Source organism: Sporosarcina contaminans, assembly GCF_042679045.1.
In the GTDB taxonomy this organism is placed as follows: Bacteria; Bacillota; Bacilli; order Bacillales_A; family Planococcaceae; genus Sporosarcina; species Sporosarcina contaminans.
In genome coordinates, this window is record NZ_JBHTLT010000016.1 from 115,344 (window position 1) to 225,323 (window position 109,980).

108 protein-coding genes (1 of these 108 cut by a window edge) are annotated in these 109,980 nt (G+C 40.8%); 102 read left to right on the forward strand and 6 right to left on the reverse strand.

Features of this window, described 5'->3' with window-relative positions; genetic code table 11:
* The 90 genes from codY to hfq form a co-directional block, all read left to right on the forward strand.
* Positions 1-455: the 3' portion of a GTP-sensing pleiotropic transcriptional regulator CodY gene (gene codY / locus ACFQ38_RS03215; protein WP_336822462.1), read on the forward strand. 322 nt of this gene lie to the left of the window's left edge; the window shows 455 of its 777 coding nt (coding positions 323-777); the start codon falls outside the window, past its left edge; the stop codon is at positions 453-455.
* Positions 456-745: 290 nt separating this feature from the next.
* Complete coding sequence (flgB, locus tag ACFQ38_RS03220) at positions 746-1,138, forward strand: flagellar basal body rod protein FlgB (RefSeq protein WP_336822463.1); 393 nt, start codon at positions 746-748, stop codon at positions 1,136-1,138.
* Between the two features lie 2 nt (positions 1,139-1,140).
* Complete coding sequence (flgC, locus tag ACFQ38_RS03225) at positions 1,141-1,602, forward strand: flagellar basal body rod protein FlgC (RefSeq protein WP_336822464.1); 462 nt, start codon at positions 1,141-1,143, stop codon at positions 1,600-1,602.
* A 49-nt stretch (positions 1,603-1,651) separates the two neighbouring features.
* A complete protein-coding gene (fliE, locus tag ACFQ38_RS03230) occupies positions 1,652-1,942 on the forward strand; it encodes a flagellar hook-basal body complex protein FliE (protein WP_336822577.1) in 291 nt (96 codons plus the stop codon).
* A 134-nt stretch (positions 1,943-2,076) separates the two neighbouring features.
* Entirely contained in the window at positions 2,077-3,657 is a 1,581-nt protein-coding gene (gene fliF / locus ACFQ38_RS03235) for a flagellar basal-body MS-ring/collar protein FliF (RefSeq protein ID WP_381479775.1), read from the forward strand.
* A 13-nt stretch (positions 3,658-3,670) separates the two neighbouring features.
* On the forward strand, positions 3,671-4,684 hold the full coding sequence (fliG, locus tag ACFQ38_RS03240) for a flagellar motor switch protein FliG (RefSeq protein ID WP_336822466.1): 1,014 nt from the start codon (positions 3,671-3,673) through the stop codon (positions 4,682-4,684).
* A complete protein-coding gene (gene fliH / locus ACFQ38_RS03245; protein ID WP_336822467.1) occupies positions 4,677-5,447 on the forward strand; it encodes a flagellar assembly protein FliH in 771 nt (256 codons plus the stop codon). The genes fliG and fliH overlap by 8 nt, the downstream gene beginning before the upstream one ends.
* A gap of 3 nt (positions 5,448-5,450) precedes the next feature.
* The gene (gene fliI, locus ACFQ38_RS03250) at positions 5,451-6,782 is read left to right on the forward strand and encodes a flagellar protein export ATPase FliI (RefSeq protein ID WP_336822468.1); all 1,332 of its coding nucleotides are present in this window, start codon (positions 5,451-5,453) and stop codon (positions 6,780-6,782) included.
* Entirely contained in the window at positions 6,782-7,234 is a 453-nt protein-coding gene (gene fliJ / locus ACFQ38_RS03255) for a flagellar export protein FliJ (RefSeq protein WP_336822469.1), read from the forward strand. Before fliI ends, fliJ begins: the two co-directional genes overlap by 1 nt.
* Positions 7,188-7,838 (forward strand): MotE family protein, encoded by a 651-nt coding sequence (locus tag ACFQ38_RS03260; RefSeq protein ID WP_381479821.1) that lies wholly within the window; start codon positions 7,188-7,190, stop codon positions 7,836-7,838. Before fliJ ends, ACFQ38_RS03260 begins: the two co-directional genes overlap by 47 nt.
* A 42-nt stretch (positions 7,839-7,880) precedes the next feature.
* Positions 7,881-9,188 (forward strand): flagellar hook-length control protein FliK, encoded by a 1,308-nt coding sequence (locus tag ACFQ38_RS03265; protein WP_381479776.1) that lies wholly within the window; start codon positions 7,881-7,883, stop codon positions 9,186-9,188.
* 5 nt (positions 9,189-9,193) lie between these two features.
* Entirely contained in the window at positions 9,194-9,838 is a 645-nt protein-coding gene (gene flgD, locus ACFQ38_RS03270; protein ID WP_336822472.1) for a flagellar hook assembly protein FlgD, read from the forward strand.
* Positions 9,839-9,858: 20 nt separating this feature from the next.
* Entirely contained in the window at positions 9,859-10,239 is a 381-nt protein-coding gene (locus ACFQ38_RS03275; protein WP_381479777.1) for a TIGR02530 family flagellar biosynthesis protein, read from the forward strand.
* Positions 10,240-10,326: 87 nt separating this feature from the next.
* A complete protein-coding gene (locus ACFQ38_RS03280) occupies positions 10,327-11,403 on the forward strand; it encodes a flagellar hook-basal body complex protein (RefSeq protein WP_381479778.1) in 1,077 nt (358 codons plus the stop codon).
* A 255-nt stretch (positions 11,404-11,658) separates the two neighbouring features.
* Entirely contained in the window at positions 11,659-11,880 is a 222-nt protein-coding gene (locus ACFQ38_RS03285) for a flagellar FlbD family protein (protein WP_336822475.1), read from the forward strand.
* Positions 11,870-12,295 carry a flagellar basal body-associated protein FliL gene (fliL, locus tag ACFQ38_RS03290; RefSeq protein WP_336822476.1) on the forward strand — a complete coding sequence of 142 codons (426 nt, stop codon included), beginning with the start codon at positions 11,870-11,872 and terminating at the stop codon, positions 12,293-12,295. The genes ACFQ38_RS03285 and fliL overlap by 11 nt, the downstream gene beginning before the upstream one ends.
* A 33-nt stretch (positions 12,296-12,328) precedes the next feature.
* Positions 12,329-13,327 carry a flagellar motor switch protein FliM gene (gene fliM / locus ACFQ38_RS03295; RefSeq protein ID WP_336822477.1) on the forward strand — a complete coding sequence of 333 codons (999 nt, stop codon included), beginning with the start codon at positions 12,329-12,331 and terminating at the stop codon, positions 13,325-13,327.
* Positions 13,320-14,522, forward strand: a complete 1,203-nt coding sequence (gene fliY / locus ACFQ38_RS03300) for a flagellar motor switch phosphatase FliY (protein ID WP_381479779.1) — start codon at positions 13,320-13,322, stop codon at positions 14,520-14,522. The genes fliM and fliY overlap by 8 nt, the downstream gene beginning before the upstream one ends.
* Before the next feature lie 20 nt (positions 14,523-14,542).
* Positions 14,543-14,905 (forward strand): response regulator, encoded by a 363-nt coding sequence (locus tag ACFQ38_RS03305; protein ID WP_336822479.1) that lies wholly within the window; start codon positions 14,543-14,545, stop codon positions 14,903-14,905.
* A 3-nt stretch (positions 14,906-14,908) separates the two neighbouring features.
* Complete coding sequence (gene fliO / locus ACFQ38_RS03310; protein WP_381479780.1) at positions 14,909-15,601, forward strand: flagellar biosynthetic protein FliO; 693 nt, start codon at positions 14,909-14,911, stop codon at positions 15,599-15,601.
* A complete protein-coding gene (gene fliP / locus ACFQ38_RS03315; RefSeq protein WP_336822481.1) occupies positions 15,594-16,259 on the forward strand; it encodes a flagellar type III secretion system pore protein FliP in 666 nt (221 codons plus the stop codon). The genes fliO and fliP overlap by 8 nt, the downstream gene beginning before the upstream one ends.
* Before the next feature lie 44 nt (positions 16,260-16,303).
* The gene (gene fliQ, locus ACFQ38_RS03320; RefSeq protein WP_336822482.1) at positions 16,304-16,573 is read left to right on the forward strand and encodes a flagellar biosynthesis protein FliQ; all 270 of its coding nucleotides are present in this window, start codon (positions 16,304-16,306) and stop codon (positions 16,571-16,573) included.
* A gap of 4 nt (positions 16,574-16,577) precedes the next feature.
* Positions 16,578-17,354 carry a flagellar biosynthetic protein FliR gene (fliR, locus tag ACFQ38_RS03325; protein ID WP_381479781.1) on the forward strand — a complete coding sequence of 259 codons (777 nt, stop codon included), beginning with the start codon at positions 16,578-16,580 and terminating at the stop codon, positions 17,352-17,354.
* A 3-nt stretch (positions 17,355-17,357) separates the two neighbouring features.
* Entirely contained in the window at positions 17,358-18,437 is a 1,080-nt protein-coding gene (gene flhB, locus ACFQ38_RS03330; RefSeq protein ID WP_381479783.1) for a flagellar biosynthesis protein FlhB, read from the forward strand.
* A 26-nt stretch (positions 18,438-18,463) separates the two neighbouring features.
* Positions 18,464-20,494: a flagellar biosynthesis protein FlhA gene (flhA, locus tag ACFQ38_RS03335; RefSeq protein WP_381479785.1), complete on the forward strand. Its 2,031-nt coding sequence runs from the start codon at positions 18,464-18,466 to the stop codon at positions 20,492-20,494.
* The gene (gene flhF / locus ACFQ38_RS03340; RefSeq protein WP_336822486.1) at positions 20,494-21,618 is read left to right on the forward strand and encodes a flagellar biosynthesis protein FlhF; all 1,125 of its coding nucleotides are present in this window, start codon (positions 20,494-20,496) and stop codon (positions 21,616-21,618) included. Before flhA ends, flhF begins: the two co-directional genes overlap by 1 nt.
* Positions 21,611-22,477: a MinD/ParA family protein gene (locus ACFQ38_RS03345; protein WP_336822487.1), complete on the forward strand. Its 867-nt coding sequence runs from the start codon at positions 21,611-21,613 to the stop codon at positions 22,475-22,477. The genes flhF and ACFQ38_RS03345 overlap by 8 nt, the downstream gene beginning before the upstream one ends.
* A 52-nt stretch (positions 22,478-22,529) precedes the next feature.
* Positions 22,530-23,609 (forward strand): protein-glutamate methylesterase/protein-glutamine glutaminase, encoded by a 1,080-nt coding sequence (locus tag ACFQ38_RS03350; RefSeq protein WP_381479822.1) that lies wholly within the window; start codon positions 22,530-22,532, stop codon positions 23,607-23,609.
* A gap of 15 nt (positions 23,610-23,624) precedes the next feature.
* Positions 23,625-25,697, forward strand: a complete 2,073-nt coding sequence (locus ACFQ38_RS03355) for a chemotaxis protein CheW (protein WP_381479786.1) — start codon at positions 23,625-23,627, stop codon at positions 25,695-25,697.
* A gap of 15 nt (positions 25,698-25,712) precedes the next feature.
* The gene (locus ACFQ38_RS03360; RefSeq protein ID WP_336822490.1) at positions 25,713-26,189 is read left to right on the forward strand and encodes a chemotaxis protein CheW; all 477 of its coding nucleotides are present in this window, start codon (positions 25,713-25,715) and stop codon (positions 26,187-26,189) included.
* Entirely contained in the window at positions 26,179-26,811 is a 633-nt protein-coding gene (locus ACFQ38_RS03365) for a chemotaxis protein CheC (RefSeq protein WP_336822491.1), read from the forward strand. The genes ACFQ38_RS03360 and ACFQ38_RS03365 overlap by 11 nt, the downstream gene beginning before the upstream one ends.
* Position 26,812: 1 nt before the next feature.
* Positions 26,813-27,307 (forward strand): chemotaxis protein CheD, encoded by a 495-nt coding sequence (locus ACFQ38_RS03370; protein ID WP_381479787.1) that lies wholly within the window; start codon positions 26,813-26,815, stop codon positions 27,305-27,307.
* A gap of 202 nt (positions 27,308-27,509) precedes the next feature.
* Positions 27,510-28,292, forward strand: coding sequence for a FliA/WhiG family RNA polymerase sigma factor (locus tag ACFQ38_RS03375; protein ID WP_336822493.1), 783 nt, complete (start codon positions 27,510-27,512; stop codon positions 28,290-28,292).
* A complete protein-coding gene (locus ACFQ38_RS03380; protein ID WP_336822494.1) occupies positions 28,289-28,591 on the forward strand; it encodes an RNA polymerase subunit sigma in 303 nt (100 codons plus the stop codon). Before ACFQ38_RS03375 ends, ACFQ38_RS03380 begins: the two co-directional genes overlap by 4 nt.
* A 4-nt stretch (positions 28,592-28,595) precedes the next feature.
* Entirely contained in the window at positions 28,596-29,150 is a 555-nt protein-coding gene (locus tag ACFQ38_RS03385) for a hypothetical protein (protein ID WP_381479788.1), read from the forward strand.
* Between the two features lie 142 nt (positions 29,151-29,292).
* The gene (gene rpsB / locus ACFQ38_RS03390) at positions 29,293-30,024 is read left to right on the forward strand and encodes a 30S ribosomal protein S2 (RefSeq protein ID WP_336822496.1); all 732 of its coding nucleotides are present in this window, start codon (positions 29,293-29,295) and stop codon (positions 30,022-30,024) included.
* Between the two features lie 90 nt (positions 30,025-30,114).
* The gene (gene tsf / locus ACFQ38_RS03395) at positions 30,115-30,999 is read left to right on the forward strand and encodes a translation elongation factor Ts (protein ID WP_336822497.1); all 885 of its coding nucleotides are present in this window, start codon (positions 30,115-30,117) and stop codon (positions 30,997-30,999) included.
* A gap of 85 nt (positions 31,000-31,084) precedes the next feature.
* Entirely contained in the window at positions 31,085-31,810 is a 726-nt protein-coding gene (pyrH, locus tag ACFQ38_RS03400) for a UMP kinase (RefSeq protein WP_381479789.1), read from the forward strand.
* Positions 31,811-32,368, forward strand: coding sequence for a ribosome recycling factor (gene frr / locus ACFQ38_RS03405; RefSeq protein ID WP_336822499.1), 558 nt, complete (start codon positions 31,811-31,813; stop codon positions 32,366-32,368).
* Positions 32,369-32,634: 266 nt separating this feature from the next.
* Entirely contained in the window at positions 32,635-33,426 is a 792-nt protein-coding gene (locus ACFQ38_RS03410) for an isoprenyl transferase (protein WP_336822500.1), read from the forward strand.
* The gene (locus ACFQ38_RS03415; protein ID WP_336822501.1) at positions 33,426-34,220 is read left to right on the forward strand and encodes a phosphatidate cytidylyltransferase; all 795 of its coding nucleotides are present in this window, start codon (positions 33,426-33,428) and stop codon (positions 34,218-34,220) included. Before ACFQ38_RS03410 ends, ACFQ38_RS03415 begins: the two co-directional genes overlap by 1 nt.
* 172 nt (positions 34,221-34,392) lie before the next feature.
* Positions 34,393-35,541: a 1-deoxy-D-xylulose-5-phosphate reductoisomerase gene (locus ACFQ38_RS03420; RefSeq protein ID WP_381479790.1), complete on the forward strand. Its 1,149-nt coding sequence runs from the start codon at positions 34,393-34,395 to the stop codon at positions 35,539-35,541.
* A gap of 45 nt (positions 35,542-35,586) precedes the next feature.
* Positions 35,587-36,846, forward strand: a complete 1,260-nt coding sequence (gene rseP, locus ACFQ38_RS03425) for an RIP metalloprotease RseP (RefSeq protein WP_336822503.1) — start codon at positions 35,587-35,589, stop codon at positions 36,844-36,846.
* A gap of 104 nt (positions 36,847-36,950) precedes the next feature.
* A complete protein-coding gene (locus ACFQ38_RS03430) occupies positions 36,951-38,654 on the forward strand; it encodes a proline--tRNA ligase (RefSeq protein WP_336822504.1) in 1,704 nt (567 codons plus the stop codon).
* 99 nt (positions 38,655-38,753) lie between these two features.
* Positions 38,754-43,070: a PolC-type DNA polymerase III gene (locus ACFQ38_RS03435; protein WP_381479791.1), complete on the forward strand. Its 4,317-nt coding sequence runs from the start codon at positions 38,754-38,756 to the stop codon at positions 43,068-43,070.
* Between the two features lie 169 nt (positions 43,071-43,239).
* The gene (gene rimP, locus ACFQ38_RS03440; protein ID WP_336822506.1) at positions 43,240-43,716 is read left to right on the forward strand and encodes a ribosome maturation factor RimP; all 477 of its coding nucleotides are present in this window, start codon (positions 43,240-43,242) and stop codon (positions 43,714-43,716) included.
* Positions 43,717-43,738: 22 nt separating this feature from the next.
* Positions 43,739-44,965 carry a transcription termination factor NusA gene (gene nusA / locus ACFQ38_RS03445; RefSeq protein WP_336822507.1) on the forward strand — a complete coding sequence of 409 codons (1,227 nt, stop codon included), beginning with the start codon at positions 43,739-43,741 and terminating at the stop codon, positions 44,963-44,965.
* 19 nt (positions 44,966-44,984) lie between these two features.
* Positions 44,985-45,263 (forward strand): RNase P modulator RnpM, encoded by a 279-nt coding sequence (gene rnpM, locus ACFQ38_RS03450; RefSeq protein WP_336822508.1) that lies wholly within the window; start codon positions 44,985-44,987, stop codon positions 45,261-45,263.
* A complete protein-coding gene (locus tag ACFQ38_RS03455; protein ID WP_336822509.1) occupies positions 45,260-45,637 on the forward strand; it encodes a YlxQ family RNA-binding protein in 378 nt (125 codons plus the stop codon). The genes rnpM and ACFQ38_RS03455 overlap by 4 nt, the downstream gene beginning before the upstream one ends.
* Entirely contained in the window at positions 45,585-47,936 is a 2,352-nt protein-coding gene (infB, locus tag ACFQ38_RS03460) for a translation initiation factor IF-2 (RefSeq protein ID WP_381479793.1), read from the forward strand. Before ACFQ38_RS03455 ends, infB begins: the two co-directional genes overlap by 53 nt.
* A complete protein-coding gene (locus ACFQ38_RS03465) occupies positions 47,933-48,211 on the forward strand; it encodes a DUF503 domain-containing protein (RefSeq protein WP_336822511.1) in 279 nt (92 codons plus the stop codon). The genes infB and ACFQ38_RS03465 overlap by 4 nt, the downstream gene beginning before the upstream one ends.
* Before the next feature lie 21 nt (positions 48,212-48,232).
* Positions 48,233-48,580: a 30S ribosome-binding factor RbfA gene (rbfA, locus tag ACFQ38_RS03470; RefSeq protein WP_336822512.1), complete on the forward strand. Its 348-nt coding sequence runs from the start codon at positions 48,233-48,235 to the stop codon at positions 48,578-48,580.
* Between the two features lie 69 nt (positions 48,581-48,649).
* Entirely contained in the window at positions 48,650-49,564 is a 915-nt protein-coding gene (truB, locus tag ACFQ38_RS03475; protein WP_381479794.1) for a tRNA pseudouridine(55) synthase TruB, read from the forward strand.
* An 84-nt stretch (positions 49,565-49,648) separates the two neighbouring features.
* Entirely contained in the window at positions 49,649-50,593 is a 945-nt protein-coding gene (gene ribF / locus ACFQ38_RS03480; RefSeq protein WP_381479795.1) for a riboflavin biosynthesis protein RibF, read from the forward strand.
* A 134-nt stretch (positions 50,594-50,727) separates the two neighbouring features.
* Positions 50,728-50,997 (forward strand): 30S ribosomal protein S15, encoded by a 270-nt coding sequence (gene rpsO / locus ACFQ38_RS03485; protein ID WP_239429857.1) that lies wholly within the window; start codon positions 50,728-50,730, stop codon positions 50,995-50,997.
* A 331-nt stretch (positions 50,998-51,328) separates the two neighbouring features.
* The gene (pnp, locus tag ACFQ38_RS03490) at positions 51,329-53,449 is read left to right on the forward strand and encodes a polyribonucleotide nucleotidyltransferase (RefSeq protein WP_336822515.1); all 2,121 of its coding nucleotides are present in this window, start codon (positions 51,329-51,331) and stop codon (positions 53,447-53,449) included.
* A gap of 261 nt (positions 53,450-53,710) precedes the next feature.
* The gene (locus ACFQ38_RS03495; protein ID WP_336822516.1) at positions 53,711-54,934 is read left to right on the forward strand and encodes a M16 family metallopeptidase; all 1,224 of its coding nucleotides are present in this window, start codon (positions 53,711-53,713) and stop codon (positions 54,932-54,934) included.
* A gap of 96 nt (positions 54,935-55,030) precedes the next feature.
* Entirely contained in the window at positions 55,031-55,306 is a 276-nt protein-coding gene (locus ACFQ38_RS03500; RefSeq protein WP_336822517.1) for a YlmC/YmxH family sporulation protein, read from the forward strand.
* Positions 55,293-56,072 carry a dipicolinate synthase subunit A gene (locus tag ACFQ38_RS03505; protein WP_381479796.1) on the forward strand — a complete coding sequence of 260 codons (780 nt, stop codon included), beginning with the start codon at positions 55,293-55,295 and terminating at the stop codon, positions 56,070-56,072. Before ACFQ38_RS03500 ends, ACFQ38_RS03505 begins: the two co-directional genes overlap by 14 nt.
* A 19-nt stretch (positions 56,073-56,091) precedes the next feature.
* Entirely contained in the window at positions 56,092-56,682 is a 591-nt protein-coding gene (locus ACFQ38_RS03510; RefSeq protein WP_336822519.1) for a dipicolinate synthase subunit B, read from the forward strand.
* Between the two features lie 157 nt (positions 56,683-56,839).
* Positions 56,840-57,874, forward strand: a complete 1,035-nt coding sequence (locus tag ACFQ38_RS03515) for an aspartate-semialdehyde dehydrogenase (protein ID WP_381479797.1) — start codon at positions 56,840-56,842, stop codon at positions 57,872-57,874.
* A gap of 67 nt (positions 57,875-57,941) precedes the next feature.
* Complete coding sequence (gene dapA, locus ACFQ38_RS03520) at positions 57,942-58,832, forward strand: 4-hydroxy-tetrahydrodipicolinate synthase (RefSeq protein ID WP_336822521.1); 891 nt, start codon at positions 57,942-57,944, stop codon at positions 58,830-58,832.
* A gap of 988 nt (positions 58,833-59,820) precedes the next feature.
* Positions 59,821-61,488 (forward strand): ribonuclease J, encoded by a 1,668-nt coding sequence (locus ACFQ38_RS03525; protein ID WP_336822522.1) that lies wholly within the window; start codon positions 59,821-59,823, stop codon positions 61,486-61,488.
* 448 nt (positions 61,489-61,936) lie between these two features.
* A complete protein-coding gene (locus ACFQ38_RS03530) occupies positions 61,937-64,276 on the forward strand; it encodes a DNA translocase FtsK (RefSeq protein WP_381479798.1) in 2,340 nt (779 codons plus the stop codon).
* 321 nt (positions 64,277-64,597) lie between these two features.
* A complete protein-coding gene (locus ACFQ38_RS03535) occupies positions 64,598-65,326 on the forward strand; it encodes a GntR family transcriptional regulator (RefSeq protein WP_381479799.1) in 729 nt (242 codons plus the stop codon).
* A 162-nt stretch (positions 65,327-65,488) separates the two neighbouring features.
* Positions 65,489-66,559: a BMP family lipoprotein gene (locus ACFQ38_RS03540; RefSeq protein ID WP_336822524.1), complete on the forward strand. Its 1,071-nt coding sequence runs from the start codon at positions 65,489-65,491 to the stop codon at positions 66,557-66,559.
* A 165-nt stretch (positions 66,560-66,724) separates the two neighbouring features.
* The gene (locus ACFQ38_RS03545) at positions 66,725-68,278 is read left to right on the forward strand and encodes an ABC transporter ATP-binding protein (RefSeq protein ID WP_381479801.1); all 1,554 of its coding nucleotides are present in this window, start codon (positions 66,725-66,727) and stop codon (positions 68,276-68,278) included.
* Positions 68,268-69,314 (forward strand): ABC transporter permease, encoded by a 1,047-nt coding sequence (locus ACFQ38_RS03550; RefSeq protein ID WP_336822526.1) that lies wholly within the window; start codon positions 68,268-68,270, stop codon positions 69,312-69,314. The genes ACFQ38_RS03545 and ACFQ38_RS03550 overlap by 11 nt, the downstream gene beginning before the upstream one ends.
* Position 69,315: 1 nt before the next feature.
* Positions 69,316-70,281 (forward strand): ABC transporter permease, encoded by a 966-nt coding sequence (locus ACFQ38_RS03555; protein ID WP_336822527.1) that lies wholly within the window; start codon positions 69,316-69,318, stop codon positions 70,279-70,281.
* A 173-nt stretch (positions 70,282-70,454) separates the two neighbouring features.
* Positions 70,455-71,720 carry an EF-P 5-aminopentanol modification-associated protein YfmF gene (gene yfmF, locus ACFQ38_RS03560; protein WP_381479802.1) on the forward strand — a complete coding sequence of 422 codons (1,266 nt, stop codon included), beginning with the start codon at positions 70,455-70,457 and terminating at the stop codon, positions 71,718-71,720.
* Positions 71,721-71,724: 4 nt separating this feature from the next.
* Positions 71,725-73,023, forward strand: coding sequence for an EF-P 5-aminopentanol modification-associated protein YfmH (yfmH, locus tag ACFQ38_RS03565; protein ID WP_381479803.1), 1,299 nt, complete (start codon positions 71,725-71,727; stop codon positions 73,021-73,023).
* Positions 73,024-73,025: 2 nt separating this feature from the next.
* Positions 73,026-73,754: an elongation factor P 5-aminopentanone reductase gene (gene ymfI / locus ACFQ38_RS03570; RefSeq protein WP_336822530.1), complete on the forward strand. Its 729-nt coding sequence runs from the start codon at positions 73,026-73,028 to the stop codon at positions 73,752-73,754.
* Positions 73,755-73,998: 244 nt separating this feature from the next.
* Positions 73,999-74,796 carry a YmfK family protein gene (locus ACFQ38_RS03575; RefSeq protein ID WP_336822531.1) on the forward strand — a complete coding sequence of 266 codons (798 nt, stop codon included), beginning with the start codon at positions 73,999-74,001 and terminating at the stop codon, positions 74,794-74,796.
* A gap of 17 nt (positions 74,797-74,813) precedes the next feature.
* Positions 74,814-75,704, forward strand: a complete 891-nt coding sequence (locus tag ACFQ38_RS03580) for a helix-turn-helix domain-containing protein (protein WP_336822532.1) — start codon at positions 74,814-74,816, stop codon at positions 75,702-75,704.
* An 84-nt stretch (positions 75,705-75,788) separates the two neighbouring features.
* Positions 75,789-76,367, forward strand: coding sequence for a CDP-diacylglycerol--glycerol-3-phosphate 3-phosphatidyltransferase (gene pgsA, locus ACFQ38_RS03585; protein WP_336822533.1), 579 nt, complete (start codon positions 75,789-75,791; stop codon positions 76,365-76,367).
* A gap of 2 nt (positions 76,368-76,369) precedes the next feature.
* The gene (locus ACFQ38_RS03590; RefSeq protein WP_381479804.1) at positions 76,370-77,623 is read left to right on the forward strand and encodes a competence/damage-inducible protein A; all 1,254 of its coding nucleotides are present in this window, start codon (positions 76,370-76,372) and stop codon (positions 77,621-77,623) included.
* A gap of 179 nt (positions 77,624-77,802) precedes the next feature.
* Entirely contained in the window at positions 77,803-78,867 is a 1,065-nt protein-coding gene (recA, locus tag ACFQ38_RS03595) for a recombinase RecA (RefSeq protein WP_336822535.1), read from the forward strand.
* A 276-nt stretch (positions 78,868-79,143) separates the two neighbouring features.
* Positions 79,144-80,700: a ribonuclease Y gene (rny, locus tag ACFQ38_RS03600; protein WP_336822536.1), complete on the forward strand. Its 1,557-nt coding sequence runs from the start codon at positions 79,144-79,146 to the stop codon at positions 80,698-80,700.
* 160 nt (positions 80,701-80,860) lie between these two features.
* Positions 80,861-81,658 carry a TIGR00282 family metallophosphoesterase gene (locus tag ACFQ38_RS03605; protein WP_336822537.1) on the forward strand — a complete coding sequence of 266 codons (798 nt, stop codon included), beginning with the start codon at positions 80,861-80,863 and terminating at the stop codon, positions 81,656-81,658.
* Positions 81,659-81,746: 88 nt separating this feature from the next.
* The gene (locus ACFQ38_RS03610; RefSeq protein ID WP_207961955.1) at positions 81,747-82,016 is read left to right on the forward strand and encodes a stage V sporulation protein S; all 270 of its coding nucleotides are present in this window, start codon (positions 81,747-81,749) and stop codon (positions 82,014-82,016) included.
* A gap of 359 nt (positions 82,017-82,375) precedes the next feature.
* Complete coding sequence (miaB, locus tag ACFQ38_RS03615; protein ID WP_336822538.1) at positions 82,376-83,926, forward strand: tRNA (N6-isopentenyl adenosine(37)-C2)-methylthiotransferase MiaB; 1,551 nt, start codon at positions 82,376-82,378, stop codon at positions 83,924-83,926.
* Entirely contained in the window at positions 83,926-84,360 is a 435-nt protein-coding gene (locus ACFQ38_RS03620; protein ID WP_336822539.1) for a RicAFT regulatory complex protein RicA family protein, read from the forward strand. Before miaB ends, ACFQ38_RS03620 begins: the two co-directional genes overlap by 1 nt.
* 189 nt (positions 84,361-84,549) lie before the next feature.
* Positions 84,550-85,098: an outer spore coat protein CotE gene (cotE, locus tag ACFQ38_RS03625; protein ID WP_381479823.1), complete on the forward strand. Its 549-nt coding sequence runs from the start codon at positions 84,550-84,552 to the stop codon at positions 85,096-85,098.
* A 183-nt stretch (positions 85,099-85,281) separates the two neighbouring features.
* Positions 85,282-87,852, forward strand: coding sequence for a DNA mismatch repair protein MutS (gene mutS / locus ACFQ38_RS03630; protein WP_381479806.1), 2,571 nt, complete (start codon positions 85,282-85,284; stop codon positions 87,850-87,852).
* Positions 87,853-87,876: 24 nt separating this feature from the next.
* Entirely contained in the window at positions 87,877-89,748 is a 1,872-nt protein-coding gene (gene mutL / locus ACFQ38_RS03635) for a DNA mismatch repair endonuclease MutL (RefSeq protein ID WP_381479807.1), read from the forward strand.
* Positions 89,749-89,776: 28 nt separating this feature from the next.
* The gene (gene glpK / locus ACFQ38_RS03640; protein WP_336822542.1) at positions 89,777-91,273 is read left to right on the forward strand and encodes a glycerol kinase GlpK; all 1,497 of its coding nucleotides are present in this window, start codon (positions 89,777-89,779) and stop codon (positions 91,271-91,273) included.
* Between the two features lie 14 nt (positions 91,274-91,287).
* On the forward strand, positions 91,288-92,922 hold the full coding sequence (locus ACFQ38_RS03645) for a glycerol-3-phosphate dehydrogenase/oxidase (RefSeq protein ID WP_381479808.1): 1,635 nt from the start codon (positions 91,288-91,290) through the stop codon (positions 92,920-92,922).
* Entirely contained in the window at positions 92,919-93,845 is a 927-nt protein-coding gene (locus ACFQ38_RS03650) for an alpha/beta fold hydrolase (RefSeq protein ID WP_381479810.1), read from the forward strand. Before ACFQ38_RS03645 ends, ACFQ38_RS03650 begins: the two co-directional genes overlap by 4 nt.
* Positions 93,842-94,792, forward strand: coding sequence for a tRNA (adenosine(37)-N6)-dimethylallyltransferase MiaA (gene miaA, locus ACFQ38_RS03655; RefSeq protein ID WP_381479811.1), 951 nt, complete (start codon positions 93,842-93,844; stop codon positions 94,790-94,792). Before ACFQ38_RS03650 ends, miaA begins: the two co-directional genes overlap by 4 nt.
* Before the next feature lie 39 nt (positions 94,793-94,831).
* Positions 94,832-95,056, forward strand: a complete 225-nt coding sequence (gene hfq, locus ACFQ38_RS03660) for an RNA chaperone Hfq (protein WP_336822546.1) — start codon at positions 94,832-94,834, stop codon at positions 95,054-95,056.
* Between the two features lie 49 nt (positions 95,057-95,105).
* On the opposite strand, the gene ACFQ38_RS03665 is transcribed toward hfq, so the two are convergent.
* The gene (locus tag ACFQ38_RS03665; protein WP_336822547.1) at positions 95,106-95,702 is read right to left on the reverse strand and encodes a trimeric intracellular cation channel family protein; all 597 of its coding nucleotides are present in this window, start codon (positions 95,700-95,702) and stop codon (positions 95,106-95,108) included.
* A 143-nt stretch (positions 95,703-95,845) separates the two neighbouring features.
* Here ACFQ38_RS03665 and ACFQ38_RS03670 point away from each other — a divergent pair, with 143 nt between their 5' ends.
* Positions 95,846-97,108 (forward strand): methionine gamma-lyase family protein, encoded by a 1,263-nt coding sequence (locus ACFQ38_RS03670; RefSeq protein ID WP_381479812.1) that lies wholly within the window; start codon positions 95,846-95,848, stop codon positions 97,106-97,108.
* A gap of 80 nt (positions 97,109-97,188) precedes the next feature.
* Here ACFQ38_RS03670 and ACFQ38_RS03675 read toward each other — a convergent pair whose 3' ends face one another.
* On the reverse strand, positions 97,189-97,722 hold the full coding sequence (locus tag ACFQ38_RS03675; RefSeq protein WP_381479813.1) for a dihydrofolate reductase family protein: 534 nt from the start codon (positions 97,720-97,722) through the stop codon (positions 97,189-97,191).
* Positions 97,723-97,909: 187 nt separating this feature from the next.
* Positions 97,910-98,530 (reverse strand): transcriptional repressor LexA, encoded by a 621-nt coding sequence (lexA, locus tag ACFQ38_RS03680; RefSeq protein WP_336822550.1) that lies wholly within the window; start codon positions 98,528-98,530, stop codon positions 97,910-97,912.
* Between the two features lie 198 nt (positions 98,531-98,728).
* Here lexA and yneA point away from each other — a divergent pair, with 198 nt between their 5' ends.
* From yneA to sirA, 5 genes are all read left to right on the forward strand, one after another.
* A complete protein-coding gene (gene yneA, locus ACFQ38_RS03685; protein WP_336822551.1) occupies positions 98,729-99,037 on the forward strand; it encodes a cell division suppressor protein YneA in 309 nt (102 codons plus the stop codon).
* Positions 99,034-99,684 carry a YneB family resolvase-like protein gene (locus ACFQ38_RS03690; RefSeq protein ID WP_336822552.1) on the forward strand — a complete coding sequence of 217 codons (651 nt, stop codon included), beginning with the start codon at positions 99,034-99,036 and terminating at the stop codon, positions 99,682-99,684. The genes yneA and ACFQ38_RS03690 overlap by 4 nt, the downstream gene beginning before the upstream one ends.
* 193 nt (positions 99,685-99,877) lie before the next feature.
* Entirely contained in the window at positions 99,878-100,111 is a 234-nt protein-coding gene (locus ACFQ38_RS03695) for a DUF896 domain-containing protein (RefSeq protein ID WP_381479814.1), read from the forward strand.
* A gap of 119 nt (positions 100,112-100,230) precedes the next feature.
* Positions 100,231-102,234 (forward strand): transketolase, encoded by a 2,004-nt coding sequence (tkt, locus tag ACFQ38_RS03700; protein ID WP_381479816.1) that lies wholly within the window; start codon positions 100,231-100,233, stop codon positions 102,232-102,234.
* Between the two features lie 281 nt (positions 102,235-102,515).
* Positions 102,516-102,962, forward strand: a complete 447-nt coding sequence (gene sirA, locus ACFQ38_RS03705) for a sporulation inhibitor of replication protein SirA (protein WP_336822555.1) — start codon at positions 102,516-102,518, stop codon at positions 102,960-102,962.
* 43 nt (positions 102,963-103,005) lie between these two features.
* Here sirA and ACFQ38_RS03710 read toward each other — a convergent pair whose 3' ends face one another.
* A complete protein-coding gene (locus ACFQ38_RS03710; protein ID WP_336822556.1) occupies positions 103,006-103,503 on the reverse strand; it encodes a GNAT family N-acetyltransferase in 498 nt (165 codons plus the stop codon).
* A gap of 185 nt (positions 103,504-103,688) precedes the next feature.
* Between ACFQ38_RS03710 and ACFQ38_RS03715 the strand changes: the two genes are divergently transcribed.
* Positions 103,689-103,925 carry a YneF family protein gene (locus ACFQ38_RS03715; RefSeq protein WP_336822557.1) on the forward strand — a complete coding sequence of 79 codons (237 nt, stop codon included), beginning with the start codon at positions 103,689-103,691 and terminating at the stop codon, positions 103,923-103,925.
* A gap of 878 nt (positions 103,926-104,803) precedes the next feature.
* On the opposite strand, the gene ACFQ38_RS03720 is transcribed toward ACFQ38_RS03715, so the two are convergent.
* The gene (locus tag ACFQ38_RS03720; RefSeq protein WP_336822558.1) at positions 104,804-105,730 is read right to left on the reverse strand and encodes an alpha/beta hydrolase; all 927 of its coding nucleotides are present in this window, start codon (positions 105,728-105,730) and stop codon (positions 104,804-104,806) included.
* A gap of 18 nt (positions 105,731-105,748) precedes the next feature.
* On the reverse strand, positions 105,749-106,651 hold the full coding sequence (locus tag ACFQ38_RS03725) for a hydroxymethylglutaryl-CoA lyase (RefSeq protein ID WP_336822559.1): 903 nt from the start codon (positions 106,649-106,651) through the stop codon (positions 105,749-105,751).
* An 84-nt stretch (positions 106,652-106,735) separates the two neighbouring features.
* Here ACFQ38_RS03725 and ACFQ38_RS03730 point away from each other — a divergent pair, with 84 nt between their 5' ends.
* From ACFQ38_RS03730 to ACFQ38_RS03750, 5 genes are all read left to right on the forward strand, one after another.
* Positions 106,736-107,920 (forward strand): acetyl-CoA C-acetyltransferase, encoded by a 1,185-nt coding sequence (locus tag ACFQ38_RS03730; protein WP_336822560.1) that lies wholly within the window; start codon positions 106,736-106,738, stop codon positions 107,918-107,920.
* An 18-nt stretch (positions 107,921-107,938) separates the two neighbouring features.
* Complete coding sequence (locus ACFQ38_RS03735; RefSeq protein ID WP_336822561.1) at positions 107,939-108,190, forward strand: YqkE family protein; 252 nt, start codon at positions 107,939-107,941, stop codon at positions 108,188-108,190.
* A gap of 144 nt (positions 108,191-108,334) precedes the next feature.
* Positions 108,335-108,664: a four-helix bundle copper-binding protein gene (locus tag ACFQ38_RS03740; RefSeq protein ID WP_336822562.1), complete on the forward strand. Its 330-nt coding sequence runs from the start codon at positions 108,335-108,337 to the stop codon at positions 108,662-108,664.
* 288 nt (positions 108,665-108,952) lie between these two features.
* Positions 108,953-109,513 (forward strand): YhcN/YlaJ family sporulation lipoprotein, encoded by a 561-nt coding sequence (locus ACFQ38_RS03745; RefSeq protein ID WP_336822563.1) that lies wholly within the window; start codon positions 108,953-108,955, stop codon positions 109,511-109,513.
* A gap of 248 nt (positions 109,514-109,761) precedes the next feature.
* Entirely contained in the window at positions 109,762-109,923 is a 162-nt protein-coding gene (locus ACFQ38_RS03750; RefSeq protein ID WP_336822564.1) for an aspartyl-phosphate phosphatase Spo0E family protein, read from the forward strand.
* The last annotated feature ends 57 nt before the right edge of the window (positions 109,924-109,980 follow it).

The following is a 109,980-nucleotide window of genomic DNA, read 5'->3' on the forward strand; positions in this document are numbered from 1 at the left end:
ATGGTTTGACGACGATTGTACCGATTATTGGTGGTGGAGAGCGTTTAGGTACATTAGTACTTGCACGCTTAAAACAAGAATTCACTGAAGATGATCTAATCCTTGCTGAATATGGCGCAACTGTTGTCGGCATGGAAATCCTACGTGAAAAAGCAGAAGAAATCGAAATGGAAGCAAGAAGCAAAGCTGTTGTACAAATGGCGATCAATTCGCTTTCATACAGTGAGCATGAAGCAATCGAACATATTTTCAAGGAATTGGATGGTAACGAAGGTTTGTTGGTTGCATCTAAAATTGCAGACCGTGTAGGCATTACGCGCTCTGTCATCGTCAACGCATTACGTAAATTGGAAAGTGCTGGTGTTATTGAATCTCGTTCATTAGGTATGAAGGGGACTTACATTAAAGTGTTAAACAGCAAATTCCTTGAAGAGCTTGAAAAACAAAAGAACTAAAAAATCGTTACAAATGCACTCCTGTCAATTTTGACGGGAGTGTTTTTTTATTTGAATGCTCATTTTGGAATTGATGCTAAAATGCTACAACTACCGAATGGGACTTAAGACCGGGCGCTAAATGTGAAGTTTAGTTTAAAAGGGTTGTTTTGGACCATGAAAATTTACTATTAAAGATAGACAAACTTCGCTATAATCCGATACAATAAGACAAGTGAAGTAATTGAAAGTTTTATAGAAAAAGTGAATGCACATTAATGGAAACCTTTATGAGAGGTGAATTAATAGTTATGAATATTTATGGATCAACGATTTCGCTCTTAGAACAGGGATTGAATTTCTCATCAGCTAAGGGCAAAGCGATTTCGCAAAATATAGCAAATGTTGACACTCCTAACTACAAAGCAAAGCATGTTATTTTCAATGAAATTTTAAAAAATGAACAACAAAAACCTTTCCATGCATATCGGACGAATGCCCTGCATTTTGACTTTAGAACGAAAGTTGCACAGTCGAAAGTATTCGACTCCTCGAGTTTACGTTATCGCCAAGACGGTAATGGAGTTGATATGGATAAGGAACAGGCTGACTTAGCTGCGAATCAAATTTACTATAATGCTTTAGTCGATCGATTGAATGGGAAATTCAACACACTTCAAAATGTCATTAAAGGAGGACGTTGAGCATGAGTATTTTTCATAGTTTAAACACATCTGCTTCTGCATTGACCGCTCAACGCCTTAGAATGGATGTCATCTCATCCAATATGGCTAACGTGGATACGACACGTGGAAAAATGGTCGATGGAGAATGGCAGCCCTATCGTAGAAAAACGGTCAGTTTACAACCGAAAGAGGGACAGTTTTCCTCCATGTTGAATGTAGCGATGGGAAATCGAACAAGGGGAGCAGCTATGAATGGGGTCGTTGTTCATAGAATTCAGGAGGATATGGAAACGCCTTTCAAATTAGTGTTTGATCCAACGCACCCTGATGCGAACGACGAAGGGTATGTAGAAATGCCCAATGTTGATCCATTAAGAGAAATGATCGATTTAATGTCTGCAACAAGGTCTTATGAGGCGAATGTCACGGTGTTGAATGCAAACAAAGCGATGTTAATGAAAGCTCTTGAAATAGGAAAATGATAAATAAGGAAGGAAGAGAATAACTATGCCAATTCAATCCATTCAAGGCATGGGCAATGTCACGGGTGTATTAAAGGCTGATGAAAGCCGAAACTTACAGCCGACTCCGTTTGAATCACAGAAAAGCTTTGGTAATTATTTGAAGAATGCTATACAAGACGTAAATGCTCAGCAAATTCAATCGGATAATATGACGCAAAAACTCATATTAGGTGAAGATGTTGATTTGCATAACGTTATGATTACTGCGCAAAAGGCTTCAATCGCATTAAATGCGACAATCGAAGTGCGAAATAAAATGATCGAAGCTTATCAAGAAATCATTAGAATGCCAGTATGATGATCGAAAGTTCCTCTCATGTTGATTGCAGAGGTTATAAAACGGATTAAGTCAATTACACTACTATGTAATTGACTTATATTATGAACATGCTTTTTAGGTTCCTGACTATGTATGCTGACCGGGGGATTAGAATGAATGAAAGAATGACGAAAATCAGGACGAATATGGCAGAGTTCTGGTCAAGTCGGACGAAGCGACAAAAAATTACTTATATCGGATCTGCAGCCGCGGTAGTTGCCATCGCCGCATTCTTGACTTTCTTTTTGTCGAGAACGGAATATGTTCCGCTTTATAGCGATGTCTCCCGCGAGGAAATTGGAAGAATTAAAGAAGAATTGACTGCGCAAGGTGTACCAAGCCGTATCGCACCAGGAGGGACTTCAATCCTTGTGCCAGAAAAGCGGGTGGATGAATTATTGGTCACTTTAGCCGCACAAGGCTTTCCGAACTCAGGGACGATTGATTATTCGTTCTTTACGGAAAATGCCGGCTTTGGGATGACGGATAATGAATTCGATATGGCTAAATTGAAAACAACGCAAAATGAACTGTCGAATTTGTTGAAAGGCGTCGGGGGGGTCAAAGACGCCAAAGTCATGATCACATTGCCGACTCAAAGCGTATTTTTGAATGAAAGTGTACAAAATGCAAGTGCTGCAATCATGCTTACTACTGAACCGGGTTACCAGTTCTCTGAATCACAAATTAATGCACTCTATAATTTAGTTTCCAAAAGTATACCGAATTTATCAACTGATGATATTGTCATCATGAACCAGTACTTTGAGTATTTTGACCTAAAAAAATCCGATAATACGAACGGTGCGAATATCGCCGATCAAATGGACTTGAAAAAGACGATTGAAAGAGATTTGCAACGTAAAGTTCAGATGATGTTAGGTACAATGATGGGTCAAGAAAATGTCGTCGTATCTGTTACGACAGATATTGATTTTAAGCAAGAAAACCGTGAAGAAAACTTAGTTGACCGAGTAGATGAAGATTTGGACAGCCTTGCAATCAGTGTCCAAAAAATTACGGAAACGTTCTCGGGCAATGGAGCAGTTGCTGGAGGAACGCCGGAAGCGGAAGATCCTACTGATAACCGAACTGGTTACGGTGAAGGGGATATGTCCAATGGTGATTATGAACGGATCGAGGAAACCGTTAACAATGAAATAAACCGGATCCGGAAAGATATAATTGAAAGTCCTTATAAAATTCGCGATATCGGTATTCAGGTAATGGTAGATAACTCCGATGACACTGCATTCTCCGCGCAAGGAGAAGTGGAAAATATTTTGAAATCCATCATCCGCACATCGATTGATAAGGAATACGTACCGGAAAACGTCACCGAAGATTTCTGGAATGACAAAATTATGGTAACTCCTCAAGAATTTAAAGGGAAAATTGTTATGGACGATCGTGTAGCAGGCAATACAATCCCTTGGTGGGTTTACGTAATTGGCGCCGCATTGCTCGTTGTCATTGCAATACTTATCTTTGCTTTCTTCCGAAAACGGAAAAAGGAAAGAGAGTTAGAGGAAGAACGGATTCTTGAAGAACAGCGTGAGGCTCTCAATGTAGAAGATATCAATACTGAGCAAGAAACAGAAGCAACAGTACGGAAAAAACAGCTGGAAAAAATGGCGAAAGAAAAACCAGAAGAGTTCGCTAAATTATTAAGAACTTGGATCGCTGAGGATTGATGGAGGGAGAAAATTGGTCAATAAGGATAAAGGCATTACTGGTAAGCAAAAAGCAGCACTCCTTCTCATCTCGCTCGGCCCGGAAGTGTCTGCTGCTGTTTATAAACATCTGACAGAAGAGGAGATTGAGAGGCTTACACTTGAAATTTCAAGCGTGAAAAAAGTCGATTCCTCATTAAAAGAGGAAATTATTGAGGAATTTCATAATATCGCCTTAGCCCAAGACTACATTTCTCAAGGCGGTATCGGATATGCGAAAACGGTCCTTGAAAAGGCGTTAGGAAAAGAGCATGCGCAAGCGATTATCAATAGGCTCACATCATCTTTGCAAGTGCGTCCGTTTGATTTTGCGAGGAGAGCTGATCCTGGGCAAATTTTAAACTTTATCCAAAACGAACACCCGCAAACGATTGCGCTCATCCTCTCCTATTTGGAAGCGGAACAGGCGGGGATGATCTTATCATCGTTGCCCCAAGAAGTACAGGCGGATATCGCGAAAAGGATTGCCACGATGGACTCTACTTCACCTGAAGTTATTAGTGAAATCGAGGCTGTTTTGGAGCGAAAACTATCATCAACCGTTACGCAAGATTTCAGCGAAACTGGCGGTGTAGACGCAGTTGTTCAAGTGTTGAATGGAGTAGACAGGTCAACAGAGAAGACCATTTTGGATGCATTGGAAATACAAGATCCGGAATTGGCGGAAGAAATCCGCAAGCGGATGTTTGTCTTCGAAGATATTGTCACATTGGACAATCGTTCTATTCAGCGCATTGTGCGTGAATGCGAAAATGAAGATCTTATTTTGTCTATGAAAGTATCAAGTGAAGAAGTGAAAGATATTTTATTCAAAAACATGTCGCAACGTATGGCCGAATCTTTCCAAGAAGAGATGGAAGTGATGGGTCCTGTACGATTGAGGGATGTTGAAGAAGCACAATCAAGAATTGTATCGATCATTAGAAGATTGGAAGATTCGGGTGAAATCATCATTGCACGTGGTGGAGGGGATGACATCATTGTCTAAGCTATTCCGCTCAGAACGTACGATTTCGACAGAAGGCAAAGTGAAAGAGATAACGATTCGCAGCTTGCAGAAACCAGTTTTGAATGACGAAAATGATGGCTGCTCAATGGAAGCAATAAATTTTGAAAAAGAGCGACTTTTAAATGAAGCGAAACGGTCGATCGAGATTGAAAAAGCAAATGTGGAAAAAATGCGGCAAACTGCGCTTGAAGATATTGAAGCTATGCAAGTAGCTTGGGAACAGGAAAAATTGGCTTTACAGCAACAAGCATATGAAGAAGCATTTCAAGCAGGATACGAGGAAGGCAGAAATAAGGCGATTTCCGAAATGCATGACTCGATTCAAACAGCAAACGCTGCAATTCAGAGTGCGCATGACAATGCAAAAGCTTATTTGGAAAGTCAAGAAAGGGTCATCTTGGAAATTGCAATGAAAGCTGCAAGCCGTATTTTAGGGAAGGTACTAACGGACGATGAAGAATCCTTTTTATCAATTGTCAGAAGGGGTCTAAAAGAAGCACGTGAAATGAAAGAAATTAAACTCTATGTTTCTTTAGATCATTATGACATCGTTTCATCCAATAGAGCAGAGCTATCTGCCATTTTCCCGCCGGACATTCCGTTTTTAATATTTGCAAATGATGATTTCCAAGCGGAAGACTGCATCATTGAAACGAATCACGGCAGAATTGTAGTCAGTGTCGATGAACAATTGAATGAGTTAAAGGAACAATTGGTTGAACTGATGGAAAGTGGTGACTAACTGATGAAGAAAGCGGAAGAATTATTGGATGTTATTCCGAAAATGAATACTTTCAAGAAATTCGGTCGCGTCGTCCGTGTTGTTGGCCTAATGATTGAATCGCAAGGACCGGCAAGCTCTGTTGGCGATGTTTGCCATATTCATATAAATAATGCTGGAAAAAAAGGGTCTGTCATTCTTGCTGAAGTTGTTGGATTCCGAGAAGAAATCGTCATACTAATGCCGTATACGTCCATTAATGATATTTCAAGCGGGTGCCTTGTCGAATGTACGGGAAAACCGCTTGAAGTAAAGGTAGGCATGAATTTAATAGGAAAAGTATTAGATTCTATGGGGAATCCGATTGATAACAGCCCTTTGCCTAAAGGCCTTTCCACCGTACGGACAGAGCAAGAACCGCCGAACGTGTTAACGCGTATTCCAATCCGTGAAAAGTTAGCTGTCGGTGTCAAAGCAATTGATGGCATGTTAACGGTTGGAAATGGACAAAGGGTCGGCATTTTCGCTGGCTCTGGTGTTGGGAAAAGTACTTTATTAGGTATGATCGCCCGCAACACAACCGCTGATTTGAATGTTATTGCGCTAATCGGAGAACGTGGGCGGGAAGTGTTAGAGTTCATTGAAAGAGACTTAGGTCCTGAAGGGCTCAGCAAGACGATTGTCGTAGCCGCAACTTCCGATCAACCTGCACTCATGCGCATTAAAGGTGCATTTACGGCAACCGCCATCGCAGAATATTTTAGGGATAAAGGCATGAACGTCATGCTCATGATGGATTCGGTAACGCGTGTCGCTATGGCCCAAAGGGAAATCGGTCTTGCAGTAGGGGAACCACCGGCAACAAGAGGTTATACACCATCTGTTTTCTCCATCTTACCTAAATTGCTTGAACGGACAGGTACGAATGAAGTAGGCGCCATTACAGCGTTTTATACAGTATTAGTCGATGGTGACGATATGAATGAGCCAATTGCTGATGCGGTCCGTGGTATTTTGGATGGACATATTGTACTTGACAGAACGTTGGCAAATAAAGGCCAATATCCGGCAATCAATGTGCTAAAAAGTGTCAGCAGGCTAATGAATCATATTGCCAGCCCAGAACATGTGAAAGCAGCCGAAAAGCTTAGAGAGCTCTATTATACTTACAATAAATCTGAAGACTTGATCAATATTGGCGCTTATAAAAAAGGCACCTCAAAAGAAATTGATGAAGCGATTGAATATGAACCACATATAACAAATTATTTGAAGCAGAGCTATAAAGAAAATGTATTGATGGATGATAGTATTTCTGAACTAATTTCACTCGCTCCAAAAGGAGGCACAGCATAATGAAACCGTACGAATATAGATTTGAAAAAGTGCTGACTTACCGCGAACAAGAAAAAACAGAAACGGAAACAGAATACAAAAAGGCGATTGATGAATTTGAAACAGTTGCTACTGAGCTTTATGAATTGCTGAAAAAGAAGGAAGACATTCTTATGGAGCAGCAAGAACGAATGAGCAAGGGCTTTTTAATCAGTGATATCCATCATTATGCACGCTTTATAGAGAGCTTAGAAAAAAGAATTGATTCACTTCAACAAGTTGTCATAAAAGCCCGTTCTAAAATGAATTGGTATGAAGAAAGGCTGTTAGAAAAGACAATAGAAGTTAAGAAGTTCGAAAAGATGAAGGAAAAGGATAAAGAACATTATCGGACTGAAATGGAACATGTAGAAGCGAACCTTCTTGATGAGCTTTCTACGCAAAAGTTCCATCGAAGAGAAAACGGGTGGTAATGTGGCGAAACAGTCTAAAAAACATGTGGAGAATCATAGCGGCAATAAAAGCAGGACGTTAGGCATATTTCAAGGTTTATTAATATGGGTACTCATTCCTTTGCTTTTTGTCACAATGGTACTGCTAATTATAGCGAATGTAGCAGATGTGAACATATTTGATAAAGCGAAACAGTTGACCGAGGAATTACCGCTTGTCGGCAAGAAAGCTGAAAAAGAGCAGGATTCTGTGCTGACGAGCGATGAAGAGTTCATTTCCTTGAATGCGGAAATCAAAGATAAAGAAGCTCAATTATTATCCGTTCAAGAAGAACTCTCCAAATCAGAAGAGGAAAAGACAAGCCTTCAAGCTGAAATTGATCGATTAAAAGATGAAATCGAACAGTTAAAGATACAGCAAACGGATTCTAAACGCGAGATGAAGGAAATTGTAACGACATTTGAAAACATGTCTCCCAAATCAGCCGCTCCAGTTATTATAAAACTAAGCGATGCGGAAGCAGTACAATTATTGGCTAATTTGAAACCAGAAACCTTGGCGTCGATTTTGGAAAAAATGCCTGCTGAAGATGCCGCAAAATATACAAGTTTACTAACAAAATAATAGAAAGTTCATAGTATAATCGTAATGAAAGGGGGTGAATACGTGAACATCGGTTCTTTACAAGCTTTGATTGGATCAACGAACAATCAAGAAACGGCTCCAATGAAAAATGATGATGGGGGAAGTAGTTCTTTCGGATCGGTTTTTGCTTCATTGAATAAAAGTCGGACTACTATTACAGAGAATGTAGAACAAGGCATACCAAGTTCACTGGCAATTGAATTATTAAATGCTGATACATTAAAGCAATTAGAAGACGCCATGAAAATGATTAATTCGAATGAAACGATAGAAATTTCGGATCAATTGGACGGACTGCTTTCATTAGGCCAAATCGGAGAACTGACAGATTTGTTGGCATTGGATTCTGAAAAAGTAGTGGAGCGCCTCCAAGAGTTGTTAGGGGGAGCAGGAATTCCAAAAGAGGAAGTAGATAATCTATCTCCACAATCTGATGTATGGCAATTAATCAATTTAATTGATAAGGCTGGGCCGGCAATATTCCAAAATTTATTAGGAATGAAAGAGACAATGTCAGCAGAAATCCCTGCGAATAAAACAATTGATTTGCAACTATCAGCCTTTCTAAAAACGATTGATATTGTTGCCCCAAAGACGGATATGACAATAACGATGGAGCAAAAACTATTTAGTTTCCAATCGCTGCTTAGCAATATAGGTGAACAATTGGAACAAAGTATACGTTCAGCGAATGCGAAAAGAGTAGAGCTGCCATTTATGCGAAATGAACAAAATGCTCGTAACATCATTGAAACTGTGACGAATCAGCTATCGAAAAAGAATAGTGATGGAAGTCAAACGGGAGCTTTTAAAAGCAATACCTCACCAGAAAATGTTCAACAAACAACTGTGCAGACTGTTGTCAATAAAGTAGAACCTGTGTTTAATCAACAGGAAATTCGACAAGCAAGCCGCAGTGAAAATTTAATGCAAGAATTACAAACGCTTTTCAAAAGATCGAATTTTGGACAGGTCGGTAGTTCAAATCGGATGCTTATTAAGTTATACCCAGAGCATTTAGGCCAAATCCGTATTGAGCTGCATGAAACGAATGGCATTATGACGGCAAGAATTCTTTCGACTACAGCATTAGCAAAAGAAATGTTGGAAAGCCAGCTTCATCACCTAAGACAAGCATTCCATCAGCAAAATTTGCAAGTTGAACGGATCGATATTACCCAATCCATTCAAGACCCATCCCGTAACGAGCGTGAACAAGCCTTCAATGAACAGTATAAGCGTGAGCAGCAGCAACAACAAAATGATAAAAATAAACCAACCGAAGAGGAAATGTCCTTTGATGAGTACTTGATAGAATTGGAGGTGTAATCAGTATGGATGCTCATAAACCGATTACAGAATCAATGTATTTAATTAATAAACAAAGAGATGAGCGAAAAACTGGGCCGGGCACTTTGGATAAGGATGCTTTTATGAAAATTCTCATAGCACAGCTGCAAAACCAAGACCCGACAAACCCAATGAAAGACAATGAATTCATCGCGCAAATGGCACAGTTTTCATCATTGGAGCAAACGATGAACTTGACAAAAGCATTTGAGAAATTTGCTGAAGCGCAAAACCAAACTCAACTCATCCAATACAATCAGTTTGTCGGTAAAACAGTGAAATGGCATGAAATTACGGACGAAAAAGACGAAGATGGAAAACAGGTTGTCAATGAAGGGACAAATGTTATTACTTCCGCTAAATTCGTTGATGGGTCTGTCGTATTTACGACAGATGAAGGAAAAGAATTGACGCCTGGCAATATTTCTGAAGTTCTTTCGGGAACAGACAGTGCAAACAGTCTTGTCGAAGCAAGCATGCTCATTGGAAAAACTGTAGGCTATATGGATGGCGAAGATGAAAAGACTGGAACTGTAGTATCCGTCTCCAATAAAGATGGGAAGTTGCACTACATATTGGACGATGGCAGCAGAATCGAAGGAAATCAATTTACATCAATTAGCCAATAGGTACAAGAAGGAGCGATTGGATGGATAAAATACAAACGCATCGCCTTCCAAGTCAACCGCTCATACGCCAAGGGACACAAGTCAATAAAAGCATTCAGCCCCAACAATCATTCGTCCAGCATTTACAGCAGGCAATCGAGCCTGAAACGCTTAAGATTAGCAAACATGCAAACGAACGACTGTTAGAACGCAATATCCACATAACAGACGCCGAATGGGCGCGTGTCAATGAAAAGGTGAACGAAGCGAAGAGGAAGGGTATAAAAGAATCGCTTGTTCTTATGGATCAAGCAGCGCTGATCGTCAGTGCTAAAAACGCAACAGTCATTACAGCGATGGATCGCAAAGAAGCGAAAGATCAACTATTTACAAACATCGACGGCACAATCGTACTGATGTAATCTTGGCAGGACCTCAGATAGAGGATGCCATCGCACTGCCGAATGACAGAGGCAGTCACACTAACGATCCGAGAGGGGAAAAATAAAATGTTACGATCTATGTACTCAGGAATCTCAGGCTTGAAAAACTTCCAAACGAAATTGGACGTTATCGGTAACAACATTGCGAACGTAAATACGTACGGATTTAAAAAAGGTAGGGTTATTTTTAAAGACTTGATTTCCCAAACAGTTGCTGGTGCTTCAGCAGAATCCGACACTCGCGGTGGTGTGAACCCTAAGCAAGTCGGATTAGGCTCTCAACTTGCAACAATTGATACGATCCATTCAGGTGGTTCGACTCAATTTACTGGGAACACATTAAATTTAGCAATTTCCGGTGATGGTTTTTTCCAAGTGATGGAAGGCAATGAAATTATGTATACGAGAGCCGGAAATTTCTATATGGATAAAAACGGTGAATTGGTTGATGGAGACGGAAGATATATCGTAGGTTTGCAAGGTAAACCTGACGGTACAAATAACGACGGAGAAATGTCTATACCAATTGATCCGGCAGACAGAACGGTTGGCAAAATTATTATTCCAATTACAGCATCCTCCATGTCGATCGGACAAGATGGAACGGTTTATTTTGTAGACACAACAGCTGAAGGTAAACAAAAAATAGCAGAAGCAGAAGAAGTATTTAGCGGACAAGAGCAAAGATTAAAACAAGGTATAAAAGATGCGGAAAAAGCGTTGAGAGAAGCTGAAGCTAACAACGATGATGCCGCAATAAAAACAGCTAAAGATAATTTAGAGCAAGCAAGAAAAGCTTATGATGATGAAAAAGCTAAAGTCGACGAAGTAAAGGCACAATATAAAGCGACATTGCAAGTTGCAGGGAAAATTCAGGTAGCAACTTTCTCCAATCCAGGAGGACTTGAAAAAACGGGTGGAAACTTGTTCAGAACTTCTGCTAACTCCGGAAATCCGAATATTGGGTTTGCGTTAGACCAAGGATTTGGTAGTATCGAATCCGGCTTCCTCGAAATGTCCAACGTTGACTTATCAGAGGAATTCACAGAAATGATCGTTGCACAACGTGGTTTCCAAGCGAACACTCGTATTATTACAACTTCTGACGAAATTCTACAAGAACTTGTTAATCTGAAGCGATAATATAGGTTCTTTGGTTTTGTATAATAGATTGATAATATTTCTGTAACAATTAGTTAGTTGATTGAAGTGGAAGGCGGCGACTCCTGCGGGATCAGCATGAGCTGATAGCCCCGCAGGAACGCAGTGACGAGGAGATTGAAGCCATGACCGCGGAAAGCGTCCGCCTGTAACGGAAATCAACGTTAGCAAGCGGGGTGTCAGTTCTGACACCTAAGAAAGGAGGGCCGGGCCGGCTCTTTGCCCGGCCCCTTACATATGATAAAACTTACTCGTCTAAATGGTGCGGCATTCACATTGAATGCCTTATACATAGAAAAAGTCGAATCGTTTCCCGATACGACGATTACCTTGACGACAGGTACAAAATATGTCGTCCTTGATACGGTTGAGGAAGTGAATAGCCGCATCATTGATTTTTATCAGTCGGTTCAGCTACTGTCGAATCCGCATATCCGGGGTGAAGAAGATGAAGAATAAAGCATTGACGATCACATTGATCATTTTAGTTTGCATTACGCTTGTTGGGATTGTAGGACTTATTTTAGCATTGCAATTAAAAGGGAATGTAGAGGAGAAAGAGCCGTCGATTGATGAAATCATAGAGGCGTCTGTCGATGTTCCTGAAATAACGACGAACTTATCAGGTCGCCAGTTTATCCGCATTTCACTGAAAATCCAAACGGAAAACAAGAAAGCAGCTGAGGAATTGGCGAAGCGCGAGTTCCAAGTGAAAAACATTGTTATTCAAGAGCTTTCTGAAATGACTTCCAAGGATTTTGAAGGAAAAGCCGGAAAGCAAGCATTTGAGGAATCGATTAAATCACAGTTGAATCCGCTCATGCAAGAAGGCGAAATAGAGAAAGTGTACATCGTTTCTTACATTATTCAATAAGTGTACGAGAGTACGATGCAGGGAGGTGGCCTAATGTCGGGAGATATTTTATCGCAAAATGAAATAGATGCCTTACTATCCGCATTGTCGACTGGCGAAATGTCGGCGGACGAAATGAAAAAAGAAGAAGAAACCCGGAAGGTCAAAGTGTACGATTTTAAACGTGCCCTCCGGTTTTCCAAAGACCAGATCCGCAGTTTGACAAGAATCCATGAAAATTATGCAAGATTACTTACAACGTACTTTTCAGCACAATTGCGGACATATATCCAAATCAATGTCGCTTCAGTTGACCAAATTCCATTTGAAGAATTTATTCGGTCGATACCGAATATGACGTTGATTAATATTTTCGAAGTCCCTCCCCTTGAAGGGAACATCATTATGGAAGTGAATCCAAATGTCGCGTATTCGATGTTGGACAGGCTGATGGGAGGGGTTGGCACAGGTCCTGGAAAAGTGGACAATATGACTGAAATTGAAACAAAGATTTTAACAAATCTATTTGAGAGGTCATTTGATAACTACCGGGAGGCTTGGGCTGGCTTTGTAGAAATCGATCCATTCCTCAGTGAAATGGAAGTAAATCCGCAATTTTTGCAAATGATTTCACCGAACGAAACGGTTGTCGTTATCTCGTTCAATATTATTATCGGAGAGTCCAGCGGCATGATTAATATTTGTATACCTCATGTTGTGTTGGAGCCAATTGTGCCGAATCTTTCAGTCCGATATTGGATGCAGTCAAATAAAAAAGATCCGACATCTGAACAAAGTATCAAACTTGAGAAGCGGTTAAAAAAAGCGGAATTGCCAGTAGTCGCTGAATTGGGACAAGGATCTTTATCGGTAGAAGATTTTCTATACTTGCAAGTCGGCGATGTCATTTCATTGGATCGCAAAATTGATGATCCATTAATTGTCAAAGTCGGAGATATACCGAAATTCGCCGTACAACCTGGCCATTTACGAAATCGCATGGCCGTCCAAATTATAGAACCATTGAACGGAGGGGATGAAGATGATGAGTGATAATGTTCTTTCTCAAGAAGAAATCGAAGCGTTACTGCGCGGTGAACCTGTCAAAAATGAAGAATCCGCAACATCATCCTCTAATATTGAAGACCAATTAAGCGAAATGGAGAAAGATGCCTTAGGTGAAGTCGGCAATATTTCATTTGGCAGTTCGGCAACAGCACTTTCTTCATTATTAGGTCAAAAAGTGGAAATTACGACTCCACAAATTACTGTGGTGGATCGCAGCATGTTGGAAACTGAATTTGTCCATCCGTATGTTGCAGTCGAAGTCGAGTATACAGAAGGGCTTAACGGCACGAATCTATTAGTTATTAAACAGAGCGATGCTGCAATTATCGCTGACCTGATGTTGGGCGGAGATGGGCAAAGCCCTGGAGAAGAGCTCAATGAAATTCATTTGAGCGCAGTCCAAGAAGCGATGAATCAAATGATGGGATCAGCGGCGACTTCTATGTCGGCTGTATTCGACAAGAAAGTCGATATTTCGCCACCCTCCATCGATTTAATGGATATGCAAACGGATGAAGGCGTGGAAAGAATTCCAGAAGATGATCTACTCATAAAAATTTCTTTTGAATTAAAAGTAGGTTCATTGATTGATTCGAACATTATGCAGTTGTTCCCGCTTCAATTTGGGAAAAGTTTAGTTGCGTCATTAATGGATAGTGGTTCAAATGAAGAAGCGGCAGTAACAATGGAAGCTCCTGCCCGCCCGTCTTCACAGCAAACTGAACAAAATAGTAGTCCTCAGCAACAGTCTGCTCCTTTATATGAGCAACCAGCTCACGCTGAGCAACAGCAGCAATCGCATTTATATGAACAGCAGCCTATGCAGCAGCAATTGCCACCAAGGCAGCAACAGCCACAAGTTCAAGTTCAACAAGCACAATTCGCCAACTTTGAAACACCTTCGCTCAATCAAGGTGAAGTGAATAACTTGAATATGCTTCTTGATATTCCTTTGCAGCTGACAGTTGAGTTAGGGCGTACGAAGAGATCGGTGAAAGAAATATTGGAGCTATCCAGTGGATCAATCATTGAACTGGATAAATTGGCTGGGGAGCCGGTCGATATTTTAGTCAACAACCGGCATATCGCACGAGGTGAAGTAGTCGTCATTGATGAAAACTTCGGAGTTCGTATTACAGATATTTTAAGCCAAACAGAAAGACTGAATAATTTAAGATAGGATTTGGGGAGGCAATAACGATGAGTAAACGAATTTTAATAGTAGATGATGCAGCTTTCATGCGCATGATGATTAAAGATATTTTAACGAAGAACAACTTTGAAGTTGTAGGAGAAGCAGCTGACGGAGCGCAAGCAGTCGAGAAGTATATGGAATTGAAACCGGATTTAGTGACGATGGATATTACGATGCCGGAAATGGACGGTATTGCTGCTCTGAAGGCAATTAAAGAAAAAGATCCATCTGCTACGATTATTATGTGTTCAGCGATGGGTCAACAAGCTATGGTGATCGATGCAATTCAAGCGGGTGCTAAAGACTTTATCGTTAAGCCTTTCCAAGCGGACCGCGTTGTAGAAGCTATCCAAAAAGCATTGGGTTAAGCTATGCGTTTACCTAAAGTATTTAAATGGGCATCGATGCTTTTGATGGTCGCAATCATGTTCGCTGGAACAAACCCGGCAGCCTTTGCGGAAACGGATCAAAATAAATCTGTTTTCGATTGTGTTGAAAACAGTAAGGATTGCGATGAACAGCTTGATCAGTTGAATAGCCCCGAAGAACCGGCTGCCGACAGCTCACAAGAAGAGAAGGCTGTCGGTTATTCATTGGGGGATTTTGTTCGGACATTTTTAGCGTTTCTGTTTGTAATCGGGCTATTATTCGTTTTATTGAAGTTTATTAACCGTAAAAATAGAATGTTTTCACAACATCGATTTATGAAAAATGTAGGTGGTCTTTCATTAGGCCAACAAAAATCCGTTCAGCTTGTCATGATTGGCGATAAGTATTATTTGATCGGCGTTGGAGAAGATGTCCGCCTGTTAAAGGAAATTACTGATGAAAAAGAGATTGAGAACTTAGAAGCGTATTTCCAAGATGATGAAATGAAAGCTCCGCCGACCGTATTGACTACATTATTTAAGAAAGTCACTGGACAAAAGGAAGAGCCGCAAGAGGATAAAGGTTCTGATCCTGATTTCAATCAACTATTCACTACAAGAATTGATGAAATGAGAGAAGAACGAAAACGTCAGTTAAAACGATTGGAAGAAAAGGAGCGCAGAAAAGATGAATGATTTCGTCCAGTTTTTCTCGGACAGTAACCCGGCGAATGTATCGACATCCATCAAAATGCTGCTTCTTTTAACTGTACTGTCACTGGCGCCGGCAATTCTCATATTAATGACTTCATTTGCGAGAATCGTCATTGTACTGTCTTTCGTCAGAACTGCATTGGCAACCCAGCAAATGCCGCCCAATCAGGTAATTGTCGGGCTTGCATTATTTCTAACCTTTTTCATAATGGCACCTACTTTTCAAGAAGTGAATGAAACAGCGCTCACTCCTCTGTTTGCAGAAGAGATATCTCTCGACGAAGCGTATGATCGGGCGAGTATGCCATTTAAGGAATTTATGAGTAAGCATACAAGGCAAAAGGATTTGGAATTATTTTTGAGATATAACGAAGCCGATCGACCAGAGACATTAGAAGAAATTCCTTTGACAATGTTAGTGCCAGCCTTTGCACTAAGCGAACTGAAAACAGCGTTTCAGATGGGGTTCATGATTTTTATACCATTCCTTGTTATTGATATGATTGTTGCTAGTGTACTAATGTCCATGGGTATGATGATGTTGCCGCCTGTCATGATTTCTTTGCCATTTAAAATATTGCTTTTTGTTTTAGTGGATGGCTGGTACCTCATCATTAAGTCGTTGTTGCAAAGTTTTTAGCGGACATCTTTCGTTTTATTTGAAGCTTTGAGGAGTGGTGTTGAATGTCGGGCGAATTGGTCATATCGATAGCGGAGCGAGCAATTTGGGTCATCTTACTAACTTGTGGTCCATTATTGATCGTTGCCTTGGTGACAGGTCTTGCTGTCAGTATTTTTCAAGCGACAACGCAAATACAGGAACAGACCTTAGCTTTCGTTCCGAAAATTGTCGCTGTCCTCGTTGCAATCGTCTTTTTTGGACCGTGGATGCTGGCAAGAATCACGACCTTTGCTGCAGATATTTTTGATAATCTGATTCGGTATATTGGGTGATTGAATGGAGGATCTTTTACCGTCAGTTGCCGTCTATTTATTAATTTTAACTAGAGTTACCGCATTCATCGTAACGGTTCCTCTCTTTTCCTATAGGGCAGTGCCGACTACGCACCGCATATTGTTTGCCGCATTGTTGTCATGGATGATGGTCTATACGATTGAAGCGCCGGCTATCGAAATCGACGGAGTCTATTTCATGTACGTAATGAAAGAGGCTGCGACCGGGTTGTTTATTGGTTTAATCGCTTATATTGTCATTTCCGCAATACAAATTGCAGGCGGTTTTATCGATTTCCAAATGGGTTTTGCAATTGCGAACGTCATCGATCCGCAAACGGGTGCACAGTCACCTTTATTAGGACAATTTTTCAATATGTTAGCTATGCTGCTCATGTTGACGTTAAATGCGCACCATATGTTGTTAGACGGGATTTTTTACAGCTATCGTTTCATTCCGATCGATATGCTGTGGCCTGCTTTCGGTGAAGAGCGTTTAATCGAGTTTGTCGTCAAAACATTTGTAGCCGTATTCGCAATTGCATTTCAAATGTCCGTTCCGATCGTTGCTACTTTATTTTTAGTAGATTTAGCGTTAGGCATCACCGCGAGGACAGTACCTCAGCTAAATATATTCGTTGTTGGCTTCCCAATAAAGATTGGAGTCAGTTTCTTAGTATTAGCAACGATGGCGACTGTTATGGTTACAATGATGCGAAAGTTATTTGAAGTGATGATTTCTGCGATGAGGGATTTGATGATCATCTTAGGAGGTGGCTAATCTATGCTAAAACTTGATTTACAGTTTTTCGCCGGTGAAAAGACGGAGAAAGCCACCCCTAAGAAACGTCAAGATTCTCGAAAAAAAGGGCAAGTGCTAAAAAGTCAAGATGTTACGAGCGCAATCGTTCTGTTATTCGTATTTCTCTTTTTATATTTTGCTGCTGGTTTTATGCGGGACCATGTTTTTACGTTTTTCACACATACCTTTACAAAGTTTGTACCTTTACAAAGTTTGGATATTGATCAGACAATGCTTATTTACATAGAGATGATCATGCAAATGGCTATTGTTTTATTGCCTATTATGGCTATTTCCATCATTGCAGGAATTGGAGGCAACTTCTTTCAGTTCGGTTTGCTGTTCACTACTGAGCCGTTAAAGTTCGATTTGAAAAAAATCGATCCCGTCAAAGGGCTGAAAAGGATTTTTTCCATAAGAGCATTAGTTGAGCTGTTGAAATCATTATTGAAAATATCGTTTATCGGATCAGTCACGACGATCTTTTTATTGATGAATATTGATAAGGTTTTAGGCTTGGCATTTAAAACCCCTCAAGATACTTTAGTGACTGTTGGTCAATTAGTCGCTTTAATGGGCATCATAGCTTCATTTGTATTGTTGTTTATCTCAATTTTAGATTATTTTTATCAGAAATATGATTACGAAAAAAACCTTCGAATGTCTAAACAAGATATCAAGGATGAATATAAAAATTCGGAAGGGGACCCAATCATCAAATCGCGCATTAAACAACGTCAAAGAGAAATGGCGATGCGGCGTATGATGCAGGAAGTACCTCAGGCGGATGTTGTCATTACGAACCCGACTCACTTCGCAATCGCATTGAAATACGATGACACAAAAATGGATGCGCCCGTTGTCATTGCGAAAGGTGCAGATTTCATCGCCCAAAAGATCAAAATGATTGCGAAAGAGCATGACATTGTCATGGTTGAAAACCGTCCTCTCGCAAGATCGCTTTATGATGAGGTGGAGATTGGAGACCGTATTCCGGAGCAGTTTTTCAAAACAGTTGCAGAGATTTTAGCGTATGTATATCGCATTCAACGAAAAATTTGAGTTAATTTCGAGAAAGTAGGGATGGCATGCAGTTCAAAGATATCGGAGTGTTGGCAGCGGTCATCATGATTGTCGCGATGCTCGTCATCCCATTGCCGCCGTGGCTCCTAAGCTTCTTAATTATTATTAATATTACGTTAGCATTATTGGTTCTTTTAACATCGATGAATATGCAAGAGGCGTTGCAATTTTCCATCTTTCCTTCCTTATTGCTATTGCTAACATTGTTCCGTCTCGGATTGAACGTTTCCACTACACGAGCTATTCTTTCACAAGGGGATGCGGGTGGTGTAGTAGATACATTCGGTACATTTGTAACAGGTGGTAATGTTGTTGTTGGTCTCGTCGTATTCGTCATTTTAATCATTATCCAGTTCATCGTCATTACAAAAGGTTCAGAACGTGTTTCTGAAGTGGCAGCACGTTTTACACTTGATGCGATGCCTGGTAAACAGATGAGTATTGATGCTGATTTGAATGCGGGTATGATTTCCGAAGCAGAAGCCCGCATGCGTCGTGAAAAAGTAAGCAATGAAGCTGATTTCTATGGAGCAATGGATGGTGCGACGAAGTTCGTCAAAGGGGATGCAATTGCGGGGATTATCATTGTTATTATTAACCTTCTTGTCGGTATGATTATCGGTGTTGTTCAAATGGGTCTACCATTCGCTGAAGCTGCGACTAGATTTTCGCAATTGACTGTCGGTGATGGGATTGTGTCTCAAATTCCTGCATTGCTCATTTCAACAGCAACGGGAATTGTCGTTACACGGGCTGCATCAGAGGGCAATCTCGGTTCGGATATTACAAAACAGCTATTAGGCCAACCGAAGTTATTGTATGTTGCTGCAGCAACCGTTTTCCTTTTAGGATTATTTACTCCGATCAATGATATTTTAACAATTCCAATCGCGCTAGCACTTGCCGCCGGTGCATATGTTATGTCCAAAAAACCGGTGGAAGACCCGGAAGAGTTGCTTGAAATGGAAGAAGAAGTTGAAACAGAAGGAATGAAGAGCCCAGAGAATGTCGTTAATCTATTGAATGTCGATCCGATAGAATTCGAATTCGGCTACGGTTTAATTCCGTTAGTAGATGCTCAACAAGGCGGCGATTTGCTTGATCGGGTTGTCATGATTCGCCGTCAGTTGGCACTGGAATTAGGGTTAGTCATACCGGTTGTTAGAATACGGGATAATATTCAATTGCAGCCGAATGAGTATCGCATCAAGATAAAGGGAAATGAATTATCGAGAGGCGAGTTGCTTTTAGATCACTACTTGGCAATGAGCCCTTCAGACGATGATACAATTGTTGGCATTGATACAGTTGAGCCATCCTTTGGCCTGCCTGCAAAATGGATAACGGAAGACGTGAAAGAGGATGCCGAAATCTTAGGCTACACTGTAGTGGATCCGCCGAGTGTCGTTTCCACTCATTTAACTGAAGTGATACGTGCCAACGCTGCGGAATTGCTCGGCAGACAAGAGACGAAACAACTAATCGACCATGTGCATGAAACGTATCCGATCTTGGTAGACGAGCTGACTCCTACGCCTCTTTCTATCGGCGAAATTCAAAAAGTATTGGCCAAATTGCTGAGTGAAAATGTTTCGATTCGAAATTTGCCTATTATTTTTGAAACGTTAGCCGATTACTCAAAATATACATCTGATGTAGATCTGTTAACAGAATATGTCCGCCAGTCATTAGCTCGGCAAATTACGAATCATTACGCGTCTAACGGTGAATCACTAAAGGTGTTAACTGTTTCAGGTAAAATCGAAAAATTGATTGCGGACAATATCCAACAGACTGAACAAGGAAATTTTTTATCGATCGATCCTGCCAATTCGCAAGAAATTCTTGAATCGATTGCAAGGGAAGTTGAAAGGGTAGCATTAATGGAACAATCACCTGTCATTCTATGTTCTCCTGCTATCCGAATGTATTTAAGGCAAATTACGGAAAGGTATTTCCCTCAAATTCCTATTCTTTCTTACAATGAACTTGAGGCTTCTATCGAAGTACAAAGTGTCGGGGTGGTGGATATTTAATGAAAATGAAAAAATACTCTGCAGCTACGATGGTGGAAGCAATGAAAAAGGTGAGGGCGGATTTCGGGGATGACGCGGTCATCCTCAACTCATCTGTCGTGAAGACGAAAGGCTTTTTAGGTTTTTTCAAAAAGCAATCAGTTGAAGTGTTAGCTGGATACGATGAACCAGTTGAGAAGCCTGCTCCATTCAAAAAAGAAGATCATTATGCGCCGATTCAACAAGTCGTTGAACACAATGTAAAGCCTTCTGTTGATTTGAAAAATGAAATGGAAGAAATGAAAAAAATGCTTCAAGAAATGAAACAATCCGTTTCTTTTAGTCAATATCCAGATAGTATGAATCCACTTCTTACTCTATTGGAACGTCAAGAGCTATCCCAATCACTGATGCTATCTATCGGTGATGGGATTTTTACGAAAATGAAGGAAGAAAAAAGGGATTTTACAGTGAAGGAACAAGCAGAAATTGCTAAAGAACTATTGTTGAAGGAATTTACAAATATTCCTTTTGGCGGCATCTCATTCACTAAAAAATATATAAATGTATTAGGGCCAACAGGAGTAGGTAAAACGACAACGATTGCTAAAATTGCTGCAAGATCGGTTTTGGAGCATAAAAAGAAAATCGGTTTTATAACGACTGATACGTATCGAATTGCTGCAATTGAGCAATTGAAGACGTATGCAAACTTATTGCAAGCTCCTGTCGAAGTGGCATATAGTCATGAGGATTTTCTTGCGGCGATTGAAAATTTAGGCGATCGGGATATGATTTTCATCGACACAGCAGGCAGGAATTATAAAGAAGAAAAGTTTGTAAACGACTTAAAACAACTCATTAATTTTGATTTGGAAATGGAGTCGTTCCTTGTACTTTCTGTTACGTCGAAGGAAGAAGATATGAAAATGATCATAGAACAATTTCAGTCGTTCCCGATTGAAAAATTCATATTTACAAAAATTGATGAAACGGGATCCGTTGGACCGATGTTCAACCTAATGCAACAGTATAAAATGGGAACAGCCTATTACACGGATGGTCAAGAGGTTCCCGAGGATATTGCGGAAGCGGAGCTTGAAAAAATGATAGACCTTCTATTGGCAGGTGTTGCTCATGCGTGATCAGGCAGAAGCACTCCGATTGAAAGTGTTAAAGGCGCAAGGCAGTTTGGCAAGATCAATTGCTATTGTCAGTGGCAAAGGTGGGGTCGGGAAATCGAATTTCACGACAAATTTTGCCCATTCGCTTCGTTTGAAGGGAAAAAAAGTGATTGTCATCGATATGGATATTGGAATGGGCAATATCCATATTCTTTTAGGGGTCGCTCCTCGTTATAGCATGAAAGATTATTTAATGGGACAGCAACCGTTGGAATCAGTGATCAATAAAGAAGACGAAGGGCTGACCTTCATTGCAGGAGGATCTGGACTTGATACGGTATTAGATTGGTCTGAAGCGATGTTCGAACGGTTGATCACAGCATTTGAGCAATTGCAAACGGAATATGATTTCATTCTTTTTGATATGGGCGCCGGAGCTACCCAACGCTCAATTGAATTGATCATTGCGGTGGATGAAGTGATTGTCATTTCGACAACAGAGCCGACTTCCATTACCGATGCATATTCGATGATGAAATTTATTTACCTAAAAGACCCAGACAAAAAATTCCATCTTGTCAGCAATCGGGTATTTAGGTCAGACGATGGAAGTGACGCAGTTAATCGACTGCAATTTGCAATGCGGAAATTTTTAGATAAAGAAACGAACGTTTTAGGATTTCTGCCAGAAGATGATGCCGTACATCAGGCAGTTTTATCCCAAAAGCCATTTTTGCTCCAATATCCTAACGCTCCGATTTCAAAAAAAATGGTCGTAATAGCGGATAAATTTGTCCAATCAGACCCAAATGGTGTGGATGATCGACCTATAGGATTCTTAAGTAAATTGAAAAGCATTTTCTCGAAAGGACGTGGGTGAATTGAACGAAAACAGTGAAAAGAAAGTTTTAGTAGTCGATGATTCGGCATTTATGCGTAAACTGATTTCGGATATGTTGTCAAAACATCCGAATCTAACTGTAATCGGAACTGCCCGCAATGGGAAAGATGCGCTTTCAAAAGTGCAAACGATGAAGCCTGACGTTATTACAATGGATATAGAGATGCCATTAATGAACGGTCTTGAGGCTTTAAAGGAAATTATGGATCATTATCCGACACCAATTGTCATGCTATCAAGCACGACTGAAATTGGAGCAGCAAACACGATTACTGCTATCGAATATGGCGCAGTCGATTTTGTTGCTAAACCTGGTGGTCCCATTTCATTAAATTTAGGGGAAGTTGAAAAAGAGATCGTAGAAAAAGTTTATGCTGCTTCTAAAGTCCGGGTAGATCGATTGATAAGAAGAGACATTGTAAGGAAACCTATCCTTCAATCAACTACAACAGCACCTGAACAATCTTCTATTCAGCCGTTGAATAAAGACTTGCCATCTCCTCGAGCTGTTCACAAAAAGATTTCCAAATCACAGCGTTCTTTTGTTATAATAGGTACATCGACAGGGGGGCCTCGAGCACTACAAGAAGTGCTTACGAGCTTACCTGCTAATATTCCCGCACCGATCTTAATTGTTCAGCATATGCCGCCTAACTTTACGAAGTCTTTAGCGGAACGGCTCAATGGCATGAGTGCTCTGCGCATTAAAGAAGCTGAAGATGGAGAAGAGCTTTTGAATGGCGTCGCTTATATAGCACCAGGTGGCATACATTTAAAATTTGAAAAAAGTGGGATTGGTTATAAGGTTCGTTTAGATCCATCTGAACCGCCGAGGATGGGACATAGGCCTTCTGTCGATGTGCTTTTGGAATCAGCCGCATTAAAACAAGACTTACAGTATGTTACAGCTATAATGACAGGCATGGGTCATGACGGGAGAGATGGGATGCGTAAATTACAAGCTTCCTGTACAACAGTAACGATTGCCGAGTCAGAACAGACTTCAGTCGTTTACGGTATGCCGAAAGCGATCAAGGATGCAGGCCTTGCTGATGAAGTCGTCGATTTACAAAATATAGCACCAACTATTATGGAAATCTTATTAGGGTAAAGGGGGCACCGCAGGATGGAAACGAATCAGTATTTGGAAATGTTTTTGGATGAAAGTAAAGAACATCTCCAATCTTGCAATGAGCATTTATTGGAATTGGAAAATAACCCCGATGATTTAGCGATCGTCAATGAAATCTTCAGATCCGCACATACGTTAAAAGGTATGTCTGCAACGATGGGCTATGAAGATATCGCCGATTTGACACATAAAATGGAAAACGTTTTAGACGCGATTCGAAATGCGAAAATACGGGTCACGACAGAAATTTTGGATGTTGTATTCAAAGCTGTCGATTACTTGGAAGAAATGGTGATGGACATTGAAGCAGGCGGAACTGGAAAAAAAGATGTACAAGCTTTAGTTCAAACGTTAAATGAAATAGAAGCTGGTAACACTTCAATCAGTTTACCTCAACAAGAAACAGCTGCCACAATTGCAGCAGAAGAGGAGCAAAATACAGAAGAATCCTCTGCTTCTTCTCTTGACTATGACGATTATGAAATGACGGTAATTAGTCAATCACAAGAGTCGGGCTTCAATGCTTATGAAATTAATGTTGAATTACGAGAAGACTGTCTTTTAAAAGCTGCACGTGTATTTATGGTGTTCGAAATCTTGGAAAAGTCCGGAGAAATCATTAAAACGGCACCGAAAGTCGAACAGCTTGAAAACGAAGAGTTTGACGAAAAATTCACTGTCGTATTATTGACGAAAGAGGAAGCGGACACTTTACAAGCAAAAGTGATGAAAGTTTCTGAAGTTGCAAAGGTGGATGTGAAGGCAATTACAGGAGCAACGTTGCTAAAAAACAAACGTGCGAAAGAGGATGAACTTTCGAAAGTTCCTGCAAGTCATAAACCTGTTGAGGAGGACAAAGGAAAAAAAGATAGCGTTCCTCAAAAAGGCAAGCGTACGTCAGTTGCTTCAAGCGGCAATAAAACAATTCGCGTTAATATCGATCGCCTTGATGTTCTTATGAATCTATTCGAAGAGCTAGTAATTGATAGAGGTAGATTGCAATCGATAGCAAGTGAGTTACATAACCCAGATTTAAATGAAACAGTAGAAAGAATGACACGCGTATCCGGAGATTTGCAAAATATCATTTTAAACATGCGCATGATTCCTGTAGAGACGGTGTTCAATAGATTTCCGAAAATGGTTCGCCAACTTGCGAGGGATCTAAATAAGAAAATTAATCTTGAAATAATCGGTGCTGAAACAGAGTTGGATCGTACAGTTATTGATGAGATCGGCGATCCACTCGTTCATTTGATCCGAAATGCACTTGATCATGGTATTGAAAGCCCAGCGGAAAGGTTGGCAAAAGGGAAGCCGGAAGAGGGTACCGTTTCACTTCGCGCTTACCATTCGGGTAACCACGTTTTCATTGAATTGGAAGATGATGGGGCAGGAGTCAACCGTGAACGGGTATTGAAAAAGGCGATTGAAAGAGGAATTGTGACGGAAGAAATTGCCGATACATTAACTGATAAGCAAGTCGCTGAACTCATTTTAGCATCCGGATTCTCTACTGCCGAAAAAATTACAGACGTTTCAGGGCGCGGTGTTGGACTGGATGTCGTAAAAAGCACGATCGAATCGCTCGGTGGATATATTACGATTGACTCAAAAGAAGGGCAAGGTTCTCTATTCCAAGTTCAGCTGCCATTAACGCTTTCTATTATTTCCGTTATGCTTGTCAATTTGGAAAAAGATATTTACGCAATTCCTTTATCGTCCATTATTGAAACAGCAATTATTCAAAAGACGGATATTTTAAATGCGCATAACCAAAAAGTGATCGATTTCAGGGGTAGCATTGTGCCGCTCGTATATTTGAAAGATATTTTCGAAATGGAAGAGCAGGGAGAAGACGAAAACGATGAATTCCAATCTGTCGTCATCGTCCGTAAAGGAGATAAGTTGGCGGGACTCGTTGTCGATTCATTTATCGGACAGCAGGAAATTGTCTTAAAATCATTAGGAAATTACTTGCAAAGTGTATTCGCGATTTCCGGCGCCACAATTCTTGGGAACGGCCAAGTTGCACTCATCGTAGATTGCAATTCACTAATCAAATAGGTAGGAGGAGAAAACATGGCTGAGTTGAAAGAATTAGTTGGACGTGAAGAAATGAAAGTAATCATATTCCAGCTGATGGAAAAAGAATATGCGATTGAAGTCGATGTGGTTGAATCGATTGAGAAGCTGATTTCAGTTACAAGAGTTCCGAAAACACCATCCTATGTGAAAGGCGTCATCAATTTACGGGGGGTCGTCACACCGATTGTCGACCTTCGCGATCGCTTCGGCATGGAACCAAAACAAATGGATGATAGCAGCCGAATTATTATTGTGTCACTCTTAGAGTTCGAAGTAGGCTTAATCGTTGATGCAGCCAATGATGTCATTGACATACCCGTATCCGCGATCGAACCTCAACCTGAAGTCGTTGATTCGATTGAGTCTGAATTCATTGCTGGCGTTGCGAAAGTTGATAAACGATTATTAGTTATGCTCAATTTAGATAAAGTATTGCAGCCAGTAAAACGAGTGATTGCAGATGAGTTCTGATAACCAGATTACGGACATGCATTTAGATGTGCTAAAAGAGATAGGGAATATCGGGGCTGCCCATGCGGCTACCTCCCTATCTCAATTATTGGATCGAAAAATCGAAATGTTAGTGCCGAATGTCCGCCTTGTTTCATTCGATGAAATGTTTGAATTGGCAGGGGGGCCTGAAAAAATTGTCGCTGGAATTTTTCTCCGCATTGAAGGTGATTTATCAGGCAGCATGTTTTTTGTCTTGCCAATCGAGTCTGCAAATGAATTCATTCAACGCATGATTGGGGATCCTTCGTTCGATTTCGGTGCAAACCCGATCCCTGAAATGGGTGTTTCGGCTATGCAAGAATTAGGCAATATTTTATCGGGTTCTTATTTGTCGTCTCTTTCAGATTTTACAAAACTGAATATCTACCCGACTGTCCCATCTTTGAGTGTTGATATGGTAGGCGCGATCGTCAGTTTTGGACTGATTGAAGTGTCCCATTACAGTGATGAAGTGATCGTAATTGATACGCGCATTAATGAGGACAATGAAGATGGTTCTTCAAGTGTTGACGGCCATTTCTTCCTACTGCCTGACCCGCCTTCCTATATAACTATTTTCCGATCATTAGGTGTTATGTAGTATGACAGCGCTTAAAACGGTTGTTAGGGTAGGCATCGCAGACATGAACGTAGTTAAATCTCCTGACTGCATTCGAACATCTGGGCTTGGTTCGTGCGTAGGGGTAGTGCTATATGATGAAGTTAGAAAAATTGCCGGGTTATTGCATGTAATGTTGCCTGATTCCAAATTAGGAAAATCGGATCAATTGAACGTAGCCAAGTTTGCTGACACCGGAATTTATGCGCTTATGGAGGCATTGAAGGCAGAAGGCGCCAGGCCAATGTCTTTAAAAGCGAAAATTGCTGGCGGCGCTCAAATGTTCCAGTTTGGTTCAAATGATACAATTCGAATTGGACCTAGAAATGTGGAAGCAGTGAAAAACGAATTGAAAAGGCTGTCGATTCCGATCGTTGGGGAAGATACCGGCGGATCGAGTGGAAGAACAATTGAATTTGATCCGGAAACAAGCAAATTGAATATCCGAACTGTCAATGCCGGAACGAAAGATATATAAAAAAGTAAATCTCTGCACTTAAAATCCGGATTTATTGCCAATAACCTATGAATTCCATACTTGTAGGCTTGCGGCTATGAATACGATAAAATAAGGAAGCGGCTGACCGATTCAGTCGCTTTTTTTCATAATTTTTTGCTATAATAGTAATCAATGAAAAGTAAAAGATTGAACTATATTCATATGGAAAGTGAGGGATTCGATGTCCAAACAGGATTTGACGGAAGAAGAAGCATGTTGGGAACTTTGGCTGAAGGATAGAGATTCCGATGCCGGCGATATGCTCGTCCGAAAATATACTCCTCTCGTCAATTACCATGTACAACGAATCAGCTCAGGCTTACCCCGCAATGTGTCAAGAGATGACATTATGAGTTTAGGGCTGCAAGGCTTATTTGATGCGTTGACAAAATTCGATCCGAAAAGGGATTTGAAGTTTGATACATATGCCTCTTTCCGTATTAGAGGTTCAATTATTGATGGTTTAAGAAGGGAAGATTGGCTCCCGCGCTCTTCACGCGAGAGAACAAAAAAGCTTGAAGAGGAAATTAATAAATTAGAACAAACTTTGCTGCGCCATGCAACCCCTGAGGAAATTGCAGAACACGTTGGAATGACGGTAGATGACGTTTATCAAACCGTCCATGAGCAATATTTCTCCAATGTTTTGTCGATGGATGAGCGCATGCATGATGATGAAGAGGATGGACATAAATCTTTTCTCATTAAAGATGAAAACGAGCGGACGCCTGAACAGCAAATGATGATGGGTGAGTTAGTCGGAGAATTATCCGAAAAAATTAAAACCCTGAACGAAAACGAGCAACTTGTACTGAATCTTTTTTATACGGATGAAATGACATTAACAGAAATCGGTGAAATATTGGAGTTGTCAACTTCACGGATTTCACAAATTCATTCGAAAGCGCTTTTTAAACTTCGTAAACTGCTATTGCCTGAAATCGTCGATGGAGGGATTCTATGAGCTTAAAAAGTATAGAACTACAAATTGCAATACCAAAAACGTTCGAAGCTGGCAAGGTAGCTGAGCAAAAACAGCAACAATCACAGTTGAATCAAGATTTAGCGAATGCATTGACAGAAAAGCGTGCGGAAAAAATGAAGGAAAGTGTCATGGAAACGGAAGAGTACGCGAAAACAAATCCGGATCGTAAAAATGATCAGCAACAAAATGAGCAAAAGCAAAATGAAAAGCGAAAACAAGAAGAGGAAATGAAGACGATCCACCCTTACAAAGGTTCGTTCGTCGATTTTACGGGGTAATGACATGCAAACCATTTTTTTAGTGTTTCTATTTTTATTGAATATGATCGCTTTTTACATTATCGCATTGCTTTATGTGAAAGTGTCGAAGTTCAACAATTTGGAGATGAAGCAGCAGAAGCTTATGGAAGAGATGGATAATGCCATCGGAGCTTATTTGACGGAAATGAAAGATGAAAATGAGCGCCTTATAAAAATTATTGAAGAACGCCAACAAAAAGACGATGTTTATCATGCAGGCAGCCAAGGGGATAATATGAAAGAAAGCAATACTGATAAAATAGTGGCACAAGCGGAAAGTGATTTTGTGTTGAAGTCTCCGAAAATCCCTGTGAAAATGGCTTTGAAATCCTATCAAAGTATGCCTATTTCCGCAAAAAAGACGGAAACTGATAAGGCTGTTGAGGATCCGGTTCAGGAAACTGCAGCCGAACCGATCGAGATGGACGACCGATCTCTAGCGTTTTCAATGCAACAACAAGGAATGTCTGTTGAAGAGATTGCAAAGCAATTAGGGAAAGGCAAGACATACGTTGAGCTGTTGTTAAAGTTTCGGTAAAGTCAGTTGCATTCAATAATTACTTATGTTATATTATCAAATGGTGTTAATACACACGTATGCGGACGATGGAGAAGGTGCCGTCAGGTCGCTTTATCGGATGAAGCATGCGGAGGAATCTAACCAAATAGGAGGAAGAAAAATGTCAGTAATCTCAATGAAACAGCTGCTTGAAGCAGGTGTACATTTCGGTCACCAAACACGTCGTTGGAACCCGAAAATGAAAAAATATATTTTCGTGGAGCGTAACGGCATCTATATCATCGATCTTCAAAAGACGGTGAAAAAACTTGAAGAAGCATACGACTTCATGCGCCAAGTTGGTGCGGAAGGCGGAAAAGTACTATTTGTTGGTACTAAAAAGCAAGCGCAAGAAGCGATCAAAGAAGAAGCTGAACGCGCTGGTATGTACTACATCAACCAACGTTGGCTTGGTGGTACACTTACAAACTTCGGTACAATTCAAAAACGTGTTGCACGTATGAAACAAATCGAAACGATGGAAGAGGACGGTACATTTGACGTACTTCCTAAAAAAGAAGTTTCTGAACTAAGAAAAGAACACGAACGCCTCGTTAAATTCCTTGGCGGTATCCGTGATATGAAATCATTGCCGGATGTCATTTTCGTTGTTGACCCACGCAAAGAGCGTATCGCAGTTGCAGAAGCAATCAAATTGAACATTCCACTCGTTGGAATTGTTGACACAAACTGTGATCCTGACGAAATCGACTATGTAATCCCTGCTAACGACGATGCAATCCGTGCAGTCCGTCTATTGACTAGCAAAATGGCTGATGCTTTAATCGAATCTAGACAAGGCGCTGACGAAGAGGTTTCTGAAGAAGAAGCTGAAACGGTAACTGCAGAGTAAGAGCAAATGAACAGACGATAAGCGGCCAACCCCCTTATCGTCTTTTTTAAAGAATTGTCGTAAATGATACTCAAACAGGAGGAATAGTAAATGGCAATTACAGCACAAATGGTAAAAGAATTGCGTGAAAAAACAGGTGCAGGCATGATGGACTGCAAAAAAGCACTTACTGAAGTAAATGGAGACATGGAAGCGGCAATTGACTTCCTACGTGAAAAAGGACTTTCAAGCGCTGCTAAAAAAGCCGACCGCATTGCAGCAGAAGGAACTACAAGCATCATCGTTGACGGCAACAATGCTGTAATCTTCGAAGTGAATGCAGAAACAGACTTCGTTGCGAAAAACGAAGGCTTCCAAACACTTGTTAAAGAACTTGGTGAACATCTTCTAGCAGTTAAACCTGCGACGATTGAAGAAGCAAACGAGTCCAAAATGTCCAACGGTTTAACAGTTGCTGACCATATTTCAAACGCAGTAGCTAAAATCGGAGAAAAGATTACACTTCGCCGTTTTGAAGTGAAAACTAAAACGGATAACGATGCATTCGGTCCTTATCTTCATATGGGCGGACGCATCGCAGTGTTAACTGTCCTTGAAGGAACAACAGATGCAGACGCTGCTAAAGACGTGGCAATGCACATCGCAGCTTTGAACCCTAAATACATTTCACGCGACCAAGTTTCAGCTGAAGAAGTTGAACATGAGCGCCGCGTATTGACTGAGCAAGCTTTAAATGAAGGCAAGCCAGAAAATATCGTTGCGAAAATGGTTGAAGGACGCCTTGGAAAATATTTTGAGGAAATCTGTGTACTTGACCAAGCATTCGTTAAAAACTCCGATCAAAAAGTTCGTGATTTCGTTAAATCAACTGGCGGCACTTTGAAAGATTTTGTGCGCTACGAAGTCGGAGAAGGAATTGAAAAGCGCGAAGATAACTTTGCGGATGAAGTTATGAGCCAAGTTAAAGGCAACTAATTTCAACTATAAGAGATAATAAAAAAGTAGGGGACACAGCATTGTGTTCCCTATTTTTCGAGAAAATAGTGGATGGAGGGTACATATGAGCGTCCCAAAATATGAAAGAATCGTTTTGAAACTTAGTGGTGAAGCACTTGCCGGCGATAAAGGATTTGGCTTATCACCAGGAATTATTAAATCTGTGGCAGCTCAAATTAAAGAAGTGACAGATTTAGGTGTAGAAGTCGCTGTCGTTGTCGGTGGCGGTAACATTTGGCGAGGAAAAATCGGTAGTGAGATGGGCATGGATCGAACAACTGCGGATTATATGGGTATGCTTGCCACTGTTATGAATTCATTGGCATTGCAAGACGCACTTGAAAAATTGGAAGTCGAAACGCGGGTTTCCTCTTCAATTGATATGCGTCAAGTTGCAGAACCTTATATCCGTCGTAAGGCGATCAGGCATCTTGAAAAGAAACGCGTTGTCATTTTTGCTGCTGGAACGGGGAATCCTTACTTCTCTACAGATACGACTGCCGCTTTACGTGCAGCTGAAATTGAGGCAGACGTCATCTTAATGGCGAAAAACAACGTTGATGGTGTATATTCAGCAGATCCAATGAAAGATGAATCTGCAGTGAAATATACTGAACTCACTTATATCGATGTGATCAGCCAAGGACTTGAGGTTATGGATTCAACTGCTTCAACCCTATGTATGGACAATGACATCCCTCTCGTAGTATTCTCGATTATGGATAAAGGAAATATTAAGAAAGCCGTATTAGGAGAACCGATTGGTACGGTTGTCAGGAGGAATGGGTAAATGCCGAAAGCAGTATTGGATCAAACAAAAGACAAAATGGAGAAAGCGGTTGGAGCGTTAACGAGAGAGTTGGCTTCAATTCGCGCAGGACGTGCGAATGCTTCTTTGTTGGATAGAATTTCCGTCCTTTATTACGGAGCGCCTACGCCGTTAAACCAAATGGCAGGAATTTCGGTTCCTGAACCACGGTTGTTAGTTGTGCAACCTTATGACAAAACAACATTAGGCGATATCGAAAAAGCGATATTGAAATCAGATATCGGAATTACACCTTCAAATGATGGGTCTGTCATTCGTCTGGCAGTTCCTGCGTTGACAGAAGAGCGTCGTAAAGAGCTTGTGAAACAAGTGAAAAAGGAAGCTGAAGATTCAAAGGTCGCTATCCGCAACATACGCCGTGATGCAAATGATGAATTGAAGAAACTTGAAAAAAACAGTGAAATCACAGAAGATGAATTGCGTCGTGGAGGAGAAGAAATCCAAAAATTAACGGATTCTTTCATTGAAAAAATTGATGAAGTCGCAAAAGAAAAAGAAAATGAAATTATGGAAATCTGATTGAAGAACTTTTCATATGAGCGAGCGTCCTACTTTCAGGACGCTTTTTTTATCGAATAAAAAACGGTAATGAATAGAACATGAACACGATATAATCCGTTGAGGCTAATGAATTCAAACGGATAAATGGATAATATTTATTTCGCCACAGCATAGTTTAGAAGAGAACATGCAAAAGCACAGTTATTTTGAATGAAATTTATTGAACGATTTGATACGATAGATTAGGTACTTGCTCAAAAAAGCAGGCGAGTGGAGGAAACCGAATGTTAGAAAAACTGTTAAGGAAAAAAACTGCAGAGACAGAAACATCACTTTCTGACAGAGTACAATCTGTCAAAAGCAAACAAGTACCTTCACACGTCGCCATTATTATGGATGGGAATGGTAGATGGGCAAGGCAGAGAAGCTTGCCACGAATTGCGGGACATCATGAAGGCATGAAAACAGTCCGGAAAATAACGAGGATTGCAAACGATCTTGGCATAAAAGTACTGACACTATACGCGTTCTCAACGGAAAATTGGAAAAGACCAAAAATGGAAATCGATTTCCTCATGAAACTGCCCGGAGAATTTCTAAGCACGTATTTGCCCGAATTGATCGAGCGGAATGTAAAAGTGGAAATGATCGGAAATTATGATGCGTTACCGGAACACACGAAGGAATCAATACAAAAAGCTGTAGAAGCGACATCCCGAAATGACGGCCTCATTTTGAACTTCGCCATGAATTACGGCAGCCGCCTCGAAATCGTCAACACTGTAAAAGAAATTGCTAAATTAGCGGTTGAGAAGAAAATTTCGATAGAAGATATTGATGAGTCTATGATTGAAGCACATTTGATGACTGCTCATTTACCAGAACCAGACTTACTCATACGAACGAGCGGAGAAGTGCGATTGTCGAACTTTATGCTTTGGCAGCTCGCCTATACAGAGTTTTCGTTTGTTGATGTATTATGGCCAGATTTCGATGAAGATTGCATGGTAGGGGCGATTGAAGAGTTTCAGATGCGTAGCCGGCGCTTCGGTAATGTAGAAGGAGAAAAACTATAGTGAAACAGAGAATCATTACAGCAGTCGTAGCATTGGCAATCTTTTTCCCGTTAGTCATCATTGGCGGATTGCCGTTCACAATAGCTATTTATGCAATTGCATCAGTAGGATTATATGAATTATTACGAATGAAAAACATATCCCTCTTTTCTGTAGAAGGGATCATCACTTGGATTGCACTAATCGTATTGCTCTTGCCTGCCAAATGGGCAACGACAGTTGAGGAAGCGATTCATTTTTCGAAAATTGAAATGGCGTTTGCACTTATATTGATCTTATTAATTTATACTGTCATCTCTAAAAATCAATTTACATTTGAGCATGCTGCCTTCATGGCACTTAGCGCATTATATGTCGGCATCGGCTTCTATTACTTCATAGAGACCCGTATTTATGGTTTTGAATATGTGTTTTATGCATTGCTTGTCATATGGGCAACTGATTCTGGAGCCTATTTTACAGGCAGAAAGATCGGAAAGAGGAAATTATGGCCTGAAATTTCTCCGAACAAAACGGTTGAAGGTTTTGTCGGGGGAATTCTTTATGCTGTCGTATTTGCGATTGTGTTCCAACTCTTTTATCCGGTTGCTTCGTCCATTTGGCTGCTATTTGTCGTAACAATCATCGCATCGATTGTCGGGCAGCTTGGAGACTTAGTTGAATCGGCTCTAAAAAGGCATTTTGACGTAAAAGACTCCGGAACATTACTGCCAGGACATGGCGGCATTTTAGACCGCTTTGATAGCCTTCTATTTGTGTTGCCACTCCTTCATTTTCTGCAATTTGTAGGATGATGTAACTTTTGTCCACTCTTTGATATGCTGTAGTATGAATGCAAAAAAATTCTCGGATCAAACCGGGGGTTAAATCCTTGCAGAATTTATTTAAAGCCTCCTGTACAAGTAGGATGACAATTGGCCAAGCCTTACGAAGTATAGGAAAGGTTGAAAGGAAGTCAATGGATATATGACAAAGAAAATAAGTCTGTTAGGTGCCACAGGCTCGATTGGCACCCAGACATTGGATATACTTCAATCAAATCCAGAACGATTCAAATTGATCGCTTGCTCTGCAGGTACAAATATTGATGCTATCAGAAAAATTATCACTCATCATCATCCATTAATCGTATCGGTAATGAACCAATCTGATGCTCAAGTATTGTCGACTGAATTTCCAGCCACTCAATTTTATTATGGCAAGGAAGGGCTAATTGAAGTAGCTGCCTATGCAGGTGCTGATCTACTCATTAATGCTGTTATTGGCAGCGTTGGACTAGAGCCGACATTGCATGCTATCCGAGCAGGTATTCCGATCGCAATTGCCAATAAGGAAACGTTGGTGGCGGCAGGTGAAATTGTTATGCAGGAAGCCCGACACCATGAAGTGCCAATAGTACCTGTCGATAGTGAACACTCCGCTTTGTTTCAGGCGTTGAACGGGGAAAACCCGAAAAGAATTTCGCGCTTGCTACTCACTGCTTCAGGCGGAAGTTTCCGTCATTTAACGAGGAGTGAATTAAACAATGTAACGGTCGAACAGGCATTGGCTCATCCGAATTGGTCGATGGGCAATAAATTGACCATCGATTCTGCAACAATGATGAACAAAGGGCTTGAAGTGATTGAAGCGCATCATCTATTTCAAATGCCTTTTGATAAAATTGACTGTGTCCTTCATAAGGAAAGCATTATTCATTCGATGGTTGAGTTTGAGGACACGAGTGTAATGGCTCAATTAGGCTCACCCGATATGCGAGTGCCAATTCAATATGCAATGACTTATCCAGATAGAATTCCAATGCAGCAACCGAAGCCTCTTCGCTTGGAGGAAATAGGGGCATTGCATTTTGAAAAGATGGATTTTGATCGTTATAAAGCGTTATCATTAGCTTATGAAGCAGGAAAAGAGGGCGGAACGATGCCTGCAGTGATGAATGCGGCAAATGAAATAGCCGTGCATTTGTTTATGAAAGGTGCCATCCCGTTTCTGCAAATCGAAGAAATTGTCGAGCGAATGATGAATGAACACCAGTCGATTAATGCGCCGACTTTGGAAGCGGTTTTGGAAGCGGATTCGAATACTCGTCAAAAGGTATATGATATGGTAAAATAAATTATTTGATAAAACGGCTAAGTTGGCCAGTTGAGGTGGTTTTTGATGGAAACCGTTATCGCGTTTATTATCATTTTCGGTTCTCTTGTCTTTTTTCATGAATTAGGGCATTTCTTATTCGCGAAAAAGGCTGGTATCTTAGTGAGGGAATTCGCAATTGGATTCGGACCGAAAATTTTATCTCTCCGAAAAGGGGAAACTTTATACACAATCCGTATTTTGCCTTTAGGCGGTTACGTCCGAATGGCAGGAGAGGATTTTGATACAGTTGAGCTGCAACCTGGCTATCGCGTCGGTATCATACTGAACGAGGAAGATGAAGTGGAGAAAATCTACTTAAACCGCAATGTGAACAATCCGAATGTCTTATTCTTGGAAGTGGAGAAAGCGGATTTGAGCAGAAAGCTCTTTATTGAAGGCTATGATGAAGAAGGAAAGATCGTTCGCTTCAATATCGCTAGGGATGCGATCGTCAATGAGAAGGGGCAGGAAACATTAATTGCTCCTTATGACCGGCAATTTGATTCGAAACCGTTGGGCAGCCGTGCGATGACGATTTTTGCGGGACCTTTATTCAACTTCATCTTAGCATTTTTCATTTTCCTGGCGATCGGCCTGTTACATGGAGTGCCTACAAACGAGCCAATCATTACTAAGGTATTGGATGATCGGCCGGCTTATGAGGCTGGAATGGAAAACGGCGATTTTGTTAAGGAAGTGGATGGCGAGTCAATCGAGTCTTGGACCGAGTTCTCTGACATAATTAAAGATCACCCCGGTGAACAGCTTCAAATGAAAGTGGAGCGTGACGGAGAGCTTGTAACATTGCTTGTCACACCCGACACGCTTAAAGAAGCGGGGCACAAGTATGGTCAAATTGGAGTAGAATATACGAGCCCGGTGGAAAAAAATGCGTTGAAAGCTGTCGTATTCGGGGCACAAGAGACGTATACGTGGATCAAGAGGATCTTCGAATTATTGGGAATGCTTGTAACCGGTCAATTTACAATCGATGCATTAAGTGGACCGGTCGGTATTTACAAAGCAACTGAGGAAGTTGCACAATTTGGCATCTTTACACTAATGAATTGGGCAGCAATGCTTAGCATCAACTTAGGGATTATGAATTTACTTCCTTTGCCTGCATTAGACGGCGGTAGGTTACTCTTCTTCCTCTTTGAAGCAATCCGAGGGAAACCGGTCGATAAGCAGAAAGAAGGCATGATTCACTTTGTCGGCATTATGTTATTAATGGTGCTAATGGTTGTTGTAACTTGGAATGACATCCAAAGATTTTTCTTTTAGCACAATATGGAATGGCACCTGACTTCTTATCGGACGAAAAGATTCATGGTGCCATTCTCATTTTCAGTAGAGAAAATGTGTTTGAAAACGAGGTGGTAATATAAATGAAACAATCAAAAACATTTATACCTACTATGAGAGAAACGCCTACAGATACTGAAATTGCTTCCCATCAGCTTTTGTTAAGGGCAGGATACATACGGCAACATGCAAGTGGTATTTATCATCTTCTTCCATTGGCGAAAAAGGTAATTCGTAAAATTGAAGCGGTTATTCAGGAAGAAATGGAAAAATTAGAAGCGGTTGAATTGGCAATGCCGATTATGCAATCATCTTCTTTGTTGGAGCAGACAGGAAGATGGTCAACTTCGGAAAAAGAACTTTTTAAAGTGCAAGATCATAATGGAAGGCAATTCGCAGTTGGTCCATCGCAGGAAGAGTTAATCACCTCGCTTATATCTGCTGAAGTGAATTCTTATAAGAAATTGCCTTTAACAGTATTTCAGATTGCTTCCAAATTTATTGATGAACAACGCCCACGACACGGTTTATTGCGAAGCAGGGAAGACATTGTGAAAGATGCATACTCGTTCCATACTTCTAATGAAAGCTTGCAAATGAAATATGATGAGATGAGACAAGCATATGCCAATATATTTGCAAGGCTAAATTTGCAAGTTCGAGAAGTGGTATCCTTAGGTGATGGGATGAATCAGGAACCTGTGCATCAATTTTTCTCTATATCGGATGCGGGGGAAGAAATTATCGCATATAGCGATTCATCATCTTACGCTGCTACTATTGAAACCGCTGAAGTAAACATTGACTACAAAAAATCGACAGAGCTCCAAAAAGAGATTGAACAGGTCGACACGAAAGATTTACGGACGATTAAAGAAGTTGCTGCATTTTTAAATGTACCGTCCTCAAAAATTATTAAGACGCTCATCGTCAAAACGGAGGATGGATTAGTAGCTGTTTTAATCCGGGGCGACCATGAGCTTAATATGGAAAAGTTGCGTAGCGTAGTCAGTTCAAGCAAAATTGAAATGGCTTCCGAAGAAGAGGTAGCAACGATTCTCTCATGCAATGTCGGTTCCATTGGTCCAGTGAAATTGCCGATAGATTTGAAAGTATATGCAGACAATGCTGTTGCTTCAATCGTTAATGGAATTTGTGGCGCAAACATAAATGATGTCCACTTGGTAAATGTCAATGCAGAACGTGATTATGCGGTAGATCAATATGCAGATTTAAGGATTATTCAAGAGGGTGACCCTTCTCCTGATGGAAAAGGAACAATTCGATTTGCCAAAGGCATCGACGTAGGGCGTGTTTCGAAATTAGGAACGATTTATAGTGAAGCATTGAATGCTTCATATGTAAATGAAGAAGGAAAAGAACAGCCTTTCGTGACTGGTTCTTATCGAATCTACATTTCTCGCATATTTTCAGCTCTTGTTGAACAATTCAATGATGCGAACGGCATTAAATGGCCGAAAAAACTTGCGCCGTATGATATACATCTATTGACGATTAATATGAATGATGAAGTACAAAAACAGTTATCCGAAGAGTTATACCATCTATTAACTTCATATCGATACAATCTTTTGCACGATGACCGCGATGAGCGGGCCGGTGTAAAGTTCAGTGACGCTGACCTAATCGGGTTGCCAATTCGATTAGTCGTTGGGAAACGGGCTTCTGAAGGAATGATCGAAGTGAAATTCAGAGATACTGGTGAAACAGTCGAGTGGCAAAAGGAAGAAATTACGGAAAAGCTGCAATCTTATTTCCGGGAATAAGGTAAAAGGACTCTTCTTCATTCATTAAAAAAAGCGCAGGGGAAGGGCTAATGAAGTTGCCTTTTCCCTTCTTTTCACTGTTAGAACAGGGGGATCATCATGGATGATAAAATGAAATTATTGACACTTTTGCAGCAAATTGAATTGACGGACGATCAACATGTCATCCATTTTGAGCAAGGAACATTAGAACGGGTCGATGTGCATCGGAAATCGCGTCTTTGGCTATTCACCATTAAATTGCAACGTCCTTTGCCTTACGACGTTTATAAAGTTTTCCGCCAAAGGTTACACGATGCTTTTGCCGCAATTGCAACTGTTCGAATTCAAATCAGCTCAAATGAGGATCGTTTAGATGCAGAACAATTTATAAGCTATTGGCCATTTGTCATAGAAGAGTTGAGGGATATGTCACCGCCTATTCGAGATAGATTAATAGGTCAAAAACCTTTGGTGACAGGACCTGAGAAGGTTACCCTTAGCTGTTCCAATGATTTTGAGCAACAAACATTAAAAAATAAATATGCAAAACTTTTATCTGAAGTGTACCAATCATTCGGATTCCCGCAAATTGCCTTCGATTTTTCGATCGCGGAAAATAACAACGACCAAGAAGAAGCTGAACGGCTCGCATTTTTAGCGCAGCGGCAAGCAGAAGAGGAAGAGTTTGCAAAACAGGCTCTTGCCAACTTGCAACAGCGAGAAACAAAGAAAGAGAATGGAGAGCTTGGCGATCGGCGTTTCGTTTTAGGCATTCCGATTAAGTCGGATGAACAGATCATAGACATTCAATCGATACAGGATGAAGAGAGAAGAGTGACAATTGAAGGTTATGTATTTGACGTTGAAGTAAGAGAGCTAAGAAGTGGACGCTCATTGCTGACTGCAAAAGTGACCGACTATACAGATTCAATTTTAGTGAAAATATTTTCAAGAGATAACGAAGATGCAGAGCTTATGAAAACATTGAAGAAGGGCGCGTGGGTGAAAGCGCGAGGTAGTATTCAAAATGATACATTTGTAAGAGATCTTATTATGATGGCACAAGACATTATGGAAGTTAAGCCGATCATCAGGCAAGATAAAGCACCGGAAGATCGAAAGAGAATTGAGCTTCATGCGCATACAAACATGAGCCAGATGGATGCGGTTACCTCTGCATCGGCTTTAGTGGCACAAGCTGCCAAATGGGGACACCCTGCAATTGCGATTACCGATCACGCAAATGTGCAATCTTTCCCTGAAGCATACGCTGCAGGGAAGAAAAATGGCATTAAAGTGTTATTTGGCATGGAGGCAAATTTAGTCGATGATGGTGTTCCAATCGTTTATGATGAAGAGCATCGAGAACTGGAAGAAGATACTTTTGTCGTATTTGACGTCGAGACGACTGGGCTTTCAGCGGTGTATGATACGATCATTGAGTTGGCAGCAGTAAAAGTAGTTAATGGAGAAATCAAAGAGCGGTTTGAGCGATTTGCTAATCCCCATCATCCGCTATCTTCAACGACGACTGAATTGACAGGGATAACCGATGATATGGTAAAAGACGCGCCAGAAGTATCTGAAGTTATAAAGGACTTTAAAGAATTTATTGGCGACTCCATTATGGTTGCACATAATGCGTCATTTGATATGGGCTTTTTCTATGAGGCGAGCAAAAGAGCGGGTGTACATGATCGGAACTATCCAACAATTGATACGTTGGAATTGGCGAGATTCCTATATCCGGAGATGCGCAATCATAGATTGAATACGTTAGCGAAGAAATTTGACATTGAGTTGACGCAGCATCACCGTGCGATTTATGATACCGAGGCGACAGCCCACCTATTCGTAAGGCTTATGAAAGATGCGAAGGAGAAGGGCATTGAATGGTTGGATGATTTCAATCGCCATATCGGAGAAGGGGATGCGTATAAGCGATCAAGACCATCTCACTGTACATTATTGGCAACTGATGATGAAGGATTGAAAAATCTATTTAAATTAGTGTCATACTCCCATATGGACTATTTCTATAGAGTTCCGAGAATTCCAAGATCCTTGCTCATCAAACATCGGAAAGGCATATTAGTTGGTTCAGGCTGTGACAAAGGCGAAGTGTTTGAAGGATTAATGCAAAAATCGATCGACGAAGTCGAAGAAATTGCGAAGTTTTATGATTATCTTGAACTCCATCCAAAACCAGTTTATTCTCACTTAATTGAAATGGAACTAGTGAGAGATGAATGGAATTTGGAAGATATTATGCGTAAAATGATTAAATTAGGCAAGAAAACCGGATTACCGGTTTGTGCGACTGGCAATGTCCATTATATTGACGAGACGGATGCGATGTATCGTCAAGTACTTGTCAGATCGCAAGGTGGGGCTAACCCATTGAACCGCCACCAATTGCCTGCTGTCCATTTTAGGACGACAGACGATATGTTAGAGGAATTTTCATTTTTAGGCGAAGAAGTCGCACAACAAATTGTTATCGATAATCCGCAAGCGATTGCTGATCGAATCGGCGATGTGAAAGTAATTAAAGATGATCTTTACACGCCAGCAATCGAAGGGGCGGATGACGAAGTACGTAATTTAACGTATACGATGGCACGTTCAATCTACGGTGAACAGCTTCCGGAAATTATTGAAGCGAGATTGGAGAAAGAATTAAAATCAATTATCGATAATGGTTTCGCGGTTATTTACCTTATCTCTCATAAGTTAGTAAAAAAATCTTTAGATGATGGCTACTTAGTTGGTTCAAGGGGATCCGTCGGTTCATCTTTAGTTGCTACAATGATGGAAATTACCGAAGTTAATCCAATGCCGCCGCATTACGTTTGCCCATCTTGCAAAACATCGGAGTTTTTTGACGACGGTTCCGTCGGTTCTGGTTTTGACTTGCCGAACAAGGCTTGCCCATCTTGTGGGACGATGTATAAAAAAGATGGACAAGACATTCCATTCGAAACGTTCCTCGGTTTTGACGGCGATAAAGTGCCGGATATCGATTTGAATTTCAGCGGTGATTACCAAGCGCATGCTCATAATTATACGAAAGTTCTTTTCGGTGAAGATTATGTATATCGGGCGGGTACGATTGGGACTGTTGCAGAGAAAACAGCCTATGGTTATGTGAGAGGTTATATGAACGATAATAATTTGCATTTGCGCGGCGCAGAAATCGATCGATTAGTTCAAGGCTGCACAGGTGTGAAGCGCAATACGGGACAACACCCAGGTGGTATTATTGTAGTTCCAGATCATATGGAAATCTTTGACTTTTCACCCATCCAGTTCCCTGCGGATGATGTCAACTCAAGTTGGAGGACGACTCATTTTGATTTTCACTCAATCGACAACAACCTTTTGAAATTGGATATATTAGGCCATGATGATCCGACAATGATTAAAATGTTGGAAGATTTATCAGGAATTGATCCAAAAACAATTCCTCCTGACGATGAAGGTGTTATGGCGCTCTTTAGTGGGACTTCATCTTTAGGTGTTACGGAAGAACAAATAGATTGTAAGACGGGGACATTAGGCGTACCTGAATTCGGCACTCGCTTCGTACGCCAAATGTTAGAGGAAACGAAACCGTCGACATTTTCCGAGCTAATCCAAATTTCAGGATTGTCACACGGAACGGATGTATGGCTTGGAAACGCACAAGAGCTGATTCAAAATAAGATTTGTGAACTGTCGGATGTTATTGGCTGTCGTGATGATATTATGGTGTATTTGATTTATCAAGGGCTCAAGCCAGCAATCGCGTTTAAGATTATGGAGTCTGTGCGGAAAGGAAAAGGTTTGACGCCTGAATTTGAAGAGGAAATGAAAGCGAATAACGTACCTGCATGGTATATCGATTCATGTAAAAAGATTAAGTACATGTTCCCGAAAGCCCATGCTGCTGCATATGTACTTATGGCATTGAGGATTGCCTATTTCAAAGTGCATTATCCGATCATGTATTATGCGGCTTATTTTTCGGTCAGAGCGACTGATTTTGATTTGGTGACGATGACGAACGGTTCTGCATCCATCAGGGCGAAAATTAAAGAGATCAACGATAAAGGACTTGAAGCATCACCAAAAGAGAAAAGCTTATTGACTGTACTTGAAATATCGTTGGAAATGTGTGAACGAGGTTTTTCATTTGCGAAGCCTGATTTATACAAATCGGACGCAACGAAATTCATTATCGAAGGTAATCAGCTCATCCCTCCTTTCAATGCGATTCCTTCGTTAGGTACAAACGTAGCAAAAACGATTGTTGAAGCAAGGAAAGACGGCATTTTCTTATCAAAAGAAGATTTCCAGCAAAGGGGCAGAGTGTCTAAAACTGTTGTAGAATATATGGACAATTTAGGCTGTCTCGAAGGAATGCCTGATACAAATCAATTGTCGCTGTTTTAGACTAAAAAGCATTACAGTTGCAATGATCGTATATGAATGGTACAATTGTAGCAACTTTTGTTATAAGTTTTGCGTAAAAAGAGTGGGTGCCTTCCCGCTCTTTTCTGTTGTTTGTACGGAAATGATAGCTACAAGCCAGAAGCTTCAATCAAATTTCGGGAGGGTAATGATGAGTAAAATTACAGAAGAAGTTGAAAAACTCGTCAGTCCGATAGTGAACGAACTCGAGTTGGAATTAGTAGATGTTGAATTTTTAAAAGAAGGAAAAGATTGGTTTTTAAGAGTTTATGTCGATACACCTGAAGGGAACATCGACATCGAACAGTGTGCGCAAGTGAGCGAGAGATTAAGTGAGGAGTTGGATCGGACGGACCCAATCCCTCAAAATTATTTCCTCGAGGTATCATCGCCGGGTGCTGAACGTCCCTTGAAGAAAGAAGCGGATTTTCAGAAGGCGATCGGCCAATACGTTTTTATAAAAACATATGAACCGATCGACGGTATGAAGGAGTTCGAAGGATACTTATTGTCGTATGGACATGACGCCATTGAAATGGAAATTCGGATTAAAACCCGCAAATTGACCATTTCCATTGATAAGGAAAAAATTGCGTTTGCGCGATTGGCAATTGATTTTTCTGCATAATTGAATATAGGAGTGATTAATTATGAGTAGCGATCTACTCGATGCGTTGACTGCCCTTGAAAAACAGAAGGGCATTTCAAGGGATGTGCTTGTCGAGGCGATTGAGGCAGCACTTGTTACCGCCTACAAACGCAATTTCAATCAGGCGCAAAATGTGCGCGTTGATTTAAACTTGGATAAAGGAACAATGAAAGTTTATTCTCGTAAAGATGTAGTGGAAGAAGTGGAAGATGAAAGGCTGCAAATTGCACTTGAAGATGCTATTGCAATTAACCCGGCCTATGAGGTCGGCGACATTGTTGAAGAAGAGGTTACACCAAGAGACTTTGGCAGAATCGCGGCCCAGACTGCAAAGCAAGTTGTTACACAGCGAGTTCGTGAAGCCGAGCGAGGATTGATTTATAACGAGTACGTCGACCGTGAAGACGATATCGTAAACGGTATTGTTGAACGACTGGATCCAAGAAATTTATATGTCGGTCTCGGTAAGGTTGAAGCTGTACTGCCAATCGGTGAACAAATTAGCAGTGAAACCTATAAGCCACATGATCGCATTAAAGTTTACATCACGAAGGTTGAAAATACGTCCCGGGGACCTCAAGTATTCGTTTCGAGAACACATCCAGGTTTATTGCGCAGACTGTTTGAAATGGAAGTTCCTGAAATTTATGATGGCGTCGTAGAAATCAAATCGATTGCCCGCGAAGCAGGCGACCGTTCCAAAATATCTGTTTACACGGCAAACGAGGAAGTCGATCCGGTTGGCTCTTGTGTAGGTGCAAGAGGAGCGCGTGTCCAAACGATTTCAAACGAATTAAACGGCGAAAAAATCGATATTGTCGAATGGTCTGAAGATCCAGTTGTTTTTGTAGCAAATGCTTTAAGCCCTTCAAAAGTACTATATGTTGAAGTGAATGAAGAAGAGCGTTCTACAACAGTCGTTGTTCCGGATTATCAGCTTTCCTTAGCAATCGGGAAACGCGGACAGAATGCAAGGCTCGCAGCGAAACTGACCGGCTGGAAAATCGACATTAAGAGCGAAACTGACGCGCGAGAATTAGGCATTTACCCTCCGTCACTCGAAAATGCAGATCATGCATTGTTGTATGAAAACGATGTATATAGCATTGAGGAAGATGGAGACGATAATTATGAGGAAACTCCTTATTTTGAAGAAGATGAAGAACTGAAATCGGAAGAAAATAAGTTGGAAGAATTCGATTTATACTCTGATACAGAAGACAATTGAGCTGAAAGGATGATTGCCCATGACAAGCAAAAAGAAAGTCCCTTTGCGCAAATGTGCGGCAACAGGTGAAATGTTGCCGAAAAAAGACATGATCCGGATCGTCCGCACTAAAGAAGGAGAAGTTTCTGTCGATTTGACTGGAAAAAAATCTGGCCGAGGGACATATGTTTCGAAAACCGAAGCCGCTGTTGAAACAGCAAAGCGCCAAAAATCGATCGAAACCCAATTAGGCGTCTCAGTGCCAAATGAAGTGTACGATGATCTTCTCCACGCAATCCGTCGTGAGGCATTGAAATGAATCATCCACAAGAAATATTCCAATTGTTAGGAATGGCAGCAAGAGCAAGGAAAATCATTACCGGCGAGGATTTGGTAGTGAAAGAAATCCGTTCGGGCAATGCCCGTCTTGTCATAGTTTCTGAAGATGCTTCAAAGAATACGGAAAAGAAATTAAATGATAAATGCAACACATATAACGTTGAGAAGCATGTGTTCGGGAGCAGAGATGCTCTCGGCCATGCAATCGGAAAAGAGTCGCGGGTTGTACTCGCGTTAACGGATAGTGGATTCGCAAAAAAGCTGTCCGGGCTCCTCAACGAATATAACCGGGGGTGGGCTAATGACGAAAATACGTGTACACGAATACGCGAAACAAGCGAATCGGACGAGTAAGGAAGTTATTGAAGAGCTTGGAAAAATGAATGTGAAAGTTACAAACCATATGTCTATGTTGGATACAGACGCTGTCTCAAAATTAAATCAGCGTTTTGGAAAAACTGGTTCGCACAATCAGCAACAGGATCGAAAACCTTCCAATGACAACAAACGCCAAGGAAACGGTCAAGGCGGACAAAGGAATAAACAACAAGGCCAAGGAGGCAATAAAGCTTCACAAGGTCAGCAGCGCCAAAATCATAGCAATGGCAATCGTCCAGCACAAGGCCAACAAGGCGGAAGTAACCGCCCGGCGCAAGGACAGCAAGCTAACAATCGCCCAGCACAGGGCGGCCAACAAAGTGGAGGAAATCGTCCAGCACAAGGTGGACAACAACGAACAGGCCAGGGCGGCGGCAATCGACAAGCTCAAGGTCAACGTCAAGGAAACCGACCGAATGGTGGTGGACGTGGAGGAAGACCACCAGCAAAAGGCATTAACCAAGGGCGTAGAAGACATCGTCCGGCAAATCCAATGCCGAAAGTGGAAAAGCCACTACCAGAAAAAATTACATTTTACGAATCGCTATCCGTCGGAGAACTTGCAAACAAGTTAGGCAAGGAACCATCGGAGATCATTAAAAAACTATTTATGCTTGGTGTCATGGCAACAATTAACCAAGAATTGGATAAAGATGCTATTGAATTGATCTGTGCCGACTATGGAGTTGAAGTCGAAGAGGAAGTTCGCATCGATGTAACAGATCTTGAAATATATTTTGAGGAATCAGAAGAACAAGATGCGGAACTAACGGAACGTCCTCCAGTCGTAACCATTATGGGCCACGTCGACCATGGTAAAACAACATTGTTGGATTCTATCCGTGATACGAAAGTAACGCAAGGCGAAGCAGGGGGCATTACTCAACATATCGGTGCCTATCAAATCGAAGTCGAGGGCAAAAAAATCACTTTCCTTGATACACCGGGACATGCTGCGTTTACAACAATGCGTGCACGTGGAGCAAAGGTTACAGATCTTACAATTTTAGTCGTAGCTGCCGATGACGGGGTCATGCCTCAAACGATCGAAGCGATCAACCATGCAAAAGCAGCAGAAGTGCCGATTATTGTTGCTGTAAACAAAATGGATAAACCGACCGCCAATCCGGACCGTGTCATGCAGGAATTGACTGAACAAGGTCTTGTTGCAGAAGACTGGGGCGGCGATACAATTTTCGTACCTATTTCTGCGTTAAAAGGCGAAGGAATCGACCAGCTGTTGGAAATGGTTCTTTTAGTTGCAGAGGTTGGGGAGTTAAAGGCTAGAAAAGACATCAATGCCCGCGGAACTGTAATCGAAGCGCAACTTGATCGCGGACGCGGTTCTGTTGCGACACTATTAGTGCAAGATGGAACTCTTCGCGTTGGAGATCCGATCGTTGTAGGAAATACGTATGGTAGAGTGCGTGCAATGATTAACGATATCGGTCGCAGAGTAAAAGAGGCTGGTCCATCTACCCCTGTTGAGATTACGGGCTTAAGTGATGTACCGCAAGCCGGAGACCGTTTCGTCGTTTTCGAAGATGAAAAAACAGCACGTCAAATCGGTGAAGCAAGAGCAGGAGAAGCATTACAAGAGCAACGAGTGGAAAAAACACGAGTTACACTTGATAATCTATTCGACCAGATGAAACAAGGGGAAATGAAAGAACTGAACTTGATCGTTAAAGCGGACGTTCAAGGTACGGTCGAGGCTATGGCTGCATCCCTTATGAAAATCGAAGTCGAAGGTGTAAATGTCAAGATCATTCATACAGGAGCAGGCGCAATCAATGAATCCGATATTTCACTTGCAGCTGCATCAAATGCAATTGTCATTGGCTTCAATGTACGTCCTGATGTCAATGCGAAGCGCGCAGCAGAAGAGGAAGGCGTCGATATCCGTCTGCACCGTGTCATCTACAAAGTGATCGAAGAAATCGAATCAGCGATGAAAGGTTTATTGGATCCGGAGTATGAAGAGAAAGTGATTGGCCAAGCAGAAGTCCGCGAAACATTTAAAGTATCGAAAATAGGTACGATTGCAGGTAGCTATGTTACGGACGGGAAAATTACACGCGATTCAGGGGTCCGTGTCATTCGAGACAATATCGTTGTCTTCGAAGGTGAATTGGATACGCTTAAACGATTCAAAGACGATGCAAAAGAAGTTGCAAAAGGCTATGAATGTGGTATAACGATTAAGAACTTCAACGATATTAAAGAAGGCGATATCATTGAGGCATTCGTTATGGAGGAAATTAAACGGGCATGATTGTCTATGCGGAATGCACGTTTTTTATTCCGGATGTCCATTCTCTTAAAGGAAAAAGATCCATACTAAAACGGATGATGGATCGGGTGAAGAACGAATTCAATGTTTCCATTGCTGAAGTAGATCATCAGGACTTATGGCAAAGAGCTACGATTGCGCTCGTTTCAGTCGCCTCTTCTAAAGATGCGGCTGAAGGGGAGACGCGAAGGGCTATCCGATTTTTAGAATCGAATCCTGAATGGGAAATGACAGATATGCTTCTTGATTATTATTGAGACAGAATCGGGGTGACATCCATGTCAATGCGTGCAAACCGTGTCGCTGAACAAATGAAAAAAGAATTAGGCGGCATTATCGGTCAAAAATTAAAAGATCCTCGAATCGGCTTCGTTACGGTAACAGATGTCGAAGTGACAGGGGATTTGCAGCAAGCAACTATATTCATTTCCGTATTGGGCAATGAATCAGAGAAAGAAGCGACATTATCGGGCTTAACGAAAGCGAAGGGTTTTATCCGTTCTGAAATCGGCCAAAGAATCCGCCTTCGTAAAACACCTGAGTTGGAATTCGCATTCGATGATTCAGTTGAATACGGCAATCGAATCGAGTCGCTTCTTCGCCAAGTGCACAAAGAAGAAGATTGATGAAGAGGAAGTCGTAGTCCAATCGGACGTTTCGACTTCCTCTATTTTACATAAGGTAGGAGGAACAATATGGACGGCATTCTTCCTTTGTGGAAACAAAAAGGTATGACTTCACATGATTGCGTTTTTAAACTGAGAAAAATCTTAGGAACGAAAAAAATCGGCCATACCGGTACATTGGATCCGAATGTAGAAGGTGTATTGCCAATTTGTATCGGGCAGGCGACAAAGGTTGCTGAATATATAACGGACGCTGGGAAGGAATATGTAGCGACCGTTTCAATCGGAAAAGCGACTGAAACAGAAGATGCAGACGGAGCAATCATCGCCCAAGATTTTTCAAATAAAAAAATTACGAGAAAAGAAATAGAAAAAGCGCTTATCACTTTAACAGGTGAAATTATTCAAGTGCCTCCAATGTACTCTGCAGTGAAAGTGAATGGAAAAAGATTGTATGAATATGCAAGAAAAGGAATGGAAATTGAACGACCAAATCGTAAAGTGACAATTCATCGCATTATTTTAGAAGAAGTAGGCGAGTCATTCGAAGGAGAAGAAATTGATTTTCAAATTCGGGTTTCTTGCGGCAAAGGGACTTATATTCGTACATTATCTGTCCAGATTGGGGAGTTATTGGGCTATCCGGCTCACATGAAAAAATTGGTACGCACTGCCTCTGGCAACTTTCGCAAAGAGCAATGCTTAACTTTAGATGAAGTGAAGGAAAAAGTGGAAAATAGTGAGATTGACCACTTTTTGAGGCCATTAGAAGATGCACTAGGCGATTTCCAGTTCATTGATGTAGATGATTCCTTATTTGAAAAAGTTAAAAACGGGCAAGTGCTTCCGCAGCATCCCGCACTGAGAGAAGTTGACATGATTACTTTTACAAAAGGCGATAAAGCGATCGCTCTTTATAAACCCCATCCTTCAAAACCGGGGCTTATGAAGCCAGAAAAGATGTTTCCTAACCGGTCATTTTAGTTTCCGCGTCTGAATAATAGATGCCTCCTGTTCATAAAGTATTTTGCGACAGAGGCAAATGCATGAAGAGAAAGGGAGAATCCAATGGAAATTTACAGATTGCAATATCCCGATCATATGACAGTCGATTCTGCAGGCCCTTTTTCAATGGCTATCGGTTTTTTTGACGGCTTGCATAAAGGTCATCAAACCGTTATTAGAGCAGCCAAAGATAAAGCGGAGGAGCTGAATATGAAATCTGCAGTGATGACTTTCGATCCCCATCCTTCTCATTTATTTGGCGGGGGTAAAAATAAAGTTGGATATATAACGCAGTTTCCCGAGAAAGTACGTGTTTTACAATCGATAGGCATAGATACGCTATTTGTTGTAAAATTCGATTGGGAGCTTGCATCACTGACGCCCGAAAAGTTCGTAGAGCTATTTATAAAAGGTCTAAATGTCAAACATGTTTCAGCCGGTTTCGATTTTACATTCGGATCCAAAGGCTCAGGTACGATGGAAACGATGAAGAAACTTTCAGATGGTTTTTACGATACAACTACCGTCGAAAAAGTAACGGACGCCGACGATAAAATTTCGTCCACACGTATTCGACAATTGCTTGCTGAAGGAAATGTGGAAGAGACGAAGCGTCTTTTGGGCCGTCCGTTCAGAACGTCAGGCATAGTCGTCCATGGTGAAAAAAGAGGACGTCTGTTAGGCTTTCCGACTGCCAACATTCAAGTAGACGATGAAACCATTCTTCCAGTAAACGGAGTTTATGCTGTTAGAATGATTGTAGATGGCAAAAAATATGATGGTGTTTGCAATGTTGGAGTGAAACCAACTTTCCATGACCCTAAAAAAGCGAAAAAGAGTGTGGAAGTCCATTTAATCGGCTTTGAAGGGGATTTATATGACAAAGAAGCAGCAGTCGAATGGATAGCTTCGATTCGCCAAGAGCAAAAATTCAATTCGGTCGATGATTTAATCAATCAAATTGGCAAAGACAAACAAACCGCTTTAAATTTGTTGAGGGTAGAATGATGCTCATTGTTGCATATCCTCAAAGCACATGATATGATGAAGCAGTGAAAAAACACAAACCTTTCCTTGGCAAGCCGAATCACCAACGATTGCTAGGGATTTGGGGATATTTATTTTTTAGGAGGTGAAAAAGGATGGCAATTACTCAAGAGCGTAAACATGAATTGATTAATGAATTCAAAACGCATGAAAACGACACAGGATCTGCTGAAGTACAGATCGCTATCCTTACGGAAGAGATCAACAACTTGAACAATCATCTACGTACGCATAAGAAAGATCACCACTCTCGTCGTGGTCTTTACAAAATGGTCGGTACACGTCGTAGACTTCTTAAGTACCTACGTGAAACTGATGTTCAACGTTACCGTGATCTTATTGCAAAACTCGGCCTTCGCCGTTAATAAGATGTATACGAGGAGCGGGCTTTGCCCGCTCTTTTTAATGTTTGCAATAACCGGTCCATGAATGGTTAACAGTAGCGGCGAAAACCAATCTTTTGCCATTCCACTCATTCAGCGCCGCCTTTTAAAAACTTAAAGATATATTTCGCATAACCTTTGCTTTTTTGATACACTACTAGTTAATACATACTTCATATGCAGTCCATCCGTCGGGTTCACCATCTTTTCGGCCTTTGATAGGATATGGGCTGAATTGTAGTTGTTTGGAATATAGCCGAACCTTGAAAAAGGAGGCTTTGCCGAATTACGTTTATTAGAGAGGAGTACCACAATGACAGAACAGAAAAAGGTGTATACATTTGATTGGGCGGGAAGACCGCTTACAATCGAAACTGGCCAGCTTGCCAAACAAGCAAACGGGGCTGTATTAGTGCGCTATGGTGAAACGACGGTATTATCTACGGCGACCGCCTCGAAAAATCCAAAAGCGCTTGATTTCTTCCCATTGACAGTTAACTATGAGGAACGTCTATATGCGGTAGGAAAAATTCCAGGAGGTTTCATTAAACGTGAAGGCCGTCCATCCGAAAAAGCCGTATTGACAAGCCGTTTGATCGACCGTCCGATCAGACCATTGTTTGCTGACGGATTCCGCAATGATGTACAAGTGATTTCACTTGTGATGTCTGTCGATCAAAACTGCTCTTCTGAAATGGCAGCGATGCTTGGATCGTCGCTTGCATTGTCAATTTCAGATATTCCATTCGAAGGTCCGATTGCTGGAGTTCAAATCGGTAGAATCGATGGTCAATTTATTATCAACCCAACACCTGAACAGCTTGAAGTGAGCGAGTTGGATTTGGTTGTAGCTGGCACAAAAGATGCCATTAATATGGTTGAAGCAGGTGCAAAAGAAGTTGAAGAGGCCACAATGCTGGAAGCAATCATGTTTGGCCACGAACAAATTATTAAGCTCATTGAATTCCAAGAACAAATTGTCGCAGAAGTTGGCAAGGAGAAAATGGAAATTGAATTATTTGAATTGGACAAGGAGCTTTTAGAGGAAATTAAATCTGATTGTGAAGCAGATCTAATTAAAGCAATTCAAACTGAAGAAAAACATGCACGTGAAGATGCAATCAATGCGGTGAAGGAACAAGTCATTGAGAAATATACAAATGACGATACGGATGAAGAGACTGTTAAACAAGTGAAAAGCATATTGGATCACCTAGTAAAAGAAGAAGTCCGCCGATTGATTACCGATGAAAAAATTCGTCCGGATGGCCGTGGCTTGGACGAAATTAGGCCACTCTCTTCTGAAGTAGGAATTTTGCAGCGCACGCATGGATCAGGGCTCTTTACGCGAGGACAAACACAAGCACTTAGCGTATGTACATTAGGCGCCCTTGGCGAAGTTCAAATCATTGATGGCTTAGGCTTGGAAGAATCCAAACGTTTTATGCATCATTATAATTTCCCGAATTTCAGTGTTGGTGAAACTGGACCGATCCGTGGACCTGGCCGCCGCGAAATTGGACACGGTGCTTTAGGAGAACGAGCATTAGAAGCTGTTATTCCTGATGAGAAAGAGTTCCCATACACAATCCGTTTAGTTGCAGAAGTTTTAGAATCCAATGGATCATCGTCACAAGCTTCGATCTGTGCTTCGACAATGGCTATGATGGATGCAGGAATTCCGATCAAGGCACCAGTTGCAGGTATTGCGATGGGTCTTGTAAAACGTGAAGAAAATTATTCAATCCTTTCAGATATCCAAGGAATGGAAGACCATTTAGGCGATATGGACTTCAAAGTTGCCGGTACAGAAAAAGGCATAACAGCATTACAAATGGATATTAAAATCGAAGGTTTGTCGAAGCAAATATTGGAAGAAGCGTTGGCACAGGCGAAAGTCGGCAGAATGAAAATTTTAAACCATATGCTTTCTACAATATCAACACCTCGTGGACAGCTTTCGAAATATGCGCCAAAGATCATTATGATTCGCATTAATCCGGATAAAATCCGTGATGTAATCGGACCAGGCGGAAAAGTGATTAATAAAATCATTGAAGAAACGAATGTTAAAATCGATACGGAACAAGACGGTACGATTTATATTTCTTCCCCGGATTCGGAAATGAACGAGAAGGCGAAGAAAATGATTGAAGACATCGTCCGTGAAGCGAAAGTTGGGGAATACTATTTAGGGAAAGTGAAACGTATTGAAAAATTCGGTGCATTCCTTGAAATCTTCCCTGGCAAAGACGGACTTCTTCATATTTCAGAAATTCAAGAAGAACGTACGAAAGCAGTAGAAGATGTCCTTAAAATGGGTGATGAATTACTTGTGAAAGTTATTGAAATCGACAATCAAGGCCGCGTAAATCTTTCTCGTAAAGTAGTGCTTAAAGAACAAAAAGAAGCGGCGGAAAAAGAAGGAAAGTAATATAGCTTGTATTGGAAAGCCCCTCTTTGCGATTGCGAAGATGGCGGCTTTTTTTAGCTTAATCGCGAAAGTCACTTCTTTTACATGAGTTGCGCTAAACTATTTTTTATTTAATTGAGCGGAATAGGCTGAAAAAAGAAACACTATACTTGATTTGCAAAGCAATGGTTTGCGTAAAGTTCGAACCGCTCGATGATCAATTGAATGCTTATTTCAGTGCATGCTCATGATCTATTTGGACAAAGTCGGGGGGAAATTGAAATGATTCATAAATATACTTGTCAAAATGGCGTAAGAGTCGTCTTGGAAAAAATGCCATATGTTCGTTCAGTCGCTATCGGTATATACGTTAAAGCAGGTTCTGTAAATGAAACGGAAGCGGAATGGGGACTATCCCATTTCATCGAACATATGCTATTTAAGGGTACTTCAACACGCAGTGCAAAAATGATTGCTGAGCAATTTGATCGCATGGGCGGTGATTTGAACGCTTATACAGCAAAAGAGATGACCTGTTTTTACACAACGGTATTGGACTATCATGCAGAACAGGCAATCGACATCCTATCGGATATGCTGTTTCATTCCAACTTTGATGAGGTGGAAATAGAAAAAGAGAAATCGGTCATCTTAGAAGAAATTGCGTCGATTGAAGATACCCCTGATGACGATGTAGATGAAAGACTTTGGACACAAATGTATGCAGATCATCCGATTGGAAAGTCTATTGGCGGCACAGCTGAGACAATTGGTTCATTTGACCGTAATTCAATAAAAAATTTCATGGAACGACACTATACACCTGATAAGATTGTTATTTCAATAGCAGGCAATTACGACGATCGTTTGTTAAAGAGGATTGAATCACTTTTTGGTTCAACAGATGCACATCAAAAGCAAAACAATTCAAACGAAGCTGTTCGTATACCGAACTTTCATAGCGGAATTACTTCGAAAAGAAAAGAAATTGAGCAGGCGCATATTAGCATTGGTTATCCAGGTTTGTCAATTAAAGATGAAAAGCTGCACGATCTCATTTTGCTCGATAGCATCGTTGGAGGAACAATGTCATCCAGGCTGTTCCAAGAGATTAGAGAAGACAAGGGGTTAGCTTATACAGTATTCTCTTATTATTCTTCCTACACATCTATCGGTTCCTTCGTCATTTACGCTGGAACGAATCCTGAAAACGTAGATAAAATGATGGAGTCAATCGACCGAATTGTTATGGATACTCAAAGGGATGGCGTGACGGAAGAGGAATTGTCCAACGCAAAAGAACAGTTAAAAGGAAGCTTTATCTTAGGTTTAGAAAGTTCAGAAGCAATAATGCATAGAAATGGAAGAAACGAACTAATTTTAGGAGAACACAAATCAGTTCGTGAAGTCGTGGAACTGATCGACCGGGTGAATCTTGCCGATGTCGGTAAGATGGCTTATGAAATGTTCCGAAAGGATCGGGCGGTTTCTATAATTGCACCGTAAGTATGAACGGCATGTATTCCATTGTACTGTACTGTTTCAGACAGTTTTCATTATCTCGATTCATAGAATGGAAAAAACGGTTGAAAGGGGAAAGGGATGCTATTATCCGAAATGGCACTAAAAGAGCTTATCCAAGTGGAAGAAGGGGTTCGATACGGTTTTTTGGCAGACACAGATTTGATTTTCAACCGTAAAACCGGCGAAATTATCGGTTTTGAGGTGAAAAAGAAATTCAGCCGTCTGCCTTTCAGAAACCGCGAGCAGGAGTCTGTTGAATTTATTCCTTGGAGTGAGATTGTGTTGATTGGGGAACATCGTATTTTGTTCGGGAAAACACATAGTTTGGGGGATTTCGATCTTGACGACAATTAAAGGGAACTGGCTATTCATCGGCACAGATCAGCGAATGCTTGAAGGAAACAGCATTATGAACGAAATTGGATACCCTTCTTATCACTACAATGGAGATGAAATGTCAGAGGAACTACAAAAGCTTTTGCAGGAAGTAAAACCAGATCATCTCGTCTTTCCTATACTGCAAATGAAATCACAAATCCCTATAGAATTATTGAACAAGACTGCAAAGCTTTATGTCGGTGTCACCTCGGATGACTGGCTTTCTCCTTATAGGCTGGCAGGTTTTGAAATTTTTCATTACTTAAAAGAAGTTCGATTCATTTGGGAAAATGCACGATTGACAGCAGAAGCATTTATACAGGAATATTTTACGGATACGAAAAGTGCTATCGCAGGGACGCATTTTTATATTGCCGGCTTCGGACGGGTTGGTAAAATGACAGCAGAAGTCCTCACTTCACTTGGCGGATCGGTAACAATTCTTGTTCGATCAGATGAACAATTAGGAGAGGCCGAGGCGTTCCGTTATGGAACGGAGCGTCTTGCTGAAGAACCATTTAGATCAGATGGCATATTAATAAATACGATTCCAGCAAAATGGTTAGAGGTTGAAGAAGGCTCCACATTACGTATATTTGACCTATCATCGGCGCCCGGATGCCTAAAGGACAATTCCCCGGATGAATACTATACAATACATCTCGGATTGCCTGGGAAACACTTTCCTGTCGATGCCGCGAGGGCTTTGACAAAAGCGATTCTGAGGATGAATAGTGGATGAGAGGGGAACTCTATATAAAATGTTACAAGGGAAACGCGTTGGATTAGGCATTACAGCATCCCACTGCACGTATGATCAAATTTTGCCGGTCATCAGTTCGCTGCAAGAAAATGGTGCTACTGTTGTACCGGTCATTACCCATTCCGTTTTGACCGCGGCTACCAGATTTGGAACTGGAGAGGAATGGATTGAAAGAATTGAAAAGGCGACAGGAGAAAAGGTCATTTCGACAATTGTTGGAGCTGAGCCATTCGGCCCTTCCACACCTGTCGATATTATGATCATCGCTCCGATGACCGGAAATTCCATGAGCAAATTTGCGAACGCTGCAACTGACTCGCCTGTTTTAATGGCGGCAAAAGCGACGCTGCGCAATGGCAATCCGGTGTTAATTGGCATATCTACAAACGATGCTTTAGGATTAAACGGAATGAATCTCATGAAGCTTCTAAACACAAAAAATATTTTCTTTATCCCTTTCGGACAGGATGACCCACATAAAAAACCGAACTCATTAATCTCCGATTTTTCCTTAATGGTGCCAGCAGCAGCGGCAGCCCTCAAAAAACAACAACTTCAGCCAATTTTAATTATTCATGAAGCAAAGTAAAAATACAAAGCACAGACTTTTTTTATATGTTATAATTCCTCCAATGAACACTATAGGTTCAATGGAAAAAGTGCATTAACCTTTAAAAAGAATCTGCATAAATTCTTGTTATCATGTATTTTTATCCGCATATGAACCAATTGAAAGGGAGATAGAGATGAAGAAAGAGAATCTAAATGTTGCAATCGTCGGAGCTACAGGAGCTGTAGGAACTAAAATTCTTGAGAAATTAATTGAACGGAATTTTCCTGTAAAGTCAATAAAGATGTTAGCTTCCAAACGCTCAGCTGGCACAGAAATTGTCGCTGGAGGAAAATCATACGTCGTAGAAGAAACTGTGCCGGAGTCGTTTGAAAATGTGGACATTGCTTTCTTCAGTGCAGGGGGAGCTATCTCAAAAATGTTTGCACACGAAGCTGTCAAACGCGGGGCGGTCGTGATTGATAATACGAGTGCTTTCCGAATGGATAAAGATATTCCGCTCGTTGTACCTGAAGTGAATGCACATGTTCTTCAAGAACATGCCGGCATTATTGCTAACCCGAATTGCTCGACCATTCAAATGGTAGCCGCGCTGCAACCTTTAAAAGAAAAATTCGGCATTAGCAGAATTATTGTATCAACTTATCAGGCGGTCTCCGGTGCAGGAGCAGAAGCGATAGAGGAATTGGAAAAGCAGAGCGGACAATTTAACGACCGTGCAAATATTCAAGCGGAACTGCTGCCAAGTGCTTCCGCTGAACGCCATTATCCAATCGCTTTTAACGCAATTCCACAAATTGATCTGTTCGATGAGTCAGGGTTTACACTGGAAGAGTTAAAAATGATGAATGAAACGAAAAAGATTTTCGGTGATGATCAAATGTCTGTTACGGCAACATGTGTCCGTTTACCTGTCGTCACAGGGCATTCCGAGTCAGTTTATGTTGAATTAGAGGAAGAAGGTATAACGGTTGAAGAACTAAAATCCGCAATGGAAAATGCCAAGGGAGTAATAGTTCAAGATGACCCGTCAAGCCAATCGTATCCAATGCCATTATATGCCGAAGGGAAAGATGAAGTTTTCGTCGGCCGGATTCGAAAAGATCCACAACATAATAAAGGGTTCCATATGTGGATCGTATCCGATAATTTATTAAAGGGCGCTGCTTTGAACTCAGTGCAAATCGCGGAGCAATTGGTCCAATCGTAAAAAAGAGCTTGGTTGCATGAGGTCGAATAGGCGTGCGCCTTCACTACATTGAAAAGGAATGGTCAGATTGGAACTTGGGCAAATAGGTACAGCTATGGTCACGCCTTTTTCAGAAGAAGGTAGCATCGACCGAGACTTATTAGAGAAGCTGATTGAACATTTAATCGGTAGTGGAACAGATTCACTTATCGTTTGTGGAACTACAGGTGAATCACCTACGTTAAATCATGCCGAAAAGGCGGTTTTGTTTGCATCCGCGATTGAAATCGTCAATGGCCGTATTCCGGTAATTGCAGGAACTGGAACATTTAATACGGCAGAAACGATAAAATTAACGAAAACTGCCGAATCACTTGGAGCGGACGGCATTATGCTAGTGACGCCGTATTACAATAAGCCAGACCAAAAAGGAATGTATGCTCATTTCTCACATATAGCAAAGGAAACGGAACTTCCGTTGCTCCTTTATAACATACCTGGAAGATCGGCAGTCAATATGCTTCCCGAAACGGTCATTGCACTTTCTAAATTGAAAAATATTCGGGCTGTGAAAGAAGCAAGCGGCAGTCTTGATCAGATGGCAGAAATTATTACGAAAACGGATAGTGGTTTTAAAGTATATAGTGGGGATGATGCTTTGACATTACCATTGCTTTCCATTGGAGGAGAAGGTGTCATTTCTGTAGCTTCCCATGTAGTTGGCAATGAAATGCAACAAATGATCAATGCTTTTAAAAGCGGAAATACGAAGGAAGCAGCTAAGATTCATCGAATATTGCTGCCGTTGTTTCATGCCGTCTTTTCTGCCCCTAATCCTATACCGATCAAATATGCACTTCAAAAAATCGGTATCGAAACTGGAGGTGTCCGACTCCCTTTAATGTCTAATGGAGAAGGGGCAGCTGAATTTGATCAAGTTTGGGATGCTTTTCAAAAACAAATGAAGTTGGAGCATTAATAATGGCCGATAAACTTTAACGGATTCGGTTGATGGGAAAAAGCCCCAGTAAACGACTGAATGAGCGTATGATTAGTAAACGAATTGACAGTTTATATAAAAATGCCCAGGCTTTTAGGCCTGAGCATTTTTATTATTCAGCATTAGGTTGCAGTAGGAAATAAAGCTATAATCCATACGATTAAAATGAATGAAGCAGTCAACCAAAAAGTATTAGCAACAGTTGGCTGTTCATTTTTAATTTTCTTAATCACTTCAACAAGGTTAAGACAAAAAATAATACCCAAGATAGGCATACCCAAAAGAACCTATATACGCAAGTATAAAATAAATGACATCCAATGAATATCTCCTTCCGACAGGAATCAGTCATTCCATCAAACTGGCTGGGTTTGTTGAATTAGCCGTCCTCTTGTATCTTTATTTTAACACAATATCATTTGCTCTCAGCATTGTATTTAGTAATTCCAAAACACTCTTACAACCTCAAAATAACAAACCCATAACATCGCAAAAGCTATGAGCTGTTGTTAATTGTAATTCTATTCTATTGTTATTTTCTACAAAAATTGTTTTTAAAATTAGTATAACAACAAAAATGGGAAGGCAATCCAAATGTGAATTGTGTCCCTATTTGCTATGCAATTTATCGTTTTCTCCCCGTGTATCGAACCCGGTAGGTAAACTTGCCGCTTTTTTTGTTTGTATAGAACGGGTAATCTCCCGTATAATGAATCATAGTGTTGTGGACGGGAATTCATAATGGAAAGAAAATAATTGATTGTTAAAAAGACAAAAATAGTACAAACTGCATTCACACTCATCTCGACACGTGCAGGGTGGGAGATTTGTGTTGAATAAACAGAATTGAAATAGTAAAGGCGATGATGAAAAATAGATCGGTTATCGCCATTCTTTACGTATGCATACATAGACCGTTACTATATTCAACACGAGTCTTCTTGAACAAAGTATAGGAGGAAACAATGTGACAAAAACAAAAAACGAACTGATTAAAGTAATCCCATTAGGCGGGGTAGGAGAGATCGGAAAGGCAATGTATGTCATCGAGATTGACGATGAAATGTTTATTGTCGATGCCGGTCTTATGTTTCCCGAAGGAGAGATGTTAGGGATTGACATCGTTATACCGGATATGACGTATATCGAAGAAAATAAAGACCGTGTAAAAGGAATCTTTTTGACGCATGGTCACGAAGATGCAATTGGCGCAATTGCCTACTTACTGCAAAAAGTGCAAGCGCCCGTATATGGTTCGAAATTGACATTAGCGTTAGCAAAAGAACATTTGAAAGCGATGCCTGCCCCTTCAAATGTGAAATTTTTTGAAGTTACGAATAAAAGCAGGATGAATTTTAAACGTACGCATGTGACGTTTTTCCATACGACACATAGCATTCCGGACTCGTTAGGAATTGTGTTCCATACGAGCGAAGGAGCAATTGTCCATACTGGTGAATTTAAATTTGACCAATCTGCTAAAGGAAAGTACCGCCCTGATTTGGCCAAAATGGCTGCCTTAGGAGAGGAAGGCGTTTTCCTCCTTCTTTCTGATTCAACAGAAGCAGAACGACCTGGATATACCACTTCTGAATCTGTCATCGAAAAACAGCTATCGAAAACTTTCTATAGCGCTGAAGGTAGAATCCTTGTTGCACTGTATGCATCAAACTTCATACGTATTCAACAAGTGTTTGATAAAGCAAAAGAAACGAACAAGAAAGTTGCTGTCGTCGGAAAAAGTCTAGAAAGCTATTTTGAAGTTGGAATGCGATTAGGCTATTTGGAAGTTGACGAAGAGATGGTTATACCTGTTAAACAAATTGGGAAATATCAAGATGAAGAAATTGTTATTATCGTTACAGGCAATAAAGGCGAGCCTCTTGATGCACTTGAAAAGATCGTCGATAAATTCCATAAAGATATTCAAATCAAAGAAACGGATACTGTTTTAATTACATTTACGCCGTCTCCAGGTATGGAAGTATCCATGTACCAAGTTGCGAACGAACTTGCAAAAGCGGGAGCGAATGTCATGACTTCATCGCGTAATGTGCATGTATCAGGACATGGCAGCCAAGAGGATCTTAAGCTAATGCTCAACCTGATGAAGCCTGACTATTTTATTCCGATTCAAGGGGAATATAAAATGCTGATCGCTCATTCTAAGGTGGCACAGCAAATAGGATTGCATAAATCCCAGATTTTCATCGCGGACAAAGGCGACATTGTTGAATATAAAAATAATAAGATGAGAATGAGTGGCCGGGTACAGGCAGGTAATGTGTTGATCGATGGAATTGGTGTCGGTGACGTTGGCAATATCGTATTGCGCGACCGGAAACTGCTCTCCCAAGATGGCATATTCACTGTCGTCATTACGCTAAGCCGTAAGCAAAAACGAATTGCAGCAGGTCCGGAAATTGTCTCCAGAGGTTTTGTCTACGTAAGAGAATCAGAGGAGCTTTTGGATGAATCCAAAAAGTTAGTCCGAAAGATTGTCGAGAAACATGTGAATAAAGATACGTTTGAATGGACAAACATAAAGCAAGAGATCAGAGACACACTCAGCTCCTATCTATTCCAACAAACAAAAAGAAGACCAATGATCATCCCGATTATTATGGAATATTAAAAACAAGAGCGGAGAACGCCGTTAAGCCTCGACAGGCGCTGGAAGGCTTGAACATAAGGCGCTTTTTGCCTTATGTTTCAAGACTGAAGCGACCCGAGAGGCTGGCGTTCGGAGTCTGGATGATAACAAAAGCGGAGAGGGGCGTTTAGCTCCGACAGGCGTTGGCCGACTAAGAGCGCCGCGTCCTGCGGCAACGTCGGCACTAATACGTCCTGTATGTCGGAAGATAGGAAACTAAGGCGCTTTTTGCCTTAGCTTCCTATCTGAAACGACCCGAGGAGCTGCCCCTCGGAGCTGGATGATACCAAAAGCGGAGAGGGGCGCTTAGCTCCGACAGGCGTTGCCAATGTGGAGAGAGGTAGTAACAAATGTAATGTAGAACGCGAAAAAAAGGATTTCCATGCCGACCGAACGGCGGGAAGTCCTTTTTCTGAAAGGAGGAGAAAACATGTCGAAAAAAACGAAGAAGAAAAAGAAGAAGGTAGCCGCTAAAAAGAAAAAGGATATAGGGGTTTCCCCGCTCGTTTATGAAGTTGGCGGTTTAACGATGATTGGTTTAGCAATTATTATCATTTTTGAATTTGGCATCGTCGGTAGAGGTCTTTCTTCTTTTGCTAGACTATTATTAGGTAATTGGCATGGAGCGATCGCTTTTTTATTAATCGTACAGGCATTGCTATTCATGGTGAAACGGAAAGCGATTGGATGGACGAACAGAATTGTAGGAGGCAGTTTGTTTATACTCGCAAGTCTACTTCTTTTCAGCCATATTTATTTATTCAAAGAGCTTTATGAAAGTAAAGTGCTCATGTCGAATTCATCGTTTAAGGAAACGTGGAAAGTGTTAGTGACAAATGGAGGCATCGCGAATAGGAATAGTACATTAGGTGGCGGAATGGTAGGCGCCTTGCTATTTGCTCTCTTCCATTCTTTATTCGATTCAGCTGGCGCGACTGTCGCTGGTGTTCTTTTGCTATTAATTGGAATCGTATTGTTAACTGGAAAAGCGTTCGTACCATACATTTTAGAATATTATCCTAAAGCTGTTGAATCAATGAAAGGATTGATCAGCAAAAAAGAACCGAAAAAAGCCCCTATTAAAAGCAATCATACAATGTCGAGGTCTAATCGCTCTAAGCTGAAAGCATCGGAACAACAAGAAGAGCAACCTGTCATGGTAGAAGATCATGAAGAGGTGATTTCACAACCGATCATTTCTGCATTCAATGAGCAAATTGAAAAAAAGTCATCGGATGAACAAGCGGCAGTTGCTGAAACCGAATTTGCGAAGGAAGAAGTAGAAGAGAAGGCGAATCCTGAGTATACAGGAGTTTCAGGAGAAGAAGAAAATACTTCATACGTATTGCCTCCCGCATCATTGCTGCGTGATACGCCGGCAAATGATCAGTCTGCAGAATATGATTCAATACAAGCGAATGCACAAAAGTTAGAAAGGACTTTTTTAAGCTTTGGTGTTAAGGCAAGAGTGACACAAGTCCACTTAGGGCCAGCAGTTACAAAATATGAAGTACTTCCCGATACTGGTGTTAAGGTGAGTAGGATCGTCAGCTTGTCCGACGATATTGCATTAGCTTTAGCTGCAAGTGATATTCGGATCGAAGCGCCGATACCTGGTAAATCTGCAGTAGGAATTGAAGTACCGAATCATTCGGTAGCAGTAGTCAGTCTAAGAGAAGTAATTGAAGCGAAAGAAAATAATAAGCCGAATTCGAAATTAATGATTGCCCTTGGAAGAGATGTCACTGGGAAAGCGATGATGGCAGAATTAAATAAAATGCCGCACGTTTTAGTAGCAGGATCGACTGGAAGCGGGAAAAGTGTGTGCATAAATGGCATCATCGTCAGTATTTTATTGAGAGCGAAACCGCATGAAGTAAAAATGATGATGATCGATCCGAAAATGGTAGAGCTCAATGTGTACAATGGAGTTCCGCATTTATTGGCCCCTGTTGTGACTGACCCGAGAAAGGCGTCGCAGGCGCTAAAAAAAGTAGTAGCCGAAATGGAACGGCGATATGAACTTTTCTCCCATACGGGAACCCGCAATATAGAAGGGTATAACGATCATATTGAACAGTGGAATGAAGAAAATGATGAAAAACATCCACGCATGCCATACATCGTAGTGATCGTCGATGAGCTTGCTGATTTAATGATGGTTGCTTCAAGCGATGTTGAGGATTCCATTACTCGGTTGGCTCAAATGGCGAGAGCCGCAGGAATTCATTTAATAATTGCAACGCAAAGACCGAGCGTAGATGTAATTACAGGTATTATTAAAGCGAATATACCTTCAAGGATTGCATTCGCAGTTTCATCAGCGGTAGATTCACGCACGATTTTGGATGGCTCGGGTGCTGAAAAACTATTAGGAAGAGGGGATATGCTCTTTTTACCTGCAGGTGCTTCGAAGCCGGTAAGGATTCAAGGTGCGTTTGTTTCGGACAACGAAGTTGAGGCAGTAGTAGATTTTGTAATTGAACAGCAGAAGGCACAATACCAAGAAGAAATGATTCCTTCTGAAGTTGAAGATGCGCCGGCATATGAAGAAACGGATGAATTGTATGATGATGCGGTCCAATTAGTGTTGGAAATGCAGACAGCTTCAGTCTCTATGCTTCAGCGAAGATTTAGGATCGGCTATTCAAGAGCAGCGCGCATCGTCGACCAGATGGAGGCAAGGGGAGTTGTTGGGCCGCCTGAAGGTAGTAAGCCGAGACAGGTATTATTAACCAGGGAAGAAGCCGAAAACTCAATAAGAGCGTGACGAAAATCGCACATTTTTTATTTTGATTTGTCTGATTTGAAATTACGCTATTTATTTTGCAGGATGAAGATGATATAGTATGGATGATTAGTAGTAATGTTACACATCAGATGTCCAACATCTGGAATATGATTCAGTAAAAAATGAGAAGTTTTAAATCAGTATGGCTCATTTACGAATCGATGTGTAAGCTACCTACGTGATATTCAAGATGCATCTTCATTTTGCAAAGAACGTAGGTCAAGGAAAAACGACATAATGTCGGCTCGATTATCTGATGCAATTATGTTAGGACGTAATTGTTTTAAAGGGGGGATTGCATTGACGGTGAAGACAGATCAACGGCATTTATATGTGCAGGTGATTGAAAGGCTCAAAGCGGATATTGAGTCTGGTATCTTCAAGGAAAATGAGAAGTTCCCTTCAGAGTTTGAATTAGCTCGCATGTTAGGGGTAAGCCGTGCAACATTGCGAGAAGCTTTGCGCGTTTTGGAAGAAGATAAGATTATTATCCGTAAGCATGGCGTTGGTACGTTTGTGAATCCAAAGCCATTATTCTCTTCGGGAATTGAGCAATTATCCAGTGTCTCATCAATGATTCGTGATGCAGGAATGGTGCCGGGCACAATTTTTATGGAAGTCCATGAAGATTGTCCGAATGATGAAATGATTGCGAAATTTGATTGCACGGCTAATGATAGTCTTGTTACAATTAAGAGAGTCAGAACTGCAGACGGTGAACCAGTCGTTTACTGCATCGATCATGTACTCTCGAAAAATCTTCCTTCAGGCGCAGATTTCCTGTTAAATGAATCGATTTTCGATTCGATTGAAAAGACAGGTGATATCCGCATAGTACAAGCAGTCGCAAATATCGAGCCTGTCGGCTATGATGACGAAGCATCCGCAATTCTTAGATGCGGTGTCGATGTTCCGCTATTAGTCTTGCTTCAGTGTCATTATAGTGCGGATGGTGAAATGGTTCTTTATTCTAAAAACTATTTCAGGGCCGATAAATTCAGTTTTCATGTTGTACGAAAAAGGGTATAAGATGTGTTTGAAAAGTACACATACTATAAGGCTATGAATGGTGAGATAGTAAAGCATCATCATATGTTTTTGAAAATTGTCAGTGCTTTTTAAACAATCTTTAATAGACGTATCTACGTCATTTTTATACCAAATTATAAAAAAATAGGGAGGGTCCAAACAGTGAGCAAACGTAAATATGGACTTGCGTTATCATTGGTTCTTGCAGCTGGTACATTACTTGGTGCATGTGGAACGGACAAAGAAAAAGACAAAGAAGGTTCTTCATCTTCAGATGGCGGCAACACATCTGATTTTTCTGTTGCGATGGTGACGGATGTTGGCGGTGTTGACGACAAATCCTTCAACCAATCAGCTTGGGAAGGGATTCAAAAATTCGGAGAAGAGAACAACTTGTCTGAAGGAGATGGCGGATACGCTTACCTTCAATCGAAAGACGATTCAGACTACATTCCGAACTTGAATGCGCTTACTCGCCGTGATTTCGACTTAGTTTACGGAGTAGGTTACTTAATGGAGGATGCAATCGATACAGTTGCATCTCAGCAAAAAGATACAAACTATGCAATCATCGATGGTGAAGTTGACCAGCCGAACGTTGCGAACGTTTTGTTCAAAGAACAGGAAGGTGCATTCCTTGCTGGAGTAGCAGCTGCGTTAATGACGAAAACTGATAAAATCGGCTTCGTAGGCGGTATTGAGATTCCGGTAATCGAGCGTTTCGAGGCTGGCTTCGTTGCTGGTGTCGCTGCGGTTAAACCTGACATTAAAGTAGATGTGAAGTATACAGGCGCATTCGACAAAGCAGAACTTGGTAAAGCAGAAGCAGGACGCATGTACTCTTCAGGTGTGGACATCATTTTCCATGCTGCTGGCGGTACTGGTAATGGTGTATTTGCAGAAGCTAAGGAACGTAAAGAAGCAGACAAAGATGCAAATGTTTGGGTAATCGGGGTTGACTCCGACCAGTATGACGAAGGTCAAGTTGGCGGTGAAAACATCACGCTTACTTCTATGCTAAAACGCGTTGACAATGCAGTTCAAGAAATTTCTAAGTTGGCGAAAGATGGGAAATTCCCTGGCGGAGAAACATTAGTATTCGGTCTTGCTGATGATGGTGTAGCCCTTGCTGATTCTCGCGGTGCGATTCCACAAGAAGTTTTGGACCAAATCGAAGAATATAAGCAAAAAGTAATCAACGGTGAAATTGAAGTTCCTGAATTTGCTAAATAAGAAACAGTTCACAATCTTTATAAGGGCCGGTTCGTCCGGCCTTTCTTTATGAATTGCTCCACCTTCTAAATTAATAGAGTAAAAGATTTTTCATACGAATAATCTTTTATTGTATTAATTTTTTCAAATTATGAAATGAAATATTGACGTTAGGAAGTGAATCCATTGGAATATGTCATCGAGATGCTAAATGTTTCCAAAAAATTCGGTAACTTTTATGCGAATGACAATATTACCTTGCAGTTGAAAAAGGGAGAAATCCATGCACTATTAGGTGAAAATGGTGCTGGGAAATCAACGATGATGAACGTTTTGTTTGGTCTTTACCAGCCTGATGGAGGGGAAATTCGCGTTCACGGAAAGAAAGTCGATATTTCGAATCCAAACGTTGCGAATGATTTAGGCATCGGAATGGTTCACCAACACTTTATGCTGGTAGAAAATTTGACGGTTACAGAAAACATCATTTTAGGCAGTGAGCCGGCGAAAATGGGAACGGTAAAAATTAAAGCCGCAGCGAAAAAAGTTGCTGAAATATCAAAGCTTTATGGTTTAAATGTCGATCCGTATGCAAAAATCGAAGATATTTCTGTCGGAATGCAGCAACGTGTAGAAATTTTAAAAACACTATACCGTGGTGCAGAAATTCTTATTTTCGATGAACCGACTGCTTCATTAACCCCACAGGAAATTCAAGAACTGATAGCAATTATGAAAAAACTGATTACTGAAGGGAAATCGATCATCCTTATAACGCATAAGCTACAAGAAATTATGGATGTTTCGGACCGTGTCACTGTAATTCGAAAAGGAAAAGGAATCGGAACGGTCATCACTTCTGAATCAAATCCAGAAGAGTTAGCAACTTTGATGGTCGGAAGACAAGTTACATTCAAAACAGAGAAGCAACCTCCAAATCCGACAGAAGAAGTTTTGCAGATTGAGAATTTAGTAGTTGCGGACAACAGAGGCATAGATAGAGTGAAGAAATTGAATCTTTCTGTTCGCCGCGGAGAAATTGTCGGTCTTGCAGGAATTGACGGCAATGGTCAATCGGAGCTGATTGAAGCAATTGCTGGGCTTAGAAAAGTGAAAAGTGGAAAAATCACATTGAACAATATAGATATTACAGGCAAAAAGCCGCGTCAAATTACAGAGTCCGGATTGGGTCATATCCCACAAGATCGTCATAAGCATGGTTTAGTACTTGATTTTTCAGTGGGCTATAATGCGGCATTGCAGGAATACTATCGCGAGCCCTATTCGAAAAATGGCATCATGAATTATCAAGTCATTTCGAAAAAAGCGAAAGAAATCATCGAAGAGTACGATGTGAGAACCCAAGGAGAACACGAATTGGCAAGGGCTCTTTCAGGTGGAAATCAGCAGAAATTGATTATTGGCCGTGAAATTTCCCGGGGTCCTGATTTACTTATAGCGGCATTGCCAACACGTGGATTAGACGTAGGGGCAATTGAATTCATTCATAAACGGTTAATCGAACAACGGGATAATGGAAAAGCAGTTTTTCTAATTTCGTTTGAGTTGGATGAAGTAATGAATGTTTCGGATCGGATTGCGGTCATTCATGATGGACATATCGTGGACACTGTCATTCCTGCTGAAACAAATGAGCAGGAGTTGGGATTATTGATGGCAGGCCATTCAATAAAAGAAAAGGGACAGATGAAAGAAGGTGTAGATCGAAATGTCGAATAAGGTCATCAATATTTTAGTGCCGATCATTTCGATCATCTTAGGACTACTTGTAGGCGCAATTGTCATGCTATTTAGTGGTTTTGATCCGATGAGTGGTTACGCTGCGCTTTGGAATGGAATATTCGGGGATGTCTATGCAATTGGTGAAACGATACGCCAAATTAGTCCTTATATACTTGCGGGACTCGCGGTAGCGTTCGCATATCGAACAGGCTTGTTCAATATTGGTGTAGAAGGACAGTTGATCGTCGGATGGTTTGCTGCTGCATATGTAGGTATGGCATTTGAACTGCCAATGTTTATTCATTTGCCGTTATCATTATTGGCAGCCGCGGCGGCTGGTGCGTTATGGGGACTTATCCCTGGGGTATTAAAAGCGACATTGCGTGTCCATGAAGTAATCGTAACGATTATGATGAACTATATTGCGCTTCACGTTGTCAATGCACTAATCAAAACGGTTTCAGATGGTGGATTTAAAACAGATAAAATTCAGCCAACAGCTTCACTAAGATCTGATTTTCTATCCAATTTAACGGATTATTCAACGCTGCATTATGGAATCTTTGTTGCGCTTGCAATGGTTGTCGTTATGTGGTTTATTCTTGAAAAAACAAAAACGGGGTTCGAGCTGAAATCAGTTGGTTTTAATGATCATGCCTCTCAATATGCAGGTATGAACGTAAATAAAAATATTATATTGTCAATGGTCATATCAGGAGCATTTGCCGGCCTAGCTGGTTCAATGGAAGCTTTAGGTACATTTGGGAATATGTCGTCTCGTGCCGGCTTCACAGGAATCGGTTTTGACGGCATAGCGGTTGCACTATTAGGTGCCAATTCACCGTTAGGCGTCATTTTCGGTGCATCGCTATTCGGTTCTTTGAAATACGGTGCAAACAATATGCCGAACGAAGCTGGTATTCCATTAGAAATTGTATCGATCGTCATAGCGCTTATCATATTCTTCGTTGCCTCGGGATATATAATCCGTGTCGGATTGCAGCGCTTGAATTCGAAAAAGGAGGCGAAATGATATGTCGTTTTTAGAAGTCCTTTATTTTATGATTCCAACGTCAATCGCATATGCCGCCCCTTTAATTTTCACGGCAATTGGAGGCGTATTCTCTGAACGATCTGGTGTCGTCAACATCGGCCTTGAAGGCTTGATGATCATGGGAGCATTCATCGGAATCGTGTTCAATTTATTTTATGTTGATGTGTTTGGTAGCTGGACGCCCTGGATTGCACTTTTAGTAGCAATGATTGTTTCAGCGATATTCTCCATGATGCATGCGGTAGCATCGATTTCATTCCGTGCTGACCAAGTCGTTTCCGGTGTCGCAATTAACATGTTAGGGCTTGCTGTAGCATTGTTCTCTGTGAAAATGATTTTCGGAAAAGGACAAACGGATTTTATTCAACAAAAGATTCCGCGCGTCAACATTCCTTTGCTGCAAGATATTCCGGTCATTGGTCCAATGTTCTTCAAATCGGTGTACGGAACCTCAGTTTTAGCTATAGCGGTTGCAATTGTAGCTTGGTTCATTATTTATAAAACACCATTCGGATTGCGCTTACGTTCAGTCGGTGAACACCCGATGGCTGCAGATACAATGGGGATCAACGTCAATAGAGTGCGCTATTTGGCAGTTATTATTTCTGGTGGTCTTGCTGGTATCGGCGGGGCGGTTTATTCGCAGACAATGACAGGAGACTTCGGACATGCAACAGTTAATGGTCAAGGATTTATGGCATTGGCTGCAATGATTTTTGGAAAATGGCATCCGATCGGAGCAATGGCAGCAGCGCTATTCTTCGGATTTGCGCAAGCATTGGCGATTACGGCAGGTTCCATCGAAGTGGATTTCATACAAAAAATTCCGACTGTCTATTTCCACATACTTCCTTATGTCTTAACAATCTTGGCGCTTGCAGGATTTATTGGCAAAGCAAATGCACCGAAAGCGAGTGGGACTCCATATATTAAAGGAAGCCGTTAATGATTTAATGAAAGCTGTTCGACAACTTTTTCACGTTGTTGAGCAGCTTTTCTTGTATATTACTGGAAAGTACAAGATTTTATTCGAAAATGCTTATATTTTGCCATCTCATTGTTAAGAAATGTATAGTGAAGAAGAGTGTTCGTATAATAAGGAAAAAAAGAGGTGCTCATATGTTCAAAAAAGTGGAGCTGCAAAAGGGAGTAACCGTTTACTTACGCAAAACTGAGCAATTTAAAACGATAACGATGTCAATTAAATGGAAGTCTGAACTAAATGAAAAGGCAGCGGCCTACAGAACGGTCTTATCAAATGTACTTCAAGACTCAAATGGGAAATATCGTACACAAAGCGAATTGAGAAAAGCGTTGGATGAGCTATATGGCACTGTCTTTTATATGGATAATGGGAAGCGTGGCCACTCTCATATCGTTTCTTTGAATATGGAATGTATAAATGATGAGTATTTAACGACGGAAGGTGTATTTGACGAGGCGTTGCAGCTAATGCATACAGTCGTATTCAGTCCGAATTTTGTCGATGGCGCTTTTGAACCTTCCGTTGTCGAGCGTGAAAAGCGAACTGTCATAGAGCGTATTCGTTCTGTTTATGATGATAAAACAAGGTATGCACAAAAGCGGATGCTCGAATTAATGCGACCGAACCACCCAGCTTCGATTTCGTCAAACGGCACGGAAGAGGATGTCCGTAGCCTTACTAGGGAAGCGCTGCTTTCTACATATGAAAGCATGTTGAATAAAGACGAAATTGATATTTATGTAGTTGGGGATATACAGGAAGAGGAGTTTATTGAAAAAATAAAATCGCTATTTCCATTTCAAGCAAGAGAGGTTGCTGAACGAAAAAGTAATGTTGTGCAGCATGAAAAAGGGGACGTACAGCAAGTATTTGAAAAGCAGGACATGAAGCAAGGGAAGCTGCAAGTCGGCTACAGCACTCCGATCACCTTCGATCATCCCGATTATGCAAAGATGGTCGTTACAAGTGGCGTATTAGGCGGTTTTGCGCATAGTAAATTATTCATGAATGTCCGTGAAAAAGAAAGTATGGCTTATACAATTAATAGCATCTACTCATCCCACTATGGAATTATGTATGTTTTGGCGGGAATTGATCCGGAGCTTGAGGAGAAAGCAGTGAAGTTAATCGGAGAACAAATAGATGCGCTGCGTAACGGCAACGTTACTCAAACGGAGTTGGATCAAACGGTCGGACTTCTATCGAATAGCATACGCAGTGCATTCGATTCTGCGAGGAGCCAAATTGAAGTATACGATCAATATAAGCGGCTAAGTGAAAATTTCACAGCAGAACAATTGATTGAAAAATGGCGATCCGTCACGATAGAAGATGTAAAAGAAATGGCTTCACAGCTTGAATTAGAGATCGTCTACTTGCTATCGGAAAGAGAGGCGTAAAGAGATGGAGAAAATCGTATTTGATAATTTGCAGGAATCACTTTTTCATGAACGGTTGGAGAATGGGTTAAATGTATATATACTTCCGAAAAAAGGATTCTCTAAAACGTATGTCACATTTACAACGAAATATGGTTCAATCGATCGGACTTTCATTCCGAGAGGAAAAGATGAATTTGTCACGGTTCCCGACGGCATCGCCCATTTCTTGGAGCATAAAATGTTTGACAAAGAGGAAGGGGACGTTTTTCAGAAGTTCAGTATGTTAGGGGCTTCTGCAAATGCGTTTACCTCTTTTACAAGAACATCTTATCTGTTTTCTACTACTGAAAAGTTATACGAAAATACAAAGGTATTATTGGATTTCGTTCAAGAGCCTTATTTTACAGAGCAGAAAACTGAAAAGGAAAAAGGAATTATTGCACAAGAAATTATGATGTATGACGACAATCCCGATTGGCGGAATTATTTCGGAGCAATCCAAAATTTATACGAAAATTATCCGGTCAATATTGATATTGCCGGAACGGTTGATACGATCCAAGAGATTACTGCAGATCATTTGTATGAATGCTATGAAACATTTTACCATCCTTCCAATATGACTGTATTTGTCATCGGAGCAGTTGATCCGGAGAAAATGATGAATTTCATTAAAGAGGATCAAAATGGGAAGGAATTTTCTGAGCCTGAAGAAATACAAAGAAAGTTCCCTGAAGAGCCTTCGACTGCTCATATCGCCGAAAGTACGGTTGAAATGGATGTATTGCGCCCAAAACTCAATTTTGGCATGAAATGTAACCGAGTGGATATCGAAGGGGATGAATTGCTGAAACAGGAATTGGCGCTAAACCTTGTCCTTGATATTCTTTTTGGTAGGTCTTCCGTTTTCTACAAAGAAGCATATGAGACTAATTTAATTGATGAAACTTATCAATATGATGTTTCATTGGAAAAAGGTTATGGATTTGCTATGGTGGGTTCAGATACTGATCATCCTGCTGAATTGGAAGCAGCAATTCGTAAAACACTTTCAGATCAAATCCAAGGCTGGACAATTCGTAGTGAAGATCTCGACCGTGCGCGTAAAAGAAAGATTGGACAATTCATGCGCTCATTAAATTCAATTGAATTCATCGCCAATCAGTTTACTCAATATAATTTCAATAAAATGAATTTATTTGATGTAGTGCCTACTCTTGAGCAGTTGTCACTGGAAGATTTGAAAGCAGCATTTGAAACGATTTCATCGGAAGAAGGCTATACAGTGATGAAAGTAGTCCCACCTTCAAAAGGAGAGTAACAATGAAGCGGTATGCTGTCGTTTTAGGTGCTTCTGGAGGTATAGGGATGGCGATTAGCCGTCGTCTTGCCAAAGAAGGTTGGTCGCTTTATTTGCATTATAATCGGAATGCTGATCAAGTGTTCGAGCTGCAGGCGGAATTATCTGCTCTTTATCCTACGAGTGAGTTTAAAGCAATACAAGCCAATTTCCTTTCTGAAGATGGAGCGGAGAAATTATATGCATTGGTCGGGCATGTTCAAGCCGTCATTGTATCTTCAGGGCAAGCAGTGATGAAGCTATTGACGGACACATCCATTGAAGAAATGGAAGCGTTATGGCGAGTGCATATGCAAAACCCTGCTGCTTTCATCGGCCTCGTTTCACCACAGCTTCGAAGTCATGACGTATCGTATGTTGTATTCATTGGTTCCATTTGGGGGAACACAGGTGCAGCCGGAGAAGTAATGTACTCTGCAGTTAAAGGGGCCCAGCATGCTTTCGTAAAGGCGTATGCCAAAGAAGCGGCCTATAATGGCACGAGAGTTAATGCAATTGCGCCAGGTTGGATCGAAACAACGATGAATGACGAGTTTTCTGAAGAGGATAAGCAAATAGTCATTGATCAAATTCCACTCCAAAAAACTGGAACTCCTGAACAAGTAGCAGATTTAGTCCAATTTTTGATTAGTGGAAATGCAGATTACATGACTGGAGAAATTATTAAGCTGAACGGCGGATGGTATATTTGATTTGTTTTTATGCAAGACATCTTATTTTAGGGAAGAGGGCCCTTCCCTTTTCCTTTTTTCCTTTTCATCGCATAAGGAATCCGCTATTATAGAACTAAGTTGTCTCTTATGCGTCCTATCATATGGAAGACTCCTCATTTCTATGAAATATACTATACCGTTAATGTTTTTCTTGCATTTGCGCTCATATAATTCATCTTGATTTCTTTACATAAATGACAAGAGATCGAAAGGGTGTGTCGACATGGGTGAATGGTACGTTGAATACGAAATTCAAGTGAATCGACCGGGTCTGTTAGGGGATATCGCATCCTTATTAGGCATGTTGCATGTTAACATCGTTACAATCAATGGTGTAGATGGTGGGCATCGAGGCATGTTAGTGCGGACCGAAAACGATGATCAAATCAGGCGTTTTGAATTGATTGCATCCACAATGGAAACGATACAAGTAAAGAAAATCCGTGAACCCAAATTGCGCGACATTTTAGCCGTTAGGCATGGCCGATATATTCAGCGCGATATCGATGATCGAAAGACGTTCAGGTTTCTACGCAGTGAATTAGGAGTTTTAGTTGATTTCATGGCTGAGCTATTTAAGCAGGAAGGCCATAAGCTAATTGGGATCCGTGGTATGCCTCGTGTCGGCAAGACGGAATCTGTCGTCGCAGCAAGTGTTTGTGCAAATAAGAAGTGGATCTTTCTATCTTCAACGATGATTAAGCAAACGGTAAGGAGTAATTTGGCGGGGGACGAGTTCTCCAAAGATAATATTTTCATCTTAGATGGAATAGTAACCCGTAAGGCTGGGGACGAGAGGCATATGCAGCTCGTTCGCGAAATGATGCGGATGCCTTCGATTAAAGTCGTAGAGCACCCGGACATGTTTGTCCAGCATTCAGAATACGACATGGATGATTTTGATTATATTATCGAGTTAAGAACCGATCCAGATCAGGAAATTACATATGAAATGATGGAGAAAAACCATATGATGTCCGATTCGGGCTCGATGGGCGGATTTGGCATGTTCAATTTCTAACAGGCAGGTGATAATAATTGACCGGATTAGGTGCTCGTCTTAAAGAGGCGAGAACAGCAAAAGGATATTCATTAGATGATTTACAATCAATAACTAAAATTCAGAAACGGTACCTTTCCGGTATTGAAAATGAAGACTACAGCATGATGCCAGGAGCGTTCTATGTACGTGCCTTCATAAAGCAATATGCAGAGGCAGTTGAGTTGGATGCTGACGAAATGCTTGCATTGTATAGGGAAACAGCCGTGCACGATCAAATTGAGGAAGAAACGCCTCAAATATCACAACCGATGACAAGAAAACGTGGTTTAAAGACGAACAGTCGTCTAAATGAGGCGATTCCCAAAGTCATTGTCGCACTTTTTATTATCGTCATCATAGTCGTTATGTGGGTTTTATGGCAATACGGTCTATCGAAAAAAACGGGAATGGATGGTGTCATCGAGCCGGATCCCAAAGTTACTATGGATAGCAATGATTCTTCAAGCAAACCGAATCCTGTAATCGATGAAGAGGAAGACAAAGACACGAAAGAACAAGTGGATGATGAGAAACCTGAAGATGATGTAACTCCTGATGAGGAGGAAGTTGAACAATCGCTCACATTTGTAAATACTTCAGGGGAAGACTCAATATATACTTTGTCAGATGCAGATACATTCCAACTTCGTATAGAAACGACGGGCGATTCTTGGATCGGCGTTACCGATGAGTCGAGAAAAGAACGAACTCCAGGCGCTACAGTTTTGACTGCTGGACAGTCTGTCGATTTAGATGTTTCTGACGTGGAATTCGTTAGGATCCGTGTAGGTAGAACGAATAGCACCAATATTTTTGTTAACGACGAGAAATTGGAATATAATTCTAATGCAATTACACAAAATATTATTATTGAATACAAGAAATGAAAATAGTCATCTGAATGGATGACTATTTTCATTCACTGTACATATGAAACTCATTTCACATTGTTTGAAGGATAGGTGAGAAGATTGAATTTACCAAACAAAATCACTGTATCACGAATTCTCCTTATCCCCATTTTTATCATTTTCATGATTGTCGATTTCAAAATGGGGACGTTGTATATTGGCGGCACAGAGCTATCTGTAGAGCATTTAATTGGAGCGCTTCTTTTCATAATTGCAGCAGCTACTGATTGGTTTGATGGTCATTTGGCTAGGAAGCATAATTTGATTACGAATATGGGGAAATTTCTTGATCCGCTTGCTGATAAGTTATTGGTATCAGCCGCATTGGTTATTTTAGTCGAATTAGGCGCTGCACCGTCGTGGGTTGTCATTATAATTATTAGCAGAGAGTTTGCGGTAACGGGCTTGCGTTTAATTTTAGCTGGGGGCGGAGAGGTTGTCGCAGCAAATCAATTAGGCAAAATTAAAACTGCTACTCAATTAGTTGCAATCGCTTCACTCCTTATGAACAATATCTTTTTTGAAGCATTTGGTATACCTTTCGGCTTAATTATGTTGTACATTGCACTATTCTATACAATTTGGTCAGGCATCGATTATTTCTATAAAAATAGACATGTATTATTGGAGTCGATGTAAATATGAAAGCTGAAATTATAGCGGTCGGATCTGAATTGCTATTAGGACAAATTACGAATACGAATGCTACTTTCATTGCAAAGAACTTGGCTGAAGTCGGTATAGATGTTTATTATCATACAGTGGTTGGAGATAATCCAAAAAGGTTGGACGAAGCGATTTCAATTGCTCAGCAACGTGCAGATCTCATTATTTTTTCAGGAGGCCTTGGACCGACGAAAGACGATTTAACAAAAGAGACGATCGCCAAAAGGCTTTCCTCCTCGCTCATAATGGATAGAAAAGCGTTGGGAAATATCGAGGCATATTTTAAACGTACGAAGCGAACGATGACCGAAAATAATAAAAAGCAAGCGCTCATTATAGATGGTGCGACAGTTTTGGAAAATCGCAATGGGATGGCCCCGGGCATGGCAATTGAAAAGGAAGGCAAGCGATATATTTTATTGCCCGGCCCTCCACATGAAATGGAGCCTATGTTTATAAATGAAGCGATTCCTTATATAGTAGGCGCTGTTGGAATACGCGAAGTCATTGCTTCAAAAGTATTAAAGTTTTACGGTATAGGAGAAGCAGAACTTGAACACCGTGTGCAAGACATTATAGAAAGGCAAACAAATCCGACAGTAGCTCCATTAGCTTCAAGAGATGCTGTTACGCTCCGAATTACGGCAAAGGCTAATTCTACAGAAGCGGCGCAAAATTTGATTGCTCCGGTAGAAGCAGAGATTCGTGCACTTGTAGGGGAATTCATCTATGGGATAGATGAAGATACGTTATCTTCGAAAGCGGCAGAATTGCTTTTACAGCAATCCTTAACAATCTCTGCAGCGGAAAGCTTAACCGCTGGCTTATTTATGTCAGAGTTGTCTGAACAGGCAGGTATAAGCGCTTCATTAAAAGGCGGGACAGTCGTTTACAACGAGGAAGAAAAGCAACGTCAATTACACGTTCCAAAAGAACTGATTGAGAAATATGGAGTTGTTAGCAAGGAGTGCGCTGCGGCTCTTGCCCAGCAGGTGAAACTGAAATTTAATTCGGATATTGGTGTTGGGTTGACAGGGGTAGCCGGACCAGATCCTCACGATCAAAAGCCGATGGGTACTGTATGGATCGGCATTGAAACACATAAGGGAGAAGTGAAGACTTTCAAACTTGAGCTTTCGGGTACAAGAAATACTAATCGAAGAAGGGCGGCAAACTTCGCTCTCTACTATTTAATCAAATCAATCTCGGAAAACGAGGGGCAAAAATAATTTTATTTTTGCCCCTTGTTCTCATTTAAACCTACATTTCCTCTTCTATTCTCAATTATATTTACAGTTTCGATAAAAAGTTCGAATGAGCGTTCGCTTTTTGATTGTATATTTCTCATAAAAGGAGTATAGTAGAGACAGGAAGAAAAAGAACATACCTGTTAAGGGAGGAATTATTTTTGAGCGATCGCAAAATAGCTTTGGACCAAGCGTTGAAACAAATTGAAAAGCAATTTGGCAAAGGGTCCGTCATGAAATTGGGGGAAAAGACCGACCGTGAAATCGCCACTTCTTCGTCTGGTTCACTTGCACTTGATGCGGCTTTAGGTGTTGGTGGATACCCGCGAGGAAGAGTTATTGAAATATATGGACCAGAAAGTTCTGGTAAAACAACAGTAGCTTTGCATGCAATTGCAGAAGTGCAAGCCTCTGGAGGACAAGCAGCATTCATTGATGCAGAGCATGCTCTTGACCCTGTTTATGCGCAAAAATTAGGCGTCAATATTGACGAATTGCTATTATCCCAGCCGGATACTGGGGAACAAGCATTGGAAATCGCTGAAGCGTTAGTGCGAAGCGGAGCGATTGATATAATTGTTGTCGACTCTGTTGCGGCACTCGTGCCGAAAGCGGAAATTGAAGGAGAAATGGGTGACGCCCATGTCGGATTGCAAGCTCGTCTAATGTCGCAAGCCTTGCGGAAACTTTCAGGCGCTATTAATAAGTCTAAAACAATTGCTGTATTCATTAACCAAATCCGTGAAAAGGTCGGTGTTATGTTCGGTAATCCTGAAGTAACTCCGGGCGGGCGCGCATTGAAATTCTATTCTTCTGTCCGTTTGGAAGTACGCCGCGGTGAAGCGATTAAGCAGGGCAACGACATCACGGGTAACAAAACGAGAATCCGTGTTGTGAAAAACAAGGTTGCTCCTCCGTTCCGCACGGCAGAAGTTGATATTATGTATGGAGAAGGAATTTCAAAAGAAGGGGAAATTGTCGATTTAGGCGCTGAGCTTGAAGTCGTGCAAAAGAGCGGCGCATGGTACTCTTATGAAGGCGAAAGATTAGGACAGGGCCGTGAGAATGCGAAACAGTTCTTGAAGGAAAATCCGGATATCCGTGCAGAAATTTCAAACAAAATTCGTGATTCTTATGGATTGGCAAGTGCAAACTATGTAATTGCCGGACATGATGAAGATGAAGAAGAAGAAGAGTTGGCTTTATTCTTAGAAGAAGAGAAATAATGATTGAATGAATTGCCGATCTTTCCTTACGGAGGGATCGGCTTTTTTCTACCATTTTTATTCGCTCTATAACTCTTTTTAGAATAATCAGCATGAAGTGACCAAATGTTACCGCTCAAGCGTTCATAGAGCTTTTGAATCCTTGACATGTCAATTTTACATCTATACAATTAGAATTGTATAATTTCACACCAATGAAATCATTATGGCAGTATGTTGAATGTTGATATACGAGCCGACTGAAAACGAAAAGAATAGCAGGAGGAGGTGACAAGGATGCTAAAAATCATCATCTCCGCTTTGCTCGGTCTGATCGTCGGTGCAGTTGTTATCTATTTTGTTATCAAAAAGGTGAATGAATCAAGAGTGACGGGTGCTAAAAACTCTGCAGAACAAATCGTCGAAGATGCGAAACGTGAAGCGGAGGCTTTGAAGAAAGAAGCACTGTTAGAAGCGAAAGATGAAAATCACAAACTGAGAATTGAAGCGGAAGCGGAAATCCGTGAAAGAAGGTCGGAGCTTCAAAAGCAAGAAAATCGACTTTTGCAACGGGAAGAAAATCTTGACCGCAAGGATGATGCTCTCAACAAAAGAGAAGCAGGACTGGAACGCAAAGAAGACGCGCTTTCCAGCAGACAACAGCATATTGAACAGATGGAACGCAAGGCGGAAGAGCTTGTAGCCACGCAACAGACAGAATTGGAAAGAATATCAGCACTTACGAGAGATGAAGCAAAACGAATCATCTTAGACGAAGTAGAATTAGAACTTTCCACTGATATCGCCGTTATGACGAAAGAGTCTGAACAGCGGGCGAAAGAGGAATCCGAAAAGAAAGCACGTGAAATCCTTTCCCTTGCATTACAGCGTTTCGCAGCAGACCATGTCGCAGAAACAACCGTATCCGTTGTAAACTTACCTAACGATGAGATGAAAGGAAGAATTATCGGAAGGGAAGGTCGCAACATCCGGACATTGGAAACATTGACGGGAATTGATCTTATAATAGATGATACTCCAGAAGCTGTTATCCTATCAGGTTTCGATCCGGTCCGCCGGGAAACTGCACGTCTTGCACTTGAAAAGCTTGTTCAAGATGGCAGGATACACCCTGCACGCATAGAAGAAATGGTTGATAAGGCAAGGCGCGAAGTGGACGAATTAATCCGGGAAAAAGGTGAGCAGACGACATTTGATGTCGGTGTCCACAATCTCCATCCGGACTTGATCAAGATCTTGGGTAGATTGCATTTCCGCACAAGTTATGGACAAAATGTCTTGAAACACTCTGTGGAAGTTGCGTATCTTGCAGGACTCTTGGCTGCGGAAGTTGGAGAGGACGTAACTTTGGCGAGACGTGCAGGTTTATTGCATGATATCGGTAAAGCGATCGATCATGAAGTAGAAGGCAGCCACGTCCAAATCGGGGTTGAATTAGCTACGAAATACAAAGAGCATCCTGTCGTCATTAATAGTATTGCATCCCATCACGGCGATGAAGAGGCAACATCAGTCATTGCTGTATTGGTGGCAGCGGCAGATGCCTTATCTGCTGCAAGACCAGGCGCACGTAGTGAAACATTGGAAAACTACATCCGCAGATTGCAAAAACTCGAAGAAATTTCAGAGTCATATGAAGGCGTTGAAAAATCATATGCCATCCAAGCGGGCCGGGAAGTACGGATCATTGTCCGTCCAGACCAGATCGATGACATTACCGCACACAGATTGGCCCGGGATATACGGAAACGGATCGAGGAAGAACTCGATTATCCTGGACATATCAAGGTGACTGTCATTCGTGAAACCCGTGCAGTTGAATACGCGAAATAAGAAAAAATGATCCCTGCTTAGCAAGATAGGGATCATTTTCTTTTGTCTCTCATCAAAACAGGAATCCCATATATTTTATACATACTCAATCCAGTGATAAAATTACAATAGGAATAAATGTACCAAAGTTCAAGATCGAAAAATAGAAAGAGGTATTTCAATGAAAGTTTTATTTATAGGTGATATTGTAGGGTCAATCGGTAGAAATATGTTGTATGACTATTTGCCTCGGTTGAAAAGAAAGTATGCAGCAGATGTTATTATTGCGAATGGGGAGAATGCAGCATCTGGAAGAGGTATTACGAGAGCCATTTTTGACGATCTATTGCGCGCTGGGGTAGACATCGTTACAATGGGCAATCATACTTGGGATCAAAAAGAGATTTACGATTTCATCGATGAAACAGAATACTTAATACGTCCTGCAAATTTTTCTGAAGAAGCCCCGGGAAAAGGCATGACGACGATTACAAAAAACGGCATTACAATGTCCGTAATTAATTTACACGGCCGCACATTTCTTCCTCCCCATGCTGATCCGTTCGAAAAAGCAGATCTTTTAATTGAAGAAGCGAAAAAAATATCGCCTCTTGTGTTTGTTGATTTCCATGCTGAAGCAACGAGCGAAAAAATTGCGATGGGATGGCATTTAGACGGCAAAGCGTCAGTAGTAGTCGGCACACATACACATGTACAAACTGCTGATGAGCGCATTTTGCCGAATGGCACAGCTTACTTAACAGACGCAGGGATGACAGGTCCTTATGATGAAGTATTAGGCATGAAAAAAGAAGACGTCATTTATCGTTTCAAAACGAATATGCCCGTCCGATTTGAAGTGCCAAAAAAAGGCCGTGCGCAGCTAAGCGGCTTAATTGTCGAGATAGATGACCTAAATGGTAAAGCGAAGTCAATTGAACGAATTTTGATTAACGAAGACCATAGATTTGAAGGATGAAGTTGAGTCTAATCAACGCCTCTTTTTCATAGGATGGTCTATGGATATGTTCATTCCATAGACATCGTAAAAATAAGGAGGAAACATGGTGAGTCCATTGAAAGTATCATCCCGCTCGAATCCCAATTCAGTTGCAGGTGCACTCGTAGCCGTCATTCGAGACCAAGGCTACGCTGAAATGCAGGCGGTGGGAGCAGGCGCTTTGAACCAGGCGATCAAAGCAGTAGCAATCGCCCGTGGCTTTGTAGCTCCGAGCGGCGGGGATCTCGTATGCGCCCCCGCATTCACCGATATCCAGATTAACGGAGAAGGTCGTACAGCATTAAAGCTGTTAGTAGAAAAACGCATTCGGCAATAAGAATGCAACAAAAGGACTTCGGCTATTCCGGAGTATCAGACTGTAGACAAAGTATTTTTTTACTTTGTCTACAGTCTTTTTATTTTTTTCATGAATTAGATCTTTGCCCAGCTTGGCTTGAAAACGCTTGCCGGACAAGGAACGAAGGAAAGGCAACAGAAGGCCGCTGCTTCCTGCACAACGGTTGTATGCCCAGCGTCTTGCTGGTCTCAACACCGTATGTGAGTGTTTGTCAACAATTCGGTCACATAGTTGCCGAAATATAAAGAACGTGTTACTACAAAGTCAAAGAGACTTCATGTATAATGAAATCAGTCTGTTCAATTCCCGAGTGTTTTGAAAGAAAGGGGAAAGATCTTATGAATGAAGAACAACGCCTGCAAGCAGGTCTTATAAAGCCGGGCATCGAAAAGCCTGCAAATAAAGTGGAAAAAGACTATAGCAAATATTTTGAAACGGTTTATACTCCACCCTCTTTAAAAGAAGCGAAAAAAAGAGGTAAAGAGGAAATTGCTTATCATGATGATTTCCGAATTGAGGAACGTTTCCTTGGTATGGGAAATGGAAGAAAATTTTACATAAGAACGTACGGCTGTCAAATGAACGAGCATGATACAGAAGTAATGGCCGGCATTTTTATCGGTTTAGGCTATGAACCGACGGATACTGTTGACGATGCAGATGTCATTTTGTTAAACACATGTGCCATCCGTGAAAATGCTGAGAACAAAGTGTTCGGGGAATTAGGTCATTTAAAGCCGTTGAAATTGGAAAAGCCAGATTTGCTCATCGGAGTATGCGGTTGCATGTCTCAAGAAGAATCTGTCGTTAACAAAATTTTGAAAACATATGATCAAGTCGATATGATTTTCGGAACCCATAATATTCATCGCTTGCCGAACATTCTTCATGAAGCATATTTATCGAAAGAAATGGTAGTCGAAGTATGGTCGAAGGAAGGCGATATTATTGAAAATCTTCCAAAAGTGCGACACGGCAATATAAAAGCTTGGGTAAACATTATGTATGGTTGCGATAAGTTCTGTACGTATTGCATCGTCCCGTATACCCGGGGGAAAGAACGAAGCAGACGCCCACATGACATTATCCAAGAAGTGCGTCAGTTAGCAGCCCAAGGCTATAAGGAAATTATGCTGTTAGGCCAAAATGTCAACGCATACGGTAAAGACTTTGAAGACATCGACTACCGTTTAGGTGACTTAATGGACGATCTTCGTAAAATCAATATTCCAAGAATTCGTTTCACGACAAGTCATCCAAGAGATTTTGACGATCATTTAATTGAAGTATTGGCGAAAGGCGGAAATTTGCTCGACCATATTCATTTGCCAGTTCAATCCGGCTCAAGCGACATTTTAAAAATTATGGCACGGAAGTATACCCGTGAATCCTATTTGGAACTTGTACGCAAAATTAAAGCTGCAATACCGAATGTTACGTTAACAACAGATATTATCGTTGGGTTCCCAAATGAGACAGAAGAACAATTTGAAGAAACGATGTCCCTATATAAGGAAGTCGGATTTGAAATGGCTTACACTTATATTTACTCTCCACGGGAAGGAACGCCTGCAGCAAAAATGGTCGATAATATTCCAATGGAAGTGAAAAAGGAAAGACTTCAACGACTCAACGCATTAGTAAATGAAATGTCAGCAGAAGCGATGAAACCATACAAAGGAAAAATCGTGAAAGTATTAGTCGAAGGCGAGAGTAAAAGAAATCCTGAAGTGTTATCTGGATACACTGAGAAAAACAAACTTGTTAATTTTAAAGCTCCGCGATCCGTTATCGGAGAAATAGTAGAGGTAAAAATAACAGAGGCCAAAACATGGTCACTCGACGGCGAATACATTGGCGTCGTAGAAGAGGATAAGGTGATGTCATAATGGAAAAACTATATACAAAAGATGAGATCATTGCTAAAGCGCGAGAAATTGCACATATGATCGCTAACACGGAGCAAGTTGAATTCTTTAAGCGTGCGGAAGCGCAAATCAACGAAAATCAAAAAATCCGTGAAAAAATTGCGAGCTTGAAATCATTGCAAACACAAGCGGTGAATTTCCAAGCATATGAAAAGGAAAGAGCACTTGCAATTATCGAAGGAAAAATAGAAAAAATCCAAGAGGAAATTGATGAAGTTCCAATTGTACAAGAATTCAAGCAATCTCAGGTAGAAGTAAATGATTTGTTGCAATTAGTTTCCACGACGATTGCAAACAGCGTAACAGATGAAATTATTGAATCGACTGGCGGCAACGTTCTTAAAGGCGAAACAGGATCTTACGTTGAAAATACGCAACGTAAATCTTTATCGTAATCATACTACAATATAAAAAGCTCAGAGGATCCCCCCTTCTGAGCTTTTTATGTTGCAAAATTGAAATCATAAATAGTGATATTTGAAACAATTAAATTCATTGCTGTTTTTTTTCACTTTCTGGGCTCTTGTTGCATAGGATAAATAGAAGTCAATGAAGGAGGAAAAAAACTGAAAAACTTACGACAAATTGTTACGAAGGCAGTCATCGCAAAAGGAAAAAAACGGACCGAGTCAACGGTATCCTTAAAGCCGCCGAATAAGCCTTCCAGCATATTGGGTTGCTGGGTCATCAACCATACCCATCAGGCAAAAAAGGTTGGCCGATACATTGAAGTGACCGGGAAGTTCGATGTCAATGTTTGGTATTCCCACCACGATCATTCTAAAACCTCCGTCTATTCGGAATCGGTACCTTACAAAGATCGGATCCGGCTTCATTATCGTGATGAACCGACATCTGGACACGAAGAAATCATTGTCAATGTCGCACAGCATCCAAACTGCACAGAAGCACTTATTTCCGATTGCGGGGAGAAGTTTGTCATTAAAGTAGAAAGGGAATTAATCGCAGAAGTAGTCGGTGAAACGAAAGTTTGCATTTCTGTACATCCACATCATTTTGAAGAGGAATGGCCACTACGAGATGAAAGCTCTTCACATAACCGAGATGAGGAGAAAGATGAGAAGCACCATCATCACGAACAAGGAAGAGACAAAGGATCAGGTCCGTTTTAAGCCGGGAGGAGCAACCGGCTTTTTCTTATCGGCAAAAATGAAATCCTACCATTTTTCACTTTTGGACAATGGAAGTAAAGAAAGATGGAAACAGTGGCGTAATCTGTCTAACCGATTCACTACTTTGATAGGAACGGTTTTGCTATAATAAGAGAAAATAATGAAATGCAGTGAGGTTGGAGCATGACTACATATACACCAATGATACAGCAATATTTGCAAGTAAAAGCCGAATATAAAGACGCCTTCCTTTTTTTCAGGTTAGGTGATTTTTATGAAATGTTTTTTACGGATGCTGTCGAAGCGGCAAATATTTTGGAAATAACATTGACAAGCAGGGACGGCGGTGGAGCGGAAAAAATTCCGATGTGCGGCGTTCCTTTTCATTCAGCTGAAGGATATATTGAAACACTCGTTCGCAAAGGACATAAAGTAGCAATTTGCGAACAGACAGAGGATCCGAAAGTAGCAAAAGGAATCGTTAAGCGAGAGGTTGTAAAAATAATTACACCCGGTACCATTACGGAAGGAAAGAGCATAGATACACGCACAAATCACTTCATCGGAGCGGTCGATCAAATTGAAGCTAATCGTTTCGCTTTATCGTATGTAGATTTATCGACAGGGGAAGGGAAAGTCGAAATCGTTACAGGAGACGAGAGGACGCTAATTAGTGAAGTCGAAGCCCTTTCGATGAGGGAATTAGTCGTGCGTGAGCGGCTTCATATTGTATTGAGCGACAGTATGAGCAAACGAAATATCGTCCTTTCTATCGAAGAAGGAGAAGGGGAGCAACTTTCCGCCGAGCTTACAGAACAGCTGCCCCCTTCCATACGAGAATCCTGTGAAATGCTAATCGCCTATTTGAAAAGGACACAAAAGTCTGCGTTAGATCATTTACAGCCATTTGAGTACATTCAAAAGTCAGGAAAACTGTCAATCGATGCTAACTCTATGAGAAATTTGGAATTGGTCCAATCGATTCGTACGGGAGGCAAGGAAGGAACACTTTACTGGTTGTTGGATGAAACGGTAACCGCAATGGGTGCAAGGAAAATGAAAAGCTATATTCATCAACCACTTTCGAATCAAAATGCAATTGAAGAAAGACTGAATATAGTAGAGGATTTAATTGATGATTATTTCTTAAGGGAAGAGCTAAAAGAAAATTTAAAAGAAGTGTACGATTTAGAGCGTCTGTCGGGTAGGATTTCTATGGGAAGCGCCAGTGGACGGGACCTATCGCAATTAAGAAATTCATTGCGAAAAGTGCCAGCAATCAAACAAGCCCTTCAGCAATCAAAGTCAAGAAACTTAACTCATTTTGCAAATAAGATTGATTGCTGCGAAACCGCACTTGATTTATTAGAGAAATCGATCGCGGAAATGCCTCCCCTTTCTGTGAAAGAAGGAGGAATTATTAAAGATGGTTTCGATGCCCAGTTAGATCAATATAGAGAAGCATCAAAGCATGGGAAAGAATGGCTTGCTGAATTGGAGCAAAATGAACGTCAAAGAACCGGTATTAAAAATTTGAAAATCGGCTATAACCGCATTTTTGGTTATTATATAGAGATAACGAAATCGAATATCCATTTAGCGGATTTGACACGTTATGAGCGCAAGCAGACATTGGCAAATGCAGAACGCTATATTACTCCGGAGCTGAAAGAGAAGGAAGATTTGATCTTGAATGCAGATGCAGCCGGCCAAGAATTGGAATATGCGTTATTCTGTTCAGTTCGGGATGAAATGAAAGCACATATCCGCACAGTGCAGCAGCTATCAAGTGTTCTTTCGGAATTGGATGTCCTTCTATCATTCGCTACAGTATCAGAAAAGTACCAGTTTGTCAGACCAAAATTCCATAAGGGACATGCACTTGAAATAAAAAATGGCAGACATCCTGTAGTGGAAAAAATGATGGATCATTCTTTGTACGTTCCGAATTCTTGTAGTTTGACCGAAGATGGGAATATGCTGTTAATTACCGGTCCAAATATGTCAGGTAAAAGTACATTCATGCGCCAAGTCGCATTAACGGTTATTATGGCCCAAATTGGATGCTTTGTTCCTTGTGAATCAGCATTGTTACCGATAACCGATCAAATTTTCACCCGCATCGGAGCTGCTGATGATTTAGCTTCAGGACAAAGTACTTTCATGATGGAAATGATGGAATCAAGATATGCAATCGCCAACGCAACGGCAAATAGTCTATTGCTGTTCGATGAAATCGGAAGAGGAACCTCGACATATGACGGAATGTCACTGGCACAAGCAATGATGGAATACATCCATGACGAAATCGGTGCGAATACATTATTCAGCACGCACTATCATGAACTGACCCATTTAGATACAGAGCTGAAAAAACTGACCAATGTCCATGTCGCCGCTATCGAACAAGATGGAAAAGTCGTGTTTTTACATAAAGTAATGGCAGGGGCGGCAGATAAAAGCTATGGAATCCACGTCGCTGAATTAGCCAACTTGCCGCAACCGATTATCGAGCGGGCAAAACGACTGCTCGTTACATTCGAAAGTAAAGAATTAGAAGTGATGTCAGACCACGGTGCCGAGCAATTATCATTTTTTGACGGACAAGAACAAATAGTAGAACCATCTGAAACGCAATTGGAAGTCATCAATGAAATCGAACAAATTGATTTAATGAATATGACTCCAATGCAAGCAATGCAAACCATTTATAACTGGAAAATGAAACTGAAAGATAAACAAGAAGTAAAATAATAATTCGGGGAAGGAGGTATTTCAATGGATGTCATTTCCGTAATGGACGATGCGCTATCCAATAAAATAGCGGCAGGAGAAGTAGTGGAAAGACCTGCTTCCATCGTAAAGGAGTTAATAGAGAATTCGATTGATGCGGAGAGCACATCGATCGAAATATCGCTGAAAGAAGCAGGACTAACCTCGATCAGAGTTACGGACAATGGAAAAGGAATGTCGAAAACAGACGCAACACGTGCCTTTGAACGCCATGCAACGAGCAAGCTATCAAATGAACATGATCTTTTCAGAATCCGCACGTTAGGTTTTCGCGGAGAAGCGTTAGCGAGTATCGCCTCCGTTTCAAAAGTGGAATTGTGGACGTCAGATGGAGAACACGAAGGGACGCGGGTCCAAATTGACGGAGGAGCGGTGACAAAGCAAGAACATGCCGCTTTTAGGAAAGGCACTGATATGACAATTTCACAGCTATTCTATAATACTCCTGCAAGGCTAAAATATATGAAAACGATTCAAACCGAATTAGGTCATTCGATAGATATCGTAAACCGATTGGCCCTTAGCCATCCGCATATCGCCTTTAAATTATCCCATCATGATCAAGTCATCTTGCAAACTGCCGGTACAGGCGATCAGCGTCGAGTACTATCGGATATATATGGAATGGCGGTTGCTCGTAAAATGGTCCCATTCCAAGGAGAGAATGCCGATTATGCAATAGATGGCTTCATTACATTGCCGGAAATGACAAGGGCATCCAAAAACTACATTACACTAATTGTGAATGGCAGATGGGTGAAAAGCTATGCTGTCAATCAAGCTGTGTTAGATGGCATGCATACGTATTTGCCAATCGGCAGATACCCCATATCCGTCATTAACGTAACGGCAGATCCTTTTTTAACAGATGTCAATGTTCACCCTGCAAAACAACATATTCGAATGAGTAAAGAGGGGGAGTTGCTGAATCTCATTAAAACGGCTGTCAACGAGGCGATTAAAAAAACGGTCATTATTCCTGATGCAATAAAGCGAGAACCTGCACCAAAAATAATGTCCGAGCAAAGAACGATATGGAACGAAATGAAACAAACAGCACCATCAAACACATTCAGAAGCGCAGCTCCAAAACCGCAGGAAAAGAATGAAGCACTAATCGTTCAAGCGGAAAAGAAATTGGATGAGCGTATGTACAACAATGTAGAACCGGTTATTCAAGAAGAACCGCAGCAAGTGCAGCCGGAATATGTATATGAAGAGAAAGAACCAATAGAAATTGTGCAGGAAGAAATTGAAGAAGAAGCAGCAAATGATTTTCCTTCTTTAGTTCCAGTCGGACAAGTCCATGGAACGTATATTATTGCACAAAATGAAGATGGTTTTTATATGATCGATCAACACGCTGCACAAGAGCGGATAAAATATGAATATTTCAGAGATAAATTGGGTAAAGCGGATGAGAGTGAACGTCAAATGCTAATGATGCCTCTTATTTTCCATTATGCAGGAAATGACAAAGCGATAATTGAAGAGAATATGGAAAAGTTGAATGATGTAGGAGTTTATTTGGAAGAGTTCGGCCCTTCTTCGTATACGGTGAAGGAGCATCCTGTTTGGTTCCCAAAAGGAGAAGAAACTGCAATTATTGAAGAATTGGTCGAGCAAGTGTTGGATGTAAAGAAAATCGATATTGGGAAACTCCGGGAAGAGACAGCAATTATGATGAGCTGCAAAAAGTCCATCAAAGCGAATCACTATTTAACGATTGCCGATATGGAAAGGCTGTTGTCGGATTTATCCAAAGCTGAAAACCCGTATACATGTCCACATGGCAGACCTGTACTCATTCATTTTTCAACATATGAAATTGAAAAGATGTTTAAACGCGTTATGTAAACGCAAAAGGATAGGGAGTGAAGATGGAGTGGGGAAATTTATTCTATCGATTGACCAAGGAACGACAAGCACAAGAGCAATCCTTTTTGATAAAGAAGGAAAAATGGTCCGAACTTCACAACGAGAATTTACTCAATTATTTCCGAAGCCTGGCTGGGTTGAACATAACGCCAATGAAATTTGGGGATCAGTACTGTCTGTTATTGCTTCCGTATTGACAGAAGGAGGCTACCAGCCTGAGGACATTGCAGGCATCGGCATTACTAATCAGCGAGAAACGACGGTCGTTTGGGATAAGCGTACAGGGCAGCCGGTCTATCACGCGATCGTTTGGCAGTCAAGGCAAACACAGCAAATCGTCGATGAATTGCGAGATGGCGGGCATGAAGAAACAATACGCAATAAAACAGGATTGCAACTTGATCCATACTTCTCAGCAACTAAATTAAAATGGATCCTCAGCCATGTGGAAGGCGCGAAAGAAAAAGCTGAAAAAGGCGATTTGCTTTTTGGAACGATCGACTCGTTTTTAATATGGAAATTATCGAATGGCAAAGTCCATGTAACGGATTATTCCAATGCTTCGAGGACAATGCTATTTAATATCCATGAGTTGAAATGGGATAAGGAGCTTTGTGATTTGCTGTCTATACCGATGGGCATGCTTCCCGAAGTCCGCATGTCATCCGAAGTTTATGCCCATACCGATCCGTCAGTATTTTTTGGTGCATCGGTTCCAATTGCTGGTGCGGCGGGGGATCAGCAATGCGCATTATTCGGCCAAGCATGTTTTCAAGAGGGTATGGCTAAAAATACTTATGGAACAGGCTGCTTCATGTTAATGAATACAGGGGAGCAACCTATTCAATCTGAAAATGGTTTATTGACAACGATAGCCTACGGTTTAAATGGGAAAGTAACTTACGCATTGGAAGGTAGTGTGTTCATCGCGGGCTCAGCAATTCAATGGTTACGAGATGGTATGCGAATGTTGCAGCATGCTAAAGACTCAGAAATGTATGCGGAACGCATTCCATCAACTGATGGTGTTTATGTCGTCCCAGCTTTTGTCGGTCTTGGAACCCCTTATTGGGATTCCGATACACGAGGAGCGGTTTTCGGATTGACCCGCGGTACGAAGAAAGAGCATTTCATTCGTGCGACATTAGAATCCTTGGCATACCAGTCGAAAGATGTATTAATGACGATGGAAAAGGATGCAGGAAAGAAAATTGAAGTGTTACGAGTTGATGGTGGCGCGGTTGCCAACTCCTTTCTTATGCAATTTCAAAGCGATCTATTGCAAATTGATGTGGAGCAATCCGCTTATTTGGAAACGACGGCTTTAGGAGCTGCCTATTTAGCTGGCCTTGCTACGAATTTCTATAGTTCGTTGGAAGAAATCCAAGCATTATGGTCCAAGGAAAAAACATACTCTCCTTCGATGGATTGCAGTGTAAGGGATGGACTTTATGCAGGTTGGAAAAAAGCAGTGGAAGCGGCGCGTGTCTTTAAAATGGATTAGAAGGAGGGCGTACAATGTTGTCATCAATTACAAGGCCAAAAGTAAAACAATTTATGCGCGACTACCAATTTGATCTATTGGTGATCGGTGGAGGAATTACCGGGGCAGGAATTGCACTGGATGCCGTTACGAGAGGGCTGTCCGTCGCTTTAATTGATATGCAAGATTTCGCAGCAGGCACTTCCAGCCGATCGACGAAATTAGTTCACGGAGGATTGCGGTACTTGAAGCAGTTCGAATTGAAAATTGTATCCGAAACCGGCAAGGAACGGGATATTGTTTATCATAACGCACTACATGTAACTGAACCTGAACGCATGCTGCTCCCTTTTCATAAAGGAGGCACTTTCGGAAAATTGACGACAGCTGCCGGGTTATTTGTTTACGATAAGTTGGCTGGTGTGAGAAAAGAAGAACGTCGTGAAATGTTGACTGCTGAGGAAACACTTGAAATGGAGCCGTTATTGAAAAGAGAAGGCTTATTAGGCGGCGGGCATTATGTGGAGTATAGAACAGATGACGCACGTTTAACAATTGAAACAATGAAGAAAGCCGTTCAAAAAGGGGCACTCTGTTTAAATTACGCGAAGATGGAGCAATTCAACTATTATAACGGCAAGGTTGTTGGTGCGCTTGTAAAGGATATGCTGAATGGCGAAATGTTTTCAATTGATGCGACAGTTGTCGTCAATGCTTCTGGCCCATGGGTAGATGAAGTACGGAAAAAAGACGAAATGTCCAACGACAAAACTTTGCGTTTGACGAAAGGTGTTCATATCGTTATTGATCGGATAAAATTCCCTTTGCGTCAAGCAGTCTATTTCGATGCGCCTGATGGTAGGATGATCTTCGCCATTCCAAGAGGGAAAAAGGCCTATATCGGAACAACTGACACTTTTTATGATGGCGATCCTGCACGGCCGGTTGCAACTTCCGAGGATATTGACTATTTGCTGGAAGCATTGCGTTATATGTTCCCTTCGACGATAGTGAAGAGAGAAGATGTAGAGTCGACATGGGCGGGAGTTAGGCCGCTAATCTATGAAGAAGGAAAAGATGCTTCCGAAATCTCAAGAAAAGATGAAATTTGGGAAGCGGATACAGGTCTTCTTACAATTGCCGGGGGGAAACTGACAGGCTATCGAAAAATGGCTGAGCATGTTGTTGACCGTATTGTCGATCGTTTTCCATCGCAATCATTTAACCCGTGTGTGACAGAGCAATTACGGTTATCGGGTGGAGAGTTTGACAATGAGGAACATTTCCAAAGTTTCTTGGATAGTAAAACGAATGAGGCCGGACTTTTTTCACTGTCGAAAGAGGAAGGTCGAAAGCTTTCATCTACTTATGGTACGAACGTTGATATTTTATTTAACTATGCACATGCCCTATCCGTGGAAAAATCTGATTTGCCACTTTCATGGAGAGCGGAAATTATGTATGGAATCCACTATGAAGCGGTTGTAACACCAGCAGACTACCTCATTCGCCGAAAAGGTGCATTATATTTTGAAATTGATCATGTAAAGCAATATAAAGAGGCTGTTATCAATTATATGGCAAATCTTCTTTCTTACTCTGAAGAAGAAAAGAAGCGCTATGCAACTGAATTGGATCTCCAAATCCAAATAGCAGAAGGGAAGGAATGAGCGGTCGATTGAATGAAGTCAATATACGAATGTCAGATGGCTGCACCATTCATGCTGTTTGGATGAAACCGAAAAAAGAGCTAATCGGACATGTGCATATTTTTCACGGTATGGCAGAACATATCGGCCGTTATGAGCCATTCATGGAATATTTATGCTCAAACGGTTATGCAGTTTCAGGACATGATCATAGAGGCCATGGACAAACCGCATTAAAAGCTGGAAATTTGGGGCATTTTGGCGATAACATAGGGTTTGATCGTATTGTAGAAGATGGAAATGAAATTATTGAGCATTTTAAAACAATCATCCCTGCAAACCGATTTATTTTATTCGGCCATAGTATGGGGTCATTCATTGCTCGCCGCTATGCACAATTATTCGGAGATAAGTTGGATATGCTTATTTGCTCGGGCACTGGAAATGATCCAAAATGGAGCCGTAAAGCAGGAAAAGCGCTAGCGATGTTGAGAAGGAAAATGAGTGGTGCAGACAAGCCTGATGTACTATTGAATTCGCTCGTCTTTGGCAATTATAGCAAGACTGTTAAAAATGCTGAAACACCATTTGATTGGCTATCAAGAGATAAGGCGTCCATCGGAAAATATATTGAAGACCCGCTTTGCGGCTTCGTGCCAACGACGCAATTTTTCATCAATCTATTTGAAGGAATTGGCACAATCCATATGATGAAAAATATAGAGTATATGCCAAAAGACTTGCCGATTCTTTTATTATCAGGAGAAGATGATCCTGTAGGAGGATTTGGCAAAGGGATATACAAAGTAGCGGATCAATATGATCAAGCAGGATTGAAGGATGTCACTGTCATGCTTTATGCTGGAGGGCGTCATGAAATGCTGCACGAAACGAATCGGCAAGAAGTTTTTGAGTTTACTAAGAAATGGATAGAGAGAAAATGACTACATCACCTTTCGTCATCGCCATAGTCGGTCCGACAGCATCTGGGAAAACGGCATTGAGCGTTGACTTGTCTAAGAGAATTGGCGGAGAAATCATTAATGGAGATGCTATGCAAGTCTATAAAGGACTGAATATCGGCACCGCTAAAATAACTGAAGAAGAAAAACAGGGGGTTCCACATTATCTTTTCGATATAAAAGAGGCGACAGAGGCTTTTTCGGTTGCGGAATATCAAGAGAATGTAAGGTCTGCAATCGATGCAATTCATGTGAAAGGCAAAATACCGATCATCGTCGGAGGAACAGGTTTATATATACAGTCTGTCCTCTATGATTTCCGGTTTACTGAACAAGCATCAGATGAAGAAGTTCGTTTGAATCTGGAACGTCAACTAATTGAGAATGGTCCAGAGGCGTTATATGAGAAATTGCAGGAGGCTGACCCGAAAAGCGCTGAAAAGATCCATCCGAATAATCATAGGCGTCTAATTAGGGCGTTGGAAATCATCGAAGTGACTGGAAAAACGAAAAATGCTCATGAGGATGGCAAAGGTCAGATACCAATCTATGAACACTTTATCGTAGGTCTTGATTTGGAGAGGGCACTTCTTTATGAAAGAATTGATCGCCGGGTCGATGCGATGATGGAAAAAGGTTTATTGGAGGAAGCGAAGGGTTTATGGGATGCCGGTGTCCGGAATGTGCAATCTGTCAAAGCAATTGGCTATAAGGAGCTTCATCAATATTTTGAAGGAACTTTAACAATTGATGAGGCAGTGGCGTTGATTAAAAAGAATACCCGCAATTATGCAAAAAGGCAAATGACCTATTTTCGAAATAAATTGGATGTGCATTGGTTTGATGCATTGACAGATCGTGAAATAATTATTAATGGAATTTTATCAATATTGAAGGATTTTGATCAGAACATCTCGAATAATAGATAAAGAGCAAAAGAATATAGAAGCTACAGGAGGATGGGGTGTATGGCACAAGGAAACATGCAAGAAGTTTTTTTGAATTCATTAAGAAAGAACAATACGTTTGTTACAGTTTTTTTATTGAATGGATTCCAATTGAAAGGGCTCATTAAGTCGTATGACAATTATACCGTCCTGTTAGAGTCGGATGGCAAGCAGCAATTGATTTATAAGCATGCGATTTCAACGTATGTACCAGCAAAACCTGTCACGTTGAAGGACGAGGCGTAATGAGGAAAGGCCGCATTCAAGTCTTTTATGAGACTTGATACGGCCTTTATTATTTTGGCCCTTGTGGTAATCGCCAATGGAAACGATAGGAAAGCATTCGTAACATTGTTGTTACGATCAATAATATATATAAGGCGATATCTATCTTATGTAAACCGAGACCGACGAGAAGCCCGGCCACTGCAGCCCATACTGCATAAATATCCTTTTGGAAAATTAGCGGTTTTCTACCAGCTAACACATCTCTAACGACACCGCCGCCAGCACCTGTCAATACTGCTGCAACCATAATAGCAAACAATGATTTTTCATATTTGACTGCTAACATTGCACCTTGAATTGCAAATGCTGCAAGCCCAACAGCGTCAAAATATGTCCCCCATCTGTTCCAATGAGTTAATAGCATTTTCGAAAAAAAGAAAATGATAAGGATTGAAATGGTCGCCACAATAAATAGGAAATTTTGATCCCATAGTACAGAGACGGGGGCGCCAATTAAGACATTCCGTATTGCACCGCCGCCAAACGCTGTCACCATCCCTAAAATATATACGCCAAATAAATCATATTGTTCTTCAAGTGCTATGAGGGCGCCCGATATTGCAAAGGCTGCTGTTCCGATGAAACTAAAAACTTCCCAAGCCAAACAACTGCCTCCTTTCTGAGAGCATCTATTATTGTAGCAAATGAATGGCGAATACGTTAGTCTCTTCTTTGTTTTGTGAGCTTCAAACGCCATTTATTATGATAAGATAATAGGGTGACTATAAAAAGAAAGAGGAATTACGGATGAAACTATTTCAATATAGCGAGCAACTGACATTACGGGCTTCGGAAGTAGAAGAAAAAATTGCTCCCTATTTTAAGCGTATCGAAGAGATTGCATTTTATAATCAGAGAAAGGTATTATCCGCTTTCCGGAAAAATAAGGTGAGTGATTTTCATCTCACAGGATCAACAGGATATGGGTATGATGATAGCGGTAGGGATGTCTTAGAACAAGTATATGCTGACGTGTTCGGAGCGGAAGCATGTTTAGTTAGGAACCAAATTATTTCAGGGACGCATGCCATTTCGTTAAGTCTTTTTGGGTTATTGCGTCCAGGAGATGAGCTGCTATATATTACAGGTAAGCCATACGACACTTTAGAAGCGATCGTTACAGGAAACGGTGAGGATACAGGATCATTGCATGATTATGGCATTACGTATAAACATATTGATTTGAAGGAGGATGGTTCTGTCAATTTTGAAGAAGTTTCAAAACATGTGAATCAACGTACTAAAATGATCGGCATTCAACGATCGAAAGGGTACTCGGATCGACCTTCTTTCCATGTGGAAGAAATTGAGGAAATGGTAAGGTTCATTAAAGAGATCAATGAGGATCTAATCGTTTTTGTGGACAATTGCTATGGTGAATTTGTGGAAACAAAAGAGCCGATAGAAGTAGGTGCTGATATTATGGCCGGATCTCTTATTAAGAATCCTGGCGGCGGGTTAGTACGTACGGGAGGTTATATCGCAGGGCGTTCGGATTTGATTCAGAAGTGTGCATATCGATTGACATCTCCGGGAATTGGTTCGGAAGCGGGGGCTTCATTGGATACGCTTCTTGAAATGTATCAAGGGTTTTTCTTAGCTCCTCATGTCGTAAGTCAGTCGGTGAAAGGTGCAGTATTTACAGCTGCTTTACTGGAAAGCTATGGCTTCAATACGACACCGCACTATGCAGATCTCCGCACCGATTTGATTCAATCTGTCAATTTCAGCAATGCTGAACAGATGATAGCGTTTTGCCAGACGATTCAAGAAAACTCTCCGATCAATGCGCATTATGCACCTGAACCATCCTATATGCCTGGCTATTCCGATGATGTAATCATGGCTGCTGGAACATTCATACAAGGATCGAGTATCGAATTGACAGCAGACGGACCGATCCGACCACCTTATACTGCATATGTGCAAGGCGGTTTGACATATGAACACGTAAAAGCGGCAGTTATGTCTTCTATGGAACAACTATTGAAATCTCAAATGGTGAAATAATATTATTAATTATTAAAGCTTTAACTCGCGTTAAAAAGAGAAACACTCAACTACGAGGTTTCTCTTTTTTTAAAGCGCCCTTATTTGATTACTTTGTACCGGAGTTCAGCAAATTGATTGAATCTCCGCATTCCTTTTAAAGAGAGATTTAATTGTTGATTTCCTTCTCTGAATAGGGGAATTCCTTTGCCAAGTATCGTTGGGGCAACTGTTATAATCATTTCATCAACTAACATTTCCTCTATAAAGGAAAGCAACAATTCTCCGCCACCAACAATCCAAATGTTTTTTCCCTCTTGGCTTTTTAGTTTGTTGACAAAACGATTTATATTACCATTTACAAATTTTACATCTTCCGTATTTTCTATTATAGATCTTGAAAATACGTAGCATTCTTTGTTCTTATATGGAAACTCCCCTGGATTTTCCTTTATTATCCAATCATATGTTCTTTTCCCCATTAAAATGGTATCCACAGTGTCGTAAAATTCTGAAATTCCATTATCACCTTCACCTTCGACATTAAAAAGCCACTCTAGAGACTCATCCTCAGTAGCAATATATCCATCCAAACTTGAAGCAATAAATAATACAACATTTCGATTTTTACTCATTAAATTCTCCTTTACTCTTTTTTTAGAATGTTCTCTTAGGCTTTGATTGATAAATAAGAACTTTAAAAGGTTTTCAGACAAGATTCGAATATTTTTCTTGAAAAATTCTAAACAAAAGGGAGTGTCACGAAATCGTGTGTCACTCCCTTTAGATGTATGGATAAGTTCAGTTGAAAGCAGCTAGACATTAATGAATATGTCGGTATACGCCAACAACTTTTCCTAAGATGGAAACGTTGTCTACGATAATTGGTTCCATAGATTCGTTTTCAGGTTGCAATCTAAAATAGTTTTTTTCTTTAAAGAATCGCTTTACTGTCGCTTCATCCTCTTCAGTCATTGCAACGACAATCTCCCCATTATTGGCAGTATGTTGTTGTTTGACGATGACGTAATCTCCGTTCAAAATACCTGCATCAATCATACTTTCTCCCATTATTTCAAGCATGAAAAGGTGGTCATCAGAAGTTCCGTAAGTTTCTGGTAGCGGGAAATACTCTTCGATATTTTCAATTGCAGTGATTGGAAGGCCGGCGGTTACTTTCCCTACAAGCGGAACGTGCAGAACTCCCGCTTTGAGTGCATCATGACCTTCAGGGTCTAACACTTCTATTGCTCTTGGTTTTGTAGGGTCTCTACGAATATACCCTTTACTTTCCAAGCGAGCTAAATGTCCATGGACTGTAGAGCTTGAAGCTAGTCCTACTGCTTCTCCTATTTCACGGACGGACGGGGGATACCCTTTTTGCCTTACTTCTTCTTTTATGAATGTCAATATATCTTGTTGTCTTTTCGATATTTTTTTCATCTTTCTCACCCCTCGATTAAAAGTTGTCTTAGGAAGTTTGTGGTTTCTTAACCACATTCGTGATTATTCCTTAAAAAGAGTATAACAGGTGTTCGAGTGGTTTGCAAACAGAGGTTCGAGAAAAACTGTTGACTTATAGGAATGCCTGTTCTATAATGGGAACAAATATTCCGAACAGACATTCTTGGAGGGGTTTTTATGAAGTTCATACAAAAATACGGATACATATTGTTCATGATGTTGCTCTGCTCTACATTTACTCTCTTTTGGGTTATGAAGCATTCACAACCGAATGACTTCGTAGAAATTACAATTTCCGAAGGGGATACGTTATGGGGGCTTGCCGAACATTTTTCCGAACATGAAGAGCCTCGTCAATGGATACGAAAAGTAATAGACATGAACGATTTAAGTTCAACAACGATTAAATCAGGAGAAACGCTCAAGCTGCCAGTCTATGCAAATTACGATGCCAATGCTATAGTATTGGCGGGTGAGGAACGATGAAAAATTGTGTCATTTACTGTAGAGTCAGTACAGAAAAAAACACGCAGGAACCTTCGTTAAGAAGGCAGGAAGAAGAGCTTATAGCGCTTGCTCAGAAGTTAGGGTATCATCATTTGAAAACATTTTCTGACAAGCATAGCGGTTATGATATTGAGCGAGAAGGATTACTTGATCTGCTCGATTACATCAAAACTGAAAATATTGACGCAGTTTTAATACAAGATGAAACAAGATTAGGTAGAGGGAACGCGAGAGTGGCCATTTTGCATTTGCTATCGAAAACGAACATATCGATTATTACCAATCATGATAGCGGCAATATTGCTTTAAACGAAATGGATACAATGCTGTTGGAAATATTGGCGATCGTTGAGGAATATCAGCGTAAACTGCATAACGCGAAAATTAGAAGAGGAATGAAACGGGCAGTGCGCGAAGGCTATAGACCTGAAAACAATTTAAAAAACAAAGGTAATATGGATGGAAGAGAAAGAATAGAAGTGCCAATCGAAGAAATTGTTTCATTGCGTAAAAAAGGGCTCACATATGAAGAAATTACAAGCGTTTTAAAAGGTTTAGGTCATCATATAAGTAAAGCGACTGTACATAGACGTTATAAAGAATATGAAATGGAGCAGGAAGGCTGAATGGTTGCACTTCCTGCTCTTTTTGTATACCTTCTATAGTAGAGTTTCAGTGTAAAAGCGTTTTTCCATCAGATAGTGCTCTTGGAAGTAAGCAATGTGTTATATACAGAACTCTTCGCATTCTACAATTGAATGCAATTGTTGTGCAATTTTTGTTCTAAAAATGAAGTTTTATTACAATTGGAGGAATACTATGCTATCGCAAGATAAAATCAACCGTATCAATGAGCTTTCCAAAAAGTCTAAAACGATAGGATTGTCAATCGAAGAAGCAAAAGAGCAAACAAAATTACGAAAAGAATATTTGGAATCATTCCGTTCCTCTATGAGAAATACAATTGAGAATGTTAAAGTGCTTGACCCACAAGGAAATGATGTTACACCTCAAAAAGTTAAAGAGGCAAAGAATAAAAAATATTTGAATTGATTGAGCGGGACATTTATGATATCCGAGATGCGGATTGTAATTCTTGTCTATATTGACTACACTATTATAGGATACGATTTATTCACTATTAGAGAAAGTTACGGGAAAGGATGTTCAGAATGACGGAACAAATTGAACAGTTAGCGATTAATACGATTCGAACATTATCGATCGATGCAATTGAAAAAGCAAATTCAGGTCACCCTGGATTGCCGATGGGTGCAGCTCCGATGGCGTATACGCTGTGGACAAAACATATGCACCATAACCCATCCAACCCGAAATGGTTCAATCGGGACAGATTTGTTCTTTCTGCTGGACATGGATCCATGTTGCTATACAGCTTGCTTCACTTGAGCGGCTATGACCTGCCAATGGAAGAAATCAAGAACTTCAGACAATGGGGTTCTAAAACACCCGGACATCCGGAGTATGGCTATACGGTCGGCGTTGAAGCAACAACTGGCCCATTAGGACAAGGAATTGGCATGGCTGTAGGAATGGCTATGGCAGAAAAACATTTGTCTGCAACATACAATCGTCCGGATTTCCCTGTGATCGACCATTACACTTATGCGCTTTGTGGAGACGGCGATTTAATGGAAGGCGTAGCAGCCGAAGCAATTTCTTTAGCTGGCCATCTACAGTTGAATAAGTTGATCGTCCTATATGACAGCAATGATATTTCTCTTGATGGCGATTTGAATATGGCTTTCACAGAAAATATTCAAAAACGTTTTGAGTCTTACGGCTGGAATTATATTCGCGTAGAAGATGGAAATAATGTTGGCCAAATTTCGAAAGCAATCGATGAAGCCAAAACTAATGAAGGCGGCCCAACGATTATCGAAGTGAAAACTGTCATCGGCTATGGATCTCCGAACAGATCCGGCAAAGCGGATGCTCACGGTATGCCGCTTGGCGAAGATGAAATGAAATTGACGAAAGAATATTACAAATGGACTTTCGAAGAGGATTTCCACGTGCCGGAAGACGTATACAGCACGTTCAAGAAATCGATTGAGGAGTTAGGTGTCAAATCGGAGAAGGAATGGAATGACCTATTTGACCGATACGCAGAAGCGCATCCTGAACTATTTTCACAGCTCAATGCAGCCATCAATAACGAACTTACTGAAAACTTGTCAAATCTGCCGACGTATGAAGCTGGTGCATCGATTGCTACGCGCTCCGCTTCAGGAGATGCAATCAATGCGATCGCCAAAACGGTTCCATCGCTTTTTGGAGGAAGTGCTGACTTAGCGGGCTCAAACAAAACGACAATTAAAGGTGCTGGAGATTTCCTTCCAGGTAACCCTGAAGGCCGCAATATATGGTTCGGTGTTCGTGAATTTGCAATGGGGACAGCGTTGAACGGTATGGCACTCCACGGTGGATTGAATGTTTTCGGCGGTACGTTCTTCGTGTTCAGCGATTACGTCCGACCTGCAATCAGACTATCTGCTTTGATGGAACTTCCAGTGACGTATGTATTTACGCATGATAGCATTGCTGTTGGCGAAGATGGACCGACTCACGAGCCAATTGAGCATTTATCTTCATTGCGTGCAATGCCTATGTTGACAGTCATAAGACCAGCGGATGGCAATGAGACATCTGCCGCTTGGGAAATTGCTGTTCAATCGAAAGATAGGCCGACTGTATTGGTGCTTTCACGCCAAAACTTACAAGTCTTGCCGACAACAGGCGAATTAGCTAAAGAGGGAGTTCGTAAAGGCGCCTATACTGTTTCTCCAGCTAAAGGTGAAGTTGCTGAGGCGATTTTAATCGCGACAGGTTCAGAAGTGAATTTAGCCGTTGATGCACAAAAGCAACTTCTATCGGAAGGAATAGACGTTGCAGTCGTCTCTATGCCATCTTGGGACTTATTCGATAAACAAGATGACCAGTACAAAGAGTCCGTATTACCGAAAGCGGTGAAAAAACGTCTATCCATTGAAATGGGTTCAACGCTAGGATGGCATAAATATATCGGTGATGAAGGAGAGGCAATGGGCATCGACCAATTTGGTGCAAGTGCCCCTGGAGCGAAAGTGATTGCCGAGTATGGCTTTACTGTAGACAATGTAATGAATAAAGTAAAAACAATGTTAAATAAATGATTGTGAGGCCACTTTGGAAAAAAACAATTTCCAAAGTGGTTTTTTGGTTCATGAAAAAATCTTTTTCAATTTATGAGTTATAGGGAGTTGCTTATGCTTATAAATTTGTTTTTTTGCGGTAGTTTTTGGGCATATGCGGTTCTATTGTCTTTTATGAGCTCATCAATAAAAGATACTTCAATGTTTCCACCATTCCGACAATAAAAGTGTCTATCTTTTTCGTAATATGACAATATTTTTATTACATTTAGGGTAGACTAATAGAAAAGGAGGTGACGATCATGCGATCATATGGGATTTACAAAGTGAAAAAACGGTACCAATCATTCATTCTCGGTAGAGAGGGACTATTATATGATTTATTGAAAGATGATGCCCATGAGCGGCCTTTACAAGAAGTGCAATTTTTATGTGATGAAATTGAAGAAGCTGCAATTGACCAAGCCATTTTGAAAAACTTAGGAAAGAGTTTTACAACTGTGGAAAGCGATGAAGGAGAATACCGCTTATCCCATCCTATGAAAGGTTCGATCCACATCTCTATTTCTCCATATTCACTGTTAGCATATTGTGACGGTTCACGCATGTTAGACCTCGATCTCTTCGTCGCCTTATCCGGGTCTGATGATCGTTTCTTTGCAGTCATGGATGAACAAGGAGAGTGGGGATGGTTGAAACCGGTGAAGCAAGATTATCATTTAATGACCGAAAGGACTATTGTATTTTAATGGTATGAAGAGACCCAGGAAAGGAAAAGGGGTCTCTTTATTTTTAATACCGAATCAGTTCATATTGAATCAATTGGTTTGCTTGTCCCATATAAATTTCATTGCCAATTTTGCTGCGCTCGATAAATCCAGTTTTCTCTAACATTTTTCGCGAACGTACATTCCCCTCATGTGTTTCGGCTGTAAAAATATCAATTCCAAGTGTATTTGCCGCATAGTCAATCACTCGCAATAATGAAGCAGATCCGATTCCATTTCCCCATAAGGAACGATTCCCAATTGCGATGCCGATTTCAGCGGAATTTCCCTTAATGCATGCTAAATCTGCATAACCGATTAACTTGCCTTCAAACTCTATCCCAAGTCTTATAAAATTATGAGCTTTATTGTTTACACATTTTTGCCACCATTGATAAAGCTCATCTCTGTCCCTATTTTTCTCCCAGCCGTTTGCCATGCAAAAACCATCATCTTTAGACCATTTAAGGACGTCATCGAAATCATTTATCTGTAAAGGTCTAAGGCTAATTTCCATCTCCATATTGTAGTCCCCCTTAAAAATCAATAAATAATTCTACTTTTCTTATTATAGTATAAGAAATACAGCTAAAACGTCAGCAGATCAAAAAATTAAAATACCCAGACATTGCTATATGGCGCCGCTTTGTTGTATAATCCAACATGGTAGAGTAATCTCGAATAACGGTAGTGAAGGAGGTATAACGGATGAGCACGATTTGGGTAATCCTCATTGCCGTCGTCGCGTTAATCGCTGGTGTGGCCCTTGGATTTTTCATCGCACGTCAATATATGATGAAATATTTGAAGGAAAACCCACCGATCAATGAACAAATGTTACGTATGATGATGATGCAAATGGGACAAAAACCTTCACAAAAGAAGATTAACCAAATGATGGCGCAAATGAACAAAGTAAGTGAGAATGCAGGTAAGAAAAAATAATTGGACAAGGCAATAATATTGAGATAACGCAGTTTGTAAGTGTTTCAACAAATGCTTGCTAATTGTTCTAATCAATAATTGCCTGTCACAATGTTGTACCGGGTAATCATTCTTCACGAAAATTACATGTTGTGCTTAATCTTTCTTAATCAATTACAAACGAACCACTTTTTCTGGTGAAAGATAAACCGGAGAGGTGGTTTTTTTGATGGAACTATAAGATGTTTTTAAAAAATAATTCTTTCACTTACTATTTGTAGTTTGAGCGCTATGGAAATAATAGGCTAGTCGATACGAGCAACACATAGAAACGATGAATAGTCCATAATGAAACACGCCTAAAAGCTGTACAGTAGGCTAGAAATGATAAATGGTTATAGAAAGGTGGTACAGGTAACAATGTGGGATTTTTTCGAGCGTATCATGATAAACAAGTAGTTTTAAAGAGGAACAGAGATCTTATTGATTAGATGCTAAAACAATGTTTATCGTTTATAATTGAGCGATTAAAAAATTTTAGATTTTTTATCATATGGAGAAATTCAACAAAACCAATTTATAAAGGTTCTTGAGATTTGAGTTTCTTCTATCCACGATAGAATTCTCCCTATTTATGTGATTTGATTAAATGAATAGGAGTGGCAACTGAATTACCGCCGCAATGGATTGAAAGCGTTGAAACCGAAAGAGCGCGGGGATCGTGGTAGTTCCAGAAGGCTTTCGAAATTAATTATGTGTAAAAAGTTAGAATATAGCTGATTATGTAGTTTAATATTGTTCATGCTGTAATATTCCCATTTTACTGGCCACTTTTCTATTTCGGGAAAGTGTTTTTTTAAAATGAAAAATCCTTGCCCCGTGACAAGGCAAGGAGGTTATTAAGAGGAAAATCCGAATTCATGTAAAAAATGCCGCACTTCATATTCGTATTCCTCTGGATTTTCGTTAAAAGATTTTGCATGCGCGCCTTTTTCAAACAGCTTTAACATCTTATTTCCTTCTTTTAACGCAAATAATTCCTTCGTCATTTGTGGTAAAATAAAATCATCTTCCATACTATGGATGAACAACATCGGTTTTTCGATATGCTGTATAACTTCACGCGGCGAAACTAACGATGTAGTATAGCCATCCCGAATTTTCAAGAAAAAGTTAGCGGCACGCAATGTCATGGAAGTCCTTAATGGAGTATTCGTCCGTAAAATATGGAGAATTTGCTCGGAGAAATCAGAGAACGGGCAATCGACAATATAGAAATTTGCTTCATCCTCATAAGTACCAGCGTAAAGAATTGTCGTTGCTGCGCCCATCGATTCCCCGTGGACGCCTAAAAGAGCCCTTTTCCCAATTCTGTTACGAACGGCAGATACGACTGCTTGTAAATCAGCTTTTTCATAAAATCCGAAGCTTGTCGTTTCTCCACCAGAATCGCCATGCCTTCGATGATCATATATGACCGAATTAAAACCTAATCGTTCAAAAAGACGAGCGTATTTAATTGAATTGATTTTATTTTCCGTTACGCCATGGCAAATAATGACCGTCCGAGTCGTTTCAAGCGGTTGTAAAAAAACAGCACGCAGTGGATAGCCATTAGGTGAATGCACCCAAAAATCTTCTTTTTTCACCGTCTCATACCAATGCTCATCAAAACGTTTTGCAATAATTTCTCTGCGCAATATTAGATCCTTATCTTTCAGCTTCATGAACATAAGACGATTCGCAGCATAATAACCTAAAATGGTAAGGACGGCTGTATAAATGCTTCCTATAATTCCGGTTATGTAAAGGAAGCGCCGTTTCAATTCCGTCTCACTCCTTTGTCAGACTTCTTTTGTTTTATATAATCTGTACATACCTGTTTCAATTGGTCTCGAAACATGCGGCTCAATGATTTCAACAGCTTCACAAATTTTGTTAACGTCGATTCCGGTATGAATGCCGAGTGTATTTAACATATGGACAACATCTTCAGTAGCGACGTTGCCTGTTGCTCCTTTTGCAAAAGGACAGCCTCCAAGTCCACCGGCAGATGAGTCGAAACGGTCGATGCCAGCTTGCAATGCTGCAAAAATGTTGGCGATCGCCATTTTGCGCGTATCATGAAAATGCGCTGCGATCAGCACGTCTGGAAATGTTACTTTTAATAGCTTAAACAGCTCATAACTTTCTACTGGATTTGCCATTCCAATCGTATCTGCAACACTTAGTTCATCTACCCCCATTGATACGAAACGTCTGCATAATTCTATGACATCTTCTTTTTCAATTTTCCCCTCATAAGGGCAATAAAATGCAGTTGAAATGCATGCGCGTACAAAAATGCCTTCCGCTTTCAATATTGCGATGACTGGCTGAAGAGCATCCATTGCTTCATCTGTCGTTCGATTAATATTTTGTTTGTTAAACGAATTGCTTACCCCAACAAAAACTGCAATACTTTTAGCACCGGCCTCTAATGCCCGTTCTGCCCCTTTTTCATTTGGGGATAGGACAAACTGCCTTCCGATTTTCTTTGTCTGCTCTACAATTTCTTTCGCATCTCCCATTTGTGGTACCCATTTTGGCGAAACAAAGGAAGTGAGCTCCATTTCTTGTACACCCGCATTTTGCAATGCTTGGATAAATGCTAATTTGTTTTTCGTATCAACAATATTTTTTTCGTTTTGCAAGCCATCTCTTGGACCTACCTCGATAATTGTTGTTTTCTTTGGTAAAATGAACATATCCATCCCTCCTATACTTATTGTACTGAAGGGATGTACAAAAGGGCAATGTTCACGTAATAGAATGATAGGGGGAAATGCTATATGTCAAGTGAAGTAGTCATTGTAAGCGCTGTCCGTACAGCAATCGGATCGTTTTTAGGTTCTTTGAAAGATGTTTCTGCACCCGATTTAGGTGCAATTGTCATCAAAGAAGCGCTAAATCGCGCAGGAATCTTACCAAAAGACGTTGATGAAGTCATTATGGGGAATGTATTGCAGGCTGGATTAGGACAAAACCCTGCACGCCAAGCTGCGATTAAAGCTAAGTTGCCTGAAAACGTTCCTTCCATGACAATTAATAAAGTTTGTGGCTCCGGATTGAAAGCTGTCCATTTAGCGCGGCAAGCGATTGTTGCAGGAGATGCTGACATCGTTGTTGCCGGTGGCATGGAAAATATGAGCCAAGCTCCTTATTTATTGAAAAATGGCCGAGACGGGTTTAAAATGGGGGATCAAAAATTAATTGATAGCATGATTTCTGATGGATTATGGTGTGCTTTTAATGATTATCATATGGGAATTACTGCGGAAAATCTATGCGATCGCTATTCGATCACACGGGAAGAACAAGATGAATTTGCACAGCAATCACAAGTAAAAGCAGCAAAAGCGATAGAAAATGGGAAGTTTAAGGAAGAAATAGTCCCTGTAGAAATTCCTCAGCGAAAAGGCGATCCAGTCGTTTTTGCTCAAGATGAATACGTAAAGGCGTCTACGACAACCGAAAAGTTAGGTAAATTAAGACCTGCTTTCAAAAAAGAAGGTTCCGTTACAGCCGGCAATGCATCGGGAATAAATGACGGTGCTGCAGCGTTCGTCATTATGTCCAAAGAAAAAGCAGAAGAATTAGGTGTTCAGCCGTTAGCAACAATACTTGCAAATGCCAATGCTGGCGTAGATCCTTCTGTAATGGGAATCGGACCGGTGCAAGCTGTGAAAAATGCATTGCAAAAAGCGGATATGTCCTTGTCTGAAATCGATTTAATTGAAGCAAACGAAGCTTTTGCAGCACAATCGATTGCGGTTGATCGGGAGTTACATTTTGACAAGGATAAATTGAATGTGAATGGAGGAGCGATTGCTTTAGGGCATCCAATCGGAGCAAGCGGGGCGAGAATTTTAGTTACTTTGCTTCATGAAATGAAGCGACGACAAGCTAAATCTGGACTTGCAACACTTTGCATTGGCGGGGGACAAGGAGTCGCTACGATCGTTCAATTGCCTTAAAAGAAAGAAGGAGAATGAATGGCTAAGAAAAAACGTACTTCACAACCGTCATCATCAAAAGCAGATCAAGAGCAACTAACAATAGCTGATACACTTGGTGATGATATTTTACTACAGTTAAAGGAAGCGAAAAAGCAACTGACGGATAAGGAACAATCCGAGTTAGAAGCTGAGCGTGAGAGAAAGCGGAAAGAGCGGATTGAACGTGAAAAAAATAAAAGCTTTGCAGAATTGTTAGATGAATATGGAGACAAAGGCTCAAAATATTAATAGTAGGGCAGTCCAGAAAGTCAATGAAATGATTTTCTGTGACAGCCCTTTTCTATTTCGTAAAATTCTTATCTAGTTCCAGACCTACGCATGATTTGTTTAAAGCAGTAGTAGGCGGGAAAAGGAATGGTGGAGGTGTTTCAAATGGATAAAAAATTTGCAGAATGTTTACAGGCATGTTTAGATTGCATGAAAGCATGCAATTTTTGCTACGATGCTTGCTTAAAAGAAGAGCATGTGAAAATGATGGCAGAATGTATACGGCTCGATAGAGAATGTGCAGACATCTGTGCGTTTGCTGCACAAGCGATGACGAGGAACAGTCCATTCATTCATCAAATCTTAACCCTTTGTGCTGAAGTTTGCGAGAAATGCGCAGATGAATGTGCGAAGCATGATCATGAGCATTGTCAGCGGTGTGCAGAAGCATGCCGAAAGTGTGCAGAAGCATGCAAAGCCTATATAGAAGAATGAGCAACGCGAGCAAAAATCGGTGTTGGGAGTAGTCGAAGTGTTAGGACGGGAATATGATAATAGGAAGGTTACTGAAGAAGCTGAAAAACGGCTCAAGCCGTATGAGATCGGAAAGTAACCTAATTTAAAGTTCTTTATTTGTAAACGAACTATAAAATCATTTATTTCGTATGGAGTAGCTTTGTTAAAGGGCATTGAACTGTATTTTGAACACATATGTCACAAAAAAGAATAAAAAATCATTAATAGCACACTCTAAACTTGAAAAAAATAGAGGAGTGAATAATGATGAATAAAATGTTGAAATTTCCGATCATCTTTCTGATCGTGTTTGCACTATCAGGTTGTGGTACTAAAAATAATGACACGAATGACCAAAATGCCAATACTACAAATTCAACGAATGAGCAGGGGGCGGACGGTCAAAACGATATGAATGGCAATAACGATAACAACGATAACAATAGCAATAACAACAATAACACGAACAATGATATGAATAATGATTTGAATAATGAAACGAAAGTCGAAGTTGCAGATGACGCAGCTGAAAAAGTAGCTGCGATGGATGAAGTTGAAAGTGCGAATGTTCTTGTGACAAATCAAAATGCATATGTTGGTGTCATGTTAAAAGAAGGAACTGAAGAAACAGACGAATTGGAAAACAAAATTGCCGATGAAGTCCGGAATGCACATGAAGAATTTAAAAATGTATATGTGTCTTTTAACCCGGATTTTGCTGAACGATTCACTACTTATGGTGAACAAATTCGTGCAGGAGAACCAGTTGAAGGATTTATCGAAGAATTTAATGAAACGATTCAACGTGTCTTTCCTAATGCAAAATAATGTTTTCCATGCCATTTCATAATGAATGGCAGTTTATAGAATAGAGATGAAAAGGCTACCTTTTGACGAGTCAATCGGGAAGCCTTTTCCGCTTTTTGGTAGCAAAATCGAAATATACATAAAAATTGTGACAAATTTATGACATTTACATAACAAATTTGTTTTCATACAAACTTCGACATTCTTTTCGTGAAGATTCGGATATGATAGGCAATGGTGTGATTTTAAGAATATATGGAGGCGTAGTTGTGAAAAAATTGTTGGAAAAGCATTTGCTGTCGGTTAGGATCAATGTAAAAAGGACTGAGATGGTAAAAAAAGCGAAAAGTTTTGGGTTTACACATCCTACCGTCGTTTCCTGCAGCCAAGAATTAGATCTACTGTTAAACCGCTACCAAGATATAGCATGAAGAACATATCAAAAAAGATCGAGGCTGTCCAATAAGTCCCTAAAATAGAACAGGTGG

Coding starts and splice junctions, on each gene's coding strand:
- flgB (WP_336822463.1), top strand. CDS start 746: ATGAATATTTATGGATCAACGATTTCGCTCTTAGAACAGGGATTGAAT.
- flgC (WP_336822464.1), top strand. CDS start 1,141: ATGAGTATTTTTCATAGTTTAAACACATCTGCTTCTGCATTGACCGCT.
- fliE (WP_336822577.1), top strand. CDS start 1,652: ATGGGCAATGTCACGGGTGTATTAAAGGCTGATGAAAGCCGAAACTTA.
- fliF (WP_381479775.1), top strand. CDS start 2,077: ATGAATGAAAGAATGACGAAAATCAGGACGAATATGGCAGAGTTCTGG.
- fliI (WP_336822468.1), top strand. CDS start 5,451: ATGAAGAAAGCGGAAGAATTATTGGATGTTATTCCGAAAATGAATACT.
- fliJ (WP_336822469.1), top strand. CDS start 6,782: ATGAAACCGTACGAATATAGATTTGAAAAAGTGCTGACTTACCGCGAA.
- ACFQ38_RS03260 (WP_381479821.1), top strand. CDS start 7,188: ATGAGCTTTCTACGCAAAAGTTCCATCGAAGAGAAAACGGGTGGTAAT.
- flgD (WP_336822472.1), top strand. CDS start 9,194: ATGGATGCTCATAAACCGATTACAGAATCAATGTATTTAATTAATAAA.
- ACFQ38_RS03275 (WP_381479777.1), top strand. CDS start 9,859: ATGGATAAAATACAAACGCATCGCCTTCCAAGTCAACCGCTCATACGC.
- ACFQ38_RS03280 (WP_381479778.1), top strand. CDS start 10,327: ATGTTACGATCTATGTACTCAGGAATCTCAGGCTTGAAAAACTTCCAA.
- ACFQ38_RS03285 (WP_336822475.1), top strand. CDS start 11,659: ATGATAAAACTTACTCGTCTAAATGGTGCGGCATTCACATTGAATGCC.
- fliL (WP_336822476.1), top strand. CDS start 11,870: ATGAAGAATAAAGCATTGACGATCACATTGATCATTTTAGTTTGCATT.
- fliM (WP_336822477.1), top strand. CDS start 12,329: ATGTCGGGAGATATTTTATCGCAAAATGAAATAGATGCCTTACTATCC.
- fliY (WP_381479779.1), top strand. CDS start 13,320: ATGAGTGATAATGTTCTTTCTCAAGAAGAAATCGAAGCGTTACTGCGC.
- ACFQ38_RS03305 (WP_336822479.1), top strand. CDS start 14,543: ATGAGTAAACGAATTTTAATAGTAGATGATGCAGCTTTCATGCGCATG.
- fliO (WP_381479780.1), top strand. CDS start 14,909: ATGCGTTTACCTAAAGTATTTAAATGGGCATCGATGCTTTTGATGGTC.
- fliP (WP_336822481.1), top strand. CDS start 15,594: ATGAATGATTTCGTCCAGTTTTTCTCGGACAGTAACCCGGCGAATGTA.
- fliQ (WP_336822482.1), top strand. CDS start 16,304: ATGTCGGGCGAATTGGTCATATCGATAGCGGAGCGAGCAATTTGGGTC.
- fliR (WP_381479781.1), top strand. CDS start 16,578: ATGGAGGATCTTTTACCGTCAGTTGCCGTCTATTTATTAATTTTAACT.
- flhB (WP_381479783.1), top strand. CDS start 17,358: ATGCTAAAACTTGATTTACAGTTTTTCGCCGGTGAAAAGACGGAGAAA.
- flhA (WP_381479785.1), top strand. CDS start 18,464: ATGCAGTTCAAAGATATCGGAGTGTTGGCAGCGGTCATCATGATTGTC.
- flhF (WP_336822486.1), top strand. CDS start 20,494: ATGAAAATGAAAAAATACTCTGCAGCTACGATGGTGGAAGCAATGAAA.
- ACFQ38_RS03345 (WP_336822487.1), top strand. CDS start 21,611: ATGCGTGATCAGGCAGAAGCACTCCGATTGAAAGTGTTAAAGGCGCAA.
- ACFQ38_RS03350 (WP_381479822.1), top strand. CDS start 22,530: ATGCGTAAACTGATTTCGGATATGTTGTCAAAACATCCGAATCTAACT.
- ACFQ38_RS03355 (WP_381479786.1), top strand. CDS start 23,625: ATGGAAACGAATCAGTATTTGGAAATGTTTTTGGATGAAAGTAAAGAA.
- ACFQ38_RS03360 (WP_336822490.1), top strand. CDS start 25,713: ATGGCTGAGTTGAAAGAATTAGTTGGACGTGAAGAAATGAAAGTAATC.
- ACFQ38_RS03365 (WP_336822491.1), top strand. CDS start 26,179: ATGAGTTCTGATAACCAGATTACGGACATGCATTTAGATGTGCTAAAA.
- ACFQ38_RS03370 (WP_381479787.1), top strand. CDS start 26,813: ATGACAGCGCTTAAAACGGTTGTTAGGGTAGGCATCGCAGACATGAAC.
- ACFQ38_RS03375 (WP_336822493.1), top strand. CDS start 27,510: ATGTCCAAACAGGATTTGACGGAAGAAGAAGCATGTTGGGAACTTTGG.
- ACFQ38_RS03380 (WP_336822494.1), top strand. CDS start 28,289: ATGAGCTTAAAAAGTATAGAACTACAAATTGCAATACCAAAAACGTTC.
- ACFQ38_RS03385 (WP_381479788.1), top strand. CDS start 28,596: ATGCAAACCATTTTTTTAGTGTTTCTATTTTTATTGAATATGATCGCT.
- rpsB (WP_336822496.1), top strand. CDS start 29,293: ATGTCAGTAATCTCAATGAAACAGCTGCTTGAAGCAGGTGTACATTTC.
- tsf (WP_336822497.1), top strand. CDS start 30,115: ATGGCAATTACAGCACAAATGGTAAAAGAATTGCGTGAAAAAACAGGT.
- pyrH (WP_381479789.1), top strand. CDS start 31,085: ATGAGCGTCCCAAAATATGAAAGAATCGTTTTGAAACTTAGTGGTGAA.
- frr (WP_336822499.1), top strand. CDS start 31,811: ATGCCGAAAGCAGTATTGGATCAAACAAAAGACAAAATGGAGAAAGCG.
- ACFQ38_RS03410 (WP_336822500.1), top strand. CDS start 32,635: ATGTTAGAAAAACTGTTAAGGAAAAAAACTGCAGAGACAGAAACATCA.
- ACFQ38_RS03420 (WP_381479790.1), top strand. CDS start 34,393: ATGACAAAGAAAATAAGTCTGTTAGGTGCCACAGGCTCGATTGGCACC.
- rseP (WP_336822503.1), top strand. CDS start 35,587: ATGGAAACCGTTATCGCGTTTATTATCATTTTCGGTTCTCTTGTCTTT.
- ACFQ38_RS03430 (WP_336822504.1), top strand. CDS start 36,951: ATGAAACAATCAAAAACATTTATACCTACTATGAGAGAAACGCCTACA.
- ACFQ38_RS03435 (WP_381479791.1), top strand. CDS start 38,754: ATGGATGATAAAATGAAATTATTGACACTTTTGCAGCAAATTGAATTG.
- rimP (WP_336822506.1), top strand. CDS start 43,240: ATGAGTAAAATTACAGAAGAAGTTGAAAAACTCGTCAGTCCGATAGTG.
- nusA (WP_336822507.1), top strand. CDS start 43,739: ATGAGTAGCGATCTACTCGATGCGTTGACTGCCCTTGAAAAACAGAAG.
- rnpM (WP_336822508.1), top strand. CDS start 44,985: ATGACAAGCAAAAAGAAAGTCCCTTTGCGCAAATGTGCGGCAACAGGT.
- ACFQ38_RS03455 (WP_336822509.1), top strand. CDS start 45,260: ATGAATCATCCACAAGAAATATTCCAATTGTTAGGAATGGCAGCAAGA.
- infB (WP_381479793.1), top strand. CDS start 45,585: ATGACGAAAATACGTGTACACGAATACGCGAAACAAGCGAATCGGACG.
- ACFQ38_RS03465 (WP_336822511.1), top strand. CDS start 47,933: ATGATTGTCTATGCGGAATGCACGTTTTTTATTCCGGATGTCCATTCT.
- rbfA (WP_336822512.1), top strand. CDS start 48,233: ATGTCAATGCGTGCAAACCGTGTCGCTGAACAAATGAAAAAAGAATTA.
- truB (WP_381479794.1), top strand. CDS start 48,650: ATGGACGGCATTCTTCCTTTGTGGAAACAAAAAGGTATGACTTCACAT.
- ribF (WP_381479795.1), top strand. CDS start 49,649: ATGGAAATTTACAGATTGCAATATCCCGATCATATGACAGTCGATTCT.
- rpsO (WP_239429857.1), top strand. CDS start 50,728: ATGGCAATTACTCAAGAGCGTAAACATGAATTGATTAATGAATTCAAA.
- pnp (WP_336822515.1), top strand. CDS start 51,329: ATGACAGAACAGAAAAAGGTGTATACATTTGATTGGGCGGGAAGACCG.
- ACFQ38_RS03495 (WP_336822516.1), top strand. CDS start 53,711: ATGATTCATAAATATACTTGTCAAAATGGCGTAAGAGTCGTCTTGGAA.
- ACFQ38_RS03500 (WP_336822517.1), top strand. CDS start 55,031: ATGCTATTATCCGAAATGGCACTAAAAGAGCTTATCCAAGTGGAAGAA.
- ACFQ38_RS03510 (WP_336822519.1), top strand. CDS start 56,092: ATGTTACAAGGGAAACGCGTTGGATTAGGCATTACAGCATCCCACTGC.
- ACFQ38_RS03515 (WP_381479797.1), top strand. CDS start 56,840: ATGAAGAAAGAGAATCTAAATGTTGCAATCGTCGGAGCTACAGGAGCT.
- ACFQ38_RS03530 (WP_381479798.1), top strand. CDS start 61,937: ATGTCGAAAAAAACGAAGAAGAAAAAGAAGAAGGTAGCCGCTAAAAAG.
- ACFQ38_RS03550 (WP_336822526.1), top strand. CDS start 68,268: ATGTCGAATAAGGTCATCAATATTTTAGTGCCGATCATTTCGATCATC.
- ACFQ38_RS03555 (WP_336822527.1), top strand. CDS start 69,316: ATGTCGTTTTTAGAAGTCCTTTATTTTATGATTCCAACGTCAATCGCA.
- yfmF (WP_381479802.1), top strand. CDS start 70,455: ATGTTCAAAAAAGTGGAGCTGCAAAAGGGAGTAACCGTTTACTTACGC.
- yfmH (WP_381479803.1), top strand. CDS start 71,725: ATGGAGAAAATCGTATTTGATAATTTGCAGGAATCACTTTTTCATGAA.
- ymfI (WP_336822530.1), top strand. CDS start 73,026: ATGAAGCGGTATGCTGTCGTTTTAGGTGCTTCTGGAGGTATAGGGATG.
- ACFQ38_RS03575 (WP_336822531.1), top strand. CDS start 73,999: ATGGGTGAATGGTACGTTGAATACGAAATTCAAGTGAATCGACCGGGT.
- ACFQ38_RS03590 (WP_381479804.1), top strand. CDS start 76,370: ATGAAAGCTGAAATTATAGCGGTCGGATCTGAATTGCTATTAGGACAA.
- rny (WP_336822536.1), top strand. CDS start 79,144: ATGCTAAAAATCATCATCTCCGCTTTGCTCGGTCTGATCGTCGGTGCA.
- ACFQ38_RS03605 (WP_336822537.1), top strand. CDS start 80,861: ATGAAAGTTTTATTTATAGGTGATATTGTAGGGTCAATCGGTAGAAAT.
- miaB (WP_336822538.1), top strand. CDS start 82,376: ATGAATGAAGAACAACGCCTGCAAGCAGGTCTTATAAAGCCGGGCATC.
- ACFQ38_RS03620 (WP_336822539.1), top strand. CDS start 83,926: ATGGAAAAACTATATACAAAAGATGAGATCATTGCTAAAGCGCGAGAA.
- mutS (WP_381479806.1), top strand. CDS start 85,282: ATGACTACATATACACCAATGATACAGCAATATTTGCAAGTAAAAGCC.
- mutL (WP_381479807.1), top strand. CDS start 87,877: ATGGATGTCATTTCCGTAATGGACGATGCGCTATCCAATAAAATAGCG.
- ACFQ38_RS03645 (WP_381479808.1), top strand. CDS start 91,288: ATGTTGTCATCAATTACAAGGCCAAAAGTAAAACAATTTATGCGCGAC.
- ACFQ38_RS03650 (WP_381479810.1), top strand. CDS start 92,919: ATGAGCGGTCGATTGAATGAAGTCAATATACGAATGTCAGATGGCTGC.
- miaA (WP_381479811.1), top strand. CDS start 93,842: ATGACTACATCACCTTTCGTCATCGCCATAGTCGGTCCGACAGCATCT.
- hfq (WP_336822546.1), top strand. CDS start 94,832: ATGGCACAAGGAAACATGCAAGAAGTTTTTTTGAATTCATTAAGAAAG.
- ACFQ38_RS03670 (WP_381479812.1), top strand. CDS start 95,846: ATGAAACTATTTCAATATAGCGAGCAACTGACATTACGGGCTTCGGAA.
- ACFQ38_RS03675 (WP_381479813.1), bottom strand. CDS start 97,722: ATGAGTAAAAATCGAAATGTTGTATTATTTATTGCTTCAAGTTTGGAT.
- lexA (WP_336822550.1), bottom strand. CDS start 98,530: ATGAAAAAAATATCGAAAAGACAACAAGATATATTGACATTCATAAAA.
- yneA (WP_336822551.1), top strand. CDS start 98,729: ATGAAGTTCATACAAAAATACGGATACATATTGTTCATGATGTTGCTC.
- ACFQ38_RS03690 (WP_336822552.1), top strand. CDS start 99,034: ATGAAAAATTGTGTCATTTACTGTAGAGTCAGTACAGAAAAAAACACG.
- ACFQ38_RS03695 (WP_381479814.1), top strand. CDS start 99,878: ATGCTATCGCAAGATAAAATCAACCGTATCAATGAGCTTTCCAAAAAG.
- tkt (WP_381479816.1), top strand. CDS start 100,231: ATGACGGAACAAATTGAACAGTTAGCGATTAATACGATTCGAACATTA.
- sirA (WP_336822555.1), top strand. CDS start 102,516: ATGCGATCATATGGGATTTACAAAGTGAAAAAACGGTACCAATCATTC.
- ACFQ38_RS03710 (WP_336822556.1), bottom strand. CDS start 103,503: ATGGAGATGGAAATTAGCCTTAGACCTTTACAGATAAATGATTTCGAT.
- ACFQ38_RS03715 (WP_336822557.1), top strand. CDS start 103,689: ATGAGCACGATTTGGGTAATCCTCATTGCCGTCGTCGCGTTAATCGCT.
- ACFQ38_RS03725 (WP_336822559.1), bottom strand. CDS start 106,651: ATGTTCATTTTACCAAAGAAAACAACAATTATCGAGGTAGGTCCAAGA.
- ACFQ38_RS03730 (WP_336822560.1), top strand. CDS start 106,736: ATGTCAAGTGAAGTAGTCATTGTAAGCGCTGTCCGTACAGCAATCGGA.
- ACFQ38_RS03735 (WP_336822561.1), top strand. CDS start 107,939: ATGGCTAAGAAAAAACGTACTTCACAACCGTCATCATCAAAAGCAGAT.
- ACFQ38_RS03740 (WP_336822562.1), top strand. CDS start 108,335: ATGGATAAAAAATTTGCAGAATGTTTACAGGCATGTTTAGATTGCATG.
- ACFQ38_RS03745 (WP_336822563.1), top strand. CDS start 108,953: ATGAATAAAATGTTGAAATTTCCGATCATCTTTCTGATCGTGTTTGCA.